The sequence below is a fragment of the Paenibacillus sp. T2-29 genome (assembly GCF_052921365.1).
In genome coordinates this window covers 172,300-287,642 of record NZ_JBREVE010000006.1, presented here as the reverse complement: position 1 = coordinate 287,642, position 115,343 = coordinate 172,300, and the positions used below count along the sequence as shown (strand labels likewise).

General features: G+C 46.6%; 106 protein-coding genes, 1 tRNA gene and 1 riboswitch (2 of these 108 only partly in view). Of the genes, 43 read left to right on the top strand and 64 right to left on the bottom strand.

The genetic code is table 11. The annotated features are described in order from the left end of the window. Window positions 1–1,413, bottom strand: partial view of a glycoside hydrolase family 1 protein gene (locus ACU1JV_RS18515; RefSeq protein WP_413986881.1) — the 5' portion only. The gene continues 45 nt to the left of window position 1, outside the view; 1,413 of the gene's 1,458 nt are visible here — the first part of the coding sequence; the start codon lies at window positions 1,411–1,413; the stop codon falls past the left edge of the window. A gap of 207 nt (window positions 1,414–1,620) precedes the next feature. Here ACU1JV_RS18515 and ACU1JV_RS18510 point away from each other — a divergent pair, with 207 nt between their 5' ends. The 4 genes from ACU1JV_RS18510 to ACU1JV_RS18495 all read left to right on the top strand — a co-directional run bounded on the left by ACU1JV_RS18510 (window position 1,621) and on the right by ACU1JV_RS18495 (window position 6,407). Next, on the top strand, window positions 1,621–2,592 hold the full coding sequence (locus tag ACU1JV_RS18510; RefSeq protein ID WP_040103040.1) for a LacI family DNA-binding transcriptional regulator: 972 nt from the start codon (window positions 1,621–1,623) through the stop codon (window positions 2,590–2,592). 233 nt (window positions 2,593–2,825) lie between these two features. Then, window positions 2,826–3,674, top strand: a complete 849-nt coding sequence (gene licT / locus ACU1JV_RS18505) for a BglG family transcription antiterminator LicT (protein WP_016818607.1) — start codon at window positions 2,826–2,828, stop codon at window positions 3,672–3,674. Between the two features lie 225 nt (window positions 3,675–3,899). Next, on the top strand, window positions 3,900–5,756 hold the full coding sequence (locus tag ACU1JV_RS18500) for a beta-glucoside-specific PTS transporter subunit IIABC (protein ID WP_413986882.1): 1,857 nt from the start codon (window positions 3,900–3,902) through the stop codon (window positions 5,754–5,756). Window positions 5,757–5,891: 135 nt separating this feature from the next. Beyond that, window positions 5,892–6,407, top strand: coding sequence for a thioredoxin family protein (locus ACU1JV_RS18495; protein WP_413986883.1), 516 nt, complete (start codon window positions 5,892–5,894; stop codon window positions 6,405–6,407). Window positions 6,408–6,603: 196 nt separating this feature from the next. On the opposite strand, the gene ACU1JV_RS18490 is transcribed toward ACU1JV_RS18495, so the two are convergent. Then, window positions 6,604–7,959, bottom strand: a complete 1,356-nt coding sequence (locus ACU1JV_RS18490) for a sugar phosphate nucleotidyltransferase (protein WP_413987510.1) — start codon at window positions 7,957–7,959, stop codon at window positions 6,604–6,606. Between the two features lie 161 nt (window positions 7,960–8,120). Between ACU1JV_RS18490 and ACU1JV_RS18485 the strand changes: the two genes are divergently transcribed. Further along, on the top strand, window positions 8,121–8,816 hold the full coding sequence (locus tag ACU1JV_RS18485; protein ID WP_013372723.1) for a response regulator transcription factor: 696 nt from the start codon (window positions 8,121–8,123) through the stop codon (window positions 8,814–8,816). 41 nt (window positions 8,817–8,857) lie between these two features. On the opposite strand, the gene ACU1JV_RS18480 is transcribed toward ACU1JV_RS18485, so the two are convergent. Genes ACU1JV_RS18480 through ACU1JV_RS18470 form a run of 3 tightly spaced genes read right to left on the bottom strand, consistent with a single transcriptional unit; the run spans window position 8,858 to window position 15,512 of the window. Further along, window positions 8,858–13,285 (bottom strand): hypothetical protein, encoded by a 4,428-nt coding sequence (locus ACU1JV_RS18480; protein ID WP_413986884.1) that lies wholly within the window; start codon window positions 13,283–13,285, stop codon window positions 8,858–8,860. A 50-nt stretch (window positions 13,286–13,335) separates the two neighbouring features. Continuing rightward, window positions 13,336–15,069, bottom strand: coding sequence for a sensor histidine kinase (locus ACU1JV_RS18475; RefSeq protein ID WP_413986885.1), 1,734 nt, complete (start codon window positions 15,067–15,069; stop codon window positions 13,336–13,338). Next, window positions 15,066–15,512: a hypothetical protein gene (locus tag ACU1JV_RS18470; protein WP_013372726.1), complete on the bottom strand. Its 447-nt coding sequence runs from the start codon at window positions 15,510–15,512 to the stop codon at window positions 15,066–15,068. Before ACU1JV_RS18470 ends, ACU1JV_RS18475 begins: the two co-directional genes overlap by 4 nt. 45 nt (window positions 15,513–15,557) lie before the next feature. Here ACU1JV_RS18470 and ACU1JV_RS18465 point away from each other — a divergent pair, with 45 nt between their 5' ends. Further along, a complete protein-coding gene (locus ACU1JV_RS18465; RefSeq protein ID WP_013372727.1) occupies window positions 15,558–16,262 on the top strand; it encodes a response regulator in 705 nt (234 codons plus the stop codon). Here the strand turns inward: ACU1JV_RS18465 and ACU1JV_RS18460 are convergent. From ACU1JV_RS18460 to ACU1JV_RS18445, 4 genes are read right to left on the bottom strand one after another with little or no spacing between them, the layout of a single operon-like run. Further along, a complete protein-coding gene (locus ACU1JV_RS18460; protein WP_413986886.1) occupies window positions 16,230–17,141 on the bottom strand; it encodes a glycosyltransferase family A protein in 912 nt (303 codons plus the stop codon). The two genes, ACU1JV_RS18465 and ACU1JV_RS18460, sit on opposite strands and share 33 nt — an antisense overlap. After that, window positions 17,101–18,327: a glycosyltransferase family 4 protein gene (locus ACU1JV_RS18455; protein WP_129549879.1), complete on the bottom strand. Its 1,227-nt coding sequence runs from the start codon at window positions 18,325–18,327 to the stop codon at window positions 17,101–17,103. The genes ACU1JV_RS18460 and ACU1JV_RS18455 overlap by 41 nt, the downstream gene beginning before the upstream one ends. After that, a complete protein-coding gene (locus tag ACU1JV_RS18450) occupies window positions 18,311–19,576 on the bottom strand; it encodes a transporter (RefSeq protein ID WP_413986887.1) in 1,266 nt (421 codons plus the stop codon). Before ACU1JV_RS18450 ends, ACU1JV_RS18455 begins: the two co-directional genes overlap by 17 nt. 4 nt (window positions 19,577–19,580) lie before the next feature. Next, window positions 19,581–20,702, bottom strand: coding sequence for a glycosyltransferase (locus ACU1JV_RS18445; RefSeq protein WP_013372731.1), 1,122 nt, complete (start codon window positions 20,700–20,702; stop codon window positions 19,581–19,583). Window positions 20,703–21,099: 397 nt separating this feature from the next. Here ACU1JV_RS18445 and ACU1JV_RS18440 point away from each other — a divergent pair, with 397 nt between their 5' ends. From ACU1JV_RS18440 to thiE, 5 genes are all read left to right on the top strand, one after another. Continuing rightward, entirely contained in the window at window positions 21,100–22,821 is a 1,722-nt protein-coding gene (locus ACU1JV_RS18440; protein WP_413986888.1) for an NAD-dependent malic enzyme, read from the top strand. Window positions 22,822–22,891: 70 nt separating this feature from the next. Next, window positions 22,892–22,993: riboswitch (TPP riboswitch) on the top strand. A gap of 134 nt (window positions 22,994–23,127) precedes the next feature. Continuing rightward, a complete protein-coding gene (gene tenA, locus ACU1JV_RS18435; protein ID WP_040103031.1) occupies window positions 23,128–23,817 on the top strand; it encodes a thiaminase II in 690 nt (229 codons plus the stop codon). 25 nt (window positions 23,818–23,842) lie between these two features. Further along, window positions 23,843–24,688 (top strand): hydroxyethylthiazole kinase, encoded by an 846-nt coding sequence (thiM, locus tag ACU1JV_RS18430; RefSeq protein ID WP_013372734.1) that lies wholly within the window; start codon window positions 23,843–23,845, stop codon window positions 24,686–24,688. Beyond that, a complete protein-coding gene (thiD, locus tag ACU1JV_RS18425) occupies window positions 24,685–25,515 on the top strand; it encodes a bifunctional hydroxymethylpyrimidine kinase/phosphomethylpyrimidine kinase (RefSeq protein ID WP_058830493.1) in 831 nt (276 codons plus the stop codon). The genes thiM and thiD overlap by 4 nt, the downstream gene beginning before the upstream one ends. Further along, the gene (thiE, locus tag ACU1JV_RS18420) at window positions 25,512–26,201 is read left to right on the top strand and encodes a thiamine phosphate synthase (RefSeq protein ID WP_413986889.1); all 690 of its coding nucleotides are present in this window, start codon (window positions 25,512–25,514) and stop codon (window positions 26,199–26,201) included. The genes thiD and thiE overlap by 4 nt, the downstream gene beginning before the upstream one ends. 385 nt (window positions 26,202–26,586) lie before the next feature. Here thiE and ACU1JV_RS18415 read toward each other — a convergent pair whose 3' ends face one another. Continuing rightward, a complete protein-coding gene (locus ACU1JV_RS18415) occupies window positions 26,587–26,928 on the bottom strand; it encodes a winged helix-turn-helix transcriptional regulator (RefSeq protein WP_193191184.1) in 342 nt (113 codons plus the stop codon). A 104-nt stretch (window positions 26,929–27,032) separates the two neighbouring features. On the opposite strand from ACU1JV_RS18415, the gene ACU1JV_RS18410 reads away from it, so the two are divergent. Further along, the gene (locus ACU1JV_RS18410) at window positions 27,033–27,944 is read left to right on the top strand and encodes an arginase family protein (protein WP_413986890.1); all 912 of its coding nucleotides are present in this window, start codon (window positions 27,033–27,035) and stop codon (window positions 27,942–27,944) included. Window positions 27,945–28,130: 186 nt separating this feature from the next. On the opposite strand, the gene ACU1JV_RS18405 is transcribed toward ACU1JV_RS18410, so the two are convergent. After that, complete coding sequence (locus ACU1JV_RS18405) at window positions 28,131–29,099, bottom strand: LacI family DNA-binding transcriptional regulator (RefSeq protein ID WP_413986891.1); 969 nt, start codon at window positions 29,097–29,099, stop codon at window positions 28,131–28,133. Between the two features lie 187 nt (window positions 29,100–29,286). Here ACU1JV_RS18405 and ACU1JV_RS18400 point away from each other — a divergent pair, with 187 nt between their 5' ends. Continuing rightward, window positions 29,287–30,630: a 6-phospho-beta-glucosidase gene (locus ACU1JV_RS18400; RefSeq protein ID WP_058830489.1), complete on the top strand. Its 1,344-nt coding sequence runs from the start codon at window positions 29,287–29,289 to the stop codon at window positions 30,628–30,630. A 206-nt stretch (window positions 30,631–30,836) separates the two neighbouring features. Here the strand turns inward: ACU1JV_RS18400 and ACU1JV_RS18395 are convergent. Then, window positions 30,837–30,910, bottom strand: a tRNA-Arg gene (locus ACU1JV_RS18395). Window positions 30,911–31,084: 174 nt separating this feature from the next. On the opposite strand from ACU1JV_RS18395, the gene ACU1JV_RS18390 reads away from it, so the two are divergent. Then, a complete protein-coding gene (locus ACU1JV_RS18390) occupies window positions 31,085–31,378 on the top strand; it encodes a DUF4870 domain-containing protein (protein WP_016324668.1) in 294 nt (97 codons plus the stop codon). A 309-nt stretch (window positions 31,379–31,687) separates the two neighbouring features. Here ACU1JV_RS18390 and ACU1JV_RS18385 read toward each other — a convergent pair whose 3' ends face one another. Beyond that, on the bottom strand, window positions 31,688–32,047 hold the full coding sequence (locus ACU1JV_RS18385; protein WP_058710323.1) for a hypothetical protein: 360 nt from the start codon (window positions 32,045–32,047) through the stop codon (window positions 31,688–31,690). A gap of 163 nt (window positions 32,048–32,210) precedes the next feature. On the opposite strand from ACU1JV_RS18385, the gene asnB reads away from it, so the two are divergent. After that, window positions 32,211–34,055 carry an asparagine synthase (glutamine-hydrolyzing) gene (gene asnB, locus ACU1JV_RS18380; RefSeq protein WP_025678748.1) on the top strand — a complete coding sequence of 615 codons (1,845 nt, stop codon included), beginning with the start codon at window positions 32,211–32,213 and terminating at the stop codon, window positions 34,053–34,055. A gap of 167 nt (window positions 34,056–34,222) precedes the next feature. Here the strand turns inward: asnB and ACU1JV_RS18375 are convergent, their stop codons facing one another. The 3 genes from ACU1JV_RS18375 to ACU1JV_RS18365 all read right to left on the bottom strand — a co-directional run bounded on the left by ACU1JV_RS18375 (window position 34,223) and on the right by ACU1JV_RS18365 (window position 36,768). Further along, entirely contained in the window at window positions 34,223–34,855 is a 633-nt protein-coding gene (locus ACU1JV_RS18375; RefSeq protein WP_013372746.1) for an XTP/dITP diphosphatase, read from the bottom strand. Further along, window positions 34,855–35,616, bottom strand: a complete 762-nt coding sequence (gene rph / locus ACU1JV_RS18370) for a ribonuclease PH (protein ID WP_013372747.1) — start codon at window positions 35,614–35,616, stop codon at window positions 34,855–34,857. Before rph ends, ACU1JV_RS18375 begins: the two co-directional genes overlap by 1 nt. 93 nt (window positions 35,617–35,709) lie before the next feature. Next, window positions 35,710–36,768: a GerMN domain-containing protein gene (locus ACU1JV_RS18365; protein ID WP_413986892.1), complete on the bottom strand. Its 1,059-nt coding sequence runs from the start codon at window positions 36,766–36,768 to the stop codon at window positions 35,710–35,712. A 153-nt stretch (window positions 36,769–36,921) separates the two neighbouring features. Between ACU1JV_RS18365 and ACU1JV_RS18360 the strand changes: the two genes are divergently transcribed. Both ACU1JV_RS18360 and ACU1JV_RS18355 read left to right on the top strand, forming a co-directional pair. Continuing rightward, window positions 36,922–37,479, top strand: coding sequence for a phosphatidylglycerophosphatase A family protein (locus ACU1JV_RS18360; protein WP_013372749.1), 558 nt, complete (start codon window positions 36,922–36,924; stop codon window positions 37,477–37,479). 75 nt (window positions 37,480–37,554) lie between these two features. Continuing rightward, window positions 37,555–37,992 (top strand): GNAT family N-acetyltransferase, encoded by a 438-nt coding sequence (locus ACU1JV_RS18355; RefSeq protein WP_264217450.1) that lies wholly within the window; start codon window positions 37,555–37,557, stop codon window positions 37,990–37,992. Window positions 37,993–38,148: 156 nt separating this feature from the next. Here the strand turns inward: ACU1JV_RS18355 and ACU1JV_RS18350 are convergent, their stop codons facing one another. The 5 genes from ACU1JV_RS18350 to ACU1JV_RS18330 form a co-directional block, all read right to left on the bottom strand. Next, the gene (locus ACU1JV_RS18350) at window positions 38,149–38,934 is read right to left on the bottom strand and encodes an SDR family NAD(P)-dependent oxidoreductase (RefSeq protein ID WP_013372751.1); all 786 of its coding nucleotides are present in this window, start codon (window positions 38,932–38,934) and stop codon (window positions 38,149–38,151) included. Window positions 38,935–39,037: 103 nt separating this feature from the next. After that, a complete protein-coding gene (locus ACU1JV_RS18345; protein WP_165081798.1) occupies window positions 39,038–39,676 on the bottom strand; it encodes a TetR/AcrR family transcriptional regulator in 639 nt (212 codons plus the stop codon). Window positions 39,677–39,843: 167 nt separating this feature from the next. Further along, window positions 39,844–40,479, bottom strand: a complete 636-nt coding sequence (locus ACU1JV_RS18340; protein WP_413986893.1) for an NAD(P)-dependent oxidoreductase — start codon at window positions 40,477–40,479, stop codon at window positions 39,844–39,846. 90 nt (window positions 40,480–40,569) lie between these two features. Continuing rightward, a complete protein-coding gene (locus tag ACU1JV_RS18335; RefSeq protein WP_137079145.1) occupies window positions 40,570–41,580 on the bottom strand; it encodes an MBL fold metallo-hydrolase in 1,011 nt (336 codons plus the stop codon). A 23-nt stretch (window positions 41,581–41,603) separates the two neighbouring features. Next, window positions 41,604–42,389 (bottom strand): class I SAM-dependent methyltransferase, encoded by a 786-nt coding sequence (locus tag ACU1JV_RS18330; RefSeq protein ID WP_058710318.1) that lies wholly within the window; start codon window positions 42,387–42,389, stop codon window positions 41,604–41,606. A 264-nt stretch (window positions 42,390–42,653) separates the two neighbouring features. On the opposite strand from ACU1JV_RS18330, the gene ACU1JV_RS18325 reads away from it, so the two are divergent. Beyond that, window positions 42,654–43,532: a DUF72 domain-containing protein gene (locus ACU1JV_RS18325; RefSeq protein ID WP_413986894.1), complete on the top strand. Its 879-nt coding sequence runs from the start codon at window positions 42,654–42,656 to the stop codon at window positions 43,530–43,532. On the opposite strand, the gene ACU1JV_RS18320 is transcribed toward ACU1JV_RS18325, so the two are convergent. Genes ACU1JV_RS18320 through ACU1JV_RS18300 form a run of 5 tightly spaced genes read right to left on the bottom strand, consistent with a single transcriptional unit; the run spans window position 43,524 to window position 48,563 of the window. Next, on the bottom strand, window positions 43,524–44,639 hold the full coding sequence (locus ACU1JV_RS18320) for a glycosyltransferase (RefSeq protein WP_413986895.1): 1,116 nt from the start codon (window positions 44,637–44,639) through the stop codon (window positions 43,524–43,526). The two genes, ACU1JV_RS18325 and ACU1JV_RS18320, sit on opposite strands and share 9 nt — an antisense overlap. Next, window positions 44,636–45,511, bottom strand: coding sequence for a class I SAM-dependent methyltransferase (locus ACU1JV_RS18315; RefSeq protein ID WP_413986896.1), 876 nt, complete (start codon window positions 45,509–45,511; stop codon window positions 44,636–44,638). The genes ACU1JV_RS18320 and ACU1JV_RS18315 overlap by 4 nt, the downstream gene beginning before the upstream one ends. Next, on the bottom strand, window positions 45,504–46,853 hold the full coding sequence (locus ACU1JV_RS18310; protein ID WP_413986897.1) for a nucleotide sugar dehydrogenase: 1,350 nt from the start codon (window positions 46,851–46,853) through the stop codon (window positions 45,504–45,506). The genes ACU1JV_RS18315 and ACU1JV_RS18310 overlap by 8 nt, the downstream gene beginning before the upstream one ends. 2 nt (window positions 46,854–46,855) lie before the next feature. Next, on the bottom strand, window positions 46,856–47,836 hold the full coding sequence (locus ACU1JV_RS18305; RefSeq protein WP_025678773.1) for a polysaccharide biosynthesis protein: 981 nt from the start codon (window positions 47,834–47,836) through the stop codon (window positions 46,856–46,858). Window positions 47,837–47,855: 19 nt separating this feature from the next. Continuing rightward, complete coding sequence (locus tag ACU1JV_RS18300; RefSeq protein WP_013372761.1) at window positions 47,856–48,563, bottom strand: glycosyltransferase; 708 nt, start codon at window positions 48,561–48,563, stop codon at window positions 47,856–47,858. A 215-nt stretch (window positions 48,564–48,778) separates the two neighbouring features. On the opposite strand from ACU1JV_RS18300, the gene ACU1JV_RS18295 reads away from it, so the two are divergent. Further along, window positions 48,779–49,492 (top strand): GT-D fold domain-containing glycosyltransferase, encoded by a 714-nt coding sequence (locus ACU1JV_RS18295; RefSeq protein ID WP_413986898.1) that lies wholly within the window; start codon window positions 48,779–48,781, stop codon window positions 49,490–49,492. 253 nt (window positions 49,493–49,745) lie between these two features. Continuing rightward, a complete protein-coding gene (locus ACU1JV_RS18290) occupies window positions 49,746–50,873 on the top strand; it encodes an SGNH/GDSL hydrolase family protein (protein ID WP_413986899.1) in 1,128 nt (375 codons plus the stop codon). Between the two features lie 222 nt (window positions 50,874–51,095). Here ACU1JV_RS18290 and ACU1JV_RS18285 read toward each other — a convergent pair whose 3' ends face one another. Next, entirely contained in the window at window positions 51,096–51,512 is a 417-nt protein-coding gene (locus ACU1JV_RS18285) for a hypothetical protein (RefSeq protein WP_025678777.1), read from the bottom strand. A 164-nt stretch (window positions 51,513–51,676) separates the two neighbouring features. Between ACU1JV_RS18285 and ACU1JV_RS18280 the strand changes: the two genes are divergently transcribed. The 4 genes from ACU1JV_RS18280 to ACU1JV_RS18265 all read left to right on the top strand — a co-directional run bounded on the left by ACU1JV_RS18280 (window position 51,677) and on the right by ACU1JV_RS18265 (window position 56,542). Next, the gene (locus ACU1JV_RS18280) at window positions 51,677–53,656 is read left to right on the top strand and encodes a methyl-accepting chemotaxis protein (RefSeq protein WP_330706332.1); all 1,980 of its coding nucleotides are present in this window, start codon (window positions 51,677–51,679) and stop codon (window positions 53,654–53,656) included. 57 nt (window positions 53,657–53,713) lie between these two features. Then, a complete protein-coding gene (locus tag ACU1JV_RS18275) occupies window positions 53,714–53,890 on the top strand; it encodes a YjfB family protein (RefSeq protein WP_013372767.1) in 177 nt (58 codons plus the stop codon). A gap of 188 nt (window positions 53,891–54,078) precedes the next feature. Beyond that, on the top strand, window positions 54,079–55,434 hold the full coding sequence (locus ACU1JV_RS18270; protein ID WP_413986900.1) for a dipeptidase: 1,356 nt from the start codon (window positions 54,079–54,081) through the stop codon (window positions 55,432–55,434). A 220-nt stretch (window positions 55,435–55,654) separates the two neighbouring features. After that, a complete protein-coding gene (locus ACU1JV_RS18265; RefSeq protein WP_413986901.1) occupies window positions 55,655–56,542 on the top strand; it encodes a putative RNA methyltransferase in 888 nt (295 codons plus the stop codon). A gap of 71 nt (window positions 56,543–56,613) precedes the next feature. On the opposite strand, the gene ACU1JV_RS18260 is transcribed toward ACU1JV_RS18265, so the two are convergent. From ACU1JV_RS18260 to ACU1JV_RS18245, 4 genes are all read right to left on the bottom strand, one after another. After that, a complete protein-coding gene (locus tag ACU1JV_RS18260; RefSeq protein WP_413986902.1) occupies window positions 56,614–57,048 on the bottom strand; it encodes a hypothetical protein in 435 nt (144 codons plus the stop codon). Window positions 57,049–57,128: 80 nt separating this feature from the next. After that, window positions 57,129–57,620: a hypothetical protein gene (locus tag ACU1JV_RS18255; protein WP_013372771.1), complete on the bottom strand. Its 492-nt coding sequence runs from the start codon at window positions 57,618–57,620 to the stop codon at window positions 57,129–57,131. A 165-nt stretch (window positions 57,621–57,785) separates the two neighbouring features. Next, window positions 57,786–58,268 carry a hypothetical protein gene (locus ACU1JV_RS18250; protein WP_090738396.1) on the bottom strand — a complete coding sequence of 161 codons (483 nt, stop codon included), beginning with the start codon at window positions 58,266–58,268 and terminating at the stop codon, window positions 57,786–57,788. A 419-nt stretch (window positions 58,269–58,687) separates the two neighbouring features. Further along, complete coding sequence (locus tag ACU1JV_RS18245; RefSeq protein WP_013372773.1) at window positions 58,688–58,915, bottom strand: helix-turn-helix domain-containing protein; 228 nt, start codon at window positions 58,913–58,915, stop codon at window positions 58,688–58,690. A 307-nt stretch (window positions 58,916–59,222) separates the two neighbouring features. Between ACU1JV_RS18245 and efeO the strand changes: the two genes are divergently transcribed. The 3 genes from efeO to ACU1JV_RS18230 are packed head-to-tail and all read left to right on the top strand — an operon-like array spanning window position 59,223 to window position 63,324. Then, window positions 59,223–60,101, top strand: a complete 879-nt coding sequence (efeO, locus tag ACU1JV_RS18240) for an iron uptake system protein EfeO (RefSeq protein WP_413986903.1) — start codon at window positions 59,223–59,225, stop codon at window positions 60,099–60,101. A 4-nt stretch (window positions 60,102–60,105) separates the two neighbouring features. After that, entirely contained in the window at window positions 60,106–61,470 is a 1,365-nt protein-coding gene (efeB, locus tag ACU1JV_RS18235; protein ID WP_413986904.1) for an iron uptake transporter deferrochelatase/peroxidase subunit, read from the top strand. Window positions 61,471–61,494: 24 nt separating this feature from the next. Beyond that, entirely contained in the window at window positions 61,495–63,324 is a 1,830-nt protein-coding gene (locus ACU1JV_RS18230) for an FTR1 family iron permease (RefSeq protein ID WP_413986905.1), read from the top strand. Between the two features lie 87 nt (window positions 63,325–63,411). Here the strand turns inward: ACU1JV_RS18230 and ACU1JV_RS18225 are convergent, their stop codons facing one another. From ACU1JV_RS18225 to ACU1JV_RS18170, 12 genes are all read right to left on the bottom strand, one after another. Next, a complete protein-coding gene (locus ACU1JV_RS18225) occupies window positions 63,412–64,689 on the bottom strand; it encodes a type III PLP-dependent enzyme (protein WP_413986906.1) in 1,278 nt (425 codons plus the stop codon). A gap of 83 nt (window positions 64,690–64,772) precedes the next feature. Continuing rightward, a complete protein-coding gene (locus ACU1JV_RS18220; protein ID WP_413986907.1) occupies window positions 64,773–65,861 on the bottom strand; it encodes a Gfo/Idh/MocA family protein in 1,089 nt (362 codons plus the stop codon). Then, a complete protein-coding gene (locus ACU1JV_RS18215; RefSeq protein ID WP_413986908.1) occupies window positions 65,858–67,009 on the bottom strand; it encodes a UDP-glucuronosyltransferase in 1,152 nt (383 codons plus the stop codon). Before ACU1JV_RS18215 ends, ACU1JV_RS18220 begins: the two co-directional genes overlap by 4 nt. A 17-nt stretch (window positions 67,010–67,026) precedes the next feature. Beyond that, complete coding sequence (locus ACU1JV_RS18210; protein WP_413986909.1) at window positions 67,027–68,559, bottom strand: hypothetical protein; 1,533 nt, start codon at window positions 68,557–68,559, stop codon at window positions 67,027–67,029. 49 nt (window positions 68,560–68,608) lie between these two features. Then, on the bottom strand, window positions 68,609–69,421 hold the full coding sequence (locus ACU1JV_RS18205) for an ABC transporter permease (protein ID WP_413986910.1): 813 nt from the start codon (window positions 69,419–69,421) through the stop codon (window positions 68,609–68,611). 1 nt (window position 69,422) lies between these two features. After that, window positions 69,423–70,229: an ABC transporter permease gene (locus ACU1JV_RS18200; protein WP_013372782.1), complete on the bottom strand. Its 807-nt coding sequence runs from the start codon at window positions 70,227–70,229 to the stop codon at window positions 69,423–69,425. Further along, window positions 70,219–71,211 (bottom strand): ABC transporter ATP-binding protein, encoded by a 993-nt coding sequence (locus tag ACU1JV_RS18195; protein WP_013372783.1) that lies wholly within the window; start codon window positions 71,209–71,211, stop codon window positions 70,219–70,221. Before ACU1JV_RS18195 ends, ACU1JV_RS18200 begins: the two co-directional genes overlap by 11 nt. 70 nt (window positions 71,212–71,281) lie before the next feature. Continuing rightward, entirely contained in the window at window positions 71,282–72,358 is a 1,077-nt protein-coding gene (locus ACU1JV_RS18190) for a hypothetical protein (protein WP_330706324.1), read from the bottom strand. Continuing rightward, a complete protein-coding gene (locus tag ACU1JV_RS18185; RefSeq protein WP_016818498.1) occupies window positions 72,351–72,596 on the bottom strand; it encodes an acyl carrier protein in 246 nt (81 codons plus the stop codon). Before ACU1JV_RS18185 ends, ACU1JV_RS18190 begins: the two co-directional genes overlap by 8 nt. Window positions 72,597–72,613: 17 nt before the next feature. After that, window positions 72,614–73,990: a preATP grasp domain-containing protein gene (locus tag ACU1JV_RS18180; protein ID WP_040102988.1), complete on the bottom strand. Its 1,377-nt coding sequence runs from the start codon at window positions 73,988–73,990 to the stop codon at window positions 72,614–72,616. Between the two features lie 67 nt (window positions 73,991–74,057). Continuing rightward, window positions 74,058–75,251 (bottom strand): radical SAM/SPASM domain-containing protein, encoded by a 1,194-nt coding sequence (locus tag ACU1JV_RS18175; protein ID WP_013372787.1) that lies wholly within the window; start codon window positions 75,249–75,251, stop codon window positions 74,058–74,060. A gap of 46 nt (window positions 75,252–75,297) precedes the next feature. After that, complete coding sequence (locus tag ACU1JV_RS18170) at window positions 75,298–75,576, bottom strand: acyl carrier protein (protein WP_013372788.1); 279 nt, start codon at window positions 75,574–75,576, stop codon at window positions 75,298–75,300. 363 nt (window positions 75,577–75,939) lie between these two features. On the opposite strand from ACU1JV_RS18170, the gene ACU1JV_RS18165 reads away from it, so the two are divergent. From ACU1JV_RS18165 to nagA, 3 genes are read left to right on the top strand one after another with little or no spacing between them, the layout of a single operon-like run. Beyond that, on the top strand, window positions 75,940–76,806 hold the full coding sequence (locus ACU1JV_RS18165; protein WP_413986911.1) for a MurR/RpiR family transcriptional regulator: 867 nt from the start codon (window positions 75,940–75,942) through the stop codon (window positions 76,804–76,806). 2 nt (window positions 76,807–76,808) lie between these two features. Continuing rightward, a complete protein-coding gene (gene nagB / locus ACU1JV_RS18160; RefSeq protein ID WP_413986912.1) occupies window positions 76,809–77,537 on the top strand; it encodes a glucosamine-6-phosphate deaminase in 729 nt (242 codons plus the stop codon). Further along, the gene (nagA, locus tag ACU1JV_RS18155; protein ID WP_413986913.1) at window positions 77,534–78,760 is read left to right on the top strand and encodes an N-acetylglucosamine-6-phosphate deacetylase; all 1,227 of its coding nucleotides are present in this window, start codon (window positions 77,534–77,536) and stop codon (window positions 78,758–78,760) included. Before nagB ends, nagA begins: the two co-directional genes overlap by 4 nt. A 94-nt stretch (window positions 78,761–78,854) precedes the next feature. Here nagA and ACU1JV_RS18150 read toward each other — a convergent pair whose 3' ends face one another. After that, on the bottom strand, window positions 78,855–79,838 hold the full coding sequence (locus tag ACU1JV_RS18150) for a YhcN/YlaJ family sporulation lipoprotein (RefSeq protein WP_058830468.1): 984 nt from the start codon (window positions 79,836–79,838) through the stop codon (window positions 78,855–78,857). Between the two features lie 194 nt (window positions 79,839–80,032). Here ACU1JV_RS18150 and ACU1JV_RS18145 point away from each other — a divergent pair, with 194 nt between their 5' ends. After that, window positions 80,033–81,613 carry an esterase/lipase family protein gene (locus ACU1JV_RS18145; protein WP_413986914.1) on the top strand — a complete coding sequence of 527 codons (1,581 nt, stop codon included), beginning with the start codon at window positions 80,033–80,035 and terminating at the stop codon, window positions 81,611–81,613. Window positions 81,614–81,730: 117 nt separating this feature from the next. On the opposite strand, the gene ACU1JV_RS18140 is transcribed toward ACU1JV_RS18145, so the two are convergent. The 3 genes from ACU1JV_RS18140 to ACU1JV_RS18130 form a co-directional block, all read right to left on the bottom strand. Beyond that, the gene (locus ACU1JV_RS18140; protein WP_413986915.1) at window positions 81,731–82,396 is read right to left on the bottom strand and encodes a hypothetical protein; all 666 of its coding nucleotides are present in this window, start codon (window positions 82,394–82,396) and stop codon (window positions 81,731–81,733) included. A 71-nt stretch (window positions 82,397–82,467) separates the two neighbouring features. Next, window positions 82,468–82,608, bottom strand: coding sequence for a hypothetical protein (locus tag ACU1JV_RS18135; RefSeq protein ID WP_230493740.1), 141 nt, complete (start codon window positions 82,606–82,608; stop codon window positions 82,468–82,470). A gap of 23 nt (window positions 82,609–82,631) precedes the next feature. Beyond that, window positions 82,632–82,994 carry a hypothetical protein gene (locus ACU1JV_RS18130; protein WP_040102982.1) on the bottom strand — a complete coding sequence of 121 codons (363 nt, stop codon included), beginning with the start codon at window positions 82,992–82,994 and terminating at the stop codon, window positions 82,632–82,634. A 187-nt stretch (window positions 82,995–83,181) separates the two neighbouring features. On the opposite strand from ACU1JV_RS18130, the gene ACU1JV_RS18125 reads away from it, so the two are divergent. Beyond that, window positions 83,182–83,385, top strand: coding sequence for a hypothetical protein (locus tag ACU1JV_RS18125; RefSeq protein ID WP_013372797.1), 204 nt, complete (start codon window positions 83,182–83,184; stop codon window positions 83,383–83,385). 75 nt (window positions 83,386–83,460) lie between these two features. Here ACU1JV_RS18125 and ACU1JV_RS18120 read toward each other — a convergent pair whose 3' ends face one another. The 4 genes from ACU1JV_RS18120 to ACU1JV_RS18105 are packed head-to-tail and all read right to left on the bottom strand — an operon-like array spanning window position 83,461 to window position 87,882. Further along, window positions 83,461–84,399 carry a DUF4340 domain-containing protein gene (locus ACU1JV_RS18120; RefSeq protein ID WP_025675294.1) on the bottom strand — a complete coding sequence of 313 codons (939 nt, stop codon included), beginning with the start codon at window positions 84,397–84,399 and terminating at the stop codon, window positions 83,461–83,463. Continuing rightward, window positions 84,396–85,787, bottom strand: a complete 1,392-nt coding sequence (locus tag ACU1JV_RS18115) for a GldG family protein (RefSeq protein ID WP_413986916.1) — start codon at window positions 85,785–85,787, stop codon at window positions 84,396–84,398. The genes ACU1JV_RS18120 and ACU1JV_RS18115 overlap by 4 nt, the downstream gene beginning before the upstream one ends. Window positions 85,788–85,792: 5 nt before the next feature. After that, window positions 85,793–86,515 carry an ABC transporter permease gene (locus ACU1JV_RS18110; RefSeq protein ID WP_013372800.1) on the bottom strand — a complete coding sequence of 241 codons (723 nt, stop codon included), beginning with the start codon at window positions 86,513–86,515 and terminating at the stop codon, window positions 85,793–85,795. After that, window positions 86,512–87,882: an ABC transporter ATP-binding protein gene (locus ACU1JV_RS18105; protein ID WP_413986917.1), complete on the bottom strand. Its 1,371-nt coding sequence runs from the start codon at window positions 87,880–87,882 to the stop codon at window positions 86,512–86,514. Before ACU1JV_RS18105 ends, ACU1JV_RS18110 begins: the two co-directional genes overlap by 4 nt. 497 nt (window positions 87,883–88,379) lie before the next feature. Here ACU1JV_RS18105 and ACU1JV_RS18100 point away from each other — a divergent pair, with 497 nt between their 5' ends. After that, window positions 88,380–89,474: a glycosyltransferase family 4 protein gene (locus tag ACU1JV_RS18100; RefSeq protein WP_058830463.1), complete on the top strand. Its 1,095-nt coding sequence runs from the start codon at window positions 88,380–88,382 to the stop codon at window positions 89,472–89,474. A 113-nt stretch (window positions 89,475–89,587) separates the two neighbouring features. Here the strand turns inward: ACU1JV_RS18100 and ACU1JV_RS18095 are convergent, their stop codons facing one another. Both ACU1JV_RS18095 and ACU1JV_RS18090 read right to left on the bottom strand, forming a co-directional pair. Next, on the bottom strand, window positions 89,588–91,441 hold the full coding sequence (locus ACU1JV_RS18095) for a beta-glucoside-specific PTS transporter subunit IIABC (RefSeq protein WP_413987511.1): 1,854 nt from the start codon (window positions 91,439–91,441) through the stop codon (window positions 89,588–89,590). A 75-nt stretch (window positions 91,442–91,516) separates the two neighbouring features. Further along, window positions 91,517–92,797 (bottom strand): apiosidase-like domain-containing protein, encoded by a 1,281-nt coding sequence (locus ACU1JV_RS18090; protein ID WP_413986918.1) that lies wholly within the window; start codon window positions 92,795–92,797, stop codon window positions 91,517–91,519. Between the two features lie 215 nt (window positions 92,798–93,012). On the opposite strand from ACU1JV_RS18090, the gene ACU1JV_RS18085 reads away from it, so the two are divergent. Beyond that, window positions 93,013–94,044 (top strand): LacI family DNA-binding transcriptional regulator, encoded by a 1,032-nt coding sequence (locus ACU1JV_RS18085; RefSeq protein WP_016324680.1) that lies wholly within the window; start codon window positions 93,013–93,015, stop codon window positions 94,042–94,044. Window positions 94,045–94,118: 74 nt separating this feature from the next. On the opposite strand, the gene ACU1JV_RS18080 is transcribed toward ACU1JV_RS18085, so the two are convergent. Further along, window positions 94,119–95,027, bottom strand: coding sequence for an NAD(P)/FAD-dependent oxidoreductase (locus tag ACU1JV_RS18080; RefSeq protein ID WP_413986919.1), 909 nt, complete (start codon window positions 95,025–95,027; stop codon window positions 94,119–94,121). Window positions 95,028–95,138: 111 nt separating this feature from the next. Beyond that, window positions 95,139–95,537: an Rrf2 family transcriptional regulator gene (locus ACU1JV_RS18075; RefSeq protein WP_013372810.1), complete on the bottom strand. Its 399-nt coding sequence runs from the start codon at window positions 95,535–95,537 to the stop codon at window positions 95,139–95,141. 158 nt (window positions 95,538–95,695) lie between these two features. Between ACU1JV_RS18075 and ACU1JV_RS18070 the strand changes: the two genes are divergently transcribed. The 5 genes from ACU1JV_RS18070 to ACU1JV_RS18050 all read left to right on the top strand — a co-directional run bounded on the left by ACU1JV_RS18070 (window position 95,696) and on the right by ACU1JV_RS18050 (window position 101,368). Next, a complete protein-coding gene (locus ACU1JV_RS18070; protein WP_413986920.1) occupies window positions 95,696–97,621 on the top strand; it encodes a BglG family transcription antiterminator in 1,926 nt (641 codons plus the stop codon). A gap of 200 nt (window positions 97,622–97,821) precedes the next feature. After that, window positions 97,822–98,190 carry a PTS lactose/cellobiose transporter subunit IIA gene (locus ACU1JV_RS18065; protein ID WP_013372812.1) on the top strand — a complete coding sequence of 123 codons (369 nt, stop codon included), beginning with the start codon at window positions 97,822–97,824 and terminating at the stop codon, window positions 98,188–98,190. Between the two features lie 16 nt (window positions 98,191–98,206). Continuing rightward, window positions 98,207–99,502 (top strand): PTS sugar transporter subunit IIC, encoded by a 1,296-nt coding sequence (locus ACU1JV_RS18060; RefSeq protein WP_025675311.1) that lies wholly within the window; start codon window positions 98,207–98,209, stop codon window positions 99,500–99,502. Between the two features lie 72 nt (window positions 99,503–99,574). Continuing rightward, complete coding sequence (locus tag ACU1JV_RS18055; protein ID WP_058830458.1) at window positions 99,575–101,011, top strand: glycoside hydrolase family 1 protein; 1,437 nt, start codon at window positions 99,575–99,577, stop codon at window positions 101,009–101,011. 30 nt (window positions 101,012–101,041) lie between these two features. Beyond that, window positions 101,042–101,368 carry a PTS sugar transporter subunit IIB gene (locus ACU1JV_RS18050; RefSeq protein WP_013372815.1) on the top strand — a complete coding sequence of 109 codons (327 nt, stop codon included), beginning with the start codon at window positions 101,042–101,044 and terminating at the stop codon, window positions 101,366–101,368. A gap of 69 nt (window positions 101,369–101,437) precedes the next feature. On the opposite strand, the gene ACU1JV_RS18045 is transcribed toward ACU1JV_RS18050, so the two are convergent. Further along, a complete protein-coding gene (locus tag ACU1JV_RS18045) occupies window positions 101,438–102,367 on the bottom strand; it encodes an NAD-dependent epimerase/dehydratase family protein (RefSeq protein ID WP_216975351.1) in 930 nt (309 codons plus the stop codon). 362 nt (window positions 102,368–102,729) lie between these two features. Between ACU1JV_RS18045 and ACU1JV_RS18040 the strand changes: the two genes are divergently transcribed. The 4 genes from ACU1JV_RS18040 to ACU1JV_RS18025 all read left to right on the top strand — a co-directional run bounded on the left by ACU1JV_RS18040 (window position 102,730) and on the right by ACU1JV_RS18025 (window position 106,867). Next, window positions 102,730–103,932 carry a glycosyltransferase family 4 protein gene (locus tag ACU1JV_RS18040; RefSeq protein WP_165264059.1) on the top strand — a complete coding sequence of 401 codons (1,203 nt, stop codon included), beginning with the start codon at window positions 102,730–102,732 and terminating at the stop codon, window positions 103,930–103,932. A gap of 211 nt (window positions 103,933–104,143) precedes the next feature. Then, a complete protein-coding gene (locus tag ACU1JV_RS18035; RefSeq protein ID WP_013372818.1) occupies window positions 104,144–104,860 on the top strand; it encodes a glycosyltransferase family 2 protein in 717 nt (238 codons plus the stop codon). A 12-nt stretch (window positions 104,861–104,872) separates the two neighbouring features. After that, window positions 104,873–106,267, top strand: coding sequence for a glycosyltransferase family 2 protein (locus ACU1JV_RS18030; protein WP_129549915.1), 1,395 nt, complete (start codon window positions 104,873–104,875; stop codon window positions 106,265–106,267). A 210-nt stretch (window positions 106,268–106,477) separates the two neighbouring features. Continuing rightward, on the top strand, window positions 106,478–106,867 hold the full coding sequence (locus tag ACU1JV_RS18025) for a hypothetical protein (RefSeq protein WP_413986921.1): 390 nt from the start codon (window positions 106,478–106,480) through the stop codon (window positions 106,865–106,867). Between the two features lie 148 nt (window positions 106,868–107,015). Here ACU1JV_RS18025 and ACU1JV_RS18020 read toward each other — a convergent pair whose 3' ends face one another. The 8 genes from ACU1JV_RS18020 to ACU1JV_RS17985 form a co-directional block, all read right to left on the bottom strand. Further along, a complete protein-coding gene (locus tag ACU1JV_RS18020) occupies window positions 107,016–107,735 on the bottom strand; it encodes a glycosyltransferase (RefSeq protein WP_058830453.1) in 720 nt (239 codons plus the stop codon). Further along, window positions 107,732–108,760: an NAD-dependent epimerase/dehydratase family protein gene (locus tag ACU1JV_RS18015; RefSeq protein ID WP_413986922.1), complete on the bottom strand. Its 1,029-nt coding sequence runs from the start codon at window positions 108,758–108,760 to the stop codon at window positions 107,732–107,734. The genes ACU1JV_RS18020 and ACU1JV_RS18015 overlap by 4 nt, the downstream gene beginning before the upstream one ends. Continuing rightward, window positions 108,721–109,575, bottom strand: a complete 855-nt coding sequence (locus ACU1JV_RS18010; RefSeq protein ID WP_040102965.1) for a dTDP-4-dehydrorhamnose reductase family protein — start codon at window positions 109,573–109,575, stop codon at window positions 108,721–108,723. The genes ACU1JV_RS18015 and ACU1JV_RS18010 overlap by 40 nt, the downstream gene beginning before the upstream one ends. Further along, window positions 109,572–110,558 (bottom strand): polysaccharide biosynthesis protein, encoded by a 987-nt coding sequence (locus tag ACU1JV_RS18005; RefSeq protein ID WP_013372825.1) that lies wholly within the window; start codon window positions 110,556–110,558, stop codon window positions 109,572–109,574. Before ACU1JV_RS18005 ends, ACU1JV_RS18010 begins: the two co-directional genes overlap by 4 nt. Beyond that, window positions 110,551–111,642: a non-hydrolyzing UDP-N-acetylglucosamine 2-epimerase gene (gene wecB, locus ACU1JV_RS18000; protein ID WP_040102964.1), complete on the bottom strand. Its 1,092-nt coding sequence runs from the start codon at window positions 111,640–111,642 to the stop codon at window positions 110,551–110,553. Before wecB ends, ACU1JV_RS18005 begins: the two co-directional genes overlap by 8 nt. Before the next feature lie 121 nt (window positions 111,643–111,763). After that, entirely contained in the window at window positions 111,764–113,413 is a 1,650-nt protein-coding gene (locus tag ACU1JV_RS17995; protein ID WP_413986923.1) for a glycosyltransferase, read from the bottom strand. A gap of 59 nt (window positions 113,414–113,472) precedes the next feature. Then, window positions 113,473–114,606, bottom strand: a complete 1,134-nt coding sequence (locus ACU1JV_RS17990) for a CgeB family protein (RefSeq protein WP_090738366.1) — start codon at window positions 114,604–114,606, stop codon at window positions 113,473–113,475. A 33-nt stretch (window positions 114,607–114,639) separates the two neighbouring features. Continuing rightward, window positions 114,640–115,343, bottom strand: the 3' portion of a protein-coding gene (locus ACU1JV_RS17985) for a CgeB family protein (protein ID WP_058830446.1). It continues 388 nt past the right edge of the window; only the last 704 of its 1,092 coding nucleotides appear in the window; the start codon falls outside the window, past its right edge; it ends in the stop codon at window positions 114,640–114,642.

The window sequence follows — 115,343 nt, the reverse complement described above, 5'->3', positions numbered from 1 at the left end:
AAATGAGTCCTTTTTGGAGCGTTGGAGCGTTCCGTTACCGTCATCATCCAAATCAACGTAAATAAATCCGTAGCGCTTGGACATTTCGGAAGTAGACATGCTCACAAGGTCGATAGGACCCCAGCTGGTGTAACCAATCAGATCAACACCGTCAGCAATGGCTTCCTTCATTTGGGCAATATGCTGACGCAAGTAATCAATGCGATACGTGTCATGCACAGAGCCGTCCTCTTCTACCTTATCGTACGCACCCAGGCCATTTTCCACGATGAACAGCGGCTTTTGGTAACGGTCATAAAACGTATTTAGTGTAACACGCAGGCCGATCGGATCAATCTGCCATCCCCAATCGGAGGACTGCAAATACGGATTTTTCACACCGCCAATCAGGTTCCCTGCTGCCTTTTCTCCTTCTGGACCTGCCGATACGGTCAAGGTCATGTAGTAGCTAAATGAGATAAAATCAACCGTATTATTTTTCAAAATTTCAGCATCACCGGGTTCTGTCTGGATCACAATATTATTTTCTTCAAAATAGCGGTTCATATAGTTGGGATACTCCCCACGAGCATGCACATCCGTAAAGAACAGGTTCATTTGATTTTCATGCTGTGCTTTCAGAATATCCTCTGGGTTACACGTATGTGGGTAGCTTTCAATGCGAGCCAGCATACAGCCGATCTGAGCACCCGGAATGATCTCATGTCCCCGTTTGGTCGCCAGTGCACTTGCTACAAATTGATGGTGCAATGCTTGATATATCGCTTGTTGTTTGTTTTCTACACGGTCAATAACCACACCGCCGCCTGTAAACGGACTCATAGTCATGACATTGATTTCGTTAAAGGTCAGCCAGTATTTTACTTTATCCTTATAACGTGTAAATACCGTTTCGGCATATTTTACGTAATGATCTACGACTTCGCGTCCCAACCAGCCATTATACTTCTGTGTCAGACCTAGCGGTGTTTCATAATGTGACAATGTTACCAACGGCTCAATACCATACTTGCGCAGCTCATCGAATACTTTGTCATAAAATTGCAATCCTGCTTCATTCGGCTCGGCATCATATCCATTCGGGAAAATCCGCGACCAGTGGATGGACATCCGGAATACTTTAAAGCCCATTTCTGCAAACAAAGCAATATCTTCTTTGTAGCGGTGGTAGAAGTCCACACCTTCACGCTTTGGAAAACGGGCGTTTACCTTTCCTGCCAAGATGTCCTCCAGTCGTTCAGACGAAATTTCTATAGCATGATCGTTTTTACGTTCTGCCTTAGGTACATAGGCTATCATGTCTGCGCTGGACAGGCCTTTTCCATCTACGTCAAAAGCACCTTCCAATTGGTTGGCTGCAGTTGCCCCGCCCCATAGGAAGTTTTGCGGGAATCCTTTTAGCGTCTTCGTCATGGTATGAAAACCTCTTTTCTTATCTAATGTTTTCACTCTAGTCAATAACCATCAGGTGCTGCAATGCGAATCAATAACTAACGGTAACCGTTATCCTTTGAAATGCACCGATAGATGCTTTAAAATAGACGTAATGCCCTCATAAACATCCTAATTGTTGTAACGCGTTTCATGTCAAGTATTTTTTCTTAGGTGAGGAGAAGCATCATGTCGAATCTTGATCAAATTGCAAAACTGGCGGGCTTTTCCAAAGCTACGGTATCCAGAGTGTTAAATCAGTCCCCCCATGTAAGCCACGAAACCAGAACTAAAATTTTAAAAATCATGCAGGAATTGGATTATGTTCCTAATCGGAATGCGATTTCTTTATCCAAGGGCCAAACGCTTCAGATTGGTATCATCACATCAACTATTAATGAAATTGTTCTGGCATTTCTGGACAGCTTTGTAGAAATCGCAGGACAATATGAATTTCAAACCATTATTTATACTTCGGGAGAAGACAAAAAGAAAGAGCTTCAAGCTTTCGAGGATTTAAAAAGAAAAAGAGTCGATGCGCTGGTCATCATTTCCTGCGTGAATGACACTGATTTTTTGAGTACTTATTGCAAATATGGACCGATCGTGGCATGGCAACGAATGGAGCATACCGATATTCGCTCCGTCGCAATGGATCAGTATGAAGGATATATGTTAGCGCTCAAACATTTGATACAAAAAGGTTATACACGTATAGCCAATGCTTTTGGTCGTCCGAGCAGCATCAATACTCACAGCAGACAACGAGCTTATGAGCAGATCATGAGTGAACACAATCTGCCAGTGTTGCAGCACTGGAACTATTCTTCTATTTATAACATTCGTGACGGCGAACAAGTTGTGCGCAATTTATTACAGCATCGTGAGGAATTTCCGGAGGCTATTTTGTGTGCTAACGATTATGTAGCAGTGGGCATTCTCTGCGAAGCGCGCAGACAATTGCTAAAGGTACCAGAAGATCTGGCGATTGTTGGGTTTGATAACACGGAGCTGGCGCACACGATGGGAATTACAACGGTTCAAAATCCCATTATGGCTCAGGCACAAAATGCTTTTTTCATGCTTTCTCCTCAGCTGATTGGACGCCAAATGGAGCTTCATTCGCTGGAGTACAGCCTCATTGAGCGTACGACCACTTAAAGTTACTGTTGACTCGCAAACTAGGCAAATGGGCCTTAATATAAAATATTTTTTGTCGAAAGAGAATAAAACATGTTGAAATCGCTTTTTTTTGTGCTACAATAGCACTATATCGAAGGATTGTGACCGGTGATGCGGGCAATGCCTGAGTTCAATTGAGTGCTATTGCTAACAATAGTATTGAATTGTGCTTGGGCATTTTTTATTGGTAAAGGATGGGAGGGGGAACTTCAATGATTATTGAGAAGGTGCTCAATAACAACGTCCTGTTGACTAAAAATGATAAAGGCAAAGAGGTTATCGTCATGGGAAGAGGTATTTCCTTCAAAAAGGTGGCTGGCGACCAAGTCGATGATCATAAAATAGATAAGATTTTCATGTTAAATGAAAACGAGTTCACGGCCAGACTAACTGAGCTGCTGAACGATATTCCCGTGTCTCATCTGGAGGTCGTGAATGAAATCGTGACCCATGCAGCAGAAGTGCTGGATACGGAGTTAAGTGATAACATTTATTTAACATTGACCGACCATATTCATTTTGCCATACAGCGGGAAGAAAAAGGATTAGCACTCAAAAACGCGATGCTGTATGAAATTAAACGCTTTTACAAAAAAGAATTTGCAGTTGGACTGGATGCTCTGCAAAAAATAGAAAATACGCTCGGTGTAAAATTGGGCGAAGACGAAGCGGGATTTATTGCATTGCATATGGTGAATGCACGGATCGACGGTAACGAGATGAAGGCTACACTGAAAATGACCGAGATTGTCCAACACATATTGAACATTATTACGTATCATTATGGGATTGTGCTGGATGAGTCTTCTTTTAGCTATTCGAGATTTTTGACCCATTTGCAATATTTTGCAATGCGAGTAATTCGCAAAGAGGTTATTCACAGTGGTGAAGAATTTTTGTACAACCAGGTAAAGCAAACATATACCGAAGCTTTTGCTTGTGCCCAAAAAATTAATGAATATCTAGAAAAAACATATGATCAATATTTAAGCAAGGATGAATATGTATATCTAACGATTCACATTCATCGGGTAACTGAGCGTAATAACATATCAGGCTAAAAACTTCATATTCTCATCGTTCATGGATTGTGACTGGTAAGGCAGGCAAAACCTAAACTGATGGTGAAATCAACGTTCCCTCATAGAAGGAGTGCGTCGTTTTCACCACGAGTTTAGGTTTTTCTTGTTTACAAGGTTATAAAGATGCACGCCGGCGCATCTTAGCAACAGCTGTAAACGGTAAATCCTATCAGTAGCAAGAATAACACTTAAGGAGTTCTGAACATGAGTGATAAAGAGCTATCCAAAAAAATAGTGACTCTCGTTGGCGGCGAAAAGAATGTCGATTCGGTATTCCATTGCGCTACACGCTTGAGATTTAAATTAAAGGATCGCACAAAAGCGGACAAAGCTGCACTGGAAGCAACGCCTGGTGTCATTACAGTGGTGGAAAGCAGCGGACAGTTCCAAGTGGTCATCGGTAACAATGTAGGCCAAGTCTTTGAGCATATGATGGCAGAAACAAATCTGCAGGATGCGGATAATCCAAATGCGAAAAAAGAAGAATCTTCCGAAAAAACGAATTTTCTCGGCAAAGCGGTCGATATCATTTCCAGCATTTTCTCCCCTCTCTTGGGTGCTCTTGCCGGAGCAGGTTTGCTCAAAGGGATTATGGCCTTAATTGCGTCGCTTCATTGGATTGATACTGCAAGCGGTACGTATCTCATTCTGAATGCCGCTTCGGACAGCGTATTTTATTTCTTGCCTATATTCCTAGCTATTACATCGTCTCGTAAATTTAAGACCAATGCCTTTGTATCAGTCGCAGTTGCTGGAGCACTCGTGTACCCGGATGTTATTGCAGCGGTGGACAATCCGGCAAAACTGGCTTTTCTCGGGATTCCAATCATTCTGATAAAATACAGTTCCAGTGTAATCCCAATTATTCTCGCGGTATGGGTACAATCCTATGTGGAACGCTGGTTTAATTCCTTTGTTCATCAATCAGTTAAAAACATTATCGTACCTATGCTATCACTGCTGGTCGTTGTTCCATTGACGTTTTTGGCCTTTGGTCCAGTCGGTAACCTGATCAGTCAAGGCTTGGCGAACGGTTTTACATGGGTATACAATTTAAGCCCATTGATCGCCGGGGCTGTTGCTGGGGCATTCTGGCAAGTATTTGTTATTTTCGGCGTACACTGGGGCTTCGTTCCTATTATGCTGTCCAATATTCAAACATTGGGTTATGACACGATGCTTCCAATGCTTACAGCAGCCGTACTTTCTCAAGCTGGTGCAACACTGGGGGTATTCCTGAAATCACGAAATACTCAAATGAAGGCTTTGGCTGGTTCCTCTACACTGGCAGCTGTATTCGGGATTACTGAACCTACGATTTATGGTGTGACTTTGAAATTGAAAAAGCCGTTCATTTATGCTTGTATTTCTGGTGGTATTGGGGGCGCGATTATCGCTTCCGGTGGAGCGACTGCAAAATCCTTCTCCCTGCCTAGTTTACTGGCGCTTCCAACTTATTTTGGAGCTGGATTCTTGTGGGTTGTCCTCGGCTTACTTGTTGCGTTTGTACTCGCAGTTGTATTGGTTACGATTTTGGGCTTTGATGATCCAAAAGAAGAAGCTGCAAAAACAGAAACAGCACCCGTAAAAAAAGAAGTAACAATCGAAAAGGAAATCCTCGTAAGTCCGTTGCAAGGTAAAGTGCTGCCATTGGAACAATCTTCTGATGTTGCTTTTGCTTCAGGCGCTATGGGGAAAGGAATCTTGATCGATCCTACAGAGGGTGTGCTGACATCTCCGGTTAACGGAACGATTACGACCGTCTTCCCGACCGGACATGCCATCGGTATTACTTCCAATGACGGAGCAGAAATTCTGATTCACGTTGGTGTTAATACGGTGAAGCTGAAAGGACAATTCTTTGACAAGCGCGTCAAAGAGGGTGATGTGGTGAAGCAAGGGCAGTTGTTGCTTGAATTTGATATCGAACAAATTAAGGCGGCAGGCTATACAACGACTACGCCGATCATCGTAACCAATTCCGCTCAATACCTGGATGTACTGAACACCATGGAAACTGAAGTGAAACGTGAGGATTACTTATTGACTGTTGTAGTCTAACGTTTAACTTTCAGACTAAAAGAAGCTTTCCTAATGGAAAGCTTCTTTTTTTATACATCATGAGACAAGTGTTACAGCGAAAAATGGAAATATCATATATTGTAAGTTTGAGATTGTAAAAAAAGGAGGATTTCTGTGAAAAAAGGATATATCGCCGGGTTAAGTGTCATTGTGTTGCTTATCATTGGTATCGCTATTTCAGCTGTAGTTAAATTTCAAGACCTAGAGCAGGTAGTTCAGCAGAAAGATAAAGAGATCCAAGCGAGCAAAAGCAATTACCCCGAAATATATGACCACTTGAATGCGGTTACAATTGATGGTTTTAAACAATTCATTCAGCAGGATCAAAGTGTATTTGTTTATGTTGGCAGACCCAGTTGTGGCGACTGCAACCGATTTGAGCCTAACTTTAACAAGATGATCGAACAGTATGATCTGGGCTCCAAAATTACGTTTTTGAACGTTCACAAAATTCATAAGGACAAAGCCCAATGGAATAAATTCAAAGCAGATTACAACATAAAATACACCCCCACGATTGCAGAATTCAGAAACGGCAAGCTGGTGGATAAAATAGAATGGACGCCAAAAAGAGACCTCAGTACAGATGCCGTAAAAGAGTGGCTAACCTCCAAAAAACTCATTTTATAAGCCTCTTTCCTATCCAATTCATTAAGAACAATACGAGTTGTTCATGCAAAAAAGGTATTCAAGCGAACAACGCATGAATACCTTTTTATTGAGCATTTCCAGCCATCAAGCTTGATTAAAAAATAGTTCCTAGCGCTCTTCACTGGCTTCAGATGAACCTCGTTCTTACCCGTTCGTTCCTATATTACAGGCACCTTTATACAGTACGAGCATCAAGCGAATCGGGAAATTCATATCGGATAATATCCGTTTCGGATACGATATGTCCGATTTGTGACTCAATGAATTCCAAATCTCCCTCTACTGCACCTATAAAATGCTTGGTACCAGGTTCTACAACGATGACCATACCGGGGCTGACGGTCTGTGTCATCCCATTGATACAGACGCTTCCGGTTCCTGAAACGATGGTCCAAACCTCTTTTCGAAACTGATGCTCATGATAGCTGATAAATCTCCCCTTCGAAATGACAACCCGTTTGGTGACCGTTTGTAACCCACTTGCTGCTTGCTGATGGGATAAGACCGTTTGCTTACCCCAAAAGCGCTCCTCAAAACGCGGTCCAATTTCAATTTCTGCCACCATATCCTTAATCCCCGTTGATGATTGTCGATCCGTAACCAACACGCCATCCGGTCCAGCAACGACAATAATGTCTGGGACATTCCAGATGCTGACCGGAATCTCCAGTTCATTGATGATATGCGAGTCATGTGATGCTTCTGAAATATATCCGGGACCGCTCAGCTTTGAACTCACTTCCCGCACCAACGAATCCCATGTTCCTAAATCTCTCCATTCTCCATGATATGGGAGCACGGAGAGCTTACGAGTGTGTTCTACTACCGCAATATCAAAGCTGGTTTTAGGCAAGTCTGCGTAATTTGTCGAAAGTGTTTCATAATCGGCTGGTAAACCCATTTGCGTCAGCACATCCAATAGAAAGCCGAGTCTAAAAGCAAACACTCCGCAATTCCATAACGCTCCTTCACGGATCAATACTTCGGAGCGAATCAGATCAGGCTTTTCTACAAATGAACTCACTCTATAATATTCCTGGTCAGACAAAGGAGATGAAGGCACAATATATCCATATTTGTCCGAGGGCTCAGTTGGAACAGCCCCCATCAATGCGATATGACTTCCTGATTGCTCTAATATCGAAGGAAGCCTGCGCAGATGCTCGAAAAATTCATCCCCCGCATAGCCATCCACCGGCATGACCCCTACGATTTCGTTGCGTGATGCGCCTGCAACGTCATGCAAGTAAGCCGTAGCCAGGGAAATGGCCGGAAAGGTATCCCGCTGAGTCGGCTCCTCAATCACCACAGCGTCTCCGCCAATTTGCCCCTGAATCAGTTCGATCTGAGTTCCACTCGTAGAAAAATAAGCTTGATCTGCCAAATCAGCTTCATCTAACTGTCTCCATATCCGTTGCAGCATACTTTCCGGTCGCTCGTCATGACGTAGGATGGAAAGAAACTGCTTGGGGCGGTTCACATTGGATAAGGGCCATAGTCGTTTACCCGAACCTCCGGATAATAAAATCATTCGCAAAGATGCAACCTTCTTCCTTTAAATTCATATTTTCCTTACATTATAGGACTGTTTGCTTTTCGTGCTTTTGCCGAATACATAAGTATGTAACATCGTAGAACATACATAGTTATGCAATGTTAATTGTATCTTTGTCCGTACAGGAGATGTCTGTCATGCCTACAAAAATACTCATCATTGAAGGTCAAAAAAGTTTGGCTGATATGATTGCTCTTCATCTTCAAGAGGAAGGCTATCATACTGAACTAATCTATGATTGTAAACTCGCAATTCCTACATTAATGCACTTTAAGCCGGACATTATTGTGACCGCGCTAATGTTTTCCGGTAAAGTCGAATGTGAACTGATCAGCCACATCCGCCAATTTACTACGGTTCCTGTGCTCGTCATCTCTAATAACACCCTGCTGAACACAAGAATAAAGGCTCTAGACGACGGAGCGGATGACTTTTTATGCAAGCCCTTCAGTCTGAGAGAGTTAAACGCCCGCATAAAAGCCTTGCTGCGCCGCAGTGGCAGCAACATGCTCACTGAGACACCAACGATAACCCAAAAGCTTAAAAAGGTAAGAGTCTGGGTGAATGATTACCGTCATAGCCTGTTGGTCGATGACCAGGAAATAGAAGTTACTCACATCGAATTTTCTATTATAAAAGAGATGTCCTGCAATCCAGGGAAAGTTTTTACCCGTAGCGAATTGATGGATCGGGTCAAAGGCGGCGATGGCGCTTATCTGGATCGTACCATCGACGTACATATCTCCAGCCTCCGCAAAAAAATTGAACGTGACCCTAAAAATCCTCAGCATATCCGTACCGTTTGGGGCAGAGGCTACAAATACGAGATGTAGCCGTATAGTAACGGTCTGGTTCCCTCTGGGCAGCTTGCTTCTTATGGAAGCTTCCGCTTTGTCCATCGCCGATAAGGAAGAAAACAAGCTGCTCCACCCAATATCCCTATGACAAACAATACCCAGCCAAAACGGTAGGCTGAAGCCAGAATAATGACAACCTTACCGTTTCCGCTGCCATTCGTTATGAATCCGGTCGTTACTCCATTCACAGACAGACGTGCTCGCTGATTTTCGCTACCCAGCCTGAACTCCCATAATGGATTGGGTGATTCTGTCTCCCGGATCAGCACCTGCTGATGCATTGGATTATATAGTGTAAAGCTGCGTTCCATGGAATTTTCACGAGTAGCCTGAATGCTTTCCGAAGCGTGTGGTGCCATAAAAAAGGTTTCCATATCCGTTCCCTCAAACAGCGTAAATTGATCCACTGTAATCATCGCTTGATAAGGGATGATGGAATATTGCCTCATTTGAAATAAGCCTGATTGCTTCTTGTGCGCATGCGCCAATATCTGAAACTGCATCAAGGCGGTTCCTGCTGGAGCCTTCACTATTTGATCATAATGATTCCATTGCTCCTTATCTCTCTCCTCTACCTCATCAATATAGGAGGTTTGAAGAATCTGGGACGCTTTATTTAAGAAAATGACCTTCATGTGCCGACTTCCAATTTGTTCTGATCGCGCATCCAACTGCACCACGTACTCTTGCAGCGGCTCTGCCTTCATTTTTTTGGACGCATAAATATTCCAGTCACAGGAATAGCTAGGTGCGTAACGGATAGACAGTTCTTTGTCCTGGATGGACAGATTCGTCTGGCCAGGCCGAATATCTGCTACACATCCAACATCCGTGCTCAATGATTCCTTCGTGTCCTGCCCAGGCATTACCGTCACTTCCTGCCCGTCCATTCGATGAATATCTGTAAGATGGCTCAATGACGGCACCTGACTGTCCAGGACAAGGGTTAAGCGATATTTTCCCTTGGTTAAGAATAAATTTTTGAACTCTACTCGGCCATAGTCGTTCAGCAGACCGGGAATTTGTATGATTTTCTTAGCAAAACCATCCTGATTGGGCACCGTTTCAATAACCTGCTTTTCGGATAATGAGGTAGCGGGTAACCGCTTATATGACTCACCCGTACGAATTGTTCTGGTCAGCACCTCTCCAGTCTCTTCATTCTTCCATTTCATTGTTAATGATCCTTTGTATCCGGCAGGTAGATTAGCCAAAATTGCTGTGGCATAGGTTCCCGTTTTGGCGACTTCCACCTCTCTGCTTAACGCCCCTTTTTGGTAACTGATTCCCCGTCCCATACTAAGTCTTGGTAACGCACGTTCCGTCTGCACATTCCCTTGGGCATTAAAATCGCTCTCTGCCTCCAAGGTGAAAAAGAGCTTGCCCCGCTTTAATGCCTGCTCCACCGGAAAAGATAACTGATCCAGTTGATCCACAGGAACAATCGCAAATTGATTGACCGCATTAAAGCCTTGCAGGTTATTAACCGTGACTGGGTTATCTCCTTTTGCAAAAACATGTTCTCCCAGATCGACCCATTGGAATTGGTTTAATCCCTCATCATGGGTCTTGATGTTAGTCACTCCATCCGGCAGTGTGACTTGCAATTTCCCGCCTGCCTTATTCATGAACACTCTAGCATATACATGCGAGGTTTGAGGCTGGTCCATCTTTTTATGCATCGTAAACGTGTTAGGCTTACTGTATTGCCCCAAATCACGCAGCTGAATATCGTGAATCCACCAGTAATTTTTTTGCTGCGGACGCTGGAGGGTTAACAAATCCATTCGCATCCAATAGCTACCAGGTGGTGAAACGTATTCCCCGTAAAATTTTACACTGTCAAAATTATAGCCCTCTGAAGGTGCCACAACATAGCTGACCCCCAGCTCACGCATTTGCTTATCATAAAACCTCATTTTTACATGCATTTTGTTCGTCCCACGGCCAGAAACGGTGATGTGGAACTGATATGGATTATTTTCCTTGGCTTCTAGCAATCCAGATCTGGCGACCTGCCATATATTACTCGGATCTCCCTTCATAATCTCGCCATGCAGAGTCGGCACATCGTTTGATTCCTCTCGGGGGTTAGCCTGCACACTGAACAACTGCGGATTATCAGGCTTGAAAAAGGTTTCCGTTCTCAGCATAGAGTCAAAATCCAGCACCGTATTCCCTTCAATGCTGCTCATCTGATACGGTGCTACATCCAGCTTCTTACTGGCAAAGGTGACTGCAATCCCTGCATCCATCTCCATATCAAACGGGAAGTTCCGTATATTTTGGGAGGATAAATACCACAACCAATCGTTGGTTGATGCAAAAGTTTTGGACCATTTCAAAAAAGCATTGCCATCCTCAATCGCATCAAAAGGCCGCAAGTAATTCTCTGCCGGGAGCTGTGACAACAGCAAGTCATTGAAGGAGGCTGCCTCCACATAATCCCCCTTGTTGACCGTCTGAATGGTGTTTAGCTCAGGCTTCAACGCGCTGAACAGCACTCCAAAACGGCTGAAATCAAAACCAGGCAAATGACTATAGCTCTCCAGCCGGCTAAATCCGTAAGGTGTCACAATTTTACTTGCAAGGATATTCATATAGGGCGGTGCCTGATCAAGATTGAATATGGAAAATAAGTCGTTCTTATACGTACGTTTCAACCCAGTCTGACCTTCCAGCTGAGACAGGTGGAAATCCTGCCGCTTCTCCTGTCCCTCATATTCGTCATGGTAGACCAACTGGTTGACCCCAAAAGTAGAGAATAGCCAGCCTAATCGCGAGCTTAATCCGTTGTCCATAACGTACTGCAGAAAATTCATATAGTATGTAATACCGGGATCATTGCCTTCATGATGAAAGATCGTATTTTTAGGAGAAGAGTATACCTGAAAATCTCCAGTCGCCTTCTCGGTTGCCGTCTTTCCTTTATTCCATTTGGGCGTCGCTACGCCGTTATAGCTTTGAATCATATTATCAGCAATTGGAAAATACAGTGCCTTGCTGTCAAAACGATCTGAGTCAGTCAGCTTTTCAGCCATTTGACTATAAGCCTCCGGCACTTGTACCGGCTTGTAATACCCCTCAATGAACTGCGTACGCAAGGGAGCCAAATACACGCCCAGGCACAAAACGACGATAACAACCGCCAGCTTTTTATACCCACGCTGTAGCGGTGATGATCCAAACCATTCCATACATTGAATGACGCCAAAGGTCAGCAACACTCCGAAATTAAGGGAGAGCAGTCCAATAAATTTGTTAGGATCACGGAAAACCGAACCAATCACAGGGGTTTTCGTAACCAGAATGACAAACCACTTGGCAATAGACGGAAATGTCGTTCCAGTCGCTGCAACCATAAATAACAACGTAAGGAGCGAGAAGATCAGAATGATCGGATTTTTATGTGAACGTGTCACCATCGCGTACCCGATCAATAGCAACAAGAATCCCCCACCTACATAAAACATCGCAGGCAGCGAGGAAAACGAGAACATGGGCCACCAATAGCTCAGTAAATAACCCACATTATATAAACTGCTGTTACGGCTGAATAGAGACAACGTATCCACGACGTTGATATTATGCTGAGACGCTTGAGCGTCCATCAACATGCTGCCTACATACAGGGACAACCAATAAAAACTGAGCAGACCGAAAAACACGCCAAAAATCATGCCTTTACGCAAAAAATTACCGTATAAGGGCTGTAAATAGGCGCGCCCTGCCTTACGATGGGTCCAGGTCAGTTTGAGCAGGAGCAACATGGTGAACAATCCCAAATAAATCATCCCAAAGAAAAAATAATGAATGGCCGCAGCACTCACGGTGAATACTGCAGCCAGCAGGAACAGGTCAATCCAGTTCCGCTGATACAATTTATGGGGATGATAGTTTTTAATTTGTTGAATTTGAAACTTGGGGTCCACCGCACTGAAAAAAAATCGCAGCATTAACGGAAACAAACTATAGCCACAAAGCAAATAAATATGCTGGATGCGAAAAATAACCCACGGATTCAGTGCATAAAACAACGAACCCACCACAATGGCAAAAATACGGGTTTTCGTAAAGCTTGGTGAATAATACACGCTGACCAGTCGCTTGGCAAAGGCATACATCGAAAATGCTGAAACAAATAATAAGCCTGTGATAAACGACTTGAGCAAGATCGGGCCGCTTTCGTCAAATAATAATGAAAGTCCATAGAAAGGCAAGATGTACAGAATGCGTGGAGCGTTAAACAGGGTCGAGGTAGACCATCGTTCGTTCCATACCCCGGTTATTTCCTCCAGATACCGATGAGAGGTGGCTCCAAAGGCAATGTCACTGAACACGATTTGGCCTGGTCCATAGATGGGGGCAAGATACGCAACGATCGAAACCAGCATCCATATGATTGCCGCCATATCGTAGCGATAGCGAAATATCCACTTTTTCATGCTTGTCCCCCTCTCTTGAACTTCTTGTGTATCTGTTGGTTATCTAGGACCTATCTTCTCAAATGAACGATGGCCTGCAACCCCTGATCGGTATTACGCAGCTTTAAGCGACCACCTATAGTCTTCAGATATGCATCCATATGATACAGGCTGAACGTATGCTCCTGCGCATTTTGAGAATAATCCGGCTGGAAATAACTCCAACGCATCTTATCATCAATCCCGCCGCCTGTGTCTTCAATGATAATCATAATTTCAGCTTCTTCCAGGCGTGAGCTAACCTTAAGCATATGAGATTGCCGCTTGGACCGCAGACCCGTTCGGCCCCGTTCCTGAGCCTCCAGCTGCTCTCCATCTCGGTTCATGGCCTCTACTGAATTTTCCAGCAACCCCTGAATCGTTTTGTACAGCATAGGTGCTTGTGCTGCAATGGATGGAACTGGCTCTTGCCGCGTGATCACTTGAATGTGCTTCATATTCAGCGAACGGTTCGCCCATTTCAGTGATTCGGACAATACCTCGTTCATATCCGTGAAGCTAATTCCACTATTATCATGCATTTTCTCTTCCAGCTCATCACGTAAGCTACGGACACCTGTCAGTAACTCTCCAAGTGAGGATTCCTGTCTGAGACGACCCTGGATGAAATTTTCATTCAGCTCGCGGAAATACTCCAGTTCCTCATGAGATGCTCCTTTTCCCTGACTGGAAGCCACTTCAAAGCGGTTGGCTAGATCTTGGTAAAATCCCAACAGCTTTAAATCATCGCCGCCCGTGAGACGGCTAGTCTGTTCTTGCAGCTCTTGCAGCTGCTGCTCAATCGTCTGCATTAACGGCAAATAATACGTGTCCTGCTGCTGTCGCATATCTTCATCCCGCCGCTGGTCACGCACTTGATTGTTCACGATGGCATCTTTCACAATCCGTTTGCGGAACTGGACGAGCATGGCCCACAGAATCATGAGTATTAGAGCCATCACCATCCACAACTGTTTGCGAAAGGAGCTAATTCGCTGGGCAGTGTCCTGACTAATATCCTTAACCGATATGTAAAGGGCCTCTTCCCCAATGCGGCTGAATCCTATTCCGTATTTCTCTCCACGATCTTCAACGATACCCGTATTGCCCTCCAGCAGCTTACGGGTTACACCCGTGATGTCCGTCCGGTTGATATCCGGAGTATTTCGGGAAGCTACGATCTTGAATTGACCGTTATAAAATAAAGTCTCATGCTGATTCACCGGCTTACTTTTAATAATTCCACTAAGCATCTCAGCGTCAACCGTACGCACCATAAAACCGCCCGTCTGCGCCCCTTGAATCCTGCACGCTATGTACTGGGCAGGCTGATGATCCTCAGTCACAAAAGAGCTTATCGCACAACCATTTTGCAGCCACTTAATCTGCTGGACTGCACTCTTCATCTCACGATTGTCACGTCCGGCCATCACATGATACTGTTCATCCAGCACATAAAAAGACCCGCTTACACGCTTAAACCCCTCAGCATACTGGCGTGTTCCCTGATTCAGTATCTCTCTGCCCAGACTGGACGACAGCTCTTTCAGTTCAGCCTGCCATGCGGCATAACGCTCCGTTATGCTGCCAGACAGTTCCTGTACCTCATACTGGAGCTGCTCATTCTGAATCTCCGCCAAGTGACCGCTGAATTGCCGCATGACAAACCATTGTAGCACAGCGGCCAAGAACACGGTCACACACAGGACGATCAGGTACAGGATCAGCTTTTGCCAGCTTGGTCTCAACAAAGCCCATTGCTTCATGCCCTGTCCCCTCCATTTTGTTCAAGACGGCTCAAAATTGCTTGCATCAGGCATTCCAGCTCGTAGCTGACCAGCGGTAGACGCGCGCATAGCAACCGGGGAGTGCGACGCTGGAGTGCGGCAAACCTCGCAGCGGTTTCCGTTGCCCCGTCCGTCAGCAGAATCAACTCGCATGTTTTTGCGATATACAGGCGATCCAAATCTTCCTCGCTGTATGCTCGCAAATCAACAACGTAAATATCATGACGGTCGTCCATATGCTGAAGTGCGCTGGAGACAGCCAAGGTCACCCCTGTATGTCGCGCAGCATGATATTCGTGAAGAAGACGCATCCCTTTTTCCCAGAGCGCATGTTCAGCCGAATCAAATCGTTCACAAAAAAGACGCAACGCCCGTTCTGTACTGACATCTTTCAAAAATGCCAAAACGCTGATATTATACATGTAGTTCCTCATTTCTTACTTCCTGATTGGAGTTGCGCAGTTCTTATGACACCCCAAAACATTCTATTTGTTGACGACAGTCCAATGGTTCTGTCCCTGCTTGAACGGACATTGATGCAAGAAACCTTCACCTTACATACCGCTCACACGCCTAAAGAAGCCCTGCAAGTGCTGGAAAAGTATCCGATTGATGTAGTCGTTTCCGATCTGCTTATGCCTGGTTTGGACGGAATTACGTTCCTTCGTATGATTAAGAAGGATTATCCGCATATCGTACGCATCATTTTATCTGGTCACCTGCATACGCAGTCTATTTTATCGGCCATTAATCAAGTCGGCGTGTTCCGTTTTCTAACGAAACCGCTGGAGCTGGATGATGATACGCTAAAAAAGATACTGTATGAGGCGCTTGATCAGGCTAGGCTCAATCGAAACAGCCTGTATGCAAACCAGAACGTCGCATCTGACCTATCGGTATTTATAAACAGCATTTTGAATGCTCCGTACCGACCGTATGTACTGCTGAATGATCAAGATATCGTAACTGCCGTACACATTGCACTTGCTGAGCTGTATCCTGTCGGCTGCTCACTGCGTCATCCTGACGGTGAAGGTATTCAGTTAACTCCGCATTCATTATATATACCGTATGAGGAGCCGGAATCTTCCGATCCCGACTTGTACTCGCTGGATACGCTGACCCTCGGTCATTCATCGTTACGCCTTATCCGCCTTAGCGAGATCGCCTGAGTGACGGGTGCCGCCCTTTAACATGGCGGCTACCCCAATCACAGTCAGGCAGGTATACATCCACAACATCCCCGCCGTCAGCAGCGGATGGCGGATGTAGTTTTTCACATTCCCCCATGTATACAACACCGGACGGAAGAAGTACCAACGTTCCAGCGCCTTTCGCAATCCGCCCTCTTCAGTTGACATTGTACGATCCATTACCGAGAAGTAGTAGGCTTTTTTACGTAATACATCCTGCAGATATACCTGTTTTTCGTCATGATATACCCGTGTAAAAACCGCCCGGCGAATGACTCCGCCAGACTCTATATAGCGCAAGGTCGGCTGTATTTCTTCAAAAGCAATCTGCTCCGCATTAAATCCGCCTGTCGATTCGTAAGCGCTCATTCGCCAGAAGCGTGCTGCTTCAATGGAGCGTTTTCCCAAGGTCTCTCCCGCGTTGTTAATGACATTCCGCTCGAAAACTTTCACTTTGGAAAAAAAATTATTTGCTTCCGAATATGCCTCCTCCGGAACAACCAAGGCGCCAATATCTTGATGATTGTCAAAAAAGTCGATGCTCTGCTGAATCAGATGTTCGGCTAAAATCATATCGGAATCCAATACAAATATGTATTCAGCCCCCAAGTGTTTCGCTTCCTCAACCGCCCTGACCCTCGCAACTCCCCGCTCTCCATGAGGAAGCTCTAGTATCGTTACGGGTACCGAACTTCCTGCTGACAGCATACGAATCGTCTCAACCGTCCGGTCATTGGAGCCATCATCAGCAACTACAATATGCAGATCCTTGTAATTTTGCCCTAAACAGCTTCGCAAACAAGGCTCTATCGTACGTTCATTGTTGTACGTGGAGAAGAGAATGACCACTTTGTCCACTCTGTTCCGCCTCCTCTGTCCAATTCTCCATCAACTGCTCAAACGCGGCAGCTGTATGATCAAAATGGAATCTTAGCGCATATTGATACGCTCGCTCACGGATGGCCATGTAATCTTCGCCACCCTTTGCTGCTCTTTCCATTTGTTCAGATAATCCCCGAATATCGCCGTGAAAGCATAAATATCCGCTTTTTCCGAAATCCGTCGCATCCACCAGACCGGGTGAATTGCTGACAATACTGGGCGTTCCAACGGCTGCCGCTTCCGTAATCGTTAACCCCCAGCCTTCACGCAGGGAGGGAAACACAAGCGCATGGGCACGACTCATCAGCTCCAGCTTATGCTCTGCTGAAACAAATCCGTAAAAGGTAATATCTGCTTGGGATTGTCCTTGTTCATCCGGTTCTCCGTATGTCAATTCATACCGCTCTATAATCGGTAATAATTGTTCTGTCACATAGGTTTTATCGGTTTTTCCAGCAATCCATAACATAGCCTGGGGGAACTTTTCCTTGAGCTGCCCAAAGGCTTCAACGACCAGATCAATGCCTTTATATTTAACGAAGCGTCCGGCATACATAAAGGTCGGGTTAGACTCCTTTATTAAAAATTGTTCACGCGGCCAATGATCAAACTCAATGCCTTCCGGTAAAAGGTGAACACGATCCGGGTGAAAGCCCAGCTTAAGCAGATCATACCGGGTAGACGGGGATACGGTGAGCGTCCGATCCTTCCGAGCCAGCTTAAGCATCAGGGGCTCCATATGAAATCCAATCATATTTAGCGGAAATCGAGCATTTTCATACCATATTTCCCTTGTTAGCTGGTGTATGAAAAAGATCCGCTTGGAGGCCTCCACCCAAAATCGGGTAAAGAACTGATGCGTATTCGCCTGATTAATTACATAGTCAATCTGCTGCCGATGAAGACGGTAATAGCGCATCGCATAATAAATAACACTGTATATGTTTCCTTTTCGAATATACGTAATACCGTCAATGACTTCATGCTCAGGCATCCCCTCAAATTGGGGTGAGAAATGAATGAACTGAAAACGGCCTTGCTGTGTGCGTTTCAGCATTTCATGGGTGAAAATTTCTGCTCCCCCGCTTTTCGGAGAACGAATGTCACGCCAGGAAAGCAATAGAACGACGGTTTTACCGTTCTGTTCAAGTATGGTATTCATGGGGTGAATCCCCCCTTATCTTTATTTTGAATAAATATATATAGGCATCTATCACAAAATAGAGAGACATTGCCCCATAAACAATGAACTCTGACAGCAAAAAATCTACTGGGTCTGTGTGAGACATATGAAAGGCTGCTACTAAAACAGCTGCTCCTGCTACCAGACTAAATATAAATTTGCGTCTGCCCACCAATACGTGCACATGCACAAAAAACATCACGATGGAAAATAGCCAGTACACCCAACCCCCCCATGGAATATAGACCTCAGCTAACTGGTAAGAAGCTCCGAATAATATGGGAATAGACGTTGGGAACACAAAGGTCGTGCCCACATATACACACAGCGCAGCAACAGCCATTAACCCAGCATAGATGGCAATTAACTTGCCCAAAGCCTGGCGGTCATGCCCCTGCGCACCGATCTTGGGAATAAAGGCCGCGATCAGGCTGTAGGAAACGTAATAGACCAATTGGCTGTACTTCAGCGCAATGGCATAGCTGCTGGCTTGCTCGGGAAAGTAATGCTGTACATACAACATGTCGATGGAGATACAAAATAGAATGAATAAATTCGTCATAAGGCTATCGGTAAAATCCTGACCTAGCGACTTCCATAACCCAGAAGGGATACGTTCTCCACTGTGTGTAGATAAGGATAAGCCACGAGCCGAAACGATCCAGCCGTGAAGCAGCGACAGCAACATTCCTCCGCAACTTGCCAACAGTAGCGCTTCTAGCTTTAAACCTAGTGCGGCCAGGACAAAAAACAGGCTCAGTTTCCCTAATACCTCAGTGTAATAATTCACATTGAGCGCTAGCATGCGTTCCCTACCCTGTAAATCTCCGCGACATGAACTCACGAGAATATGCAATCCGATCAAGGCATACAGCATGAACAGCGGGCCAGACTCAACACCCAATAGCGAGCGCAGCAACGGATGAACGGAAAGTAAAATGATCATGGCAAGCACAGTTAGCACTAGAGGTGCTTTTAGTAATAGAGAACCGAGCGGTAAGCTGCGTAGCGGAAGCTTCTTGTCACCCTTGGATACCAGCTTGGCGGTTAATAGCTGGATGGATAAGCCCAAAACGGACAGCAGTGCAAAGAGGGCCAGCAGCGCGTTCGCCTGACCATAGGCTTGTCCGGTAAGATACCAGCTCGCTGCAATGTGGAAGAAAAAATTAAATCCGTTAATCAGCACATTAAAGAGGGGAAACATCAACGAACGCAGTCGGTTGTTCACGTGGTTATCTCACCCGCCGATCCAGTCGCCAAATCTCAATGATAGAGCGCAAAAAACGAATGGAATCTTTCCAGACATGAATGTGCGAGCCATCTCGGTCAATGCATTTGACGGGTAATTGCAGCACACGGAGCTGAAGTCGCTTGGCAATAAACATCATCTCCAGATCCAGCGCCAGTCCGAGTTGTTCCTTCAAATGTGGAAACATCCGCTTCACGGCAACCGAACTCATCACTTTAAGACCCGTCTGGGAATCTACCACACCTGTTGGTAAAAAGGGGCGAGAAACGACCCTTTTGCCAAAGCTGACGATAGATCGCAATAAAGAGCGATTCTCGGCGGTCATATCTTTGGTTCCAATCACAACATCATAGTAGCCCTGCTGAACAACATTAATCATTCTGGCAATGTCCTCAATAAAAAAGGAATCGTCCGCGTCCACAAATACGTAGTAATCCGCACCGATGGTCCGCATTCCTTCGAGATACGTCCCTGCCTTGCGCGTATTGCGTCCCAATTCCCTTGTTTGAAGCAGCGGACTCAGGTTCTGGTTAATCCGGTTTACGGACAAGTCAGTTGCCGCCTCCAGCGCTTTAATCAAGGCATTCGTGCCATCGTGACTACCATCATCAATGAGATAAATCGAACCCTCTATAATATGGCTGCGGATAAAGGTTTGCAGTCGCTCAGCAAAGGTTTTGACATGAACAAAACGTTTCTCTTCGTTATATACAGATAAGATGAATGCAACATGTTGGCTTTTGGTCGAATACTCGGGATAGAGCAAGCTTTGTATTTCAGAAATGATTTCTTCGGTATCATTGGCTTGCCAAAATAGCAGACGCAATCGGCCTACTCCGATAATTTGCACCATATGCTGATCACTGAACGGAAAGGTTACATCCGTCACCAATAGCAATGGCATTTGCGGAAATTGGCTACGGATCTGATTAGCTTTCCGCACGGCTTGCCCCGGCTCCCTATAATCAATCAGGCAGCAACATGCATCCTCGTAGACTGAAGCGGTCTCCGTGTCCTCGCACTGTATATATTGGTAAAAACAAATCACATTGGGATAATCAATAGCCCTGTTGTTATCGCTAAAAATGGCTATAGGTCCCTGCACACAAACCTCTCCTTTTCCTCCGAATAATTCTATTTTGTTGAAAAAGAATTAAAAATGTTTGCTTAGCAAGATTAAATTAATGTCCAAATACTTCATATTTTCTTAACAAAATAGCTCACATCCCTTGATATATAAACATTTAAGAGAAGAAAAATCTATTTTCATATTTGATAAAGACAGAGTATTTGGACCTGATTCATTAGGACTATAAACGTGCGAATTACAAGATGAATCCGAAACTGAAATTAGTTCTATAAGATTAATAAGAAGATATATATATGGTCTTTTTGTCATAAATAAATAGAAGAATAAAACCAATTTGCATGTCCATACTATGGATAACATGTCATCTTTCATCATGAATAATTATCAAAATACAGGGAAAGAAGGTCTTTTTATGGAAGCATTCCATGTCAATCGTGATGGGTCATTATCTACTCCCTTACGAGGAAAGGACGTGCTAGCAAACCCTCTTTTGAACAAAGGAGTGGCATTTACAGAAGAAGAACGCAAAGAACTGGGCCTGGAAGGAATTCTTCCTCCCACTGTCCTTTCATTGGAGAAACAGAGCGTTCGGGCATATCAGCAATTCTTGGCACAACCCACCATGCTGCGTAAAAATGCCTCACTTAACGACCTTCACAATCGAAATATCGTACTCTACTATCGACTGCTAACCGACCATTTGAGTGAAATGCTGCCCGTAGTCTACACACCGACTGTAGGAACCGCCATTCAAGAATACAGCCATGAATACAACCGCCCTGGGGGCGTATATTTATCGATAGATAATCCGAACGGTATTGGACAGGCGTTTTATAATACCGGTTTGAGTAGTGAGGATGTTGACCTGATCGTCGTGACGGATTCGGAAAGTATTTTGGGGATTGGTGACTGGGGTGTCGGGGGAATTAACATTGCTATTGGCAAACTCGCTGTATATACAGCTGCGGCAGGCATTCACCCCGGGCGGGTGCTGCCCATTGTACTGGATGTCGGCACGAATAACGAGAAGCTGCTGAATGATCCCCTGTACATCGGAAACCGCCATAAACGAGTTCGCGGGGAAGCCTATAATCAATTTATTGATACCTTTATCAGCAAAACGTTAACACAATTCCCGAAGGCGCTTTTGCATTGGGAGGATGTGGGTAGCGTGAACGCACGACACATTATAGGGAAGTACGGTCAAAACATTCTCACCTTCAATGATGATATCCAGGGCACAGGAGCAGTGACATTAGCTGCGATTGTTTCGGCGGTAGGTGTCACTAAAACTCCGCTACGTGAACAAAAAATACTTGTCTTTGGTCCAGGGGCAGCAGGAATCGGTAACGCCGACCAAATACGGGGTGCAATGATCGAGGACGGGCTTCCTGAAGAAGATTCATTCAAGGCATTTTGGGCCTTTGATTATCGCGGACTGTTAACAGACGATATGGAAGATGTACTGGATTATCAGAAACCATATGTGCGTAAAAAGGAAGAAATCAGCTCATGGGCCCGATCGGAAGATGATAAAATACCGTTGCTGGAGGTCATCCGTCAGGTAAAACCCACAATCTTGATTGGAACTTCCGGTGTAGCGGGTGCCTTTTCTGAAGAGATTATCAAGGAAATGGCAAAGCATGTGGAACGACCGATCATTATGCCCATGTCTAATCCTACCAACCTTGCTGAAGCGGTACCCGAAGATTTGATACGATGGACTGATGGCAAAGCATTGATTGCTACCGGAAGTCCCTTTGAGCCCGTCACCTATAACGGTACGAAGTTTGAAATTGGACAGGCGAATAATGCCTTTGTCTTCCCGGGGCTAGGTCTGGGCGCAATTGTGGTCAAGGCCAAAAGAATCACCCCTTCCATGTTTACCGCAGCAGCTGATTCCGTTGCCAACGCCGTAGATTCGAATGAACTTGGCGGTGCACTGCTGCCCCATATCCAAAAATTACGTGATGTTTCGTTCGCGGTTGCGGTTGCGGTAGCGAAGGCTGCAATTCAGGATCAGGTAGCTCAGGCACACATTTCAGATATTGAACAAGCCATTCGGGATGCGATGTGGAAACCGGAATATGTAAGGGTCAAAGCCGTGGAAAGTGTAATCCAGCACCCTCATTAATCCTTGACTGGAATCAAAGCAGTTTGACATAACCTAGGAACGAATGTACAGTATTAGTCAAAAGAATAGGAAAGTCCACTAGGGGAGCCATTATGGCTGAGACAAGAATGAACTTGGACCCTTTGAACCTGATCTAGTTCGTACTAGCGTAGGAAAGTGGAGCCTTCGTATATAAGGTTTCAAGCGTTTTCTGCGCATTGAACCTATGTTGAAGCCGCTCCAGTTTTCGGGGCGGCTTTTTGGCGTTGTTCCGAGAATTGTATCTTACGGGACTTCTTGTTCTCCATTTTTATTGGAGGTGGGGAAATGAGTTTTTCGCAAGAACTTCGTCGGCAGGCGGATGGCATTTTTCAAGCCATTTATGAGCATCCCTTTGTGAGAGGTATTGCTGAAGGAAATTTAACAAAGGAGCAGCTGATTCACTATGTAAAACAAGACTTTGAATATTTGAACGCCTACATGCGGATTTACGGCATCGCGATCTCCAAAAGCACAAGCCGGGAGGATATGGCTGTATTTAACGAACAGATCTCTTTTATTCTCAACAGCGAGGTTCATCCGCATCAAAACTTTTGTGCTATCGCAGGTGTCACCTATGAAGAGATGCAGGGATATCCACTCGCTCCGTCCGCTCATCATTATATCCGCCATATGCTGACAGTCGCACATGAAGGTAGTCTTGGAGAAATCATGGCCGTGCTGCTGCCATGTCCATGGACATATCTTGAGATTGGACGCAGGCTAATGGATGAGGTAAGACCGGACGAGTCTCATCCATTCTATGAGTGGATTTGTTTCTATGGAAACCAGATTGAAGATGTAACATCCAAATATCGCGAGCGTGTGGATGCTTGGGCGAATGTCGCCACGGCTGCTGAGCAAGAGCGGATGATTGAGCATTTTATGCTAAGCTGCCAGCTGGAATATATGTTCTGGGATATGGCTTATAAGCAGGAACAATGGCCCGTCCAGATGCGCGCTACGGTCTTGGAATAATCAGTAGAGATGAGGGAGGATAAACATGATGAGTATATGGGAACAAAGTTATTCGGATCTCCTGACAAAGGTACAAAATAGCAACCCCCTCGTTCATAATATAACCAATGTGGTGGTCACCAACTTTACAGCCAACGGCCTGTATGCGCTGGGCGCTTCCCCGGTGATGGCTTATGCACCCGAGGAAGTAGCAGATATGGCAAAAATAGCGGGCGCCGTCGTGTTAAATATCGGTACGCTGAACCGCGAGCTGGTAGATGCCATGATCATTGCTGGACAATCAGCGAATGCTCATGGTGTTCCAGTTCTGCTGGATCCGGTTGGTGCGGGAGCGACGAGCTTTAGAACCGAGTCAGCACTGCGGATCCTAAAAGAAGTAAAAATCTCACTAGTGCGAGGCAATGCAGCCGAAGTCGCCCATCTAATCGGAGAAGTCCGAGAGATTAAAGGGGTAGATGCAGGCAACAGTGCTGACAGCAGTAATGTCGATCTGGCAGTTCGGGCTGCACAAACGCTCCATACCATGGTTGTCATCACTGGAAAAGAGGACGTCATCACCGATGGGGTCGAAGTACGATTGATTAGTGGCGGAGACGCGCTGCTTACGAAGGTAACCGGAACAGGCTGCCTGCTGACCTCTGTGTTGGGTGCGTTTGCAGCAATTGAACCCAACCTGCTGCTCGCAGGTACAGCAGGTTTGGCATTTTACGGTGCAGCAGCTTCCCGAGCCGCAGCACATACCGCAAAACTGGGGCCAGGCAGCTTCCAGATAGCCTTTCTCGACGAGCTTGCCAAACTACATACTGGTTCCCTGGAGGGGCATGTCACGATCCGTGAAGCTGGAACAAGTACAACAGGTGGTGCGCGATGAGAGACGTGCATGTACCGAGAGCGCTGACGATTGCCGGTTCAGACAGCGGCGGCGGAGCTGGAATTCAAGCCGATCTCAAAACCTTTCAGGAGCTTGGCGTATACGGCATGTCGGCTATTACAGCCATTACGGTACAAAATACCTTGGGAGTTCACGGTGTATATCCGTTGCCACAGGAAGCAACAGCGCAGCAAATCGAAGCTGTAGGATCAGATCTTGGAGTCGATGCCCTGAAGACTGGCATGCTGTTTGACGCGGGCATCATCCGCCTTGTGGCCGAGCAAATTCGAAAGTTCGGCTGGGAAAAGGTTGTCGTCGATCCTGTAATGATTGCCAAAGGGGGCGCAAAGCTGTTGCAACCGGAAGCGGTGCAGGCGTTGAACGACGACCTGCTCCCCTTGGCCTTGGTCGTCACACCAAATATCCCGGAAGCGGAAGCCTTAACCGGGATAAGCATTCGTACGATGAAGGATCGCCGCGAAGCTGCGAGACATATTAGCAGCCTAGGACCCAAGTTCGTTGTGATCAAAGGTGGCCATGATGAGGAGAGCGAAAACAGCGGTCAAGTTGTTGACCTGCTCTTTGACGGAACAGCCTTCACCGAGCTGGGCGGCAAGCGGGTGCGAACTGTCCACACACACGGAACAGGATGTACGTTCTCAGCAGCGATTACCGCTGAATTAGGGAAAGGTGTGTCTGTACCGGAAGCTATTTTGAATGGAAGAGCCTTCATTCAGGCGGCGATTGAGGATACGTTGTATCTGGGCCAGGGACACGGTCCAACCAATCATTGGGCCTACCGCCGTCGTCAGGAGATACTCCAATGAGCGGCCGAATATTACCTGAGATCATGCGCCGGCATTTACAGATGTATCTGGTTCTTGGAAGCGTGAATTGCCTTGCGGAACCAAGTCGGGTCGTGCAGGAGGCTCTTGCTGGTGGCATAACCATGATCCAGTTCCGGGAAAAGGGCCGTAGCGCGTTAACAGGGGTGCCTATGTTCAAACTTGCGCGTCAGCTACAAGATCTGTGCCACCACGCTGGTATCCCCTTTATCGTCAATGACGATGTGGAGCTGGCTCTTGAGCTCAATGCCGACGGCGTCCATATCGGTCAGGACGATGAATCGGCTGATTCTGTGCGTACGCGGATCGGAAACCGAATCCTTGGCGTCTCCGCCCATACGATTGAGGAAGCTCGTCGAGCCATTCTGCAAGGTGCGGACTACCTCGGCGTCGGCCCCATCTATCCCACCATCTCAAAGGATGATGCTCATGCGGTGCAGGGTCCAGCCATTTTGCATGAGATGCGCAAAGCGGGAATTGATCTGCCCATCGTCGGGATCGGTGGCATTACGATAGACCGTGTGGAGGAAGTGGTAAGTGCGGGTGCCGATGGTGTAGCGGTGATTTCGGCTGTGACGCAGGCAAAACAGATTCGAGCTGCTGCAGAGGAACTAAAGAAAAAGGTAGTGCTAAGCATCAACCATCCGGGGATGTCTCCAAAACTATAAAGTGCCTTTAATAGTTCACGCAAGAGCCTCATTTACACTAATAAAGTAGAGATGAGGCTCTGTATTGTCATAAATTTAATCTTTTACAGCTTGAATTCTTGTGTTCTTTTTCTCAGCAATAAGTAATCCTAGCAAAATGTACCCCCTGTACAATATCCCCATGAACAGAACAATACCAACGATTGAAACAAGAATAAGTAGAATATTCGCTACAAATAAAATAATTGCCATAGTCAAAATATCACATCCCCCAAATGATACTGATTTTTAAGCGTTCCTACCCCCAGTGCACTTGAGCTCGTTGAATACATGATTAACTATAAATATATGTCAATCGTCTTTTCTAATATTCGTATAACATTCTAAAGCAATTAAAAAACGAAACTTAATTATATTGATTTTTGGTTCCCCATTCACATAACCCTTCCAAAACAGGCAATAGTGTTTCCGCTTTTTCTGTAAGACTGTACTCAACTTTAGGTGGAACTTGGGGGTACTCTTTCCGATTCACCAGACCATCCGCTTCCAATTCTTTTAGCTGTGAACTCAATGTTTTATAAGTAATAGCTCCGATTTGTCTTTTCATATCATTAAAGCGAACCACTTGGTTTTCGGCCAGAAGATAAATAATAACCATTTTCCATTTACCACCAATAACTGACACTGTATAACCAAAAGGTGTATCTTGAATGTTTTTAACTTTACCTTTAAATTCAGCCATACTCATATTCACACTATCCTTTCGGGTAGTACCTATCAAATTAGTGCGTACTACGTTTTTATTTGCGTTCAGTTTATACTAACCGTAATTTGAAGTAAAGGAGAGAAAATATGACTAAAACAATACGCCTGTTAATGCCGCAGTGGCAAGGAGGAAACAATCCTAACTACTCTTTTGGCGCCGAACTGCTGGCCTGGCTAGCCCCAGACAATGCTCAACCCCTTATTCAAGTTCCAGTTCAAGCTTATGATGGAACTCCACTTGTCAACGAGAACGGTATGTATGGGAGAAAACAGCTACTTGAACAATTAGAGGCTGCTCAACATATCATTGACGCTCATAAGCCAGATCGCATAGTAATGTTTGGTGGTGACTGCTTAGTCGAGCAAGCCCCATTTGCCTATTTAAACGAACGATACGGCGGAGAATTAGGATTAATTTGGATTGATGCTCACAGTGATTTAGTTAGATATGTAGGCTATGATAACGGACATACATTACCGCTTGGGAATCTGTTGGGAGAAGGAGATGAGGAGTTTGCAAAACATGTGAAAGTTCCTCTTAAGCCTGAAAATGTCTTTATCGCTGGATTAGCGGCTCCTACAGAAGAAGAGACAAAAGCATTTTCAGAAACATTTCAAAAACTAGGTGTTACCACTACAGAAACAGATGCTGAAGTAATTCAAAGATTAGGGATTCGAACTGCTGGAACCAAAGAGTTAACGATCAGTACCGAATCAATAAAAGAGTGGATTACAGAAAGCGGCATCAAGCACCTGGCGATTCACCTTGATTTAGATGTACTTGATCCAAAATCATTTCGTTCTTTATTATTCGCCAACCCTGAAGCTCCCTATAATCTTTCTCCTGCGGGAACCATGCAAATACCTCAACTACTTCATCTGATTAAAGAACTATCTGAAGAAACTGATGTAGTTGGGTTAGGTATAACCGAACATATGCCGTGGGATTCCATTAACTTGAAAAATCTGCTTGAGGAAATACCTATTTTAAATAATTAATTCTACTTACGAACTGTGCATTTATTCTGACGTTAATTTCGTAATGGAATTATGAGAGACCGATGAATTAGAGTACGTGCAAAGAAGGACTCCTCTGGAATTTATTCTATTATGGAGTCCCTTTTTTTATTTACTAATCCCTGAATAGCACACCGATAACCACAACGAAAAAGAATAACCAGGATATTAGGTGGTCGCTCGCTCTACTAATTTGAATTCCAAAGGATGTAATTCTTCATGAACCCCCTCAAGGGCATTTCGAATCATGATGAATGCATTTTCCGCTTGTTTGTCAATCGGGTAATGAATGGTGGTTAAATCAAGCAAATGCGAAATTTCGATGTTATCAAAGCCCACCACTGCAACATCACTTGGTACAGAAACACCGAGCCTACGTGCTTCAGTCAAAAGCCCTGCAGCCAAATAATCGGTAGAACAAGCGAAGGCATCAGGCTTATTTGGCTGTTCGCTCCACCAGTGAGCAATTTGTTCACCCGCTTCCATTGAATTTAAATCATAAAAATGCGGGAAGGCATCAGCGTTCAAATCATATTTTTTGCAAAAATCATGATAAGCCCGTATGCGCTCCTTCGTATTCAGTCCCCTCATATTCCCGTATACATTCACAATGCTGCGGTAGCCTCTGGCATACAGATGCTCCAGCGCAAGCATGTACCCCTGATACTGATCCATAAATACAGACGGGATTGCATCAATGTTTACACGCTGCCACGTCACAATTGGACCATATTTGGTATAGTGTTCAATCACGCTCCATTCATTGACGCGAATCATACAGACCAAGGCGTCCAGTTGCTTTCTCCGCAGCATTTCCAGTGCTTCAAGCTCCCGCTCCTTCTCTCCATTCGTAATAAATAGTGCCATATTAAAACCATGCTCCTGAGCATAGGTTGTAAATCCACGCACAAATGAACCCAATGAATCATTAAAAGAAATTGAAATAATTCCTATGAGCTTGGTCATGCCCTTTTTTAATGAAACCGCATTCAAATTAGGTACATAATCCAGTCGGTCTATGACCTCCTGTACACGCTGCCTTGTCGGTTCACTTACGTACGGATGGTTATTAATGACACGGGACACCGTTGCCGAGGATACGCCCGCCAGCTTTGCAATTTCATGAATATTTGCCACATTTCTCACCTCGTTCTTTCTATTTTAGCATGTTCGTGTTTAGCATGTTCGTGGTCCCGTCCCTACAATTGTCACCTTCCCCAAATAAGTTTTTTAAAAGCGCTTGACCTGTAATGCATTACAGGGATTACAGTGAATTTGAGCTTAAGAAAGCGGTTTTAAAAAACATACTCAGGAGGCACTAACCATGAAAAAAGGCATAAAGATCGCAACCATTGGCGGAGGCTCCAGCTATACACCAGAATTAGTAGAAGGCTTTATCAAACGCTATGCAGAGCTTCCCATTCGGGAATTATGGCTGGTAGATATTGAGGCAGGACGCGAAAAGCTGGAGATCGTGGGGGCCATGGCCCAACGGATGGTGAAGGCCGCAGGCATTGATTGTGAAGTACATTTGACACTGGATCGTCGGGAAGCCTTGAAGGATGCCGATTTTGTCACAACACAATTTCGGGTAGGCTTGCTGGAAGCCCGGATTAAGGACGAAAGTATTCCGTTAAAACACGGCATGATCGGTCAAGAAACTAATGGGGCTGGCGGGATGTTCAAAGCTTTTCGTACCATCCCCGTTATCCTCAGTATCGTTGAAGATATGAAAGAACTGTGTCCGAATGCATGGTTGATTAACTTCACCAACCCTGCGGGTATGGTCACCGAAGCGGTACTTCGTTATGGTAAGTGGGATAAAGTCATCGGATTATGTAATGTTCCAATCGGCGCGATCAAGAGTGCATCGGCTGTACTGGACAAATCGGAAGAAGAGCTGTTCTTTAAATTTGCAGGAATTAACCACCTTCATTGGCACAAAGTTTATGACAAAACCGGAGAAGAATTAACAGAGCAAGTCATCGAAGGATTGTACGCACCTGGTGCAAAACCGGAGAAGGTTGTTGAAAATATTAAGAACATGCGCTTCCTGTATGATCAGGTTCGTCAATTGAAAATGCTGCCTTGTCCTTACCATCGGTATTACTACATGACCGACAACATGCTCAAGGAAGAATTAGAGGAGGCCAAAAACGAAGGAACTCGGGGCCAAGTCGTCAAACGTCTGGAAGAAAGTTTGTTTGAATTGTACAAAGACCCGAATCTGGATTACAAACCAGAGGAATTATCCAAACGCGGCGGTGCACATTACAGCGATGCTGCCTGTGAAATCATTAATTCCATTTATAACAACAAAGGCACATTGATGGTGGTTAGTACACGTAACAATGGTGCGATTGATGATGTCCCTTATGATAGCGCCATCGAAGTAACCAGTGTCATTCGCGCGCATGGTGCAGAGCCTGTAAACTTTGGCAAATTCCCACCAGCACAGCGGGGCCTGCTGCAAGTCATGAAGGCGATGGAAGAGCTGACCATTGAAGCGGCGGTCACTGGTGACTATGCGACAGCACTGCAAGCCTTCACCCTGAATCCGCTCGTTCCAAGCGGGGATATCGCCCAAACCGTGCTGGATGAATTGCTGGAAGCACACAAAGAACATTTGCCGCAATTCTTTGCTCATAAGGAAAAGGCGACAGTATAAACCAGAATCAATCATGCTGCCGGGATACAAAAAAGCTTCCTACATGTAGGAAGCTTTTGCTATACGTCCCAGGAGGGATACTCTCCCTACGGTCGAGACTGCGAAGTTTATGCTAACGATGCTTAGCTCCGACGTCCCCCCAAGGGGTTCTCATCCCACTGGAACACAAAAAATCTTCCTAATATTGAATTAGGAAGATTTTGCTACGTCCCAGGAGGGATTCGAACCCCCGACCGACGGCTTAGAAGGCCGTTGCTCTATCCAGCTGAGCTACTGGGACAAGATGACAATCAATAAAACCTTATGTATTCAGTGCATTAATTATTATATCACATTTTGACCAACTGTCAAAAGCATTTTTTCATTATACAGGAAAGCAGGCTGCAAAAGGAATCATTTGGACGCTAACGGGGTATTATGTACAAAGAACGATGCCAAAAAGGAGGGGTGATCCGTGAGGGGCCTTTTGTCTTCACTTTGTTATTTCAGCATTTTTTTCGCACCTTTTCTGGTGCCGGTCATTGTGTGGATCGCAGTCCGGGATGAATATGTTCAGGGACACGCGAAAAAAGCCATTTTATCGCACATTTTCCCCATTATTGCGGCGATTCCGCTAGTGTATTTTATTATCACTGCCAATCATGCAGGTTCAGTTATCGGGTTTGTACTGCTATTTGTAGTGGTCTATCTCGGCGTTTTTGTTTATAACATCTACAAAGGGATCATGACGCTGCGTGAAGCGGCCTAATTCTAAAAGAAGCCTCCCATATTCGCAAATTTGACGAATACGGAGGCTTCTTTGGGATCAACTTTGATGAGTTGCTTTAGTTCACTGGTAGCTTATTTATTCCCAAAGCGTTTAGGACTTCTGCGTACTTCATGTCTTACGTTTTTCTCCAGCACTTCTTCCGCGAACTCATTGTTATGAATATAACTGCTGCCTTTGTTTTTCTTATACTTCGCTTTGCCGTCTATGATTTCCCCCTCCTTTCACGCTGATCCGGCGATGGTGCCGGTGCCCAAATCAACAAAAGCCGAGGTATAGTACACCATATTCTCATGTCCCGAACTCCTTGGCAAACTCTGTACTAAGCTGCCCATAGGAAAGCAATTCCCTTTTGAATTTTTCCCGTTCCTCACCAGCGGTAATGTGCGTAGAGTCAGTAAAAGCCTTGTCGGTCACTTCCTCAAATGCCGAATGCAGATTATTGTCATACCAATCCAGCTCCAGATCGGCATCATTGCGGATGATCCTTACCATGTCATAGCCAGGCTGACCATCCTTCTGATTCGAGGCTGTGATATAAACTAGCAGTTCCGGGTCATCTGCGGCACCGGGACGCACTTCTACCTCAGCGCAGCGCACTCCGTCAAGTTCAGTGAAGCGGCGTATTTTGGCATCCTTGATGTAGTACATTGTCTCCCTCCTTCCTCACGAGTAAACGGGTTACCCCATCTGTAGTTTTCGGAACGGACAGACATTTTATGCTTCTTTTCGGCATATATACTGATGAACTGGGGATTTAGTTTTTGATTCATTCCAACACTGGATGAACACGACAAAGAGAGGATGAATAGACATGTGCGGAATTACAGGTTTCATACAGTGGAACGGAGACTTGATGCATCAATCTGAGTTGCTGCTAAATATGACGCAAACGCTCTCCGATCGCGGACCGGATGCTGCGGGTACCTGGATATCCAACCCGTGTGCCTTCGGACACCGAAGACTAAGCGTAATGGACCCGGAAAACGGCGCTCAGCCTATGATCCGGCAGCTTGAGGATATCACTTATACGATTGTATATAACGGGGAAATATATAACGCGCCTGAGCTGAAAAAAGAGCTGCAACAGCGCGGGCATTTTTTCCGTACACAATGCGACACAGAGGTACTGCTCGAATCCTATATCGAATGGGGCCCGGATTGTGTAGATCGGTTGAACGGCATCTTTGCGTTTGCGGTCTGGGATAGTGAGCGGGAGCAGGTATTTCTGGCACGAGATCGCCTGGGAGTGAAGCCGTTATTTTATAGCCAAACCGAAGATGTATTCGTATTTGGCTCCGAACCCAAAGCACTACTCCAGCATCCAGCCGTGGAGGCCGCCGTAGACGCCGAGGGACTAGCAGAAATTTTTATCATTGGGCCTGCACGCACTCCCGGACACGGCGTCTATTCATCGATGAAGGAGCTGCGTCCCGGACATACCCTAACCTACAGCCGTGACGGCGTACGCATCCAAGCCTACTGGAAGCTCGAAAGCATTGCACATGAGGATAACACCGAAGAAACGGCACTCAAGGTACGAGAGCTGTTGATGGATACCGTGGAGCGGCAGCTTATTTCGGATGTACCGGTATGTACCTTATTGTCTGGCGGGCTGGATTCAAGCGCCCTGTCCGCATTAGCCGTCGATTATTACAAACGTACCGGGCAGGGACAAGTTCATACGTATTCGGTCGATTATGTGGACAACGACAAGCATTTTAAAGCCCATGCGTTTCAGCCCGGAGCTGATGCCCCCTGGATACAGCGAATGGTCGATGAATTAGGGACAAATCATCACTGGATTGAATTCGATACACCAGAAGTTGTAGCAGCTCTGAACAACTCCACGCTAACGCGGGATTTACCCGGAATGGCGGACGTGGATTCGTCACTGTATCTCTTTTGCCGGGAGATTAAAAAGGGCGCTACGGTTGCTATTTCTGGTGAAGCAGCAGATGAAGTGTTTGGCGGATATCCATGGTTCCATCGGGAGGATATGCTGAACTCAGGCACATTTCCGTGGGCAGTTGCTCCCGATATGAGAGCGAGTCTGCTATCCCCAGAAGTGCGGGACTGGATCAAACCGCTGGAGTATTTGAACGACCGCTACTCAGAAGCAGTCGGAGAAGTACCAAAGCTACCGGGTGAAACAGGAAAAGCTGCGCAAATGCGCGTCATGTCTTATTTGAACATCACCCGCTTTATGCCTACCCTACTGGATCGCAAGGATCGGATGAGTATGGGGGTGGGACTCGAAGTACGGGTGCCGTATTGCGATCATCGGCTGGTGCAATATGTATGGAACATTCCGTGGAGCATCAAAATGACAGGCGGACGTGAAAAAGGTATTTTACGCAAGGCGCTGGAGGGTGTATTGCCGGATGATGTGCTGTATCGCAAAAAAAGCCCGTATCCCAAAACGCATAATCCCTCCTATCTTGCCGCTGTGAAAAAGCAGGCGCTGCAACTGCTGGACGATTCCTCTTCCCCACTGCTCAAGCTGATCGATGCGCAAAAGGTACGGGATATTGCCGCCTCACCGGAGGCATCCACCAATCTACCTTGGTTTGGCCAGCTGATGTCGGGTCCGCAGTTATTTGCTTACTTGACGCAAGTGGATAATTGGCTTCGCACTTACAAGGTGGCAATTCGATAAAATGTGCTAACTGCCTAAACCGTAAAGTACGAGGTGGCAACCGCCCATCTTTCTTGATGCATACGATACGTGGAACAGAAAGTACCAAAAAGGCTATCCGCAGCCTATGACTGACGGATAGCCTTTTTTTCGTATATGACAGGTATATTATTCGCCCTGCTACCAAACTATGCCTGCGGATTTCCTAGCTTTGTTGCCAAATTACGCAGGGCTATGCCCCGATGACTGATAGCTTGCTTTTGTTCCAACGTCAGCTCTGCCATTGTCTTTTCAAACTCTGGCAAATAGAACAGCGGATCATACCCAAACCCACCGCTGCCCGCGGTTTCAGTCGTAATCCAGCCCTCCACGGAGCCCGTCGATTCCAACGTCTCCCCAGTCTGTGGATTATACAGAATCAAGGTACAGACAAATTGAGCCGGGCTTAGCAAAGGCTGTCCGGTATCATCACCAAGCTGCTTCGATTCCAGAACGTCGAGTAGCTTGATATTGTTTTCGTGATCGCTGGCACCTTCTCCAGCATAACGAGCCGAATATACGCCCGGCGCACCATCCAGCAAGTCCACGCACAGACCGGAATCATCGGCCAGCACAGGCAATCCGAGCACATCTCCCACCGCTTTGGCTTTTTTTAACGCATTTTCGGCAAAGGTTGTGCCATCCTCAACGACATCAGGAATGTCGGGATAATCGTACATACTTCTGACTTCCTTGCCAAACGGCGCAAAAGCATGTGCAAATTCCCGTACCTTCCCTTTATTCTTCGTAGCGACAATGACAACCGGACCATCCAGTCGCATTAGGCCCCAGCTCCTGTACGTCCAGCACCAATCTTATCAGCAATCGGTCCGAGCACTTCTTTTTGGCGCTCAATCATTTGCAGAATCCCTTGTTCGCCCAAGCTAAGCAGCTGATCCAGTTCCTGACGGTCGAATGGGCTTTCTTCCCCTGTACCTTGCAGCTCAACGTACTTTCCACTGCCAGTCATGACGAGATTCATGTCCACCTTGGCCTTGGAATCCTCTTCATAATTCAGATCCAGCAGCGCCTTGTCACCAACAACCCCTACGCTGACAGAAGCCAGGAAATCCGTAATAGGGAAAACAGGCAACTTGTGCTGGATCGCAATTTTATTTACTGCAATCGCCAATGCTACGAAAGAACCGGTAATGGAGGTTGTACGTGTCCCGCCGTCCGCCTGAATGACGTCACAGTCCAACGTAATCGTCCGTTCACCAAGCGCCTGCAAATTGACAACCGAACGCAACGCTCTTCCGATCAGACGCTGAATTTCCATAGTACGGCCTGTCAACTTGCCGCGCGCAGCTTCACGCTGATTGCGGCTATGTGTCGCCCGCGGAAGCATGGAATATTCGGCGGTCACCCAGCCTTTTCCTTGGCCCTTCATAAAGGGAGGAACGCGTTCTTCCACTGTAGCCGTACAGATGACTTTCGTCTCGCCAACCTCTATAAAAACAGAGCCCTCCGCGTATTTATTTACTCCTGCTGTCAATTTCATCGGGCGCAGCTCATCACCGTTTCGTCCGTTAGATCTACTCATGCTTTTTCCTCCTACGTCGTATGCAACCTGTTCTTATATGTTTATTTTACCAAAGTGTGCAGGCAAAAGCACCCCAAGGACGATTCCCTGTCCTTAAAGAGGAATTTCGTTAATGTGCTGCGGCTTGGCTACAGGCTCTCCATAATTTTGATTATTTTGTCCAATCACGCTTTTCTCACCATTCAGTTCAATCCGAATCTTCGTTTTGACCGCATCATCCGAATTGTCCGCCGCTGTCAGTACGACCGATTCCAAAAATTCAGCAGGTACGGCCTCTCCTTTGGCAAACATATCATCCGAGAGTGATACCGTAATGACGTTATCTTTGGAGCGTTCTACCGATTTCAGCGCCGTCTCCCCTGTCATCACTTCCTGCAATCCATCCTTGGTCTGTGGCCCTTGAATTAATTGATGCAGAGCTGACTGGACACGATCTTTTTCCGGACTGACCAGTCGTGTTACAGGTACATAATATTGTACCCCAGCAGGAGAAGATGAAGAGAAATACACGGTGACTGGACTGGAATCTAGGGGGGTCACGCCATGACCGACCTCCAAATTAATCCCTACTGCGCGCGTCAGCGGATGGTCGAGCGGTGTGCCGCCAACAGGCATTTCGTTCAGCTTTTTACCATCCACCCAAATCTGTACGCTCTTAATATCGGGACGATCGGTCAGGGTCCAGGTCAAGCTTTCCATTAATTTGCGTTCTTCCTGTGGCTTATAGTTGGCGAAAGATTTGTTAAATTCGACAACTGCCAGCTTGTTATTCTTGTCCACTGTCACACTTTTCACTTCTGTACCCTGAGGCAGTACACCTTTAAATCCTTCTGGTAATAATCCGGCATAAGGCCCGCCCTCAACCAGTGTTTCCAGCGCCGACTTGGCATCTGCCTTTACATCGCCTGAAGCAATCGGTAAGGATACAGGGGCCAGCAAGCCGTTATGATCTTGCAAAAAGACAGCCCTCAACTGCCCGGTCGTGGCAGGTGCTTTTCCAGTTACAGCCTTAATCATGGACTGCTCTGTCGTGGACGGCGGAGGGTCAATGGACGCGGCTTCGTTGCCGAAAAGGCTGCATCCGGACAACAACAGGGGCAGGGATAGCAGCCCGGCTACAGAGGTCATACGCCATGGGTGTTTTATGTTCATAAATGAAGTTCCTCCCTAACAATTTTGTACAGATTGTACTAATATGTATACGAGCCCCGCGTAAAAAATAACTATTTTTTTAGCAGACTGGACACACTGGTCATAATTGCAGTAGAAAATTAGGATCTACACGAGGAGGGTAACTTCAACTTTATGGACAAGAAAAAAGTACCTTACAGCCTGAATAGTAAAAAGGTAGCCGATGCCACCCGTGAGTGGCTGCACAAGCGTGGTGTAAGTATGACTGAAATCGCAGAACTGGTTATGCTTCTACAGAAAAAATATTACCCGAACCTAACGATGGAAGAATGTTTAGAGAATGTGGACAAGGTGTTGATGAAGCGCGAGGTTCAAAATGCCGTGCTTACGGGCATCCAGCTAGATATTCTTGCGGAACAGGGTGCTCTTCTTCCCCCATTGCAGGATATGATTGAGCATGACGAGGGATTATACGGAGTGGATGAAATTCTAGCCTTCTCCATCGTTAATGTGTACGGCAGTATTGGATTTACCAATTACGGTTATGTCGATAAGCTCAAACCGGGTGTGCTGGAACGCCTGAACGATAAAAGCCTTGGACCGATTAATACGTTTCTGGACGATATTGTGGGTGCAATCGCAGCCTCGGCCAGCAGTCGTATCGCCCATCGCAAGCAGGCAGAGCGCGAACAGGAGCTTGGAGAAGAAAGCGCACCGAATACAACACGGTAAACAATGATACGCTAATTGCAAACAATGCGTTGACGTACAATAGATATATACAAGGGTAAGAGGAGAACTAGAGACATGGCAAGCGTAACTGATGGATATACATTCCGTGCGATGCAGGCTGACGATTATGATCAAGCTATTGCACTATGGAATGGCTTAGACGGGTTAGGATTGAGTGAGGCCGACTCACCGGAGCGGATTGCACGATTTTTGCAGCGGAATGAAGGACTTAGCTTTGTCTGTGAGTTCGCTGGAAACATCATAGGCACGATTTTAGCAGGTCATGATAGTCGCAGAGGGTTCCTGTATCATCTGGGTGTAGCCACAGAACATCGTGGTCATGGGATTGCGCCCAGACTGGTAGATAAAGCGCTATCCTCTTTACTCAAGGAAGGCATTGATAAATGTCATCTGTTTGTGATGGAGCATAATATAGGAGGTCATCGCTTCTGGTCAGCTAACGGCTGGGAGAAGCGAGATGGGATTTTATTATATTCGCGAGATCTGGGATAGCATCTGAACGCTTGATCTATGTAAATAGGAACGCCGGGCCTGATTTCTTCTAGTTCAATTGAGCTGGAAGCAATCAGACCCGGCGTATAAAATTTCAGCTTATTGAGCGGTAATTCTGACGATTAAGGATAGGCTATCTTGATTCATGAATTGCAATCAATTTTGAGGTCGTAGCGTACGTTCTACAATGTTAAGTGTGGATTGACGAGAGAAAAATCGGGATACTTGAGCTACCCAATAGTTTTGTCGACCAGATATCATATGACTGCGCCCTTTTTCAAATGCTTTCAAGGCATTATGGACGACAGTCTGGGGTGTTTCTCTGGAACCCACAGAGGCTTCACTGGAGCCTACTACATCAAAAAATGAGGTTTCGGTTGCACCTGGACAGAGGGCGAGCACTTTGAGTCCCCGTTTTCGATTTTCGGCCCACAGCGCTTCGCTAAAAGAAAGTACGAATGCTTTGGTTGCTCCATATACGGCCATATAGGGATCGGGCTGAAATGCAGCGGTGGATGAAACATTGATGAGTCCCCCATCCCGGTTACGCAATAAATCAGGCATAAATGCATGTGTGATATCGACTAAAGCAGCCACATTGAGCATCACTTCCTCATGCTGTCTTTCTCCTGAAACCTGCTCAAAGTACCCGTAGGTGGCAAAACCGGCGTTGTTAATCAGAAGATCTACCTTGAGTTGTTGGTACTGAACCTCTTGATGCAATGTTTGAGGAGCTCCTGGTGAGGATAAATCCAGCGCAATCACCGTAGCTTTTACGTTATATTTAGCGGAGAGTTCTTTCGCCAGTGCTTTTAATTTGGTTTCATTGCGCGCTACCAAAATGAGATTACATTTCTTAGCCGCGAGCGAATAGGCAAATGCCTCGCCAATTCCGGATGAAGCCCCTGTGATGAGTGCTGTTTTGTTTGCATACATAAACATGATGATAACCTCCATAGTATCGTCGTTTTATTTCGGAAACATTGTTACCACTACTATATAATGAACTGAAGCCATCACGAAGATGACCTCAGCCACTTCATATTTACGCTGGAGATGACGAGGGTTTACATACATCGAGCGTATTCCTCAGTGTAAATGCATATACCTCTTGTGCCATGTCCGCAGTCAAAAAATGACCTGCAAATTGTAGATGTATCACCCCGTGTAAAGCTGACCATAGCATTCGGACAACCAGCAGCGGGTCCTGCTCTTTCAGTGCTCCCAGCTCCATAGCGTGTACGACGGTTTGCAGGATTCGCGATAATGCCGTTGTGGTGCCCTCCAAACTCTGTTCATCTGGCTTAAAATCAGATAATGCCCCGCCAAACATCATTTTGTAATAGGCTGAATGAAGCCTCGCAAATTCCCAATATGCCCAGCATAATGCTTCCAGATCAGCGAGTACATTTTGGGTAACAGGTACTTGTTGAAAGGTTTCGGCCAATAGCCGGCATCCATCCAGATACATCTCATTGGCAAGACCATCCTTACTGCCAAAAATACTGTAAATGATCTTGGTGGAACAGCTTAATTTCTGTGCAACTCGCCGTACAGTCACAGCCTCAGGCCCTTCTTCTACAAGAAGGATGCATGCGGCATCAATCACATTTTTACGGAGCAATTGCTGTTGCTGTAACTTCACCTCAGAATAGGTTCTATAAGGTTGCGATGGCTCAGACATCATTCAATGCACTTCCTTTGCTTATCTCAGAAACATTGTTTCCTTATAGAACCATAGTATTCAATCCCGGAATGTTTGTCAAACAAAAAAGAGCGCAACATAAGTAGATACACTTACTGCGCTCTGGTTGGATGCTTATCAATAAAGCTATGTTTTGCGTTCCACGATCAATAGGCAATGCCCACCCTTGTACGGATAAAATCGCAACTCTTCCATTGACGATAGGTAAAATCAGCTGTATCCGCAGTGGTAATTTGTGAGCCGTCTTCGGGTAGAAAGTCTTTTTCCACGCGATATACACCTGTACGTCCGCCATCTGGCAGATAGGTCGGACATACGATTGTCCAGTCTAGTACCGATTCACGCAGCAATTCGTACACCCGCCGATGCTCCTCGGCCGCACGGGTGCTGCGTCGCCGGGTATCGGAGGACTCGTACCGATACAGGCTCGGTTCGGTCCGGCTTTGCAAAATCCCTGCCGTTCCTACCGTTATGAGCCGGTGAATGGACTGCTCCTGCATCAGTCGAATCAGCAGACCTGTGCTAACGGATAAGGTGGTGGTTCCATCTGTATTCAGCGCACTGATCACAACTGCTGGCCTGCCCTTCAGCGCTTGTGCTATATGCTTCGCGTTGGTGGCATCACCCTGTACGATTTGCAGCTGTGTCCCGCATTGGGATGCGAAATCCTCCAACTTGTCCGGTGAACGAACTAGGGCAGTTACGGTATGACCATCCGTTAACGCATAATCTAATATAAAACGGCCCACACGTCCGGTAGCTCCCAGCAGCAGCAAATTCATAAAAGCCTCTTCCCCGGCATGCATGCCGCTTTGTCATGTTGTTCTGTCATGTTGCTTTGTCATATCGCTATATTCATTAACTTTCCGCCATTATGGACGGCAAAAGGAATGAAAGCGCGCGATGGGATTCTCCTCGCTCATAGAGGCCCGTTCACGGCGCACCAGCTCCACCAGATGGGCCAGCGTCTCGGACATGGCAAACCTTAGCTGGTGAATCCCCAGCTTGTCGCCGAACACGGCAATGCACAGCTCATAGGCTGTGCTGCCTTCCGGTTGGATCAGCTGCCAGAATTTCTCCAGCCGTTCTTCATGATGCGCCAGCAATGCTTGCGTCCGTTCGCGAAAATACCCAAACGGATTGCGATGCCCGGGATATGCCCAGGCGACCTCTAGCTCACCTAGGCGCTGCAAGCCGTCTATATAAGACTTCAGCGGCTGGGCATCGCTGCCCGGCAGCAGACTGATATTAGGAGAAATCTGCGGCAACACCGCGTCACCGCACAGAATAACGCCGCTATTCGGCTCATATAAGGACACATGCCCAGGCGCATGCCCTCCTGTCTCAACGGGCAGCCAGAACCGTCCGTCTAATTCCAGACGAGCGTCTATTCCGGTAGGAATGAAGGTAATCTCAGGCTGCGGATTCACTTGCAAATAAGCCTGCTGCATATGTGATTCCAAGGCTGATACCTGTTCCAAAGGAAAGCCATGCTGGACAAAAAAGCTAGGCAGCCGTTTCTCCATAGCGGTCGTCAATTCTGGAGCGTCCCACATCATCATCGCTTCCTTATGACTGCGAGCTGACATATGTACGCGAGCCTGACCTTGCTGCTGCATCCACCCCGCCAATCCGTAATGATCGGGGTGATGATGCGTCACCACAATGTCCGAAATATCCCCAAAGGACATGCCCAGCTGTTGAAACACAAATGCCCATTCTGCCTCTGTATCCAGATTGCGCGGACCCGGGTCTACAATTGTAAAACCATGCTGTCCCTTGATCACATAGCTATTCACCCAGCGCAGCGGAAAAGACATGGATATTTTGACCTGAAAGCCTCCGTCTATTCGCTCACACGGCGTAAGCTCTGGCAATTTCATGGCTTCCCATCCGCCCTTCTGTTTCAAGCCCGCACACCGACAAAAATCATTCGGGGCGAAGCATCTTCTATATATTGATCTTCATCATAACTTCCGTGCACCTGCTCTACGGATAGCCCGGCTTGTTCTAGCAAATCACGGAACTTTTCATACGGATATAGCTTTACTCGCTCATAGTACACACGCACGGGTTCTGCGTCAGCGTGAGTGGTACCCAGCTCTGAGGCTGCTTCTGTAGTCGTCACAGATGCGGCTGACCGAATGGCAATTTGCTTTTTCACAAATCCATCTTCAATGACCCGGTGCTCCTCAATCCAATTTCCTTCATCCTCCCGGGACGAATGCGGTACCAAATGAGCAGCTACGTAGGAAGGGTTCAAATAATCTATAATAAAACGGCCTCCCGGTTTCAATAGACGATAAATTTCCTTTAATACTTTAAGCTGCTCCTCATCCTTTTCAAAATAACCGAAGGAGGTGAACAAATTCATCACTGCGTCATAACTTTCATCCAGCGGCACCTCTCTCATATCCCCTTGATGCCAACTTACCCGCCCTTCGGAATCAGCTGCACGAGCCTCTCTCAGTAGCACATTGGAAAGGTCCACACCTGTCACCTTATAACCTGCATCTGCGAGCGCAAGCGAATGACGTCCCATCCCACAGCATAAATCCAATACGCTGGAGCCTTGCGGTAATTTGAGCCAGGAGATCATTTTTTGCACTTCCTGATAGGCTCCCTGAAAGTCGCGATGCTTGTATACCAATAAATAATCTTCCCCAAAGCTTTGCTCGTACCATTCTGCCATATCGTTTCTCCTCCATGAACTCATTTCGCTCTATTACATACTATATTAGCTTTTTCAAACTGGAAACTCAAAAACATTACGAATAAGCATTTTTTTAAAGCACAAGGCTTCCTGTCATGAGAACATGTTACAATAAACGTATTTGAGCTTAAATAATCATAGGAACTTCATACCAACTTCATGTGATTTACCCCATTTTATCATTAAAATGAATCATGGGAACGCCTTTACAGAGGTTTCATGCAGGAAAGGAGCGGCAAAGTTATGATTCAAATTGGACTGACGGGTTGGGGCGATCACGATGACTTATATCCAACGGGCACTAAAGCTAACCAAAAACTAAGTGTCTATGGAAGCCATTTTTCGATAGTAGAGATGGATAGTTCTTTTTATGCAGTACAGCCTACGGATCGTATGGCGCGCTGGGCGGCGGAAACTCCAGACTCCTTTTCATTTCTCGTCAAGGCCTATCAAGGCATGACCGGACACACCCGCGGCAAACAGCCTTACTTCAAAACGATAGATGCCATGTACGAAGCACTGCATGCATCCATACTACCTCTTCGCGAAGCGGGCAAGCTTAAAGCCGTGCTGTTTCAGTACCCGCCCTGGTTTGACTGCACACGTGAGAATGTCGCCATACTGCGAGACACGAAAAATAGGATGGGAGAGGTCCCATCCGTACTTGAGTTTAGACATCAAAGCTGGTTCACAGCAGATTTTCGGAAGCAAACGCTGGCATTTATGCGTGAGGAAGGCTGGATACATAGCGTATGCGACGAGCCGCAGGCAGGTCCTGGGTCAGTTCCCATTGTGCCGCAGGCTACAGACAGCAACCTGACCATCGTACGTCTCCACGGACGTAACGTATCAGGCTGGAATCAAAGCTCTGCGCCTAATTGGCGGGAGGTTCGTTATCTGTATCGGTACAATGAACAGGAATTGGCCGAATGGAAAGACAGATTGCTGGAACTGGAGCAGCAAAGCCGTGAGGTATGCGTGATATTCAACAACAACTCAGGTGGAGACGCTGCTGCCAACGCTAAGCAACTCATGACCATGCTGGGCATGGAGCCTAAGCCTTTTCCACCTCGCAAGCCGCCTGATGCGGATCACGGGCCAGAACAGCTTGAATTATTTTGAGGACCGGGCTGTGGATGAATGATTGGGGATTACCTTCCTGAGCTTGCGTTCGTTATCCAGCAAATGCGGATCATCAGGCAAATAACGTAAAGCGGCTTGGTTGTGCTCATACGAAGCTTCCAGCTTACCCATATGTGCAAAGCAATGACTGAGCCGCACATGAGGTAACCAAGAGTAGCATGGCAGTGGGACAGGTCGCATACCAGGAAGGTGATGCTGTTGCTCCGTTGCTCTTTCATACCAATATGCGGCAGTATTCCATTCGTTTCTTGTGAAAAACCAGTCCCCGATCATGCAGCACAAGTCTGCTTGCGGCACCCCGTATCGAAAAGAACGTAGCAGACGATCCAGCTGTTGCTCGGGCTTCCCGAGATGGAGATAGCATTCAGCCGATCGCGCACAAGCAGTAATCCGATCCTCCCGGTAGCCGCTCGGCTCCTCCAGCAGATGGTCGAAGGCTTCTGCTGCCTCGGCATATTCCTTGCGGTCAAAGCATTCATTGGCGTGAAAATACAGTAAACGCCCTTCCAGCTTGCCGCTTTCGCTGATCCACCGGGCGAGAATACGTTGGTTACGGAGCGTATGGTCTTGCATTCGGCGATGTGTCACTGCCACATCCGAATGTACGATTTGCCCCTGAGGTATCACCAGATCCTCATGCAGGCGCCCTTCCCAGCGGTATTGTTGATCCCGCTTCACAAGGCGTATACGGCGTGAGGTGAACAACAGTTCACCCTGCTCACCCTCTGCCAAGTGAAGTGGCATCACCACCGCGTCGATATGCTTAGACAATCGCTGCTTTAAGGAACGCAGACGTTCACGATCGGGTTCCAATAGCACATCATCCGCATCCAGCCACATGATATAGGAACACGTTGCCTTGTCAAACGATTCATTACGAGCGGCGGCAAAATCATCCATCCATTCAAACGTATATATCCGATCCGTATAGCGCGCTGCTATCGTCTTTGTCTGATCCGTCGATCCCGTGTCCACGATGATGATTTCATCCATCAGGTCTGCGACCGAATCCAGACACCGGGCCAGTATCTGCTCCTCATTTTTTACGATCATACACAAGCTGATGGTCATTAGATGCTCAGTCATGACTTCACGTCATCCCCTTTACCGTTGGCTGATTCTTCCGTTGTTTTTCCGGTAGACTTGCCATCAGTATATGCACCTCTCCTCTCATCCTGCGTCTTGTCTATCTGTTCGACACGCGTAACCCTCTCCAATGGAAATAGTTGTTGCTCCATATACCGGATTCGCTGTACCGCCTTGTCGAGTGCAGCCTTTCGCTGATTCATTTTGCGAACATGCTGCTGCTCTACCCGTCGAAACTGCTCCTCATCCAGTTTCATCCACTCATTCAGTTGCTCTGCCCCTGGCATAGCCTCACGCAGCTCTTTTGGCTTCTTGTGACCTGCAAAGCACAAATATTTATGATGTACCTCCAGCGCTTGTTCTTTAAAGTAAGGATACAGCACGCGGGAGAGACTTCCGGCATAATAAGTTCGTTTGTGATCGTGAAATGGATGATATCCATAAGGTACAGACAGGACGAGCGTCCCCTTTTTATTCAACAAGCGGTAAGCATGGGCCAGCAGGGTGTCGGGATGCGCAAAATGTTCCAAAATCTCTCCTAAAATAATAGTGTCAAAACCACCGGGAGGACGTTCAAATTGTGAAATGTCCTCTAACTGAAAGTGGACTCGTCCCCTGACGGGTGCAGATTCCTGGCGAAGTTCTTTTTTTGCATAAGAAATGCTGTCTTCTTCCAAATCAATCGCCGTTACCTCAAAGCCTTCCCGCGCAAGCAAAATGGACGTTATCCCCTGACTGCACCCAACATCCAGCACAGTGCGACCCTGTACATGGCGACAAATCCAGTGAATTCTATTGCGGGTGGCTTCATGAGATTCCTCTGAATTAATCTGCCCGTAATAACGTTCGTTCACCTGATCACGGTTAGCCAACAGCAGCGCCCCCTCCGTCACCAGGATGCCCCAAAATCACGACATGTCCACCTGTGCAATGTGCAGTCGCATTACGTGTATCGAAGACCAGCCGAGCATGGTCAACCAACTGTTGGTAGTTCACCACAGAATGGTCTGTCGTGATGACCACAATATCTGCACTTTCCCACAGCTGGGCATTTGCCGTCCGAGATGGGATTTCTTCACCGTTCAGCTTAAAACTCGATACATACGGGTCCGTGAAGCTAACCGAAGCACCCATTTTTGTTAGATGCTCGAACAGGACAAGAGCCGGGGATTCCCGAACATCATCAATGTCCTTTTTGTAGGCTACACCTGCCAGAATGATGTTGGCCTTGTTTATGGCTCTTCCTTCCTGAGCAAGCATGGATTCGATTCGCTCCGCGATATACAACGGCATACGCCGATTCATGCGGTCTGCCAGATCCACGAATTCCAGCGGAAAACCGAGCTGCTCCGATTTCCACGACAGATATAGCGGATCAACCGGGATACAGTGTCCCCCAATGCCTGGTCCCGGATAAAAAGGCATGTAGCCGAACGGCTTGGTTGCCGCTGCATCCAGTACCTCCCATATATTGATGCCAATTTTCTCACAGGCCGCTGTCAGCTCATTGACCATTCCAATGTTGACACTGCGGAACGTATTCTCAAACAGCTTGGCGGCTTCAGCCACGGTTGTTGAGCTAACCGGAACAATCTGATCCAAAAAAGATCCGTAAAAACCTGCTCCCGCTGCCAGACAATCCGGTGTGCAACCGCCGATCACCTTAGGGGTGTTGCGAATGTTAAAATGGACGCTGCCCGGATCGACACGTTCCGGTGAAAAGCACACATAAAAATCCTTACCCACTGTCCATCCCCTGCGCTGCTCTATCACTGGCCGAATCAGTTCTTCGGTCGTTCCAGGATAGGTGGTGCTTTCCAGAATCAACAGCGTTTGTCTACGCAAATGAGGTATGGCCTGATCAATAGCCGTCTCAATATAGGACGTATCCGGTTGATGTCCATCCGTCAGCGGCGTAGGCACACAAATCACGACGATATCCGCATGCTCTAGCACCTTGATATCCGTAACTGGATGCAATTGCTGTCCGATCAGACCTTCCAATGCATCATCGCCAATGTCTATGATGTACGACTTTCCTTGAAGCAGCTTGGCTACTTTGACAGGATCGGAATCCACACCATATACGTCATAACCAGCCTGTGCCATTTCCACTGCCATGGGCAGCCCTACATAACCGAGGCCGATCACAGCCACCTTTACAGTTCCTTTTGTGATTTTTCCCATAAGCTGCAAAATACCCACCTCTTTCATCGTTACTCCATACCTTGCAGTAACTCAGCAATTCCAGCGCGATCCATTAACTCATCGTCCGAACGGTATTGTTCGAAGCTCACCCGCTCCAATCCACCATATTGACTCAACAAACGCTTGTCTGCTTGCTGGGGAAGAATAACAAAATAACGATCATCATAGCGATACGTGTGCGGCACCTCATAGGGCGAGATCAGCACCTCATGCAGCTTTTCTCCACCACGTATACCAATTTCTTTCACTTTTAACTTAGGCTGTCCCGCCTGTTCTTTCATCACCTCTGCCAAATCCGCAATATTGCAACCCTTCATTTTCATGACTAGCGTCTCTCCACCAATCGCCGTAACAGAAGCCTTCAGCAGCAAGCCAATTGCCTCTCCGAGCGTGAGGAAGAAACGTGTCATATCTGGGCTCGTCAGCGTTAAATCCTGACCTTCCGCGATCTGGCGTTTGAACAGGGGCACGACACTTCCACTTGTCCCTAGCACATTGCCGCCGCGAATACACACAAAGCGAGTACGCTCACTTAAGGCGTTGGCGCGGATCATCAATCTTTCGCCAATCGCCTTCGTCATCCCATATACATTCACCGGGTCTACCGCCTTGTCTGTAGAAACATCAATGACCTTGGCGACTCCCTGCTCTATGCTGGCCCGAATCACATTTTCCGTACCATGTACGTTCGTCTTGAAAGCCTCTTCCGGCTGTTTCTCACACACAGGGACATGCTTTAATGCCGCCAAATGGAACACATAATCTACCCCGCAACAAGCCTCCTGCAATGCCTGAAGGTCCCGAATATCTCCAATCATGAAATTCAGCCGGGGATCAGACTGGAATTGCCGCTGCATGGCAATCTGCGCAAATTCGCCGCGTGAGAAAATACGAATTTCCGTCGGTCCCTCCTTCAGCAATTCAGCCGTTAGGCGTTGCCCCCAAGATCCCGTTCCTCCGGTCACCAGCAGTTTTTTTCCTTTGAACAATATAATCTCCTCCTGACCGTTAGGAATTGGCAATGCCTGTGCCCAAAAATTCAGCCAGCACCGCGTTCATTTCATTTTCTGAGAGTCGATCCTTTGCCGGCACCTTTTTCACCGAAGTATTGGCGGCATGAATGACATTCACATAGTTGCGAAGCGGAATCACCTCATGTGGCAGCTCCGTTACATATCCGTGTGTGCCTTTCCCAGGAATAACGACACGGTAATCATTCAGAAATTCCTCTACTTGATAGCGAAACACATAAAAGGAAGGCGAGCGGTGAAACACCGGTGCCATCTGTCCCTCAACCGCATCCCATAAGTACCCCATTTGATTTACCAGTGCAACTGTATCCGGTTGAAACTTGTAATCATGCAACTGCTGTACAAATGACTGGTGGTACAAATCGTCGGAATCAATTCTAGCAATGAGCAGTTCGTCCGCGCCTTCGATATACGCATTGATACGACGTTTACTTTCAATGCTCGTACCAAAACGGATGTGCTCGGGAATGGGTTCACGTTGAGCCAGTTCCTCTTCCACAATGTCGCTGCATCCACCCGCCAACTTGACGACAGATAAAAAATCCGCATTCGTCTGATTGAGCAGACTCCGCAGTGTAAAGGTTCTGAATATATCCAATCGCTCGCTAATCCACTCACGTGTCAGGCGGTTGGGATTCATCCCATAGTTATTAAAGTTAATTTCAATCACAATCTTGCGATTCATTGAACTTCCTCCCTTTCATCCGTCTTCTCTCAAGTTATGAAGACGCTCCTGAAACGGCACGTACAGATGCAACAACTCTTGCAAAAATAGGTAGAATCGAAAAAGAATAGCCGTTCATACAAAAACCTTTTTACTTTCGACATATGATAGAATACGAAGTTTTTTGCTCTATTTGAAAAGTCGAACAAGCAGGACTGACAGGGAGGAAACAAGATATGACGGATCCAAAATATCTGGAGATTGACGAGGTATTGAAACGTTTGAAGCTAGCACTCGATCAGCACCAGCCCTTCTCACTCATACGTATTGGAGATGGCGAAAATTTGGTATTGGCTCAAGACACCGTCTGGCCGATGGAAAAGGTGTTACAGGAACGCTGGGCAGTCAAAGCCAATCTCGGCCAAAAGGGACTATTTCTGCCCAATACGGAACTACGAGACGCAGTGGCAGAGGCAGTGAGCAAAGCCAGCATAGCTGGCATTTTGCCTTATGATGACGAATCTATTAAAGCACCATCCTATATGAAGCGGGAGCTGACCGATCAGGTCTTTGCTCACTATGATCTTTCTCCCGCGCTGACTTGCCATGCCTGCCTGAATCGATATTTGGCGGAGACACCCGCTTTCTGGAACATCCTGAAAAATCGACGCATTCTACTGGTAACCCGGACAGCCGCTGAAGTAAAGCCTGTTCTTGAAGCCGAGCCGTACGGGCTGCATATCGCGCACACGATCGCATTTCATCAATATGAACAGATGCCGGAAACACTCGGGTGGATCGCAGCACACAAAGATGACTTTGATATTGCGCTGTTCTCTTGTGGTGTCAACGCAGTGGTATTGGCGCAAAAAACAGCAGAATTAACTGGCAAAGTAGGTATAGACTTCGGCAAGGCGATTAATATCGTCATGTTCGGCAAAGCTAATTAAAGAATGAAAGTAATATCTGAAAAAAAATCAAATTCGGTAACTGTGCTCTGAATATCAAAAAAGCATCAGCAAAATGAAACCTGCTGGTGCTTTTTGCTATCCATTGCTGCCATAAAGTTCGTAATTGCTCAAAATCATTCATATAAAGCCTTAAACCCTGACTTCTTAAAATAGAATTTGAGATTCCCTGTCACTTCTTTTACAATATTACAGAAACTAGCATTCATTCGAGATTATAAGGAGGATGTTGAGTATGTCGCATAACAAGAGATTGAAGACATATCCACTTGCAAAAGCAAAGCATGTAAAGGTTCATGGCCGAACTACGCCAACACTTACACCTCTCACTCTATTTTGGACAGGCAGCGGCATTGAATTGAATATGAAAGGCTCAGAGCTATGGATTGAAATAGAAGCCGATTATCAGATCTATGAGTCTTGGATCAGTATTGTCGTCAATGGTGTCCCGATGAGTCGCCTGATGGTGACCGCTGGTCGGCATTGGATCTGTCTTTTGAGAGGCTTGAACTCTGACACGGTCAAAAATGTTCGTATCGTCAAGGATGTCCAGCCTATGAGTTCGGACTCACGCTGCTTGTTGCAAATTCATGCCCTGAAGGTTGACGGAGAATTGCTGCCGGTCCCTGATAAACCTCTTAAGATAGAATTTATCGGTGACAGCATTACTTCAGGAGAAGGAACAATTGGAGCAAAGGAAGAGACAGACTGGGTTCCTATGCTGTTCACGGCCCTACGCAATTATACAGCCATAACAGCCGAGGCACTGAATGCGGATTACCGAGTGTTCTCACAAAGCGGATGGGGTGTGCTAACAAGCTGGGATAACAATCCACATGGGAATATACCGGCATATTATGAGCAGATATGTGGTGTACTCACCGGCGAGAGAAATGAAGCATTAGGGGCCTTTGCCGATCATGATTTTACTTCTTGGCAGCCGGACGTGGTCGTAGTGAATTTGGCGACTAATGACGGTGGGGCCTTTTATTCTCCAGCATGGACAGACCCGGTAAGTGGGAAAGTGTATAAGCAACGTTTGAATGAGGATGGCACGTTCAATGAAGAAGATTTACAAGCTTTTGAAAACGCTACCGAACATTTCCTTGTCAAGCTTCGGAGCTGCAATCCTACTGCCCATATTGTGTGGGCTTATGGAATGCTTGGTACTCCAATGATGCCAGCGGTCTACCGGGCGGTAGACGCATACAAGAAAAGAACGAAGGATCGGAAGGTGTCGGTGTTCCAACTGCCTAACACGACAGAAGAAACGATAGGGTCTCGCAGCCATCCCGGACTGTCCGCCCATACTAAAGCAGCAGAAGAGTTGGCTGGGTATTTGCAAGAAATTTTAAAGAATTAAAAGCCGGGAAACACAATCAAACTTTATAGAATACACTTCGAGAGAAATCACAACAACCAGATCATTTGTGTTCTGAGTGTTGTGGTTAAAGATCATAGCCACAGCCTGCGGCAAATATCTGCCTCAGGCTGTGGCTGGTAGGCTTGAAGCGCAGCCGCCTAATCCCAGGAAAACCATGAATAGGTAGCAAGGCTGAACCAGGGAATACTTGTCTGATATATTTTACAAAAACGGAGTTGAAGCGATGCCCGTGAATACCTCAGGGCCATTACGAACAGTGGTCGATACACCCGAAATATAAGAAGAATATACCGTTTGTATTGCCCAAGGAGCGGACAAATCCTGTGCATTAAAAGCTTGCGTTTCATTTGATCCTGTCACGCCCAGCACCCCCTCGGCGCGGTAGACTACCTCGCTCGGATCATAGTCGGCTCCACGCACGATTTCAACCGCATACGTATCACCAAGCTCACCGATCAGACCAATCGAACCACTAAAAGACACAATCGGATTCGGCACAAGAAAGGTTCGCAGCGTAATCATACCGAATCGCTCCGGTACAGGACCCAATTGAATATCGGGGCCCTCCCCTGTTTTTGATGAATTGGTGGAGCTTCTCATATCTAGAAAAAAACCCATACCTTATCCCTCCAATTGCAAGATACTCCATGCTATGCAAGCAATTTCTTAGACGTATTGGACAAATTAGCAATAAATCTATCAATTCAGCTCGAAAAAACCGATAGTAAATACATATGGTGTAAGCTTTTGAAATGAATATATAGATAGAAAGCAGGGGTTTGATGAAACAACTGAAACGACTGAAAACTTTAACACTACGCAAGAAATTGACAGCAGCATTCCTGCTGGTCATGCTTGTTCCTAGTATTATTGTGGGCTCTTTCTCTTATCAGGCAGCATATAACCAGACTGATCGCCAATTACAGGACAGTGCGACATCTAGCGTTACCGCATCTGATCGTGCAGTTACTCAAACGATTCAAGCCAAACTCGCCGATCTGGAATATTACTCTACAACGTTGACGGCTAGTGATGACAGCGCTGAGGCAGATGATGCCATTCTAAAAAGATTACAAGTGTATTTGAAAATGCATACGGAAGTTGTTGATATGTTTGTAGGAACTCCCGAAGGTAAACTTATCATTGGCAAAGCCGTAGGCTCCACAAACGATCCTCGAGAGCGTCCGTGGTATAAACAGGCCATGGAGAAACCCGGTCAAACCGTAATCAGCCCTGTCGGGCTCAATACGGCCAAGGTCCCCGTTGTGTACATTTCACGTACACTTCCCGACAACAGCGGTGTTCTCGGTCTTTCTCTGAATTTGAATAATTTAAAAGAAATCACAAAGCTAAGAATCGGACAAAATGGATATATTGTGATATTTGATAGTACCAAACGTATCGTTACCCACCCGACAGAAGTCAGTGGGAGTACCGAAATGGGAGAAAAAACGCCTGAATTGTTTGCCTCCAAGGAAGGCAGCTTCGATCACAATGATGCTGGCGTAGCTAAACATCTGATCTTCAAAACCAATGAGCTGACAGGCTGGAAAATTGCCGGAACGATGGACAAATCAGAAACCCGTGCCTCCGCCCAACCGATTCTTCTCACGACAATCGTAGTGTTGGTCATTGCAGCCATCATCATTGGTGTGCTCGCAATGTGGCTAATCAGCAGCATCCTTAAACCTATCCATAGATTGCGTAACTCTATGGACGCCATCAGCCAAGGTAATCTATCGATTAACGTGGCTACGAACAGCACAGATGAAATTGGTGAACTATCGAGATACTTCCAGCAAATGGTGGATAATCTGCGTAACATCATTAGAGAAATTCAGGCAATGACAGGCAATTTGTCAGCATCCTCGCAAGAGCTTGCCGCAGGTGCAGAACAAACGACCCGTGCCATCGAGCATGTGACCATAGCCATTCAGGATGTCGCTGCCGGCAGCGAACGTCAGGTGGACAGTGCTAAAGATAATCAGGAACGAGTTAGCGGCATGTCTGCTGACATTACAGCTATGACCGACACCATGGCAGAAATGACCACTTATTCCGCACAAGCTATTCAGGCGTCGGATGCAGGCAGTGAGCATATCGGCAATAGTGTCATCTCCATCGATGGTATTCGCACTACCGTGGAAGAGCTCGATACGATTATCAGCGCTTTGAGTGACCGGTCCGGACGAATCGGAACGATTGTCACCGTCATTACGGAAATTGCTAGCCAGACTAATCTGCTCGCACTGAACGCTTCTATTGAAGCAGCACGCGCAGGAGAGCACGGCAAAGGTTTTGCTGTCGTAGCAACAGAGGTCCGCAAGCTGGCTGAAAACTCAGCTTATTCCGCACAGCAAATTCGCGAACAGATTCAAGGGATACAGAGCGGTGTATCTGAAGCTCTAATCGCTATGGAATCTGCCAAGGAACGTGTAACTGAAGGCATCAATTCCATTGATCTATCCGGCCGCTCCTTCTCGCGCATCCGTAGAGCGGTAGCCAAATCAGCGAAGCAGCTCGATAACGTGGCCGCTTCTACCGCCGGAGTTGCTAATGGAACGAATGCAGTCGTTAGCAGCATGGAGGAAATTACACGCATCGCTGAAGAAGCAGCCTCTCATACAGAGACTGTGTCCGCAGCCGCAGAGGAACAGCTCGCCTCCATGGAAGAGATCGGTTCGTCTGCCGCAGATTTGACCCGTCTGGCAGAGCAGCTTCAAGATTTGCTGACACAATTCCAATTGGATGAAACAAAATAACCATTCCTACCGATAAATACAGAGAAAGCGAATTATCAAAATGAAGGAGGATGGAACATGGATATCGCAGCATTATCCACAGGTATGAGTCAGGCCAGCTTGGCTCAAGCCGTAAGTGTGAAGGTATTGGGTATGGCTAAGGATCAGGCTAGTGAACAAGGACAGGCTTTGGTACAGATGATGGAAAAAAGCGTACAACCACATCTTGGGGGTCAACTAGACATCCGGGCATAAGTACATCCTATTCATGATGAAAGGCGATTCTACTCAGGTCTGTACAGACCCGGGCAGAATCGTTTTTTTATCTCCCTATTTTTCGTTCAGCATAAAACGTAGTAAACTAGACATATCGTCCACGACCTCGGTTCGGAGGATAGCGCAATATAAACACAATTTACATTTAAAAGGAGGATACATAGTTTATGAGTTATACTGAATATTTTGAAAAAGTCAGAGAACAACAACTGGGCGAACTACAGGAATGGCTATCCATTCCGAGTATCTCCGCATTATCGGAGCACAAAAAAGACATTAACCAAGCAGCCGAATGGCTAGCAGCCAAACTGACTGCTGCGGGCTTGGAAAACGTTGAAATTATTCCGACCAAAGGCCACCCGCTGGTGTACGCCGACCATTTGCATGCACCTGGCAAGCCAACCATCCTCGTGTATGGACACTATGATGTACAACCTGTAGACCCGCTTCACCTGTGGGAAACGCCACCATTTGAGCCATCTATTCGCGATGGAAAATTGTATGCGCGCGGAGCGACAGACGATAAGGGGCAAGTTTTCTTGCACATTAAGGCAGTTGAGGCCATTTTGAAGCAGGAAGGCAAATTGCCGCTGAACATCAAATTCTGCATTGAAGGCGAGGAGGAAGTGTCCAGTCCGAACCTGCTTGAGTTTTTGCACACAGGTGCTGAACGTCTGGCAGCCGATGCTGTACTGGTGTCTGACACCTCTCTGATCGAAAAAGGGAAGCCTGCGATTTGCACTGGTTTGCGTGGACTGTGCTCACTGGAAGTCGCCATTCACACGGCGAACACGGATCTGCATTCCGGCTCCTTCGGTGGCGGTGTGCCGAATGCCCTGCATGCTCTGGTGTCTCTGCTGGCAACCCTGCATGACGATAAAGGCCGCGTTAGCGTCGAAGGATTCTACGACGATGTTGCTCCATTATCGGCAGACATGAAAGAAGAATTCGTGAAGCAAGGCTTCAATGAGAGCAAACTGCAACAAGATCTTGCACTTGATTCCCTCTATGGCGAAGAAGGATTCAGCTTCGTCGAGCGTGTTGGGGCTCGGCCTACACTAGAGCTGAACGGCGTATATGGCGGCTTCCAGGGTGAAGGTACAAAAACCGTCATTCCGAAGGAAGCTCATGCTAAGATCACCTGTCGCCTGGTAGCTAACCAGAATCCACAAGATATTCTGAACAAAATCGAGCGCCATTTACGCGCCCACGTTCAGGCAGGAGCTACCCTGGATATTCAACAAGGTGAGAAAGCGAACGCCTTTAACATCGACCCGTCACATGCGTTTTTACAAGCAGCAGCGGATGCCTTTGAGAAGGTATACGGTGTACGTGCCCTATTTACCAAGGATGGAGGCTCCATTCCGATCGTGGAAACCTTCTCCCGTGTACTGAGTGCTCCAGTTGTATTGATGGGCTTCGGCTTGCCGGATGAAAACCTGCATGCACCAAACGAGCATTTTAATTTGGAGAATTTCGATAAGGGTATGCTGACGATTGTGGAGTTTTTGAAATCTGTGTAAGCATATGACAACTTCTAATAGCTAAGTTACAATAGAGAGGGCGAAAGCCCTTTCTATTTTTTTAGAGGAGCGCTGCACAATATGATTATTCAGTTCATTCGTTTACGGTAATGTGAGGTACAGTTCATGAAAACTCAACCATTTTTTTCGAGGATGGGTTGGGTTTATTTGGCTGTGCCTTTTTTCATTCACCCAATACGAATGAACGAGGTGCTTTTCTATGTCCAAATGGAATAAACACGAGATGAAGGCCAGCCTGATCGGGAAGCATCAACATCTTTTTAGTTGTCCTGTATGCTCTCAACCCATGTGTATGGTGGAAGGCAAAAGCCTCCTATGTACGAATCAGCATTGCTATGATCTTTCAAAACACGGGTATTTACATTTATCCGCCCGATCCCATAAAACCAAGTATGATAAACAACTATTTAACTCCAGAAGAATGATGTGCAATAACGGATTTTTCGATCCTTTAAATGAAGCCATAAGCTGCACGATGATGAAGTTGATGAAGCCCCTGTTCAATCAAAAGTCACATCTGTACTTGCTGGATGCAGGTTGCGGGGAAGGTTCTCATTTGAGCCACATTCAAGATAAGCTTACCTGGAAGGGAATCACCGAGCTTACAAGCGTAGGTATGGACCTGTCAAAAGAAGGTATTGTGGCCGCAGCCAAAGCATATCCTCATGCCCTCTGGTGTGTTGCCGATCTGGCTCATTGCCCATTTGCAAATCAACAATTTGACGGTATACTCAATATTCTGTCCCCTTCTAATTATGCTGAATTTAAAAGGATTCTTTCGGAGGATGGCTGCATCCTAAAGGTCATTCCCGAACAATATTACCTTCAGGAATTGAGATGCTTGTATGAAAAGAAAAAGCCAGCTTATTCAAATGACAATATAGTAAGCCGATTTAAAGATCAATTTAATCTTCTATCCGCCGAACGAGTAACCTATCGCTTTATGCTAAATGCCGACCTCGTGGAGCCTTTGCTCCATATGACTCCCTTATCGTGGAGAGCTACGAAAGCAGACTGGCAGCGAATGCAGGCAATAGATTTACCGTATGTAACAGTAGATTTGCTCATCTTATGCGGTAAAAAATAACATACTAAAAAGCATTCACGGCATGTGATTATATATGCTTCGTGAATGCTTTTTTTCGTTAATGCTGTCGCTTAAGAAAAACGAGTGTAGCGCAACAGGTGAACCAGCCGATTCAGCCGTTCTATCTCCCGATCCAACTCATGCAGCGGCTGTCCGGCCAAAGCAGCGTTCGCTCTCTGATCACGTAGCGGGTTTATTTTCCGACCCATGAGTTTCAGCACCGTGGCCTTTCCCATGTTATTGACTACCACATATTGCGTTAGCGGATCAAACTCAAGCCACAATACATGATGCTCTTGAAAAAATGACAGTAATTGCCTTTTTAACTTCTCCAGCTCAAGAGGCTCACCTACAATATGTGGATGATGATGAAAAGCCACATAGCCCATCACGCGCAGGTCACTTATGATTTGTTCCAAATGAAGCGTTTCGTTTATGTACACATGGTTCGTGCTCACGCGATTTCTTACACCATTCGTATGATGTTCCCGGATGATATTCACCACCTGACTATCGTTTATATTATGACTTATCTTTCCCCTTGTTCACTATAGCGCAATCGGCTTTGAACAAAAAAACAACCGGCTTATACGCCAGTTGTTTCCCGTTCCACAAAATACTTATTGGTCATATAATGAGCCTTGCCTCTGGAAGTATCAACCATTCCCTTTTTGTTGTCGAGAAAAACAATCTCCCGGCATTTGGTACAGTACCACTTGGTCCGCTTAAAGGGGGATTCTGTTACATACGATGTACCACATTTGCAATCTACTTTAATTAAGGTTTCTGTTGATTTGTAAGCTTGAGACAGCTCTCTTAAGCCAGTATCCGGCTGTTGAATCGGGATAATGACCTCCTGATAGCTTGAATACTGATTGTGCACTTTAAAGTCAGCCACCAGTTCCGCATGCAGTCCAAAGTACTCTTTGCCAATCTCGGTTACAAATTTCTTGCCGATTCTGTAACACTCAAGCCATTCCTGTATCTGTTGATTAGACAAAGGCACCGTGCCCTTGATACCACTATTTAATGTGTAAGTCATGATGTATAAAGTATCATCTTGTCTATGTCCGTACATGAGAAGCCTCCTTATAATACACTTGATAATGTACTACAAAGCGTACAAAACATCAATTTTATTATTTGGCAAAAGATATAGTAGAATTTCCAGGTATGGATTTAATATATCGTGAAATGCACCAAAGACACGTGCGAGTCTGTTAGAAAAGCAACTGACAATCCGTCAGTTGCTTTGTCTTTCTACATAGTATTTGTTGGTCATGTACCAGGCCTTGCCTGTATTCGTATCCACCATGCCCTTTTTACGATCCAGGAACACAATATTGTTGCATTCCTTGCATGACCACTTGGTTCTCTTATGAGGTGATTCTTCTAAATAGGAAGCACCACATTTACATTCTACCTGAATTAATGTTTTATACTGACTATACGCTTCTACCAGTGGGTCCAGATCTACAGCTTTGTGTTCCATTACAGGCTGTATCATGGATATGTGCTCTCTCTGCTCCGAGTATTCATTATGTACCTTGAAATCTGCTACCAACTCAGGGTTTAAACCAAAATATTGTTTGCCCACAACCGTTACAAATTTGCTGCCAATTCGATATGCTTTAATCCATTCCTGCACCTGTTTACTGGTCAGGTCGACAGTCCCCTTTATACCGCTGTTCAGCGTATAAGTCATCAAGTGTTGGTTGGGTGTCATGTGTCTTATTGTTCACCTCCGATCAAGAATATACCACAGGTAGGCTCTAGGCAAAAACCTGATTCATCTACCATCCTGTCGCCATGCTGAGTACTGCTTTTGTAGGGATTTATATTCTTAGACTATCACTAGATGCATTTCTATCTAAACATAACTTTGTGGTACAGCTTTCCACCTCAATTATTCATATAATTTATTGGCAAACACATGGTATTTTCTTCCTTATCTATATAGTACACCACTTACACACAAATTCCCATATATTTCAGCGGTTTAATCGTTTTTTTCGTTATATATTCACCTTTGCTAGTTTAGATATATTGTGTCAGCTAACTTATCACAAAACAAAAGCCTTCCCGACCATCCTTCATTGTTGAAGGATCATTGAGAAGACTTTGTACCCCGCAAGGAACGAGAGGTCAGATTTTTAATTCGCCAAGCCTGATTAATTCTACGACCGCCTGTGAACGACCTTTTACGTTCAGTTTCTGCATTACGTTGGAAATATGGTTACGCACCGTCTTCTCACTAATAAATAGTTGTCCGGCGATGTCACGCGTCGTTTTGTCCTGCACGAGCAGTTCAAATACTTCACGTTCACGGTGAGTTAACAAAAACTTGTTTTTCTGGTCGTTACCCTTCGTCAATTTCACCCCTCCTTGCTCGGGTTTTGTGTGGTGTAACAAGGTTAAGGGATACAGTCAACACATTTTATGTCATGTGCTCAGGTATGGTTCAATGTGCGGATAAAAATGGGCATAGGCACCTTACTTGCAGCTTTAATGATGAGTTGAACTATGTGTCTAAAATATGTATTGACAGGCATATAGGGCAGCCTTATGATAAGAAAAAATGCGACTGATAATCATTATCAAAAAATGATAATTCGATATAGAGATCGCGCTATAGACTATGGTTCAGGGCCAGTTTGGCCAGAAAGGGTGTTCATTAATTATGAAACTACGTTATGCCGTGCCGGCCGGAGTGCTGGTCTCTTCTATTCTGTTTGCAGGTTGCGGACAAGCCGGAACTGCGGATCAGCAACCCGCTGCAACATCCAAAGATACAGGAGCAACAACACAGACCACGACTCCTGCGGCGACTGCTCCCAATTTTGATCAAGCGGTTGCGGCTTATCGTACCTATGCAACTGAGCAGTGCGATACGTTTGTGAAAAAGACAGAAGAATTCACGAACGCAGTCAAAGCTGGCGAGCTGGACAAAGCCAAGGCTTTGTATGCTCCAGCACGTATGTACTATGAACGAATTGAACCGATTGCGGAAGCACTAGGCGATCTGGATCCGAATATTGACGCTCGTGACGGTGATGTGGAGGCAGCGGATTGGCGCGGCTTTCACCGTATTGAGAAAACATTATGGGAAGAAAACACCACCAAAGGGTTGGACGAGTTTTCCGACCGACTGCTGAGTGATGCCAAGCTGCTGCGTGCCAAAGTAGAAACAGTTAATATTGACGCCAGCCTGATGGTAACGGGTGCAGTCGAATTGCTGAATGAAGTATCTACCTCGAAGGTGACGGGTGAAGAGGAACGGTATTCCCATACGGATTTGTACGACTTTGCTGCCAATGTAGAGGGCGCTCAAAAGATATATGACATTTTGAAAACAGATCTGAACCAAAAAGATGCCACGTTGGAAAAACAAATCGGTGAGCGCTTTACAGCCTTACAGCAGGAGTTGGCTCCTTTTAAGGACGGAGAAGGCTATGTATCATATACCAAACTGAAACCGGAAGAAATTAAAAAGCTGAGCCAAAACCTCGATGCCTTGGCAGAACCATTGTCCCAAATGGGGAAATTGTTAGGAGTGTAATGATATGAAAGGCTTTAAGCGGCAAAAAGGGCAAGAAAAGCCGCAATATGCGGAATCCCGTAATGAAGAGTCTGATCTGACAGAAAAGGATATTCAGTCCGCGGATGATGAGCGATCAGGAAAAAGTAAATCCGTATCACGTCGTGATCTATTGAAGCTGGCCGGGGTAGGTGGATTAGGTCTACTGCTTGGCGGCGGTGGCGTGGGCGCTGTGCTGTCAGCCAGTCAACGCCTCGAAAGCATGATGACGGAGGCAGATACCAAGGATGTGGTTCCTTTTTACGGCAAACATCAGGCGGGCATTGTAACTCCAGCACAAGATTTTATCTGTTTTGCTGCTTTCGATCTGACGACTCGCGACAAGGAACAGGTGCGAAATCTCTTCAAGGCCTGGACGGAAGCAAGCGCTACAATGACTTCTGGTGTGCTGCTTGGCACTGATAATGAAAATCTCAACCTCCCTCCTTCCGATACGGGCGAGGCAGCAGGATTGTCTCCGTCCCGGACGACGATCACCTTTGGCGTGGGTCCATCCTTTTTTGATGGACGGTACGGCCTGGCAAGTCTCAAGCCTGCCGGGTTCCGTGAGCTGCCTCGTTTTCAAGGAGACGCCTTGGATGAACAATGGTGCGGCGGTGATATCGGAGTGCAGGTATGTGCCAATGACTTGCAGGTAGCTTTCCATGCCCTGCGTAATTTGGCGCGTATCGCTAGAGGGACGGCGGTACTTCGTTGGACACAGGAAGGCTTCCAGCGGACGGCACAAGCTGATCCTGCGGGAAGCACCCCGCGCAATTTGCTTGGCTTCAAGGACGGCACGGGAAACCCGGACACGTCCAAGGCAGACGAAATGAACCGGTTGGTGTGGACACAGACCAATGACGGACCGGCATGGATGGGCAACGGTAGCTATATGGCTGTACGCCGTATTCGTATGCGGGTAGAGGTATGGGATCGTTCAACATTAGGTGACCAGGAGGATACCTTTGGACGCCATCGCCGCAGCGGTGCCCCACTGGGCAAAAGCAAAGAGTTTGACAAGCTGGATCTGGCGGCTACAAGTCCGGAAGGCAAGCCGCTTACGCCCCCTACCTCTCATGTGGCATTGGCTCATGGGAACGGGAGTATTAATATTTTGCGGAGGTCTTATTCCTATTCAAGCGGATTAGACAAGCAAACAGGACAGCTCGATGCCGGACTGCTGTTCATCAGCTACCAGCGTGATCTGTTCAAGCAGTTCGTCCACATTCAGGAGAAGCTTGTACGCAATGACAAGCTGAACGAATATATTGTTCACAAAGGCAGTGCGGTGTTCGCCTGCTTCCCAGGTGTATCGCAAGGTGGATACATCGGGGATACGTTATTTTAGCAGCAGGCAAGGAAGGGGATTTATATGAATCGGCGCAATAAAAGCTTGGGGTGGATGTTTGTACTGGTAGCAGCTCTGCTGCTGACAGTAACTCCCTTCATATCCGGCTCCGGGTCGGCCGCTTTCGCACAGTCAAATGCTAAAGCTGTCTCTAATGATCAGCTAATGCCTGTGGTCGGCGGAGCACTGGTGGAGGCGGGACAAGACCAATGGACGGAAGCCTCCAAGGACCTAAAGGAATTCCGTGGTTTGTGGGAAGCCGCCAAAGCAAATGGCGGGGATTCAGCCCATATCGCGGCCGTAGATCAAGCTCTGACCGATGCGGAAAAGGCTCTTTCCCATGGCGACGGGGATTCAGCGAAAGCTGCGTTATCCGTGCTGGCGCGCTCGGTCAATGAGTTCGTGACTGCTGCCGAAGGAGATAAACCGGCTCCAGCCGGAGCCAAAGCAGCGGAAAAGCTGCTTCCTATGGCGAGGGGCAGTCTGACTGCCATGCAAAAAGGCGATTGGGCTGCTGCGCGGGTGGATTACGAACGAATCGTTAAAGCCTGGTATCAGGTGGAGACACCGATTCGTCTGGATCATTTTTCAGTATACAGTTCGCTTGAAACGAAAATCAGCCTCATTCGCATCTCTATGCAAGCAGAGCCCATACGTCAAGCACAGGCTCTCAAGGAAATGCAGGAGTTAACGACACTGCTGTCTGATTATAGTCAGGGCAAACTTAAGAACACAGATCAAGGAGCAGATGCAGGCAAAGCCGCTGCCGGAGCGGCGAATGGTTCAACAGCTTCCCTCGGCGATGCAGTCACCCTGCTCGAATCCGCACGCCAAGATGTTGTAGCTAGTCAGCCAGAGCAGGCCGCAGACAAGGTAGGGCAGTTTATCGCTCTATGGCCTTCCGTCGAAGGACATGTACAAATTTCCGATCCGGCGTCTTACACTGCAATTGAAAATCAAACGACAGAGACTTCCGGATATCTGCTGTCTTCTCCACCGAATACGGATAAAGCCCTGCAGACTCTTGATCAGATGCTGGACAGGCTCCGTCCGTTGACCGAGGAACGTTCTTATACTGCATGGGATGCCGCACTGATTTTGCTGCGTGAGGGCCTGGAGGCCATTCTCGTGCTCGCAGCTCTGCTGGCGTATGCCAAAAAAAGCGGCGAAGCCGTGGCTGGACGCTGGATATGGGCAGGAGCTGGTACAGGACTGGTGCTAAGCGGAATACTGGCGGTGCTGTTCACCTCGCTGGTGGCAGCTGCTGCATCGGGCAGCATGCGTGAGCTGCTGGAAGGTGTCACCGGGCTGGTGGCTGTTGTGCTTATGCTAACTGTCGGTAACTGGCTGCATAGCAAATCCAATGCTGCTGCGTGGAACCGCTTTGTGGAAAACAGCGTAGGCAATGCACTGGCACGGGGTAGCCTATGGTCGCTCTTTGCGGTTTCTGCGCTCGCGATTCTACGTGAAGGGGCCGAGACAGCTATCTTTTATATCGGTATGGCTCCAGCCATCGAAACCTCGCAATTGCTGATCGGCATTGGCTCGGCAACGGTTATACTGGTCGTTCTTGCATTTGCAATCATCAAGTTCAGTGTACGGTTACCAATTCGCGCCTTTTTCCTGACCGCCACTGTACTGATTTACTATCTCGTATTTCGTTTTCTGGGTGAAAGTATTCATTCGCTTCAGGTGGCTGGCAAGCTTCCGGGACACACCGCGTCCTCGCTTCCATCCATTAGCTGGTTGGGAATGTATCCAACCTGGGAAACATTTATCCCACAAGCCCTTGTGCTGATCTTTATGGTATGGCAGCTTGTTCGTCAGGAAATACGCAGTTCCAAATCACGTTAAATCGATACTACAATACTGAAAATGAAAAAACGCCAAATCACAGGTCCGTTTGATACCGGATCCCATGATTTTGGCGTTTTTTCATACTTACATCACATCCTCAGGCAACGCAATCATACGTTGATGATGCAGAAGGTCCGTGCGATCACCGTGTTCACGAATGATATGCACTTTCCCGCGAAAATCGAGCAGTTCCGCCGGAGTAGCATGTCCCAAAAAATATAATGGGCTGTAGCTCAATCCATAGGCTCCTGCATTCGGAAAAGCAATATAATCGCCCTCTTGAATCGGGGGCAGCTCCGCTTTTTTCACTATACAATCCTCGGGTGTACACAGCGGACCAACAATGCTTACCGTCTCCAGCTCCGTAGAAACCTCTGCTGATTGTCTGCGCATAATTTGCACAGGGTAATTGTCCCTTAAACGGCGTCCCCGAAAGGTAGCTGCGACGTAGTGGTTCATGCCGCCATCAGCTACGACAAACTTCTCTCCCTTGGATTCCTTGGTATACAACGCCCGGCAGACATACATGCCTGATTGAGCGACCAGATACCTGCCGCTTTCGATGATCAGCCTAACCCCCGGCATGCGGGATCGGGTCTGCTCCGCGAGTGCATTAAGTCCATCAATGACGTGATCCATATCAAGCGGCTGCTCATGGGCAAAATAAGGTACACCAAACCCGCCGCCCAAATTGATCGTATGCATCGCCACACTATACTGAGCCTGCACCCGTTCTGCCAACTGCAAGGTATTCGCAAATGAAGCTAAAATCTGATCCGCTTTCAGCATTTGCGTACCTGTATATACTTGAATGCCTTGAAAATATACGTGCGGGCAATCTTCCAGCACCTTAAAAAAGTGATCCAGTTGCCCTTCATCGACTCCAAAAGGGCGCGGAACACCGCCCATTTTAATCGTTGCGCCCGACAGGTCATTATCGGGATTGATTCGAACCGCAGCCCTGACAAACACGCCCGTTTGGGCGGCAATGTCCTCCAGTAGACGCAGCTCTCTCACCGATTCTACATGAATGCAGCCGATCCCACAGGTTATCGCCTCACGCAGCTCAGCTATTGTTTTCCCCGGTCCAGCGTACAGTACGTCCTCCGCAGCATACCCGGCCTCCATGGCGACGAACATTTCTCCAGCCGAAGCAATCTCGACACCGCAACCTAACGAGCGCAGCAACCCAGCCAAGGCCACGTTACCATTAGCCTTGAGCGCGTAATGTACACGCACGGCCGGGTGTAGCCGGGCCAGCAATGAGCTGACGTGAGCATGCAGCGCGTCTCCATCATAATAATAAAAGGGTGTCGGATGCTCGCCGAATCGCTCCAGTAAAACTTCGTCCTTCTGATCCATCTGCTGAATCCCCTCCTCTCTTTGCTTGAATATTCCGTATTTTGCATTATTCGAATCTCACCGATTGAAAACCGCGACCATACTTATACTGCATAGATCGCCTCGCCTGAGCGCGCTGCTTTATGAATAGCTGCCAGCAGTCTGACGCGTTCAGCAGCCTCATGAAATGGAATTGGCTCCGTTTCACCCCGGATGATGCTGCAGAAGGCATCCAACTGATTGACATAATAGTTCATAGGCTCAAAAACTGTTTTAGTAGGCAAAGATGACTGTGATAACGCGGACCGTGCTTCCACATCCGATATATTCACCGCGATATCCTTCTTTATTTCCGTCTTGAGTGTCATTTTATAGAAACCCAAATTCGCTCGAAAGCAATCCTTTAATGTGACTACTGCCGAATCAAAGGTCAGTACATGAGCACAGCGATAAGGACGCTCAAATGAGAAGAGGGCAGATGCCTCTAGTCCGCTCGGGTAACGGGCTTGCGCGTGAAATGTCCAGTCACAACCATGAGGGCCAGCGAAATCCGATTGACTGTGGAATTCCGCCTGCTCCAATCCAACAACGGCCTGAAGAAACTGGAGCCAGTACACACCCAAATCCCAAAAGCATCCCCCACCCTGCTCCGGACGGGATCGGTAATTGTCCGCATGCCCTTCTTTTGCCGGAATGCATAGACTCATTTCTATGGAGCATAAGCGACCATAACGACCTGATTCTATGATTCTTCGCAGTTCACGCTGCCAAGGGTGATGCTGCACCATGACTCCCTCCAGCAGATAAGCGTTGCTCTGTTCGACGATAGCCGCCAAGGGAGCCAGATCAGCTGTATTCAGGCATAACGGTTTTTCCACCAGCACGTGCTTGTGAGCTTGTAAGGCTCTGCCGATCCACTCAGCATGTAAATCGTTGCTGAGCGCAATATATACAGCGTCGATGTCCGGGTCTTTAAGCATATCCTCAGCATGACCATAAACGACATTGACTTCATAACGCTCTGCCATTTCTTGGGCCTTGGCAACCGTACGATTCGCAAGCGCGGTCACGCGTGCTCCTGCAACATGTCGGATCGGTTCCAGCAACGCACGAGGGGCAATGGCAGAACAACCAATGATCCCGAAGCGAATATCTTGCATCGCAGGTTCTTGCGCAGCCGCGGCAGCGTTCATGATCCCTGCTCCATTCCTGATGGCACTTGAATGCTCTTCACATAGGATTCTATATAACGTGGCGTCCGACTGCGCAGCTCTACGATTCTCCGATGCATTTCCTCCAGGATTTGGGCACTGCCGCCATAGGTTTCTATCCATGTCTCGTAGCGCATGCCTAACCCCAGACGTTCCCATAGATCCGCATTATGCTTCTCATGCACACCAAACGGCTCCAGCATAATCAGCGGAGTAGCTGTAGCAAACGAATCGGTCAGGCTGCCGCCACCGGGCTTGCTGACAATGGCCTGGGCATGACATGCTCGGTCCAGCATGCAATGGTAATCCGGTCCGACCTGATACACCGTTTCATCACCTATTTTCACCTCTCCGAAAGGTGGAAATGTATGCTCCCCGGCTTCATCTCGCTGCCATGTTCTCCACTGCGGGTCCATCCGAAAATAGCGTATACTGTCCCGCTCTTCATCTGGTTGATCCTGATCATACAACAACAGATCCAGTTCCCAACCCGCTTCTTCTAACCGTCCAACCTTCTCACGGTAGGTGCCCATCCCCCAACCGCCGCCATGTACGAATAAACGGGCTTGCCGTGCTTCAAAAGGGATATGCTCCACTGCCGGGATATCAATATAGTGGCTGACTCTATTTTTATCATTTTCAAACAGGGTCGTTTCTCCACAGCCATCAGCAAAATGCGGGTTATGCTTGGCTAGATTTTTCCAGGAAGGAGAAGGTGTCGAATCCATATACACAATGTCCACATGCACCGACTCCGACTCTCTGCGCTTGCGATACTCCTCCAGTACATACATCCAATGACCGGATAAGCATATAAAATACCGCCGATCCTCTTCTATCCATTGGTTCAGCAGTACTTCCATCGCTGCGGGGTCCAGTGAATTACGCATATCCTGCGGAACCTTCTGCGACATTAAGGCCACTGCAAAATTGTCATGGTAAGCTTTCCGGCTTTTGTCGACCTTGAGTCGGGCCGATTCCGGCAGTACATTTTCAAATACATGGATCGCCGTATCCATGCCCAGCCTGCGAAGACCCGCTTGCAGCAGCAAGCCAGGGGTATAAAAGCCCAATCCGAAACCGGAACACAAAATCGTTACCTTCATAAGCTTCTCCGTACTCTTACGCATGCTTATACGCCTCCCGTTTAATTCAGCACTGTAAAATGTCGCTCTGCCAAAAAACGCTCCAGCTTTGTAGTCAATCGCATTTTTTCCTCATCATTCGCAGCAACCAGTTCCAAATAAAGCCGTCCTTTGCCTCGTGCCCGTTCATTTCCATCAGCTTCTTTTGTACCACTCAAGTCAGGCTGACCCATGCCGTTCCCTTCTGATCCGCCATCGCCGGCTCCAATCCCACTTATACGAACCTGCTTGGCAGATGATCTGCCTCCGCGCCCGGTTGCATTTCTGCTTGGCACAGGGGTATGGCCTACAATCCTGTTCTCACCGTCACGTCCACCTGTGTTTACATATAACGTATTGGCTCCCAAAGGCATGACACCTTCTTCACATTCACCTGTAAACAGCAATCCCTCGCCTTCTAGCCCTAACAGCAGTTCTTCATAAGATAGACTGCCATCATGGGAAAGCGAATAATTCGTCAACGTGCCACGCATATTTTTCCCGGCCAGATAGGTATCGAGCTGATGCTTAATCAAACTCATCGACTTTCTGGCATTAATTTCGATAATGGGCTCCAGCTTTCCACCACGAAGTGTCATGGAGTCTATGCATACATCGCCGTAATATCCATCCCGATACAATTGCTGTCCCACATCCTGCATTAAGCTAAAATAGCCGTCACGCTCCAGACGCTCTATAAAAGCCCTGTCCGGCGATAGGGATTCCCGATAGGCGAATTGAGTATTAGCCAGCCATTGCACAGATACGATGTCGACACGCCCATCATCGCCAATCGTAAATTGGCATGAAAAATCCTGCTCTTTCTCCAGAAAAGGCTCCAGCAAGAACAGTACCCGTTTGCCTTTGCGCTCCTGTCCACGCAAATACGATACGACCCGGTCCAGCATTTGTGTCGAAGTAATGTGCAGATTGCCTTTGCCCGATACGCCAAAATCATCCTTGATTAAAAAGCTTCCATCCCGCAGCAGTTTACGCCCTGCTTCAGCGACATCCGCAAACGAAGTCACAATATGACCAGGGTTGCGCAGACCAAGACTGCGTTTCAGCTCAGAGGAATAGGTTTTGGCATTTACCTTGCGAATCGTTTCCAGCGGCGGCTGATGCAATGTAATTCCCCAAGCACGTGCAGCCTCCTCCACATGCGGCAACCCCGCAAACGGGCTAAGCACGCAGCCTTCCAGTTGAGGAAAACCTACCCCGGCATCCGTCTTGCGACTGCTCAGCAGCTCAAAAACAGAAGCGGCCGCCACATTGCCCGCCTGTTCCATTCCGTCAGTCAAATCCCGTTCGTTTACAGCCGGATGAAAGCCCAACTGCGCGATATACTGACGATGTACGGGCGAAATGGCGTAACGTGTCAATAGAGCGTCTCCCGGTTGGCAAAAGCTAAATAGCAATTCATCCATAGCTGCTACAATGGCAGAAGAAGCCCGGTCAGGCAGGGCGGGCAGAGAAGCCAGCTCGGCATCTCGCCAATAAGCCTCCGCTTCGAACGTTCCCATATATAAATGACGCTGGTTCGGTATCGCATTCATATGACTCGCTTCCTTTCCTGCTTCATTATGAATCTACTACACGGTAGTGCTACTGGCTCGCACTCGTATAATCACGTAGTGCAAACTGCCATATCAGGCGGATAATCGCCAGCAGCCAGAGAGGTGCAAGAAATGCCCAGAGCATCAAACCGGGTTGCATTTTGCCGAGAATGAACATTGGCGGAAAATTACAGATGACAAACACCGGAAGCACAAACAAGCCAATACGCTGAATCAGGTTACTGTACACAGCCATCGGTACATAGTTTGTCTCGAAAATGCTGTTGGATAGCTCTGTAACACCGTTCGTGCGGATAATCCAAAAGGCCAGCAATTGGGGCAGCAAAAACACAGAGTATGCCGTGAGCACTCCGCATCCGAGCAGCACAGCGAAACCTCCTACGGTTTCCACATCAAATGGCAGTCCAAGACGATACCAGCCAATGCCTGTCATGATTCCACCGCCCACGACATTCGGTACAGTATAACCCAGCTCAAATTGACGCAGTGTCACCATAAATTGCAGCGATACCGGCTTCGTCATAAGCACGTCCAGTGAGCCAGTCCGGATTTTTTCAGGCAGGCTTGTAAAATTACTGTAAAATAATCCACTGTAAAATCCGCTCATCATCGTAAACACGCCGATATATAACAACATAGCGTCAGGAGACCAGCCGTTAATGTCTGTCCCAGCGCGGTATGGAAGCGATGCGTACAGCAGCTTGATAAACAAATAAGCTGTTTCAACCAGACATGCACTTATAAAGTTAGTGCGATATTCCATTTGCGACATGACGGAAAACTGGACAAATTTCCAGTACAGTCTGATGTAGCGCCTAATGTTTTGGAAAACATTTTTCATGTTAACCCCCCACTGAGACAAAGCGTTTGACCCCGGCTTGCCACACCCAGCGTGATACGGCCGCCAGCACTACAATCCAGAGCCATTGCACGCCAATGCCTTTAGCGGCTTCCAGCACAGTCAGCTTGCCCGTCAACGCATTCACCGGAAAAAATACAGTGTAGCTGAAAGGTAGCAGACTGAACAGACGGGCCAAAGCATCTCCAAAAATCGTCAGCGGAAACACGGTACCACTAGCTACATAAATAACAAGCGACAACGTATAAAAAAGTCCCGCCGATTCCGTCACCCAAAAGGCTATGCCGCTGAGCGCGTAATAGACCACAAAATTAAGCACAAGTGCTCCCGGCAACGCCAATATGTAAAGCAGGATGTACGATAGCTCGAAGCTGATTTGTCCTTCCAGGCTAAGACATAACAGCAAAATAGCAGCCGCCAGCAGCACAACTGCGGACTGTATGACTTTGCCTCCAATAAACCGGCAAAAACGGTAAGCAAAATAATGCACAGGCTGTACCATGAATTTTGCCAGTCCACCTTCCTTGATATCTGTAGCAATTTCATATTCAAAGCCCGTCGCAATCAGTTTTCCAGTTACTCCTGCCATGACCACATACACCAGCATTTCCGGCAGAGAATAGTCCACCACTCTTGCTTGTCCCGAAGAACCAAATACAGCTAGCCAGAGAAAAATTTGCGTCATGATGGGCAGCATAAATCCCGCCATTTGGAGCCAATAATTAGCCCGATACTCCATTTCGTTTTGCATGCCAAGCTGGAGTACTTTCACATATTTGTTATTTCGCATCAGCCAGCCTGCCCCCATCGTACAAATTGGCTATCCCCTCTTCCAGCGGGACGTCCTCAATCGTAAAATCAACGACAGGCAGTGCGTCCAAAATCTTTTTGGACCAAGCCAACGTATCTTCTGCATCCAGCTCAAATACCGCCTCCAGCTCCGAGTTGGAGCGAAGTTTGCCGAGGCTCGCCAATGTTAGGTTGGATACGGGGTTCTCCAGTCGAACCTTAAGTAATTTACGGGCACCGATGACCTCATTTACCTTGTGCAAGTCTCCGTCATACACCAGTCTGCCCCCACTGATAATGATGGACCTAGTGCATAGATCCTCAATGTCCTTCATGTAGTGGCTTGTCAGCAAAATGGTCGTCCGGTGGGTGCGGTTATAGGCTTTGAAAAACTCTCGAATTCGCCGCTGAGAAACAAGGTCCAGTCCGATGGTCGGCTCATCCAGTAAAATGACCCGTGGACGATGCAGCAGCGCGGCGATCAGTTCCATTTTCATACGCTCGCCGAGCGATAGCCGCCGAACCTGCACATGAAGCTGCTCCTCCACCCCAAGCAAAGTGACCAGTTCATCCAGCGCTTCTTTATAACGATTATCATCGATTTCGTAGATAAGCTTGTTCAGCTCGAACGACTCGCTTGCGGGCAAATCCCACCAAAGCTGGTTTTTCTGTCCCATCACGATGGAAAACTGACGTTTAAACTCTTTTTGTCGCTTCCAGGGAGTAAAGCCGAGTACCGATGCCTCCCCTTCCGTGGGATGGAGAATGCCGGACAGCATTTTGAGCGTTGTTGTTTTGCCCGCCCCGTTGGGACCAAGAAATCCGACAATTTCTCCTTCCTCAATGCTAAAGCTAACGTTTTGCACAGCCTTCTTGGTCAGCTGTTCACGCTTAAACAAATTTTGTAGTGATTTGCGCACGCCCGGCTCCTTTTTGTAGTACGTAAACGTTTTCGACAATTGGTTTAATGTAATGGACGGCAATGAATTCCCCTCCTCTTTCCTCTATGCGTGATACCTGGATGAACGCGCCTGATATTACCGAGTGCTTTGGCTACTCAGCTGCTTGCTCTGTCAAAATCATCAGTTCTTCCAGCATATGACGCTGTCTTTCAATCAAATGCAGAGCCCGTTCTGTAATCTCAGGCATCCGATGCTTGCGCAATTGAAGTCCTGTTTTGTAAATATGCAGATTAAGCTTGTGCCAATCCGCGTACAACGCCTGTGCCAATTCAATGATATGCTGTGCTTGCGGCCCCAGCGTAGCTTGATGCAGCAGGCAATAATCAGCTGTATAATCCGCCAAATGAAGAGCGCTGCCCAAGCGCAGATTGTAATAAATTTCATGGCAGAACGTCCGAAACTCCTGATCCTCCATGTCTTCTAACAGATGGAAGTCACCGACAAATGCCCGGTAACCCGCATCTCCCCGCTTGACATGCTGGTCTGTTGTAACTTTTTCACCCGTCACATACTGACGAATATGGTAAGCACACGCAGCATGCATCTCCCTTGGCGAAAGCGGGACAGGCTGCTCCACCAGCCATGCATACTCAATAATGCCCTGCATGAGGTCGTCGAGCCGGGCTGAGCCCACATAAGTCATCGCATGTCCCGAGGAATCGAGCAGGAAGCTATCATTCACCTGTGCCATCCGTTCTTGCAAGTCCAGTCCGTACAACTCAATCACATGACCCCTTGGGTAATTTTTCACATATACATCGTGATAGGTTAAAGCGGTGCTCGATGTGTGCAGCATCGTACCATAACCAGATGTGAGCACCCGCAACAGATCGGTTTCATTGCTGACTCCTTCGACCCACGGTTCTACTCGAATAACCGGTCCGCCACTGGCGGCCATTTCTTGAAGCTGCTCCGGATATTTCTCCGGTCCGAAGCGCTTCAAATCTCCACCATACTCCGCGCACATACTCCCACACAGCATGAACAGCTCGGCTTCGGCCATGTTCACCCCATACCTCTGCAATGAAGTACGCAGGGAAGAATATACACAATGCTTCCCTGGGAGAGCATTTGCGATTTCTTCTGCACTATGATCAACCATGGAATTATGACGTGCCCCCATATCGGACTGCAGCATAGGTCTTGTCTGTTCAGCGCCCTTATGCATATTTGCCCAGCAGACGCTCAATGCCTTGCAGTGTAGATAGATGCTCCAGCACCAAATCGTCGTCCTCCATCGTAATATCAAGCTCATTTTCCAATTCTACAATTAATTCAACAGCGGATAAGGAATTCAGGCCCAAGGTTCGCAGGTCCTGATCCGGAGTCAACTGTTCCAACTCGCCGGGAGCCAGCTTCAAAACCTTTTCCAGCAAAGGTACTACATGGTATACGTCTGTTTTCATTCTCAATTCCCTCCTATTTATGAGCATCCTAATCCAGCAATGATACCTTCCAATTTGTGCGCATAAGCATCCGCTTCCTGCCAACTGTCTGCCAAAATAAGTGTGAAAATCCGGTTCACATAGCCCCGCTTTACAGGAATGCCAGACAAGGTACCCGCCGTATAAACAAATACCCCTTCAGGCCGTTCGGGTGTATAGAGCAAGCCTTCCTCCGCCAGCAACCCGCACAAACGGCTGTAGGTGAGAGGTGTAGCGGTCACGTTGCGGTAATAACGGGACAAGGTCTTATGCCGTTCTCCCAAGACAGAGGACAGGAACGAGATGTAAGTAGACAAGGTAAATCTGCCATTAATCTCGATCACCGGAATCAGCAAACCATCTTCGTCAACAAAACCGTCAATGGAAGCCATTCCCGTATACCCGATGGAATAGAGATACGTTCCCAACTGATAAGCACATCGTCTCACTTCTTCCTCCAGCGTCTCGCCAATATCAGCGGGAACCTGGGAGCCGATATAGACTGTACCGTCTACGTTTTGCCTTTTTAGCGAAAACATCGTCACACCGCCGCCCTCGTCAATGCAGAGCTGGTAGTTCAGATCCATTTGCTTATTGTGCCAGCGCTCCACCAGCCAGCCGCCAGAAGACGATGACGAACCGCCAAAGCGTCTCATCACACTCAGCAGCGTGTCCAGCTTGGACAGCTCGTCCAGCATATACATACCTTGTCCCGAGGCCCCGTGTGGCTGCTTGATAATCAGCTTCACAGGCTCGTCCGATAAGCCAGCCAGTCTCTCACATTCTCTGCGAATTGCCGCTTCGTCTGCACATACAGCGCCCTCGCTGACAGCAAAACCAAGCTTTTGTGCGGTCAGACGGCTAAATATTTTATCATTCACCTGGGCGCATACCGCAGATGGAGCACCGATCAACTCCAGCCCACAACGCTCCGCAATCGCTTCCTCCTGCGGTGTGACCGCATAGGGTACGAGCCACGCTTTGGCTCCGCCGCTGCTATGGCCTGCATCCGCAACCGCACGTAGTCGTGCCAAAAGTGCGTCATCCGCCAGTACTAACTCTGAAATCGGCGTTAGCGGATCAGAAGGCTCTGGCACCTCAATACGCGGCAGGCTGAAACCTAACCGCTGAAGCATGTCCAGAAATGCCTCATCCGGCTGTTCACGGAGTACAATGACATCCTGACTTCGGCATAGCAGGAGATTCATTTCCTCCATCCGGTTTACGACCTGCTGTTCATCCCGGTCTACCATGCCCCCCTTCCGGGGGGATGGATGCCACACTTGCTCTGCGCCGATATTAAACAGCCAAATCAGGACCCCATGATCCCGTTCATGAGCAAGTGCTTCCACAAGGTTAATCGTTTTAGTCGTCACGTCTTGTCATCATCCCTCTCTCTTCCATCTAGTAGCAAACAATATTCCATAGGAGATTCATAGGAAACTAAATGTATTTCAGAGAGCCTGCCCCATGCAGATACAGCACACTGCATTTGGAGCACACCGGCGTCAATCCTTCATGATTAATCTTTTGACGGGTTTTTTCATACGCATCCGAATTCCATATTTCCTTCAGACTGTGCTCACGCAAACTTCCAATCGTGAACTCACTGAAAAATTTGCAAGGCATAACCTTTCCGTCTGGTAAAATATCTGTTCTGGAGGTGAGCGCCAAACAATGATTGGAACAACGGCTGACCATTTCCTCGCCATGTATAAATTTATCAATTTCCTCATAATCCAAGCCGGGCTGATAACGCACGCGAATGTTCCATACCCGCTCATTGATCCGCTGTAATTCCTGCATCAGAGGGTCGATGTTAGCCGGGTTGATTTTATATTTGAAAGCATGCCAGCTACTAATATTTTTTTCTTCAAGTTGTCGGAGCCAGGAGAAATTACGTGTAAAATATTCATCCATTTTAAAGGAGGTTTCTTTGGAAATGTACCAGGGGAACGTTAGCAGCACCAGATCCAGCCTCTTATCCTCCAGCATTTGCAGAAATTCGTACATCCGTCCGATCATGTTATCGTTAATGACCGCATGGACAGTTACCCGTCCCTTGTACAATCCCTGATCGCGAAGTTCAATCAGCTTATCCATCTGCCGCATTGTTTTCTGAAAGGTGCCTTTACCGCGTATTAAATCGTGTTCTTTTTCAAAACCCTCAATCGCTATTAACAACTCCAGATTTTCGGACAAATCCAAAATCCGGTCCAAATATTTATCAATGAGTAGTCCATTTGTACAAAAGGTCATTTCACGCCGATCTTCCGCCAGCACGTCCAAAATTTCATCAAAGCGCCGGTGAAACATCGGTTCACCACCCCACATGTACAGTCTGGACTTCACTTCCTTCGTTTCGCTCAAAATCTGCCGAAGCATATCCGGGGCAAGATCCATATTCTGTTCTTCTTTATCCATTTGGTGATGATAGCCTTCCTCGTTCCATTCAAAGCAGTGCGTACATCTTAAATTACAACGGTTGGTCAGCTTAATACCGATCGTCTGGGGCATGTCCGTTTTGAAAGCCGGATCCTGTGTTGCGTTACGATAAGACACGGAAGCGTTTTTCAGGTTACGCTTGATGAGCTTGAAAGCCTTCTCATCAATCAGCACATTGCTTTTGGGCTGCATGCTAACACCTCGTTTAATGGATTTTCAGGCAAAGTCTACCCTGCGTTCAGACTGTCTCCATACCTTCCGGGTGCGACACTTGCTCCGCATCGCTAATTCCTTGAATGTAACTGCAAAACGCATCTACTGAACGGAGATGTTCCAACTCAAAGGAATCAAAATCAATCTCCACATCAAATGCATCCTCCACTTGCAGCATGAAATGAACCAACTGCAATGAATCCAGTCCCGCATCATGAATAATGTCCGAATGTCCATTCAGCTTAGCGACCAATTCAGGATCTTCCTTGACCGCGCTGATCATTTCAATCACTTGGCTTTGCATAGCAAACTCCTCCTTGTGAATGAGATCCTACTCTTCCGTCCAACGATGCCCTTTGAAAAGCTCCTAGTAAAATTCCTTGATTGGAACTATATTCAATTATACTCCTCCATTGAAGAGACAAGTCAATAGGTTGTTTTGTAAGTAAAAGTCGCAAAATGTAAATTAATGTATGATAACTTCTACAAATTTTTCTGCATTTATTATTCATTTATAGAAGCTACACTTGAAAGTGATCAGCCTCTCCCCTCTTGTATGAAGTGCGTAATTATTTTACAATATACACGAAAATATTTTTCTTAATTTCATTTAATTAAATGATACTTTTTTTCACAAAAGCATTATATAGCTAAAGGAGCACAGCTCATGTCCCCCATTCTTCATACATTATCCCATCGACTGGAGCAGTTGCCTGTACAAGAGCGTAAGCTGGCGGAATCTATCCTGCAAGCCCCGGAGGATGTGCTGCATCTGGGTATTCGGGAACTGTCAGAGCGTTGCGGTGTGAGTGCCGCAACCGTTACACGGTTTTGCAAATCACTACATTTTAAAGGGTATCCCGATTTCAAAATGAAGCTGGCCGCCGAATTGTCCCATTCCAACCTTATAGGTGAAGAATCCTATCAGGACATTGTGGCTGGAAATTCACTTTCCCGTATCGTGCAGGCTATTCAGGCAAACCATACGGCCTCCATTGCAGACACGACCCGGTTGCTGGATTTGGGCAAGCTGGAGCAGGCCATTGCATGGCTGTCAGCCACAAGCCGTATTGATCTCTATGGGATGGCAACATCCTCGATTGTGGCACAGGATTTTTACCAGAAGCTGATCCGTATTGGCAAGAATAGCACTGCCTTCGCAGATTCTCACATGCAGATTACCTCTGCCTCCTCGCTCGGAGCGGAGGATGTGGCCTTTGCCGTCTCTTATTCAGGAGAAACCCAGGAGACCATTGCGGCTCTACGCTGTGCAAAGGAACAGGGTGCCAAAACATTATCCCTGACCTCCTTCGGAAACAATACGCTGGCAAGCCTTGCGGATATTGCGCTATTTTCCTCCTCATTGGAGGAAGGAATGCGACGTGGAGACATGGCCTCCCGCATCGCCCAGCTTCATATTATAGATATCCTGTTTACAGGTATGGTGAGCGCGAATTTTGACAAATATATTCCGAGATTGGAAGGTTCATATCAACAAGTGAGTAAGCTTAAAAAACAACCAGGGGGGCACTAAAGATGAACATTCGCATTTTGAACAGCCGTGAAAACCTGAACGCTACTGCTGCCACTGTGATCGCCAGCTTGCTGCTGTCCAAACCACAAGCTATGCTGGGCTTGGCCACCGGTAGTACACCGATAGGCATTTACCGACATCTTGCGGATATGTACTGCAAGGGACAGGTGAGCTTTGCTCGCGCCTACTCCGTGAATCTTGATGAATATGTTGGTCTCTCCCCAGAACATCCGCAGAGCTACCGAAGCTTTATGAATGAGCACTTGTTTCAGCATATCGACATTCCCATACCTCATACACACGTCCCTAACGGGAATGCTCTAAATCTCACAGCAGAATGTGCAGCGCACGAGCAGGCCATTCTGGATCATGGACCTGTGGATCTCCAATTGCTTGGCATTGGTCATAACGGCCATATCGGCTTTAACGAACCCGGTCACAGCTTGACCGGAGCCACACATGTTGTAGATTTGAAAGAAAGAACGCGCTCAGCGAACGCCCGATTTTTTGGCGATATCAATGCAGTGCCCAGACAAGCAGTGACGATGGGGGTTGGCACCATTCTTAAGGCGAAGCAAATTATGCTGGTGGCCTTTGGCGCAGAGAAGGCCGACATTATAAGGCAGGCTTTAACTGGACCCGTCACAACAGAGTGTCCGGCTTCCCTGCTGCAATGCCACCCCAACGTGCTTATTTTACTGGATCAGGAAGCAGGAGGATGGTTCAAATGAAGTCAGATGAAATGAACGGTAACATACCGCAGCTATTGTATGGTCAAGTCGTCGTTGGGAATGACATCATTCCCAACGGAGTTGTCATCATTGAGGGGCAATCCATTGTATACGTTGGTTCAGAGGAGGATTTGCCCGTGGATTGGACCTCAGTGGTCTTAGGCAATCCAGAAGAAGGTGCCACAAAAGCGGCGAATATTGTTCGTCAGGAGGAGGGGTACCTGCTGCCAGGCTTTATTGATATTCATGTTCACGGCGGTAACGGCGAGGACTTTATGGACTCTGATTCGAGGGTGCTGGATACCATCACCTCCTTTCACAGTTCGCAAGGAACGACGGCTATGCTGGCTACCACTATGACTGCGCCCAAGGAACGAATTGACCGGGTATTAAAAGAAGTTCACACATACATGGCATATCCCATGCCCCATGCGCAGTTGGAGGGAGTGCATCTGGAAGGACCTTTCATTAGTCCGAACTGGGCAGGAGCACAAAACCCGGAACATATCGTGCCTCCGAACCTCGCTTGGATGGCAGAATGGGAGCAGCGCTATCCGGGTCTTGTTCGCCAGGTCACACTTGCGCCTGAACAAAAAGGCGCCCTTGAACTCATCGCATGGCTGCGTAGCCACGGCATTACTGCGGCGCTCGGTCATACGGATGCTACGTATGAAGAGGTTGAACAGGCAGCATCGGCGGGCCTGAACCATGCCGTGCACACCTTTAATGCCATGACTCCGCTGCATCACCGCAAGCCAGGAGCCGCGGGAGCTGTACTCGCTGATCCGCGCATTGAAGCAGAAATCATTGCAGATGGTATCCATGTGCATCCTGCTGCTATTTCCCTGCTTGCCAAGTTAAAGCAGGACCATAATCTCATCCTCATCACCGATGCCATGTCAGCCACCGGGCTGGAAGATGGTCATTATAAACTCGGTGATTTGCCAGTGATTGTACAGGATGGTGTCGCACGACTGGAGGATGGCGTCACTTTGGCAGGAAGCACACTAACGATGATTGAGGGCTTCCGTTATCTAGTTCAACATGTAGGCTTGAGTATCCCCGAGACATCACAAATGGCCAGCCTGAATCCGGCTCGATCCCTGAACATAGCTGATCGAACAGGCTCACTTGAAGCAGGTAAACAAGCAGACGTCTTGTTGCTGAATGCCGACTTAAATCTGCAAGGTGTATGGATTAAAGGAGTGCGCAAATCGTTATAGTTATATAATCCCCGCAAAAGAAAGAGCTATTCCATCAGCGTAACCGCCGAGATGGGATAGCTCTTTTTGGGATATTCTCAATTAAGGGTTTGAATTAGCGATGATTCATCGGTGCGGGCGTATTATTTTGTGGACGTGTTGGTGTTGTATTTTCCATTGGACGGTTTGTATCAGCCGCCGAAGTCGGGAATACACGTTCAATCACATCCACCATTTCATTGCTCAAGCCTCTGATCGGATGACCATTTTGTACACTGCGTGTAAAGTCAGAGGTTTGTCTAACAAAGTCCGGGTTAGCCGATACATGCACCTGTTCAATGGAAGGTGCAAATTGCTTAATCTTGTTAGCAATTCGGCTCTTGACTGCATCAGTTGGTTCATATGCAGTTCTTGCTCCCTCGATGGTGTTGTTGCCGTTATCTGTGCGATTGTTGTTGTCCGTCAAGCCACGCAACATACCGTACGAGCCTGTACCCATCGTACCGAACAAACCGTCATCACGACGTGCAGGTGTTCCATTCCCGGTAACTCCATTGTCTGTCATTCCAGGCGTTGTAGTACCTGTAGTTCGGTTTCCTCTGGTGCCATTAACGCCATTCACACTCGGTACATTCCCGTTACGCCCTGTATTATTAGCACTCGGAGTACCGTCAATGCTTGGAGCACCAACACCCGTTCCGTTAGCTTGGTCTTTCAAGGAAACGGCTACATAGGCATGTCGTTCACCAACCAATACTGTCGCAGACTTTACATCCGGCATCTCGGATATACGTTTGGACAAGTTGCGATCGACTTGCAGATTACGGATTGGATGTCCGGTTCTGTTGCCATTTTCATTCAATGACATCCCGTCCATACCGTTGGATTTAACCCCATAACGATTCACACCATCCATACGGTTTACACCATCTAAACCATAACGATTCACACCATCCATATGCTGTGTGCTTTGCGCGTTATAGCGTGTACTGTTCGTACGAACGTTATGATCAGCATTTCCACACCCGGTTAAAGCAGCCATGCTGGCGAGTAAAGCAGCTGAAATCGTAAAACTGATGACTTTCTTAGTTCCTGGCATGAACTCATCCTCCATACATATAAAATGTGTGACGAGATTAGCATGTGCCATCAATCTTAGGGATATCCTGACTAAAAAATGACTGAAAAAATAAAATTTTAATGTAAATATGAAATACAATTGATGATTTACCACAAGATGGCATGTATAATAAGTTTGAAATACTTAATTTTACAAAAAGGAGGATTTACAGTTTGAAGAAGCTCACCGTTTTGATGCTCATTTTTTTGTTATCCGTCACTCTTATCCCCGCCGGTGCTTTTGCAGGCTCCACTACACCTGAAGCACCGAAAGCTCCCGCCGGAAGCTGGACAGAAGGCCCACCACCTAATCGCGTTGATCCTACCAAACCCGCACTATTGTTTGTACATGGTTTGAACAGTAGCGCCGAAGTGTGGACCAAGAATAATAATGATATGCTTCAGCAAGCACGTGACGCTGGGTACCAGACGGCCACCATTAATTTGTACGATGCGAATGGCACATCCCAGGATATGTGGGACAATGGCAAGCTTCTAGCCGACAAAATCAAAGTCATTAGTAATCATTTCGGAAAAAAACTCATCATCATCGCCCACAGCAAAGGTGGAGTGGATACTCAAACCGCTCTCGTGTATAACGGAGCAGCTCCTTATGTACAACGTGTCATCACCCTCAGCAGTCCCCATCATGGTTCACAACTTGCAGATCTCGCCTACAGCAGCTGGGCCGGATGGCTGGCAGATATCGTCGGCTCACAAAATCCCGGCACCTCTACGTTACAAACATCTTATATGAAGTATTTCCGAACCAAAACGGATGCACTCAGTAACGCGACTACAATTCCATTCTTCACGTTTGCAGGTGATAACTGGTCTGGCGGCACTGCTTCCTACATACTGGGTGGAATGTATCTCTCATCCTTCGGCAAAAATGATGGAGTGGTCACAGTCGACAATGCTAAGCTTCCCGGCGGACGTGTAGTTAAAGTCGGTTCCTGGGATCATGCCAAGGTTCGTACCGGTTCTTACGTCTTCTCCCTGATCCAACCTTACCTCCAAGCGAACACTCCAGCATTGAATCAGGAAACTGAGGCATTTTCAGCAGCGTATTCCCTGACTGCTTCTGCTGTACAATCCACCTATAACGAGATCGATAATTCATATTTTATTCGAGGCGGCGATTATAATGGAAAAGCCTCCGAAACCCTCACGGTTGAAAATGGTGTCCAATCCATTGATCTGGACTGGATCAGCGATAAACGTGTAAGTCAGCTTGAGCTGACCAAACCTGACGGTACTAGCGAATTGCTTAATGTGAAAGCAGGTCGTGATGAAGAAATCTTTGCTGGTGCCTGGCATCATAGTGCAGTAGTTACCAATCCCCAACCAGGCATCTATAAGTTGAACGCCGTAATTCCTGATCATGGTGCATATCTCCTGATTGCACGCTATCATGCCGCTCAGGTCCCTGAGCTCAAATACAATCTAAATGCAGTGGGCCCGAGACTAAATCTGAAGTCCCAGGATTCGCAAACCAGCGTTACACAAGTCACTTACCAAGTTCAATACTATGGTGATCCGCAACAAGGAATGACTACAGCGTCCAAAGGTCTGACATTGCAGCAAAAAACCGTTACTCCTACTGGGCAAATTGAGCTTTCCAAAGCGGACAAGCCAGGCATCTATTCCGTAACCTATGAAATTAACGGCACCACAGCAGCAGGATATCCTTACCGCCGTACAGCAGTTCAATCCATTTATATTGACGCTGACGGCAACAAGTATGTTGACTAAATAAATCTACAACCTAAAAAGCCTGCAAACACCTATCATAGTGTAGGCGTTCGCAGGCTTATTTATTATTCCAAACATCTTTTATAGAGAAATTACAGTATAATCCATGTATTGTGTTCAATCCGTTGTCTGATTCCTCAGTTTATGAAGCCAATAATAGCGGTGCAGCTCCATAATAAAATGAAAAAGAACAAATGCAAGCATGGAGTATACACACATCAATACTGTAGCAACGAATTGTTGTGTAGCAAATCCGAGGGAGAGATTGGCTATCAAATAACCAGCCCCGGTAAATATGGTCATCGTTACTACAGCTTCTCGCTTATGTTTTTTCTTCACTTTTGGTTCTTTCTTATAATTTGAAGGATTTTTGAATTTCGCCAGATGATATTTGATATAGCAGTACAAGGCGATTCCATAAGCGGCAAAAGAACTTATAAAATACCATGGAGTATCCAGACCCAACATACCATAAGCAAACTTTTGTGTCATAATCATGAAGCCAATAGAGCATACCAAACCAAATACACCACGGAATAAAACATAATTCAACTGCAATTTGCGTGGCATTATGACCAGTACAAGCGCCCAAATATTAATCAGAACAATCGGTGGCATCAGCACATAAACATAAACTGCAATGTAGGGATTTCCTATTAAGGGAATAGTCAAAAACAGATCTAACAGCAATAAAACAAGAATGATAACATTGGAGCGAATACGGTTAACTGGATACAACTTCATATTTTTTTCAAATAAAGCCCTGCTATCACTCATAAACATATAAGCCCTCCGTCACATAAGTTAAACCTACCGATAAGGATAGACAAGGCTACATCCATTGTCCACTTTTTCTATATCTCTGTTTTCAGCTCTTGACGTAATTCTTCAATAAAATCAACCACGATACTTTGAACAGCATCTTCACGGGACATACGTATATACCGACTCGTCCTCTGAATGTCTTCCTCGAACAAATAAAGTATCCTGCTCATGGCCTCCTGATCCCCACTTTGTGCTAATTTGAGCCATTGGACGAACTCAGCATCCGAAATAACTCTTTGAGCATTTTCTTTTTCCATTTATTCACCGCCTGTTGGGATAGCTTTAACTCTTTTGCAATCTGTGCTTCGGTTTTGTCTAGTATGTAAAGGTCAAAGATGATCATTTTTCCGATCTCAGAAGATAGAGAGTTGATAAGCTGTAGTGTGTACATATTAGAGTTTGCAGATTCTGTAAAAGATGGAGCGATGACAGTTTCGTTCTTTTCCATTACAAATTCATGATTGGTTTGTACCCGAGCACGATACTGGATTCTCCAAGCAATGCGGTACAACTTCTTTCGGTATTGTTCGACCAATGTTAGCTGAGATTTTTCCAATCTAAATCACCCTTTCTATTTGGATTTGACTTTTTCTAAATCCTCATATTATAGGGTAATTTGCAATTCTATTTTACAACCAAAACAGAACATTTGTTCCTATTTATTATACTATTTTTACAATCAGTTGTATATGGTTCTTTTAATTTACCTTCCTTTATATATGGCTAAAAAGGAGGGAAATACATTGCAGATGGATGATGCTCTTTCTCTGGTTACCAACGTAGGCTTTCCGGCTGGACTTTGTTTTATTTTATTGCGGCACATCCTGCACACGATGGAGGAAAAGTTGGATAAGCTGGATCTCTCACTTCATGAGCTGATTCAGGTCATCCAAGATTTAAATGACAATAACAGCCCTTCTTCCAAAAGCAGCAAGCCTGATGAATAACGAACACAAAGAAGCTCCACACGACGATTATTCGCCGTTGGAGCCTCTTTGTTCAGCTTATTATAAATGTAATGATTATTGGCTAGCCTTAGCCTGGTCATGACCACTCTGTTCAGCACGGTTCACATCAGAAGCGGACAGGCCATAAGCCCAGTTGCTTTGTGGCGGTACAACCCACACGGTATCTGGATCATCGTTAAGTGTCCAGCCCTGATAGACCAGCTGGGAATCTTCCTTGCCCAGCGATATGCTCAGCGTAAAGCGGTGAACAGGCTTGTTCAGCTCGGAGGCTTTGCGCAAGGCCTGACTGCTAGCCAGGTTTTTGATTTGCTGTGAAAGGGAAGTTGCCGTATCACCGGCTACTGACTTGCCGTTTAGCGTCCAAGATGCGGAAGCACTATCTCCAGTTCCACTGCTACCGGAGGATCGGAGCATCCATGAGGCATTCTGGCCTTCCCACTCTATTCCGCTCAGCTTGGTATCATCCCAATCAAACGGCGTTGTATCTGTAAAATCATCAGCACCCAGCAACAAACCCGAAAGTGTATCTATAGGTACGGAAGCTATCTCTTTTTGGTCTGATAGTACATAGACAGCATCTCCGGAAGGCAGCGTTTCACCGAAGGCAAAGGTGCGAACGTCACCCTTCTTGGTCTTAATCTCAATCTGGTCATTGGTAGCGCTAATTCCATATTTGGCTACGTCTGTGGGGGATGATTCCACGACATCACCCAACTTTACATTTTGAATCGCAGCTAGCCAATTGTCTATTGTATATTGATTTAACGGGTAAGATCGTGGCTTACTCATGCTCCATTTGCCATCACGTTGATTAAGTTCCACTGACTTGCCGTCCTTTCCAGTGATCGCAAAAGACGTAATATCTCCTTGCGTAAGCTGAACGAGCTGGCGAGCCGCCGGGGCTTGTTCACGAAAGAAGTTTTGGCTCTTGGCATAGATTATACCCGCTCCCAATACAACTAGCAGCAGCACTGTGGGTATCCATTTTCTCATGCACTTTTTCGCCTCCACCATAATAAGATTCCGATCACCGCAAACAGCAGCGGCAATCCGACGACAGATATGGCCAATACCGTTTTCGCTTGTGCAGCAGTTAAATAAGCTACCTTAAAATCCTGCTCCTGACGAGGACGAATAGTGAGTCTATCAGAGTGTTCCTGCACATAATTCAAGCTATTCAGCACAAAGTCTCGATTCCCTCCTGTGCTGATCTCCGTGTCGCTTAGAAGGGCTGACGTTCCGAGAATAACCGCTTTGGGCTTGCCGTCTTTCCCTTCTACCGCGTAACCGAGATCAAGCGGACCCTGTGGGTCCTTGTCATCCTTCTGCGTTTCATTGTTCAGCAGTCCCCGGATATTCGTTTCGCCATAGCTTGCTGCAGAAGATTTCATCAATAGCGTCGTCTTCCAATCCTTCTGCTCTCCTGCCTGCAAAGCAATAGACAGCGAAAGAACAGGATATAGATTAGAGGCCGCCAGTTTATCAGTAATCGCATGACTGCCAAAGGTAGGAACCGTCCATAGAGGGCCCAGCGTATTCGTCTGTTCCTGATCCACCACGATAGCATGAGTATCTTTCACTCCATAATCAGCCGCTAATGCGTCAAGATTTTTCCAGTTGGACCCCATGTTCGGGTGAAATCCTAACGCCATAAAAAGCTTTCCACCATCATTCAGATACGTACGAATACTTTTCAATTCCGTCGCGCTAATATCCCGCTCTGGTCCAACAATAGCCAGTACAGACGCATCTTTGGGCACACTACCCGCTTGATTAAGCTGAACTTCCTCTGTTTTCACATTATCTTGCGCCAATGAGCTGCTTAATTCGGTCATTTGGGACAAAGGAATTTCCTCATGCCCTGTCAGAAAAACCACCTTTCCTTGACGGGTAGATGACAATGCCAGCAGTCCACTAGTCAGCTTTTCTTCCCCTGTAAATTGGTATGCCCCTTCACCACTCCCCTGGGCTTGCGTAAATAGGCTTCCAATATCTATAACCCGCTTTTTCTCTCCCTGCACCAGCACAATGGAAGCTGCAGTAACACTATACTGCTTAGCCAGTATCGGTTCCTGATTCAAATCGTATTGCTCGACTTTGAGCTTCTTGTTACGCTTGGCATATTCATTCAGCATATCCGTAACATCCCGGTTCAGCTTCTGATTCTGCGAAGTGGATACGGTAAAGGCAATTAATCGTACGTCTTCCTTTACACCCTGAATGGTCGTCAACGTCTGATCAGACAGCGTATACTGCTTGCCTGCCGTCAGATCCAGTTGAAAGCCTCCCAGCGAGCGCAGAAATAACGTCAATAGAATAAAAATACCTACAGCAGCAATTGATAGTACCATACTATTGGTATGACCCAGCCATTTTTTCATATTCATTACCTCCACCGTTTCCGTTCAACCACTTGGATGCTAAATAGCAAAAAGAGCGCCGCCACCGTCACGTAGTACAATACATCGGCTCCATTCAGCAATCCTTTGGTGAAACTATCAAACCGTGCAGTTAGTGAAAAAGGTTCCAGCCACTGCTGCAGCGCCGCAGATGCGCCCGTTTGTCCACCAAACGAATCCAGCATCCAGAAAACGAGTAAAAGAATAAAACTGACGACCGCTGACATCATCTGATGCTGTGAAAGCGTTGATGCGAATAAGCCGATTGCCATCATGGCTGCGCCAAGCATAAACAGGCCGATCACGGATGTAAATACCAGCGTCCAATCCAGCGTCCCATAAAAGGACATCACGACCGGATACGCCAGGCTGCACAATACTAATATGAGCAACATGCCTAACGATGCCAAAAATTTACCCATCATGATTTCCGTCACACTCACAGGTGAGGTAAGCAGCAGTTCATCCGTACCCTGCCTGAATTCCTCTGCAACCAGCCGCATCGTGAGTAATGGGACAACAAACACCAGCATGGACAATGTATCACCGAGTACCAGCCGATAGTCCAAAATACTAGGCTGATACATCACAAAGTTCGTGTAAAATAGTAACCCCGTCAGCAGCATGTACACCGCAAGCGCAAAATACGTCGTTGGGGTCCATAGATAGGCTTGCAGCTCCTTTTGACAGACTGCGAACAAACGCCTCATGACCGATTACCTCCTGTATCCTTGTCTTCTTCAACCTTGTTATCGCTGGCCGAGGCTTCTCCATGATCCGCCGTGATGACCGTTGCTTCATTCTTAGAGGTATGTAGATCATGAACCGCTGGATCGCCGCCCTGACCTTCTTCCGTCTCGCGAGTCGTTAACTGCTGGAAGATATTTTCCAAGCTTAGGTTTTCTTTTTTCATTTCCAAAATCGGAAGCTTCGCATCCGACAGCACAAAAAACAGCTCTTCGCGAAAATCCTTATCGGAAGCTCCTGTAAGCAACAATTCGGTCAAATCCTGCTCTGTGGCAGTCAGCTTCGTATTCACTGATGGCAGAGTAGGCGCCAAAGATTCAACTTGTACTTTTCCCCAAGCTCGTATAACATCCATTACCTGCTCACGCTTGCCTTTGACCTCCAGTTTCACCTTGAATCCATCTTCCATCGAACCGCCGAGCGCGTCAGGACGCCCGTCCATGACCAGTTTCCCTTCGTGAATGATCAGCACCCGATTGCACAAAGCATCCACCTCAGGCAAAATATGCGTGCTGAGCAATACCGTATGATTTTCACCAATCTCCTGAATGAGCTGACGAATCTCTAAAATCTGATTGGGGTCTAAACCCGAGGTCGGTTCATCCAACACTAATAAATCCGGATTATGAATAATTGCACCTGCCAGCCCCAGACGCTGTTTGTACCCTTTGGACAAGCTACGGACCAATTGTTTTTCACGTCCATTCAGGCCCAGCCGGGAAATCATCTCCGAAATACGCAGCTTCTGCTCTCTCACAGGCACGTCCCGAATACTAGCTACAAACTTTAAGTAGGATCTTACAGACATATCCCCATACAAAGGGGGCGTCTCCGGCAGATAACCGATTTTGGAACGAGCCTGTCTGCCTTTATCCTGAATCGGGATACCATCAATCGTAATTACTCCCTCGTTTGGCTGAAGATATCCTGTAATCATGCGCATCGTGGTCGTTTTACCCGCACCATTTGGCCCCAAGAAACCAACAATTTCACCGCGCTGCATTTCAAAATCCAACTTATGTACGCCCCGGTTGCCCTCATACCACTTGCTCACCTGCTGCACTTTGAGCACATGTTTCACCCTTTCTTTATTCGTAATCTTCTCCCTGCTGTTCCTCTCCCCCAAAATGTTGCATGAGAAGCGGGTAGCAGCGAAGCGGAGGATTTGAAGCTGGAGAAGCGCCAGCGTTCGCGGAGCGGTCTCATTCCCGCTGCTCCCCTCCCCCAAAATGTTGCATGGGAAGCAGTCAGTAGCGAAGCGAGAGATTTGAAGCTGGAGAAGCGCCAGCGTTCGGAAGCTCAAAGCCTTCGCGAAGCGGTCTCCTCGCACTTCATGCTACACTTTTAAATTCTAATGATAATCCCCCACATATAGCTCCAGCTTAACATCACTTAAATAGAAGCTTAAAATAATGTGTCTAAAATGTGAACATAACACCACATCTACTATCATTACGTCTACCGTTGGGTACGCCCGGTTCATAAGGTATTGAATATATTGTAGAAGGTGAAGAACACAGCATCCGATTAGACCAGCTCCGCTTGTATCATGCCCGTTAGGACGAGTGCATCGCTACGCTGCAACAGCATCTTGCCATGCCGCAGGCGCGCTGGGCCGATAAACGCAGTGCACTATATGATCTTGGAGCCCTCGTTTGCTACGAGTTGGGTCTAATGCACAAAGCACGTGAGTTTGCGAAAGAAGCAACAGAGCGCTCCCCGGAAGATTCTCGCCTCAGCCATAATTATGCGCTGATTCGAGCCAGGCTTCCGTAGAAACCCACACCCCGTCCTGTAGGTTGAATAACTTGGTATAAGAGCTTGTGGTTGGCAAAGGAGGTTTTTGATATCAAAGTTCTATTTACTTTTTATATACCGAGCGGTGGCGTGGAAACCTTGAACCGTCAACGCTGTAGAGCGCTCATTCAGGACGGGATTGAATGTCATCTTCTCTATTATCGGCAGGGTACAGGGATGCAAAACCTGCACGGCGATATTCCGGTGTTCATGACTTCCTCTGAAGAAGAAATTCGAAATCTGGTGGAATCTCATCGGTACGATGCAATTATTGTCTCTTCGGACTATCCTATGCTCCCCAGACTGCGAATGTTGGGCTACCAAGGGATACTAATCTATGAATCACAGGGCTTTGGCACTCACGAAGAAGCAGCAAGGATTGTCGCAGATGCCGTTCCGTATCTTCATAACCATGCCAATGCGGTACTTCTACCGGAAACAACTCACCTCGTACAGCTATTTTCCAGCATATGTCCATGGCTTAATCGTTTTGTATTCCCAAATGTTCTGGATACTAACGTATTTAATTATGTACCTAACACTCCCCCGGCTAATCCGGTCATTGCATGGGTTGGGCGATTGGAGCCCAATAAAAATTGGAGGCATTTTGTCGACATCTCTTACTGGATGCTAAAAAATCGTGCCGATCTTCGGATTTGGATGTTCTATGATGACACCTTGTCTCAGCCAGAGGATAAAATACAATTCGAGGACATGCTTGCTCAGCTTGGTATGTCCACGATTATCGAGCGTCTTAAAAGCGTACCTCATGCTAAAATGCCTTTGTATTATTCCATGATTGGCGACTCAGGCGGGTATCTGCTCTCGACTTCGCTGGTGGAAGGATTCGGCTATGCGGTAGCTGAGGCGATGGCCTGTCGTTGTCCGGTGTTAAGCTCTGATTCAGACGGGGTACGAGCATTCATTGATCACAATGAAACCGGTAAATTTTATCAGCAGGGAGACACTTTACAGGCGGTACTGCAAGGACTGGAACTGATGAACAACGTACCTCATCGCGAATCTATCCGCCAGAAGGGGCGTACACGGATCGTTAACCTGTTGGCGCCGGATAAATATGTGCGCTCCTTCCGACAGATGATGAACTCGTTGGGGGTATGGTAACCTGTTATTGTAGTACATGCTGCAAAATCTGTTTCCATATTCAAAAAAGCTGACGACAACCACAGGGTTATCGTCAGCTTGATGAGTTATCTCTCTATTATTGTATTGGGATTCTATCTGATCCTCAATAAGCGATCTCCTACATGAATATCCTTAGATTCTTCAGCTAAGATATCTGTGTACACCGCAGTATTGGTTACAATAACAGAGGTGGTGAGATCATATCCTTCATTCACTATAGCTTTTGGATCAAATTCAACCAGCTTGTCCCCTTTTTGAATCGTATCTCCTTCAGACACAAAAGAAGTGAAATGTTTTCCTTTCAAGCTGACCGTATTAATTCCAATGTGAATGAGCAGTTCAACTCCATCCTCAGAGATCAGTCCAATCGCATGTTTTGTTTTGAAAACGGTAACAACAGTTCCGTTAAAAGGTGCGTAAGCTACTCCTTCTAGGGGGATAATCGCGGCTCCCTGACCCATCGAACCACTGGAGAAAGCCTCATCTTTCACTGCGGTCAAACGAATCAATTCACCGTTTAAAGGACTGAATACCGTTTTTTCTTCCTCTTTGCTTTCATTTGCAATTTTAATATCAGGCGAAGGTTTTGCATTTTTATAGCCGAAAAGATAGGTCAGTATAAATCCGACTACAAAAGCTACAACCAAAGATATGATAAAGCCTATGAAGCCTGTATCTATCCCCTTTGGATTAATGAATAAAGGTATACCAAAAATCCCGCCTGAAGCAAATCCATATGCTGTTGAGCCGAGTAAGCCCGCTACAGCTCCTCCTATACCCCCAGCGATCGAGGCTAAAATAAACGGTTTTTTGGTAGGTAGCGTAACTCCGTAAATAGCTGGTTCCGTAACCCCCATCAAACCCGCGATTGTGGCAGAAGTGGCAATGGGTTTTAATTTGGGGTCCCGTGATTTCAAAGCAATGGCAAAAGCCGCACCTGTTTGCGCAAACGTAGTACAGAACAGCATACCGTTAATCGGATCAAAACCGTTCGTAACTACATTATTCAGGAGAATCGGAATGAACGCCCAATGCAAGCCGAAGATAATAATGCCCTGCCAGGACCCGGCCAGAATGAGACCAGCTATAGCCGGACTTAACTCGTAAATCCACATGGAGCCTTTGGCTAACCCATCGCTGATTATAGTTGCTATCGGCCCGACAACCAGAAAAACAATCGGTGATATAATGACCAAGGTCAGAAAAGGCACAATGAACATTTTAATGGAAGCAGGTGCATACCTACTTATAAATTTTTCAACCTTAGCTGCCAAGAACGCCCCAATAATGATAGGTATAACAGAAGAAGTATAATTAATCAGAACGACTGGTATGGTCAAAAAGGACAGTGCCGTTTTATCCGTAAAGGCGGAAGTCATGGTTGGGTACACCAAGGCGGCCCCTAAAACAGCAGACAGATACGGGTTTCCTCCGAATTTTTTACCTGCTGAAAACCCTAGAATAACCGGAAAGAAATAAAACATAGCGTCTGCTGTGGCATATAAAATTTTATACGTACCCATCTGATCAGTCATCCAGCCCAGTGATGTGCATAAGGCCAACAGTCCTTTTAAAATCCCGACAGCGGCGAGCACGCCAACAACAGGCATAAACACACCTGAGATTACATCGACAAATCGACTGAACAGGCTCGCTGTTTCATTCTTTTGATCGTCTTCAGCAGCCTGGTCTTCAGGCTTTACTCCCATCGTATCCAAAAGAGCCTCGTATACTTTGGGAACCTCATTCCCGATCACCACCTGGAATTGGCCGCCACTTTCCACGACGGTAATAACACCGTCAATCTGTTTGATTTTTTCTTTATCTGGCAATTGATTATCCTTCAGTTTGAATCTCAAACGAGTGACACAGTGAATGACACTGTTCACATTTTCGTTTCCCCCCACCGATCTAAGCACTTCTTTGGCTGTCTTTTGGTAATCCATCATGATCACTCCTACTTGGATGCGTTATCTACTTTTCTACTCCACCTGTTGCCTTACTCCTATTCTTCTCCTGTTTTATTTCGTTCCGATGATCACAACATCACTTTCAAAACCATGCATATCAATGACAGATTGCTCAGCCTGGGCATCTACCTCCGTTTGGGCAAATCGTCTCTCCGCTAAATCAATGGTTATAAACTTGTAGTCCTGTAAATTCATACTTAGCCGCACCTTCGTGTTAACCGGGATATACAAGACGATGGTATTCTCGTTCCCCGCAGCTCTGATCTCCTCTGTCTTGTTTAAAACAATATCCAGCGGCTTTATGCCGATCAGATTGTACATTTCAAATAAATATTTAATAAAGGAATAATCCCATGCGCCCTCAAAACGCAGTGCCGTTCTCCAATCATAGGGACTATCAAAGCCCTCTCCTTCTACAATTCCGAACTTCTTGCCTTTTTTATGCCAGCTCCAAATGCCATGCGCTCCATAGGTAATTCCCGCTCCCCCGCCTGCGAGTAGACTTTGCCATGCTGCTTTTCTGGCATCCAGTGCGGTGTATCTACCATACACATTGCGGCTGTAACTGATCTGTTCATAGCAAGGTTCTCCATTGATGACGGGACGGATCTCTGGCTTGTGGTAAAAATGCTGGGCAATCTCGTGGGCGACATGCTGAAACTGAGAATTATGTCCTGATTGATACATATAAAATCCAAGACCCTTGTGTTGCTCAAAAGCTTCAGGAATTTCCCTCAATCTTCCTTGGATATGCAGTGCAGTTAGGCTTGCCGGGCTTAATTGCTGTACCGTTTCCAGCGCCTTCAAATAGTATGCATTAGCACGTTCTGTAGGAAAATCAGTATCCCCGCTGATCAAATAAACAGGCTTGAAGCGGGAATAGCGGTTTACAACATAAGTTACATAGCTTTCAACGCAATCCATCGGCATTTTATTGCCCTTCTGGAACATTTCAGCCCATGTATCCGGTACATAATTACACCACAGAAGTACCAAGGCTGGAATAAAGCCGCGCTCTACAGCCATCTGGATCATGACTTCTGCCCGGTCAAAATAGGCTACGCTTAATGTGTGATAGTCGAAATCTCCATTTTCCAGTAATGCAAACGGTTGTAGATTCAGGTCTGATTCGCTGGCATCCCATTGCCGGAGCATGTTGATTTGCAAAACGTTGAATCCCTGCATCTTTCGATAGTCCAGGTAATCGCTCCACTCTTCAATCGTGGCGTTGGTAAATACGCTCCAGACGGTATCTGCCAAGTAAAAGAAAGGCTTGTCCTTTTCCACAAAACTTCTTTGATTTTTAGCAATACTTAAACTCAAACAAATCACCCTCTCACTCATAAACAAAACTAAACTAATATATAATTTTATACGATATTGAATAAAATAAACTAAATAAAGCGTTCACAATTGAATATTAACATTATGTATCTGAAAAGGTCAACTCATTTTATGCGGCATTTGTTTAGTTTAATTTATAAACTAAACTTTATTATATAATCATGATATAATTTATATAGTTTAGTCCAATGGGAGGTTCCATGTTGAAAATAGATGATATTGCAAAGCTTGCCGGTGTTTCAAAATCAGCCGTCTCTTTAGCATTTAATAACAAACCCGGTGTTAGCGAAGAAACCAAAGAGCATATTTTAAGAATTGCCCACGAGCATGGATATAGACCACGTACCATGAAGTCAAATAAGGAATTTACGAAGAGTCACCATGTCATTCGTTTTGTTGCATGCAAAAATACAGGCATCGTGACCGAGCAATACGAATCACTTCCATTTTTCAATGAATTGATCCATCATATTACCAATCAAGTGAGAGAACATGGCAATACTTTGATTTTTTCATCATTTGATAGCCATAGCCTGGAGGCAGAGTTGTCTGCTCTGGAAAAGGACCAGCCTTCTTCAGGTATACTTCTGCTGGGCACCAATCTAACTGCCGAGATTATTCATTCCTTACAATCTATTCATTCCAATATCGTAGTTTTAGATACTTGCTTTGAACACGTTGATGCCAGCTTTGTATCTATTAATAACTATCTTGGAGGGTACCAGGCAGGCCAATATTTAATCCAGTCCGGTCACAGAAATATAGGATACGTACAATCCAGTACCAGAATTCTTAACTTTACAAAACGAAAAGAGGGGTTCATGGCTGCTTTAGAGGAGCACAATCTTGCCATAGATCACGGGCTTACATTCGATATGCATCCGATGCTTGTAATGTCACAGGAATCATTTAAAACAGCTATTCATGAACTGAATGAGCTGCCTTCAGCCCTATTTTGTGAGAATGATTACATGGCAATCAGTGCTATTAAAACGTTTCAGGAAATGAACATTCGAGTGCCTGAACAAATTTCTGTCATGGGGTTTGATAATATTCATGAAGCCAAGGTCATTAGCCCGGAACTCACAACCATTCATGTGAAAAAGGATATTTTGGCCCGAACGGCTGTAAATTTGCTGATGGAAAGACTTAATCACAATCAGGAGCATCATACTCAGGTTCTCGTGAATACAGAGGTTATTGAAAGAAGGTCTTGTATAGACGCAGAATTATAATCAAGTGAATAGAAAAAGGCCGCCTATATGGCGGCCTTTTCCAGCATCCGATTCACATCGAACATTTCAAATGCTCAACACTCGTTGAAATCTTCCTCTGTCAAATCCAGATTTACGCTCGCAGCAGTTCGACTGCCATCGGCCGCAGCAAAAATCAACTGAGAAGGCATGAAGTACGAAGAATCCCCGGCAGCATATACACCAGGTATGGAGGTTCTCCCCGCTCCATCCGTTTGGATCCCGCCCGACTCTGTCCTTTCACAGCCCAAACGTTCTCCAAACGGTGTACTTTGTACAAATTGGGGGGTCACAAAGCCGCCGACTCTCGGGACTTGAGTGCCGTCCGTAAAGGACGCATACTCCAGCTGCCCGTGGTGACCGATGAACGCTGCAACAGGCTGCTCCATGACCACGACTCCTTTAGATTGAAGTCGTTCTTTTTGCTCGTCCGACAAGAATGCCTGACCATTCGTGCAGACAAGCAAATCCTTACTCCAGTTCAGGAGCAGTTTGGCTGTATGATATATAGCTGGCGACTCAGAGACGAGGACAAGCGGTTGATCCCGTAGCTCCCAGCCATCGCAATAAGGGCAATTAAACAAACTTTTCCCGTAGAACGTATAAAAACCTTCGATCTCAGGGAATACCTCCTTTACGCCCGTCGCCAGTATCAATTTTCGCGCTTGAACACGAAGGCCTGAAGAATCAAACACCTCGAATACAGATTCTTTTTTCGTAACCGAAATAACCTCGGTTGGCAGATGATGGACAGACGGATAACGTAGTACTTCCTCATAAGCTACACGGCGGAACTCGGCCGGCGCTACGCCGTCTCTCGTAATGAAACCGTGCGACGCATGCGTAACCGCATTTCTGGGCCGGTTATTATCGATCAAAGCCACACTTCTCCTTGCCCTGCCAAGCACAAGGGCTGCATTCAATCCGGCGGGCCCTCCGCCAATAATAGCGCAATCGTACAACATACATTCAGCTCCTTTTCAAAGATATTAAAGACTCTTTATATCTACAATAAAAAACAAAAAAACACTTCACATCACTGACAACCACCCTCTTTCTATATCTAGCCGTTACCTTTATATTTGCGCTTGCTTTTGCGCCAAATCGACCAATTTTGTATTTTTAAGATGGCTCTCCATTTTCTCCTCCGCTTCCCTCATTACAGCTTGAATCAGACATTCTGATCCATGGACAAAATCACATTCAAACAAAGAATTCGTCCCTTCAATGGCATGGATAATATCCAAAAAGGTAATATCGTCTTTATTGCGGGATAAGCGATAACCTCCATTGGCTCCAGAGACCGATTCGATCATCCCCGCTTTCACAAGCCTCGTCAAAATTTTTGAAAGATACGTGGGTGAGACTTGTTGCGCTTCGGCCAATTGCTGAACACCTATAGGCTTCACTGACGAATCCGTAACAAGCATAAGCATGGTATGCAGAGCATAATTGGTTGCTTTGGTAAATTTCATAACTACACCTCAATCACAGACTTATTGTGTCTATAATATCTTTGAATATACTGGGGTGTCAAGATCATAGGTGATTTGCGCTGTGGTTAGTTCTTCTTTTGGTTACGCTCTAAGCATTGTATACTGTTCATCAGAACAGCTCAGGAAGGGGGTTCGTTTTGCGTATTTTTGATATTCTGCGTATATTGGTTGCTGAACAGATGATCAAGGGTGAACATTTGGCGAATGCGTTGAAGGTATCCTCTCGAACCATACGAACAGATGTAAAGGAATTGAATGCACTGTTGTCACGGCATGGAGCGGCTGTCAAACCCCTTAAAGGAACAGGCTACAGGCTAGAGATTCAGGACGAACAAGCATTTCATCATCTGCTGAAGCAATTAAAGGACTATGAAAACAATGTGCCCCATCTATTAGCGAGTTCTTCTGAAGCCAGACATCGTTTTTTAATAAAAAAACTGCTGCTTACTCATGCATACGTCAAACTTGATGATTTAGCTGAGATGCTGTATGTTAGCCGATCTACTTTACAGAATGACCTCAAAGAAGTGCGCAAATTACTGTCAACTTATGGACTATCGCTGGAGAACAAACCCTATCATGGGATTCGAGTCAAGGGGAATGAGGCCAAGCTGCGTTATTGCATTTCCGACTATATATTTAACAGGACAGATGAAATAGGCGGGCAACAGATGCCCCACCCTTCTTTGATCTCTAACGAAGAGCTGGAATTCATAAGAGAAGTGATTCTGGAGCGGATTGAGTATCATGATATTCAGTTGTCAGACATTGCCCTGAACAATCTGGTCATTCATATCGCTATAGCATGTAAGCGTATTCGTGAAGAGAGGTATGTATCGTATTATCCTCAAGAGATGAAAAAAATCGAAGCGCAAAAAGAGTTTAGGGTTGCGACTGAGATCGTATCTGCTCTGGAACAGAACATGAAACACTCCTTTCCACTTGTTGAAATTGCGTACATTGCTGTGCACTTGCTGGGTGTAAGGACCGTTGTCAGGGTCCATATGGATGAAGTAGAGATTAAAAAAATTATTGATAAAAATATTTACGAACTGACGATCGAAATATTAGACCGAATCGATCAGCAGTTGAACATGAACATTCAAAACGATCAAGAATTGCTGATTGCATTTTGCCTTCATCTCAAACCAGTCCTGAATCGTTATCAATACGGAATGAATTTGCGCAACCCCATGCTGGATGAAATCAAAGCCCATTACCCACTTGCTTTTGAAGCAGGCATCATTGCTGCGGAAGTTATCAAACAGCGACTTCATATACACATCGAGGACAATGAAATTGGGTATTTAGCCATTCATATCGGAGTCGCAATGGAGAGAAAGAAAATGGAGGGCACACCCAAAAGATGTATGATCGTATGTGCTTCCGGACTCGGCAGCGCAAAGCTGCTGTACTACAAGCTTCAATCCGCTTTCGGTTCCAGGCTGGAGATCGTAGGAACCACTGAATTTTATAAGCTGAGACAAATGCCGTTGGATGCATTGGACTTTATTATTAGCACGATCCCCATATCAGAACCGCTTTCTATCCCCATGATCCATGTGAATACATTTTTGGGCAGTTCGGATATTACTAAAATTGAACAAGCCATCTCAGAGTCAAAACTTCCTGCTGTACAGTATATTCGAAAAAAATTGATCTTTCTTCAGCAGAAGTTTGATAACAAACTGCAGGCACTTGAATTCATAGCCGAAAAGATACAAGAAGCAGGTCTTGTAAAAGGTCCTTTGTTGCAATCTGTGATAGAGCGTGAAACTGTTTCCCCCACTTCATTTGGCAACTTTGTCGCGATTCCGCATCCGCTGGAACCTTTTGCTGATTCCACGTTTTGGGCCATTTGTACATTACAAAAAGCTATCGACTGGGATGGCAAGCCCGTACAGTTTATTTGCATGCTCTGCATACAGCGCACCAAATCAGAAGATTTACAAAGTATGTATCATATTTTGCTTAACATTTTAAATCATGAAAAGCTAGTCCAGCAGCTTATTCGCTGCAAAACATACACGGAATTCGTAGAGGTGCTGCATAAAAATAGTTGAACATTAGCAGGATGCAAGTAAAGGAGAAATCAGAAGCCTATATGGCAGGGATTTCTCTTTTTTTATGTTTAGTAATAGAGATATCAACTAGAAAGACCGATTGATTTCCGTTAAGAAGAGGAAATAATATGCGTTATGTTGAAAGCGATTCCAAATTATAATGACGATACGAGCAAATGAATGAAAGGAGTCAAGAACATATGAATAATGATGAATCAGTAGAACACGCTGTGAACATGGAGGACATGGATGATACAGAGATCGTATTCCAAATTATATTATACGCTGGGAATGCGCGCAGCTCGGCGATGGAAGCGATTGAGCTTGCAAAGGCGGGCAAATTTCGGGAATCCAAAGAAGAACTGGCCTCAGCTAAAAAAGAACTAGTGTCTTCCCACAAAATTCAAACCAGAATCATTCGTAAGGAAGCAGCCGGTGAAAAAACAGAGATGTCCGTCATGATGGTGCATGCCCAAGATCATTTGATGAATGCCATCACCATTCACGATATGGCCTCAGAATTTATAGACCTGTATGAACGCATTGATCAGCTCGGATTAAAATCGTAGAGGGAGGGCGCTAGCCATGGCTTTCAAAGACAAACTGATCGATGGTCTCACCTCGGTGGCAAATGCAATTAACAATTTTAAATATATAATAGCAATCAAATCGGCTTTTATCACCTTAATGCCTGTTATTATTGTGGGTGCCTTTGCTGTACTGATCTCCAATATGGTCATGGACCCAGTCAATGGTCTGGCCCATTTTAAGCCATTCTCATTCCTAGCAGAGTACAAACCGATTTTCTCAAGCATTAACTATGCCAGCTTGAATATCCTCACCATTCTAGCTATTTTTATGATTGGCCTGGAGCTAGGAAAAATTAATGGAGAGAAAAATCTTTTTCCTGGTTTACTTGCCCTCATCTGTTTTATCTCTGTGACACCAACCACAATCGAACTGATGGTTAACGGAGAAATGCAAAAAGTAACGGACGTCATCGCCCGTCAATTCACAGACACCAAAAGCTTGTTTTTGGGTATTTTCATAAGTATCCTATCCGTTGAGCTATACAACAAACTGGGCAAGTCCGATAAGCTAAAGATTAAAATGCCTGAAAGTGTTCCCAGCAATGTAGCCGTTTCTTTCTCCGCACTCATCCCTTCCATTATTACGGTAACTGTTTTCTCGATGCTTGGATTCTTTTTTCATAAATTTACGGGGCTCTACCTATACGATGCTGTCTATAATGTGGTGCAACAACCTCTGGAGACCATAGTCCAAGGGCTGCCAGGTATACTGGTACTCATGCTGGTTGCTCAAACCTTCTGGGTGATCGGTATCCACGGAAACCAAATGGTAAAGCCCATCCGTGAACCTCTGCTGCTTGGAGCGATTACGGTCAACATGACTGCATATGATCAAGGGCTCCCCATTCCGAACATTATTACGATGCCATTCTGGGATGTATACATGAGTATTGGAGGTTCAGGAGTTACGCTGGCCCTTTTGATCAGTATTATGATCGCTTCCAAGCGTGAGGATATGAAGGAAATTACCAAGCTTTCACTTGGGCCAGGTCTGTTTAATATTAATGAGCCTGTCATTTTCGGACTTCCAATTATGCTGAATCCATTGATGGCGATTCCTTTCATTATAACTCCACTCATCACAGGAACAATTGGTTACTTCTCGACGTTGCTTGGATTCGCAGGTAAAGCTGTCGTTATGGTTCCGTGGACTACACCGCCTATTATTAATGCCTACCTGTCTACAGGTGGAAGCATTGGCGCCGTTGTAACGCAGATTATTTGTATTATGGTAGCCATTATCATTTATTTTCCGTTCGTCAAAATTGCCAACAAGCGAACGACTGAATAATGCGCTACTGTAGAGATACACCCGTAGAGGATCGCCTTGGGGAATCTATAGAATGAAAAGGAGAAGCATGTCATGGCTAAACACACAATACAAATTCCGCCGAATTTTATTATGGGAGCAGCGGCTTCCGCCTGGCAGACAGAGGGTTGGAGCGGTAAACAGGAAGGTCAAGACTCGTATCTGGACTTATGGTACAAAAATGACCGCTATGTCTGGCACAATGGATATGGACCCGCAGGGGCAACCGATTTTTATAATCGTTATGCCGAGGATATTGCCCTGATGAAGCAGATTGGGCTAACTCATTATCGCACTTCTATTAACTGGTCCCGCTTCTTAACGGATTATGAGAATATTGTGGTGGATGAAACCTATGCGGATTATATGGGCAGGGTCATTGACGAGTTGATTGCAAGCGGAGTCGAGCCGATGATTTGTCTGGAACATTATGAATTACCTGCTTATTTGCTCGACAAATATGAGGGCTGGTCTTCCAAGCATGTGGTAGAGCTGTTTGTGAAATATGCGGAAAAGGTGTTTGAACGGTACGGGGATCGGGTCAAGCACTGGTTTACGTTTAATGAGCCCATTGTTGTACAGACTCGCGTCTATCTGGATGCCCTTCGCTATCCCTATGAACAAAATACGCGGAAGTGGATGCAATGGAACTATAACAAAACGCTGGCTACCGCGAAGTGTGTACAGCTTTTCAAAGTCAAAAATTATAGTGAGAACGGGGCTAAAATAGGGGTAATTCTAAATCCCGAAGTGACTTATGCCCGCTCCAGCGCCCCTCATGACCAGTATGCAGCACATGTGTATGATCTATTTTACAATCGAGTATTTCTGGACCCGCTTATTAAAGGCGAATACCCGCAAGAATTGTTCGAGCTCATGAGCAAGCATGATATTGCCTTCGAAGCTACAGCGGAGGAACTGGCCTTGATTAAGGAAAATACCGTTGACTACGTTGGAATCAATCTCTATTATCCCCACCGGGTCAAAGCGCAGAGTAAAGCGTGGAATGAAAACATTCCTTTTCACCCCTCTTACTACTACGAGCATTTCGAACTTCCCGGTAAAAGAATGAACAAGTCACGGGGCTGGGAAATTTATCCTAAAATCGTTTACGATATGGGAATGCGTATCAAGAACGAATATAACAATATCGAGTGGTTTGTTGCGGAAAATGGCATGGGGATTGAAAATGAAGCTGCTTTTAAAAATGAGGAACACATCATTCAGGACGACTATCGCATTGACTTTATAACTGAGCATTTATACTACACGTTACAAGCCGTAGCAGCAGGCTCCAACTGTACAGGTTATATGCTGTGGGCCTTCACAGACAACGTTTCTCCTATGAATGCTTTTAAAAATCGCTACGGACTGGTGGAAATTAACCTGGAAAATGATCGAAGTCGGCATTTGAAGAAATCCGGCTACTGGTATCAAGCTGTTATCAAGGAACGCTTGTTTGTTGCTAATCTGGATGAAGAGTATAAGTAGTTAAAATAAATTTCTGGAGGCGCTCTTGATATGAAAAAAATCATTCTGGCATGCTCTGCGGGGATGTCGACATCCATTCTGGTTTCCAAGATGAAAAAAGAAGCCGCAGCAAGATCCATAGAATTGAACATCGAAGCGATCCCCGAAAGCACTATTAAGGAAGAGCTGGAAGGCATGACAGAGCCAGTGATTGCTATTTTACTCGGACCTCAGGTGCGAATGCGTAAAAAGCCAGTAACTGAAATTGCAGCTCCATATGGCATCCCTGTAGATGTTATTGACACGTTGGCTTACGGTAGAGGAAACGGTGCGGCTGTCCTCGATCAAGCCTTCAAGCTGGCTGGCGAGAACCTATAATTTTTGTTCAAACTGAAAAGAGGCTGAGAGTTCCCTCAGTCTCTTTTTTGATCCTCACGCTCGTTAGCCCTAGATGCCTTCTTTGTCTGTGCCCATACTGCTCACATACGTTTCCTTTAGACCGGCAGAGATGCCAAATAGCGGTTCCCAATGAAGCCAATGTCTGGCGACTGCGTTGCTAAGACAGCTATGATGAATGTCTCCCGCCCGCGCCGGTGAATACACAGGCCGCACAGACGAACCGTGCAGCTTTAGTAAATCGTAGGCCAGCCGATTGATGGACGTCGTTCGTCCCGTACTTACATGCACTGTGCGTTGATCCGCTGCATGTATAGCCGCCATATTGGCTCGGACTACATCCTTGACGTACACAAAGTCACGGGTTTGCGTCCCGTCGCCGTGAATGAGCAAGGGGCTGCCTTTTTTCAGCCGGTCCATAAAAATAGCGACTACACCGCCCTCTCCCTTCGCGGCCTGGCCGGGGCCATACACATTTCCGTAACGCAAAATCGTGTAGTTCAAGCCATACAAGCGATAAAAAAGCCGAATATACGATTCTGCGGTCAGCTTGGACAGCCCGTAGCCTGAAATAGGCTCCACGGGATCGTCTTCCTGAATACATTGCTTTTGCAGCTCTCCGTATACGCCGGATGTGGAGGCAAATATGATTTTCGACACACCCGCTTCACGACAAGCCTGCAACAAATGGATCGTCCCCAGCACATTCACATCCGCATCCTCGTCGGGGTGATGGATGGATTGCTGCACATCAGCCTGTGCAGCCAAATGAAACACAATGTCCGGGCTTTCCCGAATCAGCAGCGTCCTGGCTTCAGAGCTGCGAATATCTGCAATATGCATGACCGCGCGCGGATCTACATTTGCAGCATTCCCGGTCGTCAGATTATCCAGCACATGTACTCTGATGCCCGAGTCAGCAAGCGCACGTACCAGCTGGGAACCAATAAACCCTGCTCCCCCGGTGACCAAAGCCTTCACTAGTGCCCCTCCTTTCAAACCTGAACGGGTCGGCGCTTGGGCCTTACCAGCAACTACGGAGACAGATGCATCCCTCACGTTGTTATGACAGCATGACAGGCCCATATGTGCTCCCCTCTTCGCATTATTTTATGCGTTGCTCCATAGCTTGGCGCAGGCGCAAGCACACACAGGCACCAAAAACGATCATTTCACACGCATGAGTGCTCACATAAAAATTCAAACTGTTATATATGACTACCTTGCAATGAATAATACATGGGTGAATGGTCGTGTCGACAGATAGACATTGCTCATATAGTAAATTACCTATCCAAAGGAGGTGACAATCATACCCGAGAAGTGCATAGGGTATGTAGCCCGTGAGCGTAAAGTCTAAGGTTATGTTATTCTCACATATTTGCCATCCGGCTCGAATGTCGGGTGCCGAGAAATGGCTACTTTTTTTAGCTAAAACCCTTAGCGAGCAGTATGAGGTTGTGCTGGTTGTTCCCTGTTGCGGCATGCTGTCAATAGAAGCAGAAACTAAGGGGATACGTATAGCCATTCAAGATTCTCCACTGCTATGGTCTTTGTATGAATCATCGCCAGCTATGCATCAGGAATTTGCAAAACAAGAATCTTCTAATTACTACCAATCCCTATTAACACTTCTGCACGTTCACAGGCCGGATTGGGTGATGGTTAACACATCGGTTAATGCATTGCCTGCGGCTGCGGCAAAAAAAGCAGGCATTCCCGTTGTTTGGATAATAGACGAAATCTTGTATCCAGGTGCACATCAGATTGATGCAGTACGGATGGTAAATCATTATGCAGATTGGATTATCGGTATATCAGAAGCAGTACTTGCACCTTTTAAGGGTTCAATAGTTAATAATAAAAATAGGCTTATATATCCTTCCTGGAATGATGCTGAATTGCACCCTGAAAGATGGGAGGAAAATCGTCGTTGTCTGAGGGGAGCCCATAATATCGGCGACCACGAAACGCTAATAGGACTCATAAGCGGAATGATCTCCGTCCATAAAGGAATTGATCAATTTATCTATATGGCCGATATGCTAATGTCACACTTTCCTCAAGTGAAATTTCTTATTGCCGGAAGTCCAGAAATAACAGAATACTTCAATAAATGCAAAGTATTGGCGTATTCAACATTAGATCCATCTCGCATTATATTTCATTCGTTCGAAAGCCACATTGAACAATTATACCCTGCGCTTGATATCGTAGTCGTACCTAGCATGATTGATGAAGGCTTTGGAATGACTGCTCTTGAAGGGATGATATTCGGCAAACCAGTAGTTGCTTATGACTCAGCAGGACTTGGTGAGCTACTCAAAAATACGGGGAATGAGAAGTTTTTAGTGCCTAAAGGTGATGTGGGCGGACTTTGGCAAATAGTTGTTGACCTCCTTCAAAATAAAGAGCGCATGTTGGAAATAGGAGCTAAAAATCGCGAGGCATCCATAGAATCTTTCGGCATAGATAAATTCCAAAACCGGTTTAATAACTTGCTTCAGGAAATTGACGCTGTCGTTTATGGTTTGAACCAGCAATAAAAAGTTCAATCACCAATTAGATCATAACGTACATCTGAGCACTCTAATCTAAAAAAGGGGCAGTTACATTAATGAGATGTAAATTGCCTCTTTTTCCTTTAAATAAACTCCCCAAAATGAAGTACCACGGGCAATCGTCCACAATTATGAATTCGTTTTAACATACCGTATGGTGGGGAGAAAGCACATGAAGATTGCGGGGTGAGGAAACGTGGAATCGTTGCCGAAAGTGAGTGTCATCATTCCGTTTTTCAACTGTCCGTACGTAGATCAGGCTGTAGCCAGCGTCTTAAATCAAACTTATCCGAATATCGAAATTATTGTTGTAGATGATGGGTCAACTATGCACCAGGAACGTTTGATCCCTTATATGGATCGCATTTATTATCTAGGAAAGATGAACGGCGGCACGGCAACCGCGCTCAATTATGGTATACAAATGTCCACCGGAAAGTATACTGTTTGGCTTAGTTCAGACGATATGTTTTATTCGACCAAAATTGAACGTCAAGTGAATTTTATGGAGCAACATCAAGCTGAGGTCAGTTTCACTGATTATCATGTCATTAACAAAGCAAACGAGGTAATATGTCGCAATGCAACTGCCAAATTCACAACAGTACGTTCCTTTATTGAGGCATTTTCTTCCTACTGCCCGTTAAATGGCTGTACGGTGATGATGAAAAAGGATTATGTTCGTAACATTGGATACTTCAATGAGAAGCTGTTATACACTCATGATTATGATTTTTGGATTCGTGTAGTATTGAACCATACAGAATTTCACTATTTAGATGAGCCTCTCACTGCCTACCGTCGTCATGAACAAATGGGTACGGTCCAGCATTACCAAGCTATTGTACAGGAATTAGAAACCATCAGACAGACATATCAGAACCAATTACAAGTGGTTCTGAATACTCTTTAAGGAGAGAATTTTATGCTGGTCAGTATCGTTATCCTTACGTTAAACAACTGGAAACTAACAGAACGGTGTCTGGATAGCATCGTGCGCTATACTACCATTCCTTACGAATTGATCTGTATTGACAATGGATCGACAGACGGTACTCAACATCAACTACGTCGTCGGGAGAATGTACGTTTAATTGAGAATGAAACTAACCGTGGATTTGCAGCAGCTTGTAATCAAGGTATTAAGGCATCTATAGGGGATACTATTCTCCTGCTCAATAATGACACGATGGTATCTCACCATTGGCTGGAAAATTTAATTCATGCACTTTTTAGCTCAGCGGATATTGGCATTGTCGGTCCTGTGTCCAATATGGTGATGCCAATGCAACGCCTTCCCATGTCCTATTCAACCACAGAGACATATCATGAATTCAGCAAAAATTTTAATGTCACTAATCCCTCACTTTGGCGGGATGCAACGGCTTTAAGCGGATTTTGTATGTTGTTCCGTCGTCAATTGATAAGTCAGATCGGGTATTTAGACGAAGCATTCCCGGGAGGTGGCTATGAAGATATTGATTTCGGGTATCGGACACTAAAAAAGGGATTAAGGCTCCTCATCGCAGGAGACAGTCATGTCCATCATGAGGGTAACGCAAGTTTTACACATAATTCAATCGATATAGTTGAATGGGGACAGAGAAATCGCCGAATATTTCTAAGAAAATGGAATTTTAACCCTGAACGCCTCATTTATACATTAGATGAATACTTTTTCCCCGGACAGTTTGCTGCGGGGCATCCGCACCATCGACCTAAGGATTCTTCCTTACCTAATGGAATACTCATTCGAGATTCCAAAGGAAATATTTATCAAATCGAGAAAGGACTGAAGCGGCCTGTCGAGTCGCTTGATACTTTTCATGCTCTTCATTTTCGTCTTGATCGGGTAATCCAGTTGTCGGATAGCACGGTGACCAGCATCCCCGACGGCAAGCCGTTACTGCATAATGGCCAACTTCGAGAGCATTTCCCAGCGGTTTACATCGCCAGAGATCCCATGAACGGTATGCACCTGATCAGCCATGGTCTGCGCTATCCCTTCCGCGATTTCGAATCGTTCCGTTTGCTGGGCTATGAGGTCAACGAATCGATTCCTCTTTCATTCGCGCAGCTGGAGACTTTCCCTATTGGTCCACCTATTGATACCAATGTTTTCGAAGAGCATGAGCTGATCGATTACCGGTTGTATATGGGCCCGGATCACGGACTATATTATGCAGAGGGCGGATGGTTGCGACCCATTCCCAGTAAAAGAGAGCTCCATGTGTTCAGATGGCATACACAGCCTCCTATTCCCCTTCCGACGGATGTATTTAACCGAAGCCCACAAGGTCCAATGATCGTGGCTTTATGATGATTAAACTACAGGCTGGTTCTTTATAGAACCAGCCTGTAGTTTAATCATCTTTTCGCGACATACAGCGGTAATAAAAGTCGATGGGAATGTTAATTGCGGGTACTGGACAAGCCGGGATTCCTTAATTTGTACTAAACACCTCTATATATTAACACACTCTATTACTACTCTTTCTTCATATATTGGTATTACAAGGAGGTGAAAAATATGGCCGTTTTTTCGTTAGGAGCCGTTGAAAACCTTAATCCAGATGGTAGTTTCCATTCGAGTTCTGTTGTAATACGTATCAGTAATACAACAGCAGCTCCACTTGTACCCATCATTGTGAATGCGTACAGTGCGCCCGGAAGCCCACCGACAGGTACGGTGTCAATCTTGTATTTCACAACCACATTTGCCCTGGGTGCGCCAAATTCAGTTGTTACACTTACGATTCCTACTGTAGTGCCAGCATATGAAATTAGAGTTTCATCTCCAGTCGCAGCCGGATTCATAAGTGCCATCTCCATTGAGGCTCAAGGAAAAGATGCTGCTGGCAATAACGTACCAGAGCATACATTCCCGTCCGGTGACTGGGAATCGGTATCTATTGTGTAACGGTTTGCATCATGACAAAGTATTATTTTCCTAACTAAGATGACTCTCCCTACCATCACTAGTGATTTGTAATTGGCCTGTGAATCTGCGTGCTCTATACAGGCACTGCAGGTCACAGGCTGAAAATTTTTCAATATTCTGATTTGTACTACATAGCTGCAAATCCGTTCAGCAGCTCAGTTAAGCTGGTTCTGTAGCGTGCCTGGGTAATTAAATATTCCTGTTCAATGACGTGTCGATGCTTGTTCGTTCCCATCTCATCATGCCAACGGTAGTTTACCAGCACTTCGTTTAAAAAAGGAAACTCGTATCCTGCCAGTATAACTCTGTACCACATATCCAAATCGTGGGTATACGTCAGCAGCTCATTAAACAACCCTATCTCCGTAAACAGCTCTTTTTTGAACATAACCGTGCATCCGTTTACCGGGTTACCCTTCAGAAAAAAACGATAAAATTCCTGTATCGACGGAAGTACCGGTCCCGCCTGGTATCTTGTGATTTGGCTGTATTCATTGATTAAGTTGAAGTTGGTGTGGGAGATATGTGCACCTTGATCCAGCATAAAGGAAACCTGATTGTTAATTTTATCCTTGTGGAAGGTATCATCCGAGCTGAGCCACGCAATGTATTCACCGTTGGCATGTCGGATGCCGTGATTAAGTGCACTGGCCGTCCCACCGTTTAATTTACCTAAATAATAGATATATTTACGGTAAGGATGAAGCATTTCAGTATGTGTAGTTGAACCATCATCGACGACAATGATTTCAAGCGGGCCGTAGGTTTGCTCCAGTGCGCTTTGCACTGCCTGATCGACGTACCTGCAGTTATAAAACGGAATTACGATCGTTACACTCGGTCTCATCTCGTTTCTTCCTTTCTGGCTCGACTGTAGCCAATCATATCCTTCAGTGATTGCCCTAACGGAATGGTTGGCATCCAGCCCAGCTCCTCTAGTTCCTTTGCCTGATATACATCCGTGGACGCCTCTTCTGTCACATCTCCCCATTGTATGGCAACAGGGGTGTCTGCCAACGCAATCATACGTTCTACGATATCCCCCAACTGCATCATCTTGCCTGAGCAAACAGGGTATACACGCCCCGGAACACCTCGCTCCAGTAGCACGCTATACGCTCGGACAGCATCGCGCACGTCCAGAAAATCTCGCAGCGCATGCCGTGAAGAAACCTGAAACGGAGTCGGTGCAGAAATGGAAGCAAGGGCAGGGGGCTCTACATTCTGCACGTCTCGCACGCTCTGCTCGGTGCGTGCGATATAGCCTGCCAACAGTGCACAGAAACCGGTGGAGGGACCCGGGCCGATCAGATTGCAGGGCTCCGCCAGCATGACGGATTGCTCGAACAGTGCGCCCCACGAGAGCGCGACTGCCTCTTGAAGGCTTTTGCTAAGGCTGTATGGATGCGTTGGATGGTACGGTGCCTGCAAAGCTGTCTTTAGGCGAGAACCCGCCACTACAATTCGGACTTTGGGGAAAGAGCGCAGTACATCCAGCAGATACAATGTGGATAGTACATTGGATTCCATGTACAGTAGTGGACTTTGCCATGATTCAGGCACCGAATTTTTACCGCCCAGATGAAGCACATAATCCGGTGCAATTTGGCGGATTACTTCACCAAGACGTTTCTTATCAAGCAAATCACATACATAAGGCGTGATACAGACGTGAGTGCCGACATCCGGACTAGGATACTCATCCTCTCCAGCCAGTGAGGTCAGCTTTGATGCGGAAGCGGCAGTGCGAGTCAGCGCCGCCACCTCCCAGCCGAGCTTTGCAAAATAGAGGCAGGCGTGCATCCCGGTATAGCCTGCCGCTCCGGTAATGACTATGACAGGCCGACGTTGTTCCGCTGTGCTTCTGTCCATTCCAGCAGCTCCTTCAGCATGATGCTGTAGTGAGGAACATCGTAGAGCAGATCGGCCCGGGTAGAACGAAGCGTCCGATCTTGCACCGGCTCATCTTTCGGCACGATCCGAATATCCTCCCTCTTCCAGATGTCTTTGAACAGCAGTAGCAAATCATGTTTACTGATCGGTTCGGGGTGAACCAGATGAATGAGTCCGTCTAGCGGCTCATTCATAAGCACCTGTATCGCTTTAGCCAATTCCAGTGTCGTGACTCCGTTCCAAAAGACACGGCGATATCCGTCAACATCTCCGCTCTGCTGCAAAAACCAGTGCAGCAGACCAATGCCTTCCCTCCGAATTTCCGGACCGATAATAGAGGTACGAATAGTCAGATGCCCTGCCGCCTTTACTTCTCCGAGTATTTTCGTCACAGCATAGGCGCTTGTCCCGTCAGGCTGATCCGTCTCCTTGTACAAACCAGGAGCACGCTTTCCCTCGAATACACAATCCGTGCTGATATGAATGAGTCGGGCACCGATGCTGTCCGCCGTCCGCCGGAGAAGATGCGGCAACAGTCCATTGATTTGGTATGCTGTAATCTGATCCTCCCCGGCATACTGATTCAGCACACCCACCGCGTTGATGATGACGTCTGGCCGCACACTGCGAACCAACTGCTCCACCATAAAGCTGTCCCTTACATCCAGCAGCAGACCGCCTTTATTTTCGGGATCACGGGTGGTATAGAAGACGTTATGCCCGCCCTGATTTTGAAAATAATCGACCAGGACATGGCCCGCCATGCCGTTACCACCCAAAATAAGCAGCTTCATTTAATGAACCCCCCGCTCCGGAGGATAGTTCGAATTTCCTCTTTTGACATCAGATTAAACTCCGAGCTAAAGCTGCTGAATGATACCGGAGGACACTGACTATAACGGTCTCTTAATTGGGGGATGTTCAGCGTTGGGAGAATGACCAAATATTGCTCGTCATACACAACCGTTGTCAGGCTTTCAAAGTTACTCATCAAAATCTCATGAATTTTTTCGCCGGGACGGACACCTTGCTCTACAATTTCTACGTTTTCCACGCCCGAATCTTCAATGAGCACCTCAGCCAAATCCAAAATGCGACAGGTTGGCATGGTCATGATAAAAATTTCCCCGCCGACACTTTCCACCGAAGCTTTGAACAGGAGACTGATCGCATCACGCAGGGTCAGGAAAAAACGGGTCATTTTCATATCCGTAATAGAAACCTTCCCCTTTTGGCGAATCTGGTTTTGAAACAGATGCACTACGCTTCCGTTTGTGCCCAATACATTACCGCCTCGCACCGTCACGAACCGTGTATCACTATTCAGCAGATTGGCGTAGACAATCAATTTTTCTCCAATCGCCTTGGTCATACCGTAAAAATTGGACGGATTCGCGGCTTTGTCAGTCGATATATATATAACTTTCTTTACCTGATTGGCGACAGCGGCCTCAATCACGTTTTGGGTGCCTACGACATTGGTTTTGAGTGCTTCATAGGGCTGATCCTCACAGACAGGTACGTGCTTGAGAGCCGCCAAATGAAACACATAGTCCACACCCTGACAAGCGGTAACCAGCGCGTCCTTATCCCGGATATCTCCAATACAGAAACTGAGCCGTTCATCCTCAAACTGCCTGTTCATGGCAACCTGACTCGATTCTCCACGTGAATAGATAATGACCTCTTTGGGGTTACGCGGCAGTAACTGGGTAACCAGCTCATGCCCCCAAGAGCCGGTACCGCCGGTAACCAAGATACGTTGGTTTTCAAACATGCCGTTTCCCTCCAAGCAAAAATTTGACTACCTTATCCGATACATCTTCCGCCAGATAGCCTGCGGGACACTGCCACTTATGGTTCATCCCGGTCATTATAGCTACCGCGGTTGCTATAACCTCGCCATCAAGACCGGACACGATATTGCTGCCGCAATCTACCGTTTCCGGCCGTTCGGTCGTACGACGCATCGTGACGGTCGGCACCCCCATGACACAGCATTCTTCCTGTACGGTGCCGCTGTCCGTCAAAGCGCAGCGGGCATGCCGCTCCAGCAGAACGAAGTCAAAAAAGCCGAACGGCTCGTGAAATTCTACCAGCGGATCAAGCTGGATCGGCGGGTGGCTTGCGATCCGAGCGGCGGTGCGGGGATGGATACTGCAAATGACCCGCTGCCCGAACTGCCGGGCTACCCGGTTAAGACCATCCAAAATAGCCAGCAAATGTGGCGGATGGTCGACATTTTCAGCTCTGTGGGCAGTGACCAAGAAATATTTCCCCGGCGACAATCCTAACTTTTTCAAAATTTCGCTTCCAGATATCTCTTTCTCATAGTGCTGCATTACTTCATAGATCGGATTTCCAGTCAGTATAATTCGTTGGCTTGGAAAGCCTTCACGTAGTAGGTGCTGCTTGCTTTGCTCTGTATAAGGCATATTAATGGTAGAAATCGCGTCGATGACGCGCCGGTTCTTCTCCTCCGGCACATCCAGATCATAACAGCGGTTCCCAGCCTCCATATGCACAACTGGGTAACCCATACGTTCCGCTAGCAGGGCACATAGGGCGCTGTTCGTATCACCGAGCAATAGTACATGATCTGGGCGTTCCTTGTTTAAAATGTCCTCCATCTGCGAGTACATGGCAGACAGTTGTTTGCCCAGCGTTCCCGCTTTCTCCTGAAGCACATAATCCGGGGCGCGCAAACCCAGCTCGCGGAAGAATTGTCCGCTTAGGCTTTCCGTATAATTTTGGCCCGTATGCACAAGCACATGTTCATCTGCATAGTGGTCCAGCTTCGGAATAATCAGGCTGAGCCGTATAATCTCCGGTCTTGTGCCGAGCACGGTCAATATTTTCATGGTTTTGGAACCCACCTTTGCTGTCGTTGTTTCATTGAATTGTGGAGTTCAATGAATAATAGCCATCCAGCAGACTGGCTGTGCTCCGGCTTATCGTTCATCTCAAGCGGTCCGGCGTATTTCACCCGGACCGTTGTTTGGAATGCTGTCTGGCCTTGAGTGTGACTCGCTTCTGCTTGTGCGCTTTGGATCGCCGTGACTGGAGCTTGAATTTCCGCTTGAGCTTCTGTCTGGACTTGGATTTTCGATATAATGGGGACCCGTGAATTTTCTTGAGACGGCTTCTGCCAGCGCTTCTCTTGTACCTGCGACTCCGCAGTTTGGTATGCTTGCGGCCCTTTGGGCATCTTGCCCGAATACTACGTTTGCGGCGAGGCAACTCAGATGTTGGCTCAGGCAAAGGGGGAACTGGTTGTGGCAAACCCTGAATGGCTGCATATTCGATTGGCGGCAGACCCAGCACCGGCAGTTGATTAACGACCGATTCGGGAAATTCTCGAACGGTGTTGAGATAAGCCTCCGGTATTGCAGTGACCTGACGCAGGCCTTCGCCTTCCCTCGTCCATACAGGACCACCCGGCTGCTGAATCAACGGGAACCAATGCGGATGATGACATACCCATTGACTGACCATGACGTGCAGACTGCTTCGGTAGGAATCAGGTCCGTAGACACGCGTAGCCGCACTGTTGTTACGCACACCAATTCGTTCCGCTTCCTCGGAATGATCGAGCAGATAGCCTACTTTTTGCGCCAGCATATCGCTGTTGCCTGGCTCTACCAAAAAATCTGCATTTCCGGTCGCCTCCATTAATTCCACAAGTCCGCCCTGCGCAAAGGCTACTACGGGCTTGCCGTACACCAGCCCCTCCAGGGCCGTCATACCAAATCCTTCCTCCACCATACTAGGGATCACCACAATATCCATTGCGCTATAGGCTGTTGAAACAGATTCCTCGAATGAACTGAATTGGAAGCGGCGGCTATAACGAGACTGGCGAATCAAAGAGACACATTTTACGTAATACTCGGAATCCACTGAGCTGCCGATGATCCAGAAACGGCACCGCGAATTGGTTTCACACAGCTTTAGAGCCATGTGGACAAAAGGCAATAGCCCTTTGGCTTCGTAGATAAAGGAAGAAATATAACCAATGCAGATATGAAAATCTCGCAGTCCCAGCTTTTCACGTTTCCTTCTCCGTTCCAGCACATACTCTTTGGGAGACGGCATATTCATATCCCGGCAAGGAGGCAACATCGTATGCGGACGTGTCAATCCCCCGCCATGCAAAGGGCGCATAACAGCCTGCGAAATGCCAATGACCCACTGGCTATAACGCTCGATAATCGAAACAGAAATCGGCGTATGCGCATTCTGGTTAATGACCTCGGTTATTTTCCAGATGACCGGGATATTAAGCTCTTGGGCAACCATTGCGGGCATGACGTTCACACAGGTATTGACCAGCACCACATCAGGTCGAGCATGCCGAAGCATCTGGTGCAGTGGTGCATACGCCACATGGTTCCGCAAATTCTCCGCATCCTGCGCCAATCCCTCATAGGGGGTATACATGCCATGCAGCATGAACAAATTCTGAGTCTGAACAGCTATCCCGCGCTTGCGGGCCATTGAGGTCAGCCGCCCTTCACCAGGCGTTACGAGAATGCAATCGAAATACGTACGCATATCTAGACAAAAATGCAGTAGCAGCTTTTCCGCCCCTGTAATGCTGCGGACGTTGCTGACATGGCTGAATAGCATCATTTTCGGCTTGATTGGAGTTCACCTCCTTTAAAATAGCAACCATCGTCATGTGAATTATCTTATGGGAAGATGACCGATAGCATTTGGTCAATCCGGTGACCATACGTGTGCTCCCGCAGGGTTCGTTCCAGAGCACGCAGAGCAATCTCACGGCGCTCCTTTTCGTGCGTCAAATAAAACTCAACCTTCTCCAGCAGTTCCTGCTGAGAACTGTAAGTTTCAATCTCTTCCCCTGGCTTGTAAAAACGAGCCAGATCGTCTCTTGTATCCGTCAGTTGCAACGTCCCGCTGGCGGAAATTTCAAACGTGCGGGGATTTGGCGAAATCCCCGGAATTTTCAGTGAGTTGTTGTTCACCGAATCATCCTGATGGGAACGATGAAGATTAATTACGATTTTGCTGCCGTTATACGTATCATTGGTCTCGCCCGGAGACATCCAGCGGCCCAGCTCAATTTTGTCACCATACGACTGATAATCCGGAAGACGATCCCACCAGATTCCATTGATTTTAATGTTGCGGGCCATGAGCTGCGGCATAATCGGATTGAAGAAATAGATGCGATTCCAGTAGGCTGAGCCTGTAAATCCAATCTCACGTCGCACTGAAGCAGGCGAGCTGAGTGGAAAATAGTGAGTCAAAAATGCCCCGAATGGCAAGTAGTGCACCGACGTGCAGCCCAACTGACGATACAGTTCTATACAGTTCATTTCTAAGGTGAACACATAATCATAATTCGTCACCATTTTGGTCGTCGTATCGGTGTAATAGGGATCGTCCGTCAGCCAGATGGCAGTGGGAATGCCCAACTGGCGTACTGCAGCAACCTGCTCTAACGGTAGATCCATCCCATCCAGTGCCAGCATCAGATTCGGACGAAGCTGAGCAGCAATATCTCCTACCGGCTGGCGCGGGTCTGTTACGGTAACCTGAGCCGTCATGCTCTGCAATGTGGTAATGACCGCCTCATCCAGCGGAGAATACGGAAGGCCTTTGCCCGAGACGACATACAGTACATGGATCTGTCGAAAAGGGAACGTTGCTTTTGTTCGCGAGACAATCGCGTTAGCGCGTCCGCGCAGGTATCCCTCGTCGTATCCGTCATGGATCCCCGCAGCTCTCCCCTTCTCCCAGGAGGCCGCCGCCGTCTGGTGAACAGCTGGGTCATACGGTCCTGTCGTAGATATCGTCATCACTTTCACTCCTCACTGTTTATGGTGTTTACTTTAGGCCATCGCCTTGTCCAGCAATTCTTCCATACGATTCGAGTACCTATGCTTTTGCATGGTGGTGTGCAGTGCGCGCCAAGCTATGCGTTCGCGTTCCCAGTCATGCTTGAGATAATAGTCCAGCTTCACTTTCAGTTCCTCTGCTCCCGAGAAGGTCTCAATGTCATAGCCTGGTTGGTAATAACGGCTCAGATCCTTCCTCACATCCGTCATTTGAAGCGTCCCGCAAGCAGAAATTTCGTATGTCCGAGGATTGATGGACTCCGCTGACAACTGATGTGTATTCCGATTATCCAGTCCGGGGTCTGTCGGGCGGTGCATATTGATGACAATTTTGGAACCGTTATAATATCGAGCGGTCTCTTCCGGCTCCATAAAACCCGGACGGATAAAGCGTTCCAGCACATCCCGCCGGGTCAGCCGATCCCAGTGCCCACCTACGATCAGCACTCTTTTATCCGCCAAGAAGGGAGCAAGGTAGTCAAACAGCTTCACACGGTTCCAGAAGGCATTTCCAATGAAGCAAATATCATGCTGATGCTCACGTTCTACCCGCCGGGGATAAAAGATACGGGCTGACACAGCAAGCGGCATATAGTGGACTCTCGTTACTCCCTGATCACGATAAAACGGCAGACAAGAATTTTCATGCGTAAAAACGACATCGTAGGATTGACAGATCAACGCCGTATCCTCCGTAA

What these genes read in the sequence shown, in the direction of transcription:
- ACU1JV_RS18075 (WP_013372810.1), bottom strand. Translation starts at nt 95,537, where the DNA reads ATGAAATTTACCAAAGCAACCAATTATGCTCTGCATACCATGCTTATG.
- ACU1JV_RS18485 (WP_013372723.1), top strand. Translation starts at nt 8,121, where the DNA reads ATGCCTACAAAAATACTCATCATTGAAGGTCAAAAAAGTTTGGCTGAT.
- ACU1JV_RS18255 (WP_013372771.1), bottom strand. Translation starts at nt 57,620, where the DNA reads ATGTACGGACATAGACAAGATGATACTTTATACATCATGACTTACACA.
- ACU1JV_RS18120 (WP_025675294.1), bottom strand. Translation starts at nt 84,399, where the DNA reads ATGAGAAAATGGATACCCACAGTGCTGCTGCTAGTTGTATTGGGAGCG.
- ACU1JV_RS18210 (WP_413986909.1), bottom strand. Translation starts at nt 68,559, where the DNA reads ATGAATGCGATACCGAACCAGCGTCATTTATATATGGGAACGTTCGAA.
- ACU1JV_RS18150 (WP_058830468.1), bottom strand. Translation starts at nt 79,838, where the DNA reads ATGCCAGGAACTAAGAAAGTCATCAGTTTTACGATTTCAGCTGCTTTA.
- ACU1JV_RS18005 (WP_013372825.1), bottom strand. Translation starts at nt 110,558, where the DNA reads ATGTTTGAAAACCAACGTATCTTGGTTACCGGCGGTACCGGCTCTTGG.
- ACU1JV_RS18475 (WP_413986885.1), bottom strand. Translation starts at nt 15,069, where the DNA reads ATGAAGCAATGGGCTTTGTTGAGACCAAGCTGGCAAAAGCTGATCCTG.
- ACU1JV_RS18500 (WP_413986882.1), top strand. Translation starts at nt 3,900, where the DNA reads ATGAGTGATAAAGAGCTATCCAAAAAAATAGTGACTCTCGTTGGCGGC.
- ACU1JV_RS18060 (WP_025675311.1), top strand. Translation starts at nt 98,207, where the DNA reads ATGGCTTTCAAAGACAAACTGATCGATGGTCTCACCTCGGTGGCAAAT.
- ACU1JV_RS18330 (WP_058710318.1), bottom strand. Translation starts at nt 42,389, where the DNA reads ATGGCAGAATGGTACGAGCAAAGCTTTGGGGAAGATTATTTATTGGTA.
- ACU1JV_RS18135 (WP_230493740.1), bottom strand. Translation starts at nt 82,608, where the DNA reads ATGAGCAGGATACTTTATTTGTTCGAGGAAGACATTCAGAGGACGAGT.
- ACU1JV_RS18340 (WP_413986893.1), bottom strand. Translation starts at nt 40,479, where the DNA reads ATGAATTTGCTGCTGCTGGGAGCTACCGGACGTGTGGGCCGTTTTATA.
- ACU1JV_RS18170 (WP_013372788.1), bottom strand. Translation starts at nt 75,576, where the DNA reads ATGCAAAGCCAAGTGATTGAAATGATCAGCGCGGTCAAGGAAGATCCT.
- ACU1JV_RS18335 (WP_137079145.1), bottom strand. Translation starts at nt 41,580, where the DNA reads ATGAAATTGCCAGAGCTTACGCCGTGTGAGCGAATAGACGGAGGCTTT.
- ACU1JV_RS18440 (WP_413986888.1), top strand. Translation starts at nt 21,100, where the DNA reads ATGGAAGCATTCCATGTCAATCGTGATGGGTCATTATCTACTCCCTTA.
- ACU1JV_RS18115 (WP_413986916.1), bottom strand. Translation starts at nt 85,787, where the DNA reads ATGAAAAAATGGCTGGGTCATACCAATAGTATGGTACTATCAATTGCT.
- ACU1JV_RS18095 (WP_413987511.1), bottom strand. Translation starts at nt 91,441, where the DNA reads ATGGATTACCAAAAGACAGCCAAAGAAGTGCTTAGATCGGTGGGGGGA.
- ACU1JV_RS18355 (WP_264217450.1), top strand. Translation starts at nt 37,555, where the DNA reads ATGGCAAGCGTAACTGATGGATATACATTCCGTGCGATGCAGGCTGAC.
- ACU1JV_RS18265 (WP_413986901.1), top strand. Translation starts at nt 55,655, where the DNA reads ATGTCCAAATGGAATAAACACGAGATGAAGGCCAGCCTGATCGGGAAG.
- ACU1JV_RS18215 (WP_413986908.1), bottom strand. Translation starts at nt 67,009, where the DNA reads ATGCGTAAGAGTACGGAGAAGCTTATGAAGGTAACGATTTTGTGTTCC.
- ACU1JV_RS18290 (WP_413986899.1), top strand. Translation starts at nt 49,746, where the DNA reads ATGTCGCATAACAAGAGATTGAAGACATATCCACTTGCAAAAGCAAAG.
- ACU1JV_RS18025 (WP_413986921.1), top strand. Translation starts at nt 106,478, where the DNA reads ATGGCCGTTTTTTCGTTAGGAGCCGTTGAAAACCTTAATCCAGATGGT.
- licT (WP_016818607.1), top strand. Translation starts at nt 2,826, where the DNA reads ATGATTATTGAGAAGGTGCTCAATAACAACGTCCTGTTGACTAAAAAT.
- ACU1JV_RS17995 (WP_413986923.1), bottom strand. Translation starts at nt 113,413, where the DNA reads ATGATGCTATTCAGCCATGTCAGCAACGTCCGCAGCATTACAGGGGCG.
- ACU1JV_RS18055 (WP_058830458.1), top strand. Translation starts at nt 99,575, where the DNA reads ATGGCTAAACACACAATACAAATTCCGCCGAATTTTATTATGGGAGCA.
- thiE (WP_413986889.1), top strand. Translation starts at nt 25,512, where the DNA reads ATGAGCGGCCGAATATTACCTGAGATCATGCGCCGGCATTTACAGATG.
- ACU1JV_RS18010 (WP_040102965.1), bottom strand. Translation starts at nt 109,575, where the DNA reads ATGAAGCTGCTTATTTTGGGTGGTAACGGCATGGCGGGCCATGTCCTG.
- thiM (WP_013372734.1), top strand. Translation starts at nt 23,843, where the DNA reads ATGATGAGTATATGGGAACAAAGTTATTCGGATCTCCTGACAAAGGTA.
- ACU1JV_RS18175 (WP_013372787.1), bottom strand. Translation starts at nt 75,251, where the DNA reads ATGCAGCCCAAAAGCAATGTGCTGATTGATGAGAAGGCTTTCAAGCTC.
- ACU1JV_RS18345 (WP_165081798.1), bottom strand. Translation starts at nt 39,676, where the DNA reads ATGTCTGAGCCATCGCAACCTTATAGAACCTATTCTGAGGTGAAGTTA.
- ACU1JV_RS18220 (WP_413986907.1), bottom strand. Translation starts at nt 65,861, where the DNA reads ATGAACGCTGCCGCGGCTGCGCAAGAACCTGCGATGCAAGATATTCGC.
- ACU1JV_RS18365 (WP_413986892.1), bottom strand. Translation starts at nt 36,768, where the DNA reads ATGAACATAAAACACCCATGGCGTATGACCTCTGTAGCCGGGCTGCTA.
- ACU1JV_RS18080 (WP_413986919.1), bottom strand. Translation starts at nt 95,027, where the DNA reads ATGTTGTACGATTGCGCTATTATTGGCGGAGGGCCCGCCGGATTGAAT.
- ACU1JV_RS18065 (WP_013372812.1), top strand. Translation starts at nt 97,822, where the DNA reads ATGAATAATGATGAATCAGTAGAACACGCTGTGAACATGGAGGACATG.
- ACU1JV_RS18015 (WP_413986922.1), bottom strand. Translation starts at nt 108,760, where the DNA reads ATGGACAGAAGCACAGCGGAACAACGTCGGCCTGTCATAGTCATTACC.
- ACU1JV_RS18110 (WP_013372800.1), bottom strand. Translation starts at nt 86,515, where the DNA reads ATGAGGCGTTTGTTCGCAGTCTGTCAAAAGGAGCTGCAAGCCTATCTA.
- ACU1JV_RS18350 (WP_013372751.1), bottom strand. Translation starts at nt 38,934, where the DNA reads ATGTTTATGTATGCAAACAAAACAGCACTCATCACAGGGGCTTCATCC.
- ACU1JV_RS18225 (WP_413986906.1), bottom strand. Translation starts at nt 64,689, where the DNA reads ATGGATCAGAAGGACGAAGTTTTACTGGAGCGATTCGGCGAGCATCCG.
- ACU1JV_RS18490 (WP_413987510.1), bottom strand. Translation starts at nt 7,959, where the DNA reads ATGATTTTATTATCCGGAGGTTCGGGTAAACGACTATGGCCCTTATCC.
- ACU1JV_RS18410 (WP_413986890.1), top strand. Translation starts at nt 27,033, where the DNA reads ATGACTAAAACAATACGCCTGTTAATGCCGCAGTGGCAAGGAGGAAAC.
- ACU1JV_RS18205 (WP_413986910.1), bottom strand. Translation starts at nt 69,421, where the DNA reads ATGAAAAATGTTTTCCAAAACATTAGGCGCTACATCAGACTGTACTGG.
- ACU1JV_RS18375 (WP_013372746.1), bottom strand. Translation starts at nt 34,855, where the DNA reads ATGCGACTGGATGGTCCGGTTGTCATTGTCGCTACGAAGAATAAAGGG.
- asnB (WP_025678748.1), top strand. Translation starts at nt 32,211, where the DNA reads ATGTGCGGAATTACAGGTTTCATACAGTGGAACGGAGACTTGATGCAT.
- efeO (WP_413986903.1), top strand. Translation starts at nt 59,223, where the DNA reads ATGAAACTACGTTATGCCGTGCCGGCCGGAGTGCTGGTCTCTTCTATT.
- ACU1JV_RS18285 (WP_025678777.1), bottom strand. Translation starts at nt 51,512, where the DNA reads ATGGGTTTTTTTCTAGATATGAGAAGCTCCACCAATTCATCAAAAACA.
- ACU1JV_RS18020 (WP_058830453.1), bottom strand. Translation starts at nt 107,735, where the DNA reads ATGAGACCGAGTGTAACGATCGTAATTCCGTTTTATAACTGCAGGTAC.
- ACU1JV_RS18165 (WP_413986911.1), top strand. Translation starts at nt 75,940, where the DNA reads ATGTCCCCCATTCTTCATACATTATCCCATCGACTGGAGCAGTTGCCT.
- rph (WP_013372747.1), bottom strand. Translation starts at nt 35,616, where the DNA reads ATGAGTAGATCTAACGGACGAAACGGTGATGAGCTGCGCCCGATGAAA.
- ACU1JV_RS18185 (WP_016818498.1), bottom strand. Translation starts at nt 72,596, where the DNA reads ATGAAAACAGACGTATACCATGTAGTACCTTTGCTGGAAAAGGTTTTG.
- ACU1JV_RS18050 (WP_013372815.1), top strand. Translation starts at nt 101,042, where the DNA reads ATGAAAAAAATCATTCTGGCATGCTCTGCGGGGATGTCGACATCCATT.
- efeB (WP_413986904.1), top strand. Translation starts at nt 60,106, where the DNA reads ATGAAAGGCTTTAAGCGGCAAAAAGGGCAAGAAAAGCCGCAATATGCG.
- tenA (WP_040103031.1), top strand. Translation starts at nt 23,128, where the DNA reads ATGAGTTTTTCGCAAGAACTTCGTCGGCAGGCGGATGGCATTTTTCAA.
- thiD (WP_058830493.1), top strand. Translation starts at nt 24,685, where the DNA reads ATGAGAGACGTGCATGTACCGAGAGCGCTGACGATTGCCGGTTCAGAC.
- ACU1JV_RS18385 (WP_058710323.1), bottom strand. Translation starts at nt 32,047, where the DNA reads ATGTACTACATCAAGGATGCCAAAATACGCCGCTTCACTGAACTTGAC.
- wecB (WP_040102964.1), bottom strand. Translation starts at nt 111,642, where the DNA reads ATGAAAATATTGACCGTGCTCGGCACAAGACCGGAGATTATACGGCTC.
- ACU1JV_RS18230 (WP_413986905.1), top strand. Translation starts at nt 61,495, where the DNA reads ATGAATCGGCGCAATAAAAGCTTGGGGTGGATGTTTGTACTGGTAGCA.
- ACU1JV_RS18200 (WP_013372782.1), bottom strand. Translation starts at nt 70,229, where the DNA reads ATGCGAAATAACAAATATGTGAAAGTACTCCAGCTTGGCATGCAAAAC.
- ACU1JV_RS18325 (WP_413986894.1), top strand. Translation starts at nt 42,654, where the DNA reads ATGATTCAAATTGGACTGACGGGTTGGGGCGATCACGATGACTTATAT.
- ACU1JV_RS17990 (WP_090738366.1), bottom strand. Translation starts at nt 114,606, where the DNA reads ATGACGATATCTACGACAGGACCGTATGACCCAGCTGTTCACCAGACG.
- ACU1JV_RS18400 (WP_058830489.1), top strand. Translation starts at nt 29,287, where the DNA reads ATGAAAAAAGGCATAAAGATCGCAACCATTGGCGGAGGCTCCAGCTAT.
- ACU1JV_RS18190 (WP_330706324.1), bottom strand. Translation starts at nt 72,358, where the DNA reads ATGCATAAGGGCGCTGAACAGACAAGACCTATGCTGCAGTCCGATATG.
- ACU1JV_RS18310 (WP_413986897.1), bottom strand. Translation starts at nt 46,853, where the DNA reads ATGAAAGAGGTGGGTATTTTGCAGCTTATGGGAAAAATCACAAAAGGA.
- ACU1JV_RS18415 (WP_193191184.1), bottom strand. Translation starts at nt 26,928, where the DNA reads ATGAGTATGGCTGAATTTAAAGGTAAAGTTAAAAACATTCAAGATACA.
- ACU1JV_RS18510 (WP_040103040.1), top strand. Translation starts at nt 1,621, where the DNA reads ATGTCGAATCTTGATCAAATTGCAAAACTGGCGGGCTTTTCCAAAGCT.
- ACU1JV_RS18300 (WP_013372761.1), bottom strand. Translation starts at nt 48,563, where the DNA reads ATGAATCGCAAGATTGTGATTGAAATTAACTTTAATAACTATGGGATG.
- ACU1JV_RS18470 (WP_013372726.1), bottom strand. Translation starts at nt 15,512, where the DNA reads ATGTATAATATCAGCGTTTTGGCATTTTTGAAAGATGTCAGTACAGAA.
- ACU1JV_RS18250 (WP_090738396.1), bottom strand. Translation starts at nt 58,268, where the DNA reads ATGACACCCAACCAACACTTGATGACTTATACGCTGAACAGCGGTATA.
- ACU1JV_RS18465 (WP_013372727.1), top strand. Translation starts at nt 15,558, where the DNA reads ATGACACCCCAAAACATTCTATTTGTTGACGACAGTCCAATGGTTCTG.
- ACU1JV_RS18480 (WP_413986884.1), bottom strand. Translation starts at nt 13,285, where the DNA reads ATGAAAAAGTGGATATTTCGCTATCGCTACGATATGGCGGCAATCATA.
- ACU1JV_RS18030 (WP_129549915.1), top strand. Translation starts at nt 104,873, where the DNA reads ATGCTGGTCAGTATCGTTATCCTTACGTTAAACAACTGGAAACTAACA.
- ACU1JV_RS18275 (WP_013372767.1), top strand. Translation starts at nt 53,714, where the DNA reads ATGGATATCGCAGCATTATCCACAGGTATGAGTCAGGCCAGCTTGGCT.
- ACU1JV_RS18295 (WP_413986898.1), top strand. Translation starts at nt 48,779, where the DNA reads ATGACGGATCCAAAATATCTGGAGATTGACGAGGTATTGAAACGTTTG.
- ACU1JV_RS18360 (WP_013372749.1), top strand. Translation starts at nt 36,922, where the DNA reads ATGGACAAGAAAAAAGTACCTTACAGCCTGAATAGTAAAAAGGTAGCC.
- nagA (WP_413986913.1), top strand. Translation starts at nt 77,534, where the DNA reads ATGAAGTCAGATGAAATGAACGGTAACATACCGCAGCTATTGTATGGT.
- ACU1JV_RS18270 (WP_413986900.1), top strand. Translation starts at nt 54,079, where the DNA reads ATGAGTTATACTGAATATTTTGAAAAAGTCAGAGAACAACAACTGGGC.
- nagB (WP_413986912.1), top strand. Translation starts at nt 76,809, where the DNA reads ATGAACATTCGCATTTTGAACAGCCGTGAAAACCTGAACGCTACTGCT.
- ACU1JV_RS18280 (WP_330706332.1), top strand. Translation starts at nt 51,677, where the DNA reads ATGAAACAACTGAAACGACTGAAAACTTTAACACTACGCAAGAAATTG.
- ACU1JV_RS18320 (WP_413986895.1), bottom strand. Translation starts at nt 44,639, where the DNA reads ATGACTGAGCATCTAATGACCATCAGCTTGTGTATGATCGTAAAAAAT.
- ACU1JV_RS18140 (WP_413986915.1), bottom strand. Translation starts at nt 82,396, where the DNA reads ATGTTTATGAGTGATAGCAGGGCTTTATTTGAAAAAAATATGAAGTTG.
- ACU1JV_RS18455 (WP_129549879.1), bottom strand. Translation starts at nt 18,327, where the DNA reads ATGAATACCATACTTGAACAGAACGGTAAAACCGTCGTTCTATTGCTT.